Below are 103303 nucleotides of genomic sequence, written 5' to 3'. Positions count from 1 at the left end.
TTGCTCGGGGTGTGCGCCTCCTCGAACACGGCTAGAGCAGCACGAGCCTGCACGATCAGCTCCTCTCGGACCTCGTCGTACTGGGCCGACCACGCATACCCCTCGTTCACGCCAACCTGCGTGACCATCAGCATCGCCTTCGCGGCCTTCTCTATCAACAGCTCACGATCCATCATGCGCCTGGCTCCCATCCGCCGCCGAGGTCTTCCATCAGCGAGTAGTGCCCCAACCAGGCAAGAGAGACCTCACCCGTGGAGCCGTGTCTGTTCTTCGCGATCTGCACATCGACCTCGCCGCGACGGGAGTCGTCCCGGTCGTCACGCGAGAGCAACAGCACCACGTCTGCGTCCTGCTCCAGATCCCCGGACTCGCGGAGATCACTCAGCGCCGGCTTCTTGTCCATCCGCTCCTCGGACTTGCGGTTGAGTTGCGAGAGCACGAGCACCGGGATCTGAAACTCCTTCGCGATGAGCTTCATCGCCCGGGAGAACTCACCCACGACCAACCGGCGATCCTTCGAGGGATCCGCCGACTGGATGAGCTGCACGTAGTCCACGACGAGGCCCGCCAGCTCCCCCTCATGGGCGAGGGAGCGAACCCACCCGCGGATCTGCGCCGGACTCATCGACGCATCATCGCTCAGCGCCAGATCGAGCTTCGCGGCCATCCGATCCGCGTCCCGAGCACGATCCCAGTCGTCCTCCGTCAACGCATTGTTCATCAGCGCCTGCATGTGGATGCGGCCGAGCTGCGCCGCGATCCTCTTCATCAGCTCTATCCGGGACATCTCCAGCGACAGGAACCCAACGAGGCCCGTCCTCGACAGGCCCACGGCCGCGTTCATCGCCATCGCCGTTTTCCCCGCCCCGGGCCTCGCGCCGACGACGTAGACGCATCCGGGGCGGAAGCCACCGATCAGCCGATTGACTGCCGTCCACGGTGTGAGCACAAGCCGGGGCTTCTCCGCGAGCGCGGCGAGCATGTCTCCGAACTCGTCGCCGACGCGGACCACGCGCTGAGTCTTCGCGGAGACGATCCGATCCAGCTCGCCCCGAGCCTCCTCGATCGCTTCCTCCGGGTCGGTCGTCCCGTCGCCGGCGATCTGCTTCACCCGGTCGGCGGCGGCGTCCAGGCGGCGGCGGGCCGCGAGGTCCGCGACGATCCGCGCATAGTGCCCACCGAGGGTAGGGCTGGACGCGGCTGAGGTCAGCTCGAAGACGTAGCCTTCGCCGTGCGGCAGCCGGGAGCCCATCGATCGAAGCTCGTCATCAACGAGGATCGCGTCCGTGCCCGCACCGCGGACGGCGAGCCGGTGAATCGCGGTCGCGATCTGCTCATGCGGCGGGTCGTAGAAATCACCCGGCGGTGCCACGTCCAGCACTTCCCAGGCATGGGCGGGACCGCCCATCGCGGCGCCGAGCGCGGCCCGCTCCGCATCCCGATCCCACATCACGCCACGACTCCCCGCCGCTCGATCAGGCTCAACCACTCCGCATCCCCCTTCCTCGCCTCGTACTGCTCGACCGTCACGCCGTGCTCACGGCACCAGCGAGCCCGCGGATCCTCATCCCGCCGGACCGTGGGTTTCCAGCCCTTCTCGACATTCGCCTTGTGCGTCCGGCGGATCCATCTCCGCCATGCCGCCGGCCAGTCCGCCCGCGCCTCCCCCTTCGACAGCGCCCAGTCCACAAACTGAGCCGTCTCGTACTCGATGCCCACCGACGGGGCGGCAGCACGGGCACGCTCAATCTCGTCAGCAGGGGGCGCCCAATCCGCGGTGATCTTCGCCAGCGGTGACGCCTGACGCGGCTTCCTCTTCGCTGGAGCACGCACAGCACGAGCCGAGGCGAGCGAGAACGTCCCGCGGGCGCCATCCGCGTGCCGCACCGCGACGAACGACGTCGGCGGTTGCAGCTCATCAGGGAGGATCAGACGGGCCTCAACATCACCAGCCCGGTACGTGTACTCCGTCCGGCTCATGCGGCGCTCTCGAATCGGACCTTCTGTATCTGCTCGCGATCCCAGACTTTGCGTTGCAGTCGCGCCCTCCCGCACCTTCGGCAGGGGTCGTCCGTTCCACCACTAGCCCGGTGGCTTGGGCAGAACGGGGACGGCGGTTCTTGATCTTGGTCGTGAAGACCTCTCCCTCCCACGCTCTCTCCCTCCCACGCTCTCTCCCTCTCTCCCTCTCCCTCGCCATGAGACTCTCGTGAGCCCTTCATGAAAGGCTCGTGAGACTCGGCGGGCGGGTCCGGATGGCGGGACTTCGGGCCTGGATGCTGCACCGCCGGCCAATCCGACATCTGGTAGTACGTGACCCCAGCGACGTCGTAGACCTCGATGCACTCGGCCTGATCCAGCTCCAGCAGGATCCGATCCATGTCCTCGTCGCGCATCTCCCGACTGAGGGGGAAGATCGCCGCCGCCAGCAGTCGGGAGATCGCGACCTCCCGACCGAAGTTGTCCGCGTACAACCGCAGGCCGACCTCCGTCAACCGGGCCTCCGGCGACAGCGTCAGCAGGCGCGGGTTCAGGAATGCGTCGGGCGTCACCGACCTCTGCCGCGTTATCGCCATGCAGGTGCTCCCATCGGGCAATGCCCCGGTAGATCGTCTTCAGCGCCCGCATCAGCTCGTCACGAGCGACACGGAAACACTCGGTGAAGCCCCGGCCGCGGGGCAGGATGTGGGTCGAGGAGTCCTCGGACTCGAACGCCGGGAAGAACTCCGCGTCCAGCTCAGCCAGCGCCGCGGTCTCCTCGACCTCATGACGGTCACGCATCAGCAGCACGACCTCCCCGCCCGTCGCGCACATCTCCCGATACCGGCGGGCGGAGCGCGTACGCCCCACCTTGAGGACGCCGTGCTCCGGCCAGAACACGGCATAGATCGTTGTCGTCTGGCGCACGGCGCCCTCCTTCCAAGGTCACGCGACCATCTGTCGCTCGAACGCTGAGAACGTGGGCCGCGGGTACTGCGCCCAATGCTCGATCAGCTCCTCTGAGGCGTAGGCGCGGGCATAGCTCCCGTTGTGCGTGAAGAGATCCCAGTCCGAGATCCCCGCCGCCCGCCCACGCCGATTCACCATCGCCCCGCGCGTGGCTTCGACGGCACGCTCATACGCGGCGATCAGCACCACTTCGTACTCGTCTCGGAGCAGCCGATACTCCTCGACCGCCCGTATGAAGATGGTCGCCATTGCCCCTGGCCCCCTCATTCAGGTGGGGGCGTAGGCTCCGCCTTCCCCACGTCATCGAGCAGCACCCAGCCATACAGGGCATGGAGGATCGGCCACGCCGCAGGGTCCGCATAGCCCGGGACTATGAACCCGAGCCGTGTCGCCTCGGCCGGGTGCGCGTGCGCCCAGCCGTGGCATCCGGTCGTCCCCGATCCGCAGAGCAGGACGCCGTTCGAAACTTCGTCGCCGCCCCCACGGGAGCGGAGCTTGCGGTGATGCCGGGATCCGTTGTCCCAGATCTGCACACCACACCGGGCGCACGCCTGCATCTCCCGACCATCGATCAGACGGTTTCGATCAGTGAGCGCGCGCCCGGTCAGGCGGAGCGGCTTCGTCAGCAGTCCCGGATTTGCTGCGTGAACGTGGCGAAGTCCTCGGGGCAGTAGCGGCCCGCCTCAGCCCAGAGCGCCGTTGCCTCTTCGACCGCCTGCTCCTTCGTCAGTGGGCCGGTGAAGTCGGACAGTTCGTTGTAGTACTCCCAGGGCGTCGGGCAGGAGCATCCCGAATCAGTGCCGAGATAGATTGCTCCGTCCGCGTCCTTCCACGCCCCGATCAGATCGAACGAGTAGTTGGGCTCGCTCAGGTCCGCGTCTCCTACCGTGGTGAAACCGAGTTCCGAGAAGCCCACTCCGCCACCGCCCCGAGGATCCGTGCCCTCTCGCGCTCCGACTTCCCCGGACGTTCGGCGATCTTCGCGAGCTTGTCGTACCCCGGCAGGGCGTCGTGGAACTCCTGCCGGCGGACCGCCTCGGCCCGCTTCTGCTCTCTCGTCTTCACTGCTGCCCCATTCCTGCCGCCTGTCGTGCGCGGAGCACCGCGCAGAAGATCGGCGTTTCGTCCCTGTAGATGACCCGTTCGAACGCGGGCATCGCGATATCGTGCGGGTGCAGGCCGAACGGGCGCAGCGCCACGACAAGGCTCAACTGAGCCGCCTCGGTAGCGCGCTCGATCGCGCGTTGCACGTCGGCCTCGACCGGCCGTGTGGCGACCGTGTCCCCGACGACCAGCACCGCCCTTCCCGCATTGCGATGCATCCCGACCCTGATCCCATCTCGGCCAGCGATGAAGATCCTCACGGCGTCCTCCGATGGTTGAGCCCGGCCATCCCCTGGATGCCCTTGTTCGTGTTCATAAGCCCGAAGTGCTTCCGCGCCAGGGCATCCTTGATGTCCTCGATGTGATGGCAGATCGCCTTCTTCGCCAGCCAGTCGGTCAGCTCGGTCTCCGCGTCCTGCTCTGCCAGCGCCCGGGCGACGGTCACGATCCGCTCCGTGCGGCCGTGCTTCGCCAGCGCGGCGTTCTTCCGCTTCGAGTGCGCGACCTCCGCCGCGTACCGCTCTTCATTCGCACGGAGGAGGAGATCCGCGAGCTGGAATCCGAGCTGCTCCAGATGGCGGAGCGCGGCATCGATCTCCGCGGGCGTCTCCGTAGGGACATCCCGCATCCGCTCCGCGCGAGCGCGGAGGTGCGCCCAGTCCTCAGAGACCGGCCGCACCTCCACCACTTCACCCGTCGCGGCGATCACCGTCACCGCTTACCCCGCCGTCGCCGCTGCCCCGACGGGCGAGGCTCAACCGGCTTCGACGGGAGCGCGGCCGGCTTCGGCTTCGGTGGGACCGTCAGCTCCAGCAGGCGATCCGAGAACGCCACCTGGAGCCCCTCCACCTTCACCAGAGCGCCCGCCTCCCGGGCCTCGTCATACAGCCCGTTCAGCGTCCCGACATCCGCGGCCTTCACCTCAGCGAACCAGTCACGCTCCGGCTCCGGCTCCGGCACCACTTCCGCCACCGCGGCACGAGGCTCCGCCTCCGTGCACCGCCGAGGGGCGACGCGGGCGGGCGGGAACGCCGCGGCGAGCACGTCCGCGAAGACAACCCGGTACGCATGGCGTTCCACCTCCGCACCGAAGATCGCCATCGGCTTCTGCCGTCGCTTCTCCAGCCACTCCGGGTCGTCCAGCTCCAGCTCTGCCGCGTACTCGTCCCAGGAGATCACGACCTCTCGGGGCTCCTGCTCCCTGCGGGCGATGATCACCCGAGCGAACTCCGGGTGCGGCTTCTCCTCGGTCGGGGAGAACATCGGCAACCACGGGTCGAACGTGTCTCTGGAGCCCTGCCAGAACTCCGGCCCCTTGAACGCGACCAACTCGCCGGACGCCTGCACCGCGGCGCGGGCGTCCGCGACCGGGATCGACTGATACTCGTCCGTCATGCTGCCGCCTTCCTGGCCGACTCCGCCAGGCCCCGCATGGCCTCTGCCGCGCGGCCCATCCCGTCCGAGATCCAGCGGATCTTCGGCGGGAGACGATCCCGGCGCTTCTCGATGAGATACGCGAAACGGTCGTTGAATTCGTCCGCACGCATCGAGTGGACCGTGTCCGGGTCGTGCCGGTAGAAGAACTCGACCGACCGGCGGTTCCGTTTCGGGTCGGAGATGATCACCCCGACGCTGTCCGTCCCGTGCGGCGTGAACTCCTGTCCGCGACGCTCCGGGATGAGGCGTCGCGGGGGCCGGTTCAGGACTGGCTCACGCAGGAAGATGTTCCCGCGGTGCGCTTCGGGCTGAGGTGTTTTGCTCACGCTGTGATTCCCTTCTCGTACTGGCCCATCGCCTTCTCGACCCGCGCACGCCAGCGGCGGACTCGGCGGGCTTCGCGCTTGCGCGCCTGCTCCACCTGACGGCGCACCGCACGGTTCGGCGGCACGGGCGGCGCCGTTGTGATCTCATCTACGAGCTGGCTCAGACCGTTCACGCGGCCTCCTCCTTCGGTGGGGTGATCGTCAGCCGTGTGCTGACCTTCGGCTTGCGGTACGCGGGGCCGGCGTCCTTCAGGAGTTGCGCTGCCTTGGCGATCACCGCGGCCGCATCCGGGTTAGCCTTCAGGAACCCGGCCTTGTCGAACTCGTCGCCTTCGCTCACCACGTAGGCGATGCTCCCGACAGGGAGTGTCTTCTTGACAGGGCCGTGGTCATCGAGCCACGCCCGGATCCGCTTCTCCGCTGCCGCCCCCCGGTTCATGTCGGCGATGGCCTGCACGATATCCACCGGCAGATCCGACTCCTCGTCGTACTCCGGGCATCCGGCTTCGACCCATGCGAGGTAGGCGTCAGCGCCCGCGATCAGCGCGCCGATCTCGTCCGCGTCGATCGGGATCTCCACGATGGACGGATTCAGCGTGAGCGGCTGCCCCGCATCATCGACCCGCCACCAGACCAGCACCGCGTATCCGGCGCTCATCACATGCGCCTGCCAGAGGATCTGACGGACGATGCGCTTCGGGACTCCGTGAGACCAGTCCTCCGTGGTGGTCTTGATCTCCGCGATCGACCACTCCCCCTCGTCCTCCAGAGCACAATCCGGGGTCGCCCCGTGCTGCTTCCACTCGCTGTGGATGTAGAGCATGTTCGCGGGCGGGATCCCCAGGTGCGCCTCCACCCACGCCTGCACGACAGGTTCAAGGCGATGCCCCCGCTCGGTGGCCGCGTTCCCCAGGAACTTGGCCTCCGTCGTCTTCTCGCGGTGGATCGTCCGCCACGTATCGATCCCGGCACCGACGAGGCGGGCGGCATCCGTCGCCGTGACCCGCCGCCCCCCATCCGCGCGGGCACGCTTCCAGTTCTCCTCGTCGTCAGACGACACGAGCGCGATCGGCATGCTTTTCCTTTCGGTCTGCTGCCCACCACAGGCAGATCAGGATGAGGCCGACCCAGACGATCGCCTCGAAATGGATGACTCCCGGCGCGGTGTACTCGACCAGCGCGCCCGCGAAGATCGCGAAGCTCAGGATCAGGAGGATCACGTCCCCGCCTCCCGGTCGTGCCGCGCAGCCCACCACGTTTGCATCCGGGCCTGCTTCGTCAGATGGGCGAAGTCGGGACCGGCGAGGAACGATGTCAGCTTCCCCGTGGCCTTCACCAGCTCCGCCCCCTGAAGCCCCTTGTCCACCAGGAACGACGCCACCTCGGTATGCGGAGACAGGTCCACAACCGGCGGGTCAGCGAACAGCCCCGCCCCGGACGGGGCTCCGGACGGCGGCTTCAGCTCACTGAGGATCCTCTCCCCGAGCGCCTCCGCGATCTCCCGCTGCTTCGCGTTCGGAAGATAGTCCGCGATCACCGCGAACGCCCGCGCCCGCTCGACCAGCGACGCGCTCACGACGCGACCTCCGGGACCATCCGATGCGCCACCGTGATCCTGCGGTCATCGATCGCCATCCGCACGCTCATGACGACGCCGACGAACCAGGCGCCATCGACTCGGCACACCTCGACCGCGCCGTGGTAGTGCACGGACCAGAACTCGCCCGGCTTCGCGTCATGCCACGGCTTCCACGTCGGGTGAGCCGCGAAGTACGCGTCCGCCGCCCTACCGGCGCGGCTCTGATCGGGGACAGCCGCGGGCACGAACATCCGGCCATTCCCGATGCTCTCCTGCAAGACGCGGACAGCCCCCCGACTGCTGATCAACGGGTAGACGACGAAGTCCGGATCCTCCGGCCACCGCCACCGCCCCAACTCCTCGTCCCGCCGCTTCTGGAACCACTCGCCCAGCGCGGACACCTCCCCGCCGCAGAGCCACGGCATACCCTCCAGCATGTTGCCCCCCGCGCCGCGTGCCGAGTACAGGCGAACCTCCCCCGATTCCTCCGCGATTCGGATGTCCCCCTTGCTGTCGACGAACTCGCTCACGCTGCGTCCTCTCCCCTGTACTGCGGCGTCTCCCGCATGAGCCGATCAGCGACCCGATGCGCTCTCGCCGCCGCCTCCAGCCGGTCGGTGTGAGCGATCCACGCCGCCACCGACATCCCCGCCTGCGCCGCCGCCCTGGCAGTCGCCTCCCGCTCGTACTCCCCCACGGCCGGAGCCGGGGCCTGATCATTGATGCGCGCCACCATCGGCGCTGAAATCGTGGACACAGCCACGCCTCCCTAGAACATGTGTGAATGGATGTGCATGCGTACCCCGGGCAGGAATCGAACCTGTTCCCGTCCGCAGACAGGGCGCCCATACGCCCCCGAGGCGACCGATCCGACCAGCACACGGATTACCGGAGCCGGAAGACGAGGCGAGCGGCTACGCCAGCACGACGGCCGGCAGGGTGCGCGGGATCATCGCCCGCGTGCATCGCCTCTTCGATGGACTCGGCAGAGCCTTGCTCTCAGCCGGTCGGATCTCTGTTCCTCTGTGGAGTTGTCAAAAGTTCGGTGACTTCCGGAACCCGCCCCTGCGGGCCTCGTCCGGGTCGTGCTCCCATCTCTGTCCGAGAGATGCCCCGCCCTAAGTCGGGAGAATGAGAGCTACTCGACCGCCTCCAGCGAGTCGATGTAGGCCTGTAGGTCGTCCTCACGGATCCGCATGAAGGACTTCGAGCCCCGGCGGATCCTCACGGCCCGAAGCTCCCCAGCGGCGACCATCCGGTACACCGTGTCCCGAGACCTCCCGAGCACACCTCCCGCATCAGGGATCGTGAAGAGACGCACGACCACACTCACGCCGCAATCCCCTTCGAACCGACCATCGTGACGATCTCCCGGAGTGGCGTGCCGAACGCCGCCGCGATGCCCACCAGGCCACGGATCGAGACCTCGTCGCCTCGGCGCATGCCCTCCAGCTCGACAGGGCTGACATTCAGCAGGCGAGCAAAGGCCGGATCGCTCTGGATGCCAGCCTGTTCTTGCACCCTCTTCAGCAGCCCGGGTGTTGCCTTCATCTCGGTTGCGTTGTTCATGCCTCAACCATGTCATCGGCAACCCAGGCTGTCAACGCGGCGACGCAATTGGGTTGCAATCAACCCACCAGTGCGTCATCATTGAGCCATGCCCACAACCACCGAGGCCTTGCACAGTTGGCTCCGCGCAACCTGCGGCGGCGACTCTTACCGCGAGATCGCCCGACGAGCCGGCCTGAGCGACTCGATCATCAGTCGCCAGATCCGAGACCTCGGCTCCCTCAGCTTCGAGGTCGTCGTGGCTATCGCCCGTGAGTACGGCGCTCCAGTCCTCCCGGCGCTCGTAGCCAACGGGCTGGTCACCGCCACGGAGGCAACGCTGCCCAGCATCGAAGCGACGCTCAGAGGCGCGACCGAGCAGCAGCTAGTCCTAGAGATCGCTCGACGGCTTGACATCCCCGGGGCTCACGACCTCTTCGACCGCCCAATGTCGGAAGCGGTGGAGGAAGCTACGGTCACACACCTCGACTCTCGCCGAAATGTCCGTGCCCTTGACGATGATGAGCGAGAGGTGGCCTTCGAATCCGAGATCGACCACTCCGCCGACACTGACGACCTCTACGACGAATAGGAGCGCCATGCTTACTCATCTCATCTCCGTCGCGGAGGATCTTGGCCTGAGCGTCGTCTGGCGCAAGCGGGCAAAGCGCGGCGGCTTCCACGAGGGCTCTCGCACGATCCGCCTCAATCCCGATCAGTCTGATCGAGTGACAATCAGCGTGCTCACCCACGAGATCGCACACGCAGTCTTCGGGGACACCTACACCCCTTACGGTCCAGCACGCGCCAAGCAAGAGCGCCGCGCTGATGAGTGGGCGGCGCTCTACCTGATCACACCGGAGCGCTATGCCGCCGCAGAAGAACGGCGCGGCGTACATGCTGCCGCCCTCGCATTCGAACTCGGCGTGACGATCGAACTTGTCGAGGGCTTCCAGCGCCTTCTCCAGAGACATGGCGATGTGACATACGTTTCCGCCAGGATGGGCGCCGGACAATGGCGACACAGAAGTGGAGTGGCTTAACAATGACCAAAGGATCCTATCCTGTTCTACTTTGGGCAATTGGCCTCACCGCTACTGCGGCGATCTTCGCCTTCCCAGCCCCCATCCCGGGCGCCGTCAGTTTGGTGCTGGCGGTCATACTCTGGGTTGTCTACTTCCGTTCGCGGAAGGCTACAGAGCCTCAAGGAACCGCGGAGCCGGAACCACACCCCACTCCTGCGATAACGCCCAGCTCGACCAGAGCGCGGACCATCATCGGGACGGTCGTTGGCATCAGTCTGGTCGGAGTGCTCATATGGTCGGTGGCCAGCAACATCTATCGCGGCGACGGGTCGCCCAACAAGCACGAAGCAATTATCTATTGCGAAGACAAGGTCAAGGAACGACTAAAGGCACCTGACACTGCCAAATTCTCCCTTGAGTCGGCGAGCAGCCGAAGCCCCTTCATTGTAACGGGCAGCGTCTCATCCGAGAATTCATTTGGCGCAAATCTGCATATTTCTGTCGGGTGCACGGTTACGATTCAGGATGAGAACTTCTCTGTTCGAATTGACAAGCTCTCGGAACGATGAGTCGCGGCGCTAAAGGCGAAGGATCCGTCTATGAATATCGAGATGGATACCGCGCGTATGTCACAGTCAAAGGGAAGAGGAAGTATTTCTACTTCCCGGACGTCAACAAATCGACCGCCGCCGCTATGCTGCGCACCCGCCTCAATCAGCGCGATGATGGCACGCTACCTCGCGGCAAGGAGGTCACGCTGGGCGCGTGGATGCGACACTGGGTCGGCGCCGCTGACTTGACTCCGAAGACCCGGTACAACTACGAACGCAACATCGAGCGTTACGTGACCCCGATGCTCGGGCACATCAAGCTCGGCGACCTCGAACCCGAGGATCTCGAAGACCTCTACGGCGCCATGTCGGCGGGCGCTCTCTCCCGGCCGGGCCGCGACGCGAAGGGCAAGATCACTCGCAAGCCGCTCTCGGGAAACCACGTCCGGAACGTTCACGCCAACATCCGCGCTGCGCTGAACGTCGCTGTGAAGCGCCGCCGGGTCGCTCGGAACGTTGCCCTTGCCGTGGTCCTCGCGCGCACGGAGAAGCCCCAGATGCAGACCCTCAGCAGGGAAGACGCCCGCCGCGTCCTTGAAGCTGCCATGCAAGTCCCAGACGCCGCACGATGGTATCTCGATCTGGTCTACGGCATGCGGCCCGCCGAAGTGCTCGGACTAGAAGCCGTGCATGCCGACCGAGCCAGCGGCGTCATCCAGGTTCGCCAGCAGCTCATGCGTGTCCCCGGAAAGGGGATGCTCCTCCTGCCGTACACGAAGACGAGCGCCGGCCGTCGAGACATTCCCGCGCCCCCTGCCCTCTTCGACCTGATCGACCGCGCTCGCCAGCACCAGATGGAGAACCGGATCGCGTTCGGGGAGAAGTACGTGGAGTGGGAGTACGAGGGCCGGCCGACCTCGTTGCTGTTTACGCTGGACGATGGTCGGCCGATCGACTCGACCGTTGACCGCCGCGCCTGGATCGCGCTGCTCGCCGCCGTCGGCTTGCCGGCGGAGCGTCGGTACATCGGCAGGCACACGGCCGCGTCGGTGATGATCGACATGGGCATGGACGTTGCGGTGGTCGCCGGGATCCTCGGGCACAAGAAGACGTCGTTCACGTATGACACGTACGTGCATCCGATGCTCGATGCGAAGAAGAGGGCCACCGACCAGCTCGCTGCCGCGTACGGGATCTAGTGCACCTTATTTGGCACCCATTCTCTGCAACAGGATGCGACAAGGTGCGACAAGAAACGCCATCCCATCAGCCCATTTGACACATCATGCAACAGTATGCATCACCGTGACCACGGTCTTCCAAACTGATTGCGCGGGTTCGATTCCCGTCACCCCCTCCATGAGGTTTCAAGAAACTCAAGTTCTTGAGTTCGCGAGACCCGGATCGGTCGCCCAGCACGAAGGCACGCGAGAATGCAGCCAGGCTGCGCGAGCTGGAGCAGCTGTCACTGATGCTCAGGACGCTGACCCTGGCGCTGATGCTTGGCACGCATCTGCACCGCCTGCCAACCGAGGAAGACGGCGATGGCGAGCGGAACGACCATGGCGACCGTGTTGCCTGGAGCCATGAGCGGAGCCACGACGAGGCCGAGCAGCAGTGCACCCGCCGCACAGATCGCCACGATGATGTACCCGGCAGTTGCTGTGACGGACATGGCATTTCTCCTTCCGAGACGTGATTCGAACCTATAACGGGAGACGGATCGGCGGTACCTACTTCTAGCCGGCTATCTGGCCGAACCGCCAGAAGTCACCGCAGTTCCTCTCCGGAATCGCCTTCCGAGTCGAAGACCCCGACGAGTTCGCGGCCTTCATCGCACACGCGGGGCGGCGCCTCCTCGAATCGGTTCCGGCGACATGACAGAGAAGAAGGCCTCCGTCCTCGTGGAGAGGACGGAGGCCTTCGGGGAGACGACCGGGCACGCCGTGGGGAGGACGACCCGCATCGTGGGATCAGACGGTGGCGGTCCCGGAGAAGTTCACGCTTCCGGTGCCAAGGAGGACGAGTCCTGTCGCGACCCCGTTGAGGTTCCAGGTCAAGGTCATCGGGCATTCGATGCTCAGCCCGATGCCGTACTGGAGCGTGGTGCGGACCGTGACGGTCAGCGTGCGCGGCGCCACCGGGTAGGGCGGGATGCCGCCGATCGAACCACCGCTGGGCAGCAGGACGTTGTTGAACACGAAGCCCGCCGGGAACGCGCCGACGGTGGAGATGTTACCGCCGCCGACTCCCAGCCCCACGGTGGAGTTGTAGGTGCGGTTGTCCGACATCGTCAGCGTCGCCTGGGTGATCACGAAGGTGAAGGCGGGCTGGAAGATGTTCTGGAAGTCGATGCCGCAGCCGGTCGCATCGAGGCCGAACATGTTCGGCATGCCGATGATCCCCCGGTTGCCGGCCACTGCCGCCTGCAGCGTCCAGAGGCCGCCGATGATGCCGCCGACGACAGGCAGGCCCGCCTTGATACAGGACGGACAGGCCGGCGTCGAGGCCGCGGCCATCGGCATCGCCGACGCCGCAGCGACCACGGGAACCGCCCATGCCGCGCTCTTCACGATCGTCCGACGACTGACGTCCTTCGGCTGACTCTCACGTACGATGATGTCGCTCATTCCTCGATCTCCACATCACTCAGGTCCCGTCGGGTCGGGATCACGCTGTGAATCGCCGGTCACGTGACCGGACACGATGATCTTCGCGAGGGACGATTCTCACCGGAAACGAAGATGTCGCACTTTTGATTCAATCTGTCGCAATCTGAATGTCGACAGGATCTCGAACACTGCTGCGACCTGGCTCCTGCGCCATCACGTTTAGGCTGGCGATCGAACACCTGCTCCGCACCCTGCGGACGAGCAGGTCACGGACGACGACACACGCGATCGGAGCCCCAGGATGACCGACCCGCGGCTCTCCCCGCACAGGTCCGAGCCCGGCGGACATGGGCTTCCTCCGCGGTTCTCGGACATCGAGCACGGACCCGCGTCCATCGGATCGCGTCCGCGCCGACGCCCGTCCCGCCGCGCACGCTCCTGGGTGCTCCTCTCGGCCGGTCTCCTGATCGCGGTCGTCGCGGCCGGAATCGTCCAGGTGACGGCGAGCACCGGGTACGACCAGGCCCGAGCCGCCTTCGAGGAGATCGCCGCGGAGGACCGCACGGCCTCCGACGAGCTCCGCCGCAGCGCGGAGGAGGCGACCGCATCTGCGCGCGCGGCCGACGAGATCATCGCCGCCAGCAGCGGGAGCATCATCCGCGCCGAGGATGTCACCGCGGTGGGCGCCGCCTCCGCGCTCGTGGACGAGGCCGCATCCGCGTCCACTGCGGATGCGACCTCGCCCGTGCCGGAGGCCGGGGTGAAGCCGCTCTTCGCCTGGGACCTCCACGCGGAGAGCGACCGGCTCCGCACCGATGCCGCAGCGATGGAGGAACGTCGAGGGACGCTGGCCGCGGCGCACGACAGACTGGACGATGCCTCCGCCGCCCTCGTCGCCGCCGGCTCCGCGACGCTGCGATCGGCGGCATCGCTCGTCCCGGCCCTGGAGCAGCAGTTCCCGTCGGCCCGAACCGGCGACCTGCTCGCCCTCCGGGAGGCCGGGACCGCGCTGGAGTCCTCCGCGGGCGCGATGAACAAGTCAGCCGTCAACGCGTACAGCGCGTTCGAGGCGTCGGCAGCACAAGTGCGGGCGTCGAACGACGCCGAGCTCGCCGAGAAGGCCGGCCCCCTTCAGTCCGTACGACTGGAGGTCGAGGCATATGCGCGCTCGATCGCCGGTGGCATCCTGCTCGACTTCGACTGGGCTCCCCTCGTCAACGGCTATGGCGGAGCGGACTCGATCGGCGGTCTGACCTCCTGGAACAGCGGCACCGGATCAGGAGGGTTCGCGACGATCACCCTCTCCGATTCGGTTGCGGAGTTCTGGCCCGAGGACAGCGCTCGCGCACTGGTCACCCACGAGGTCGGGCACGCCATCTCGGCGAAATGCTGGGCGCTCTTCGACTGGGAGGACCGGGCCGCCAACGAGACCTGGGCCACCGCCTGGGCGATCAGCCACGGAGAGACGGCCGACGCCAACGGCGTCTGGCTGTACGGCTATCCGCCGCAGGCCGTCATCGACACCGCGGCGACCTGCCGCTGAACGGTCCTTCCGGACGAAACGACGAAGGGGACCCGCCGTGGCGGGTCCCCTTCGTGAACGGCTGTCGTGCTCTACTGCCCCCGACGCTCGCGGAGCTGCTGGAGCGCGTCCTCGAGAAGCTGCTCGGCCTCTTCGTCGGTTCGCCGCTCCTTCACGTAGGCGAGGTGCGTCTTGTAGGGCTCTGCCTTGGCGATCGCCGGTGGGTTCTCCCGGTCCCTGCCCGCGGGAAGACCCGAGTGGGGGTGGTCGATGACCTCGGGGATCTCCTCCTCCGGCAGCCCGGCCGCGAAGTACCGGACCGTCTCGTTGCCCAGGCCGTCCCAGTACGACACCGCGATGCGATCCGCATGGTAGCCGTGGTCCTGCTCGCCCATCGGGCCCGATCCGACTCGGGTACCGCGGATCGCGTTTCCGCCTGAAGCCATCAAAGCACCTCGAACTTCGTGATGAGCCCGAGCGCGACGATGGAGATGAACCACACCAGGGAGAGGACGATCGTGAAGCGGTTCAGGTTGCGCTCCGCGAGGCCGGACGAGCCGACCGCGGAGGTCATGCCGCCGCCGAACATGTCGGACAGACCGCCGCCACGACCCTTGTGGAGCAGGATGAGCAGCGTCAGCAGCACGCTGGTGATGCCCAGCAGAACCTGCAGGACGAACTGGAGAATATCCACGGATTGCCTTTCGCTCGGGCTCGAAGCCCGCGTAAGGATCGATTATACGTCGCCGGGCATCGATGCCCCGGGGTCACACCCCGACGTGCTTCTGGAAACGGATGATCGAGGCGAACTCGTCGACGACCAGGCTCGCCCCGCCGACGAGCGCGCCGTCCACGTCCGGCTCGCGCATGAAGGACGCGATGTTCGCCGCCTTCACCGATCCGCCGTAGAGGATCCGGGTGCGGGCGGCGGCGTCCTCACCGAGCGAGGTCGCCACGACCCCGCGCAGCGCGGCGCAGACGTCCTGCGCCTGCTGCGGCGTCGCCGCCTGACCCGAGCCGATCGCCCAGACCGGCTCGTAGGCGACGACGATGTCCGCCTTCGCGGAGACGCCGCGCAGCGCCGCCTCGAGCTGACCGGCGGGGACGGCGCTCGCGCCGAACTTCTCCAGGTCCTCGGAGGTCTCGCCGACGCAGATCACCGGAACCAGCGAGTGCTTGAGGGCGGCGGCGACCTTGGCCGCCACGACCTCATCCGTCTCGGCGTGGTACTCGCGACGCTCGGAGTGCCCGATGATCACGTACCGGGAGTCGAGCTTCGCCAGGAACGCGCCGGAGACCTCGCCCGTGTAGGCGCCCGAGTCGTGCGCCGAGAGGTCCTGCGCGCCGAGGGCGAACGGGATCTTGTCGGCGTCGATCAGCGTCTGGACGCTGCGCAGATCGGTGAACGGCGGGAAGACCGCCACCTCGACCGTGCCGTCCTCGTGCTTGGCGTCCTTGAGCGTCCAGTGCAGCTTCTGCACGAACGCCACCGCCTGCAGGTGATCGAGGTTCATCTTCCAGTTGCCCGCAATCAGCGGGGTTCGGGTCGTCACGCCCATCCGAGGACCTCCAGTCCGGGAAGCTTCTTGCCTTCGAGGAACTCGAGGCTGGCGCCTCCGCCCGTCGAGATGTGTCCGAATCGATCGTCCGCGAATCCGAGCTGGCGCACGGCGGCGGCGGAGTCCCCGCCTCCGACCACGCCGAGCCCGTCGATCTCGGTGAGCGCCTCGGCGACCGCCTTCGTGCCGCCCGCGAAGGCGGGGAACTCGAAGACGCCCATGGGGCCGTTCCAGAACACCGTCCTCGAGCCGCGGATGGCCTCCGCGAACCGAGCAGCGCTCTCCGGGCCGATGTCGAGTCCGATACCGGAGGCGCCGAACGGGCTCTGCTCGATCGCGTCCGCCGCGACCACCACGTGGTCCGCGTCCGCGGCGAACGAGGCGGCGACGACGACGTCCGTCGGGAGGACGAGCTCGACGCCGCGCTCCTTCGCCTCGGCGATGTAGCCGCGGACCGTGTCGAGCTGGTCCTTCTCCAGCAGGCTGGCGCCCACCGCGTGGCCTTCCGCCGCGAGGAAGGTGAAGAGCATGCCGCCGCCGACGAGGATCCGGTCCACGCGTGGGAGCAGATGCGAGATCACGCCGAGCTTGTCCGAGACCTTCGAGCCGCCGAGCACGACCGTGTACGGCCTCTCCGGGTTCTCCGTGAGACGGTCCAGCACGTCCAGCTCGGTGGCGATCAGCAGGCCTGCGGCCGACGGGAGGATCTGGGCCAGCTCGTAGACGCTGGCCTGTTTGCGGTGCACGACGCCGAAGCCGTCGGACACCATCGCGTCGCCGAGCTCGGCGAGCTGCTCGGCGAATGCCTTGCGCTCCCCCTCGTCCTTCGCCGTCTCGCCCGGGTTGAACCGGAGGTTCTCCAGGACGACGACACCGCCGTCCTCCAGGGCGGCGACCGCCTCGTGTGCGGACTCGCCCACCGTGTCACGGGCGAAGGCCACGGGCTTGCCGAGGAGCTCGGACAGCCGCTGAGCCACCGGCTCCAGGCTGTACTGCGGGTCGGGTGCGCCGTCGGGGCGACCGAGGTGCGAGCACACGATCACTCGTGCACCGGCGTTGATGAGGGCGTTCAGGGTCGGCAGCGACGCGCGAACGCGGCCATCGTCCGTGATGACCCCGTCCCGGAGGGGGACGTTGAGGTCACAACGGACGATGACGCGCGTTCCGTCGAGCGAACCGACCGACTCCCCGAGGGAGTCGAGGGTGCGCAGGGTCATCGTTCGGCGTTCAGAGACGCTCGGCGACGTACTCGGTCAGGTCGACCAGACGGTTGGAGTAGCCCCACTCGTTGTCGTACCAGCTGGACACCTTGATCAGGTTCCCCGAGACGTTGGTGAGCGTCGAGTCGAAGATCGACGAGTACGGGTTGCCCTGGATGTCGCTCGAGACGATCTGGTCCTCGTTGTACTGGAGGTAGCCGGCGAGGCGGCCTTCGGCGGCGGCCTTCGCGTATGCGGCGTTGACCTCGTCGACGGTGAGGTCATCACGCTCCGTGATCAGCGTCAGGTCGACGATCGAGCCGGTCGGGACCGGCACACGGTAGGACGAGCCGCTCAGCTTGCCGTTGATCTCCGGGAGCACGAGGCCGATCGCCTTGGCGGCTCCGGTCGAGGCCGGGACGATGTTGATCGCCGCGGCGCGCGCACGGCGCAGGTCTCCGTGAGGACCGTCCTGCAGGTTCTGGTCGGCGGTGTAGGCGTGCGCGGTCATCATGAAGCCGCGGACGATGCCGAACTCGTCGTTGAACACCTTCGCCAGCGGCGCGAGGCAGTTCGTGGTGCAGGACGCGTTGGAGATGATGTGGTGGTTCGCCGGGTCGTAGGTCTCCTCGTTCACGCCCATGACGATGGTCGCGTCGTCCCCCGATGCGGGGGCGGAGATCAGCACCTTCTTGGCGCCTGCCTCGATGTGCTTCCGGGCCAGCTCCGCCTTGGTGAAGAAGCCGGTGGACTCGATGACGATGTCGACGCCCAGCTCGCCCCAGGGGAGGTTCGCGGGGTCGCGCTCCGCGAAGGCCTTGATCTGCTTGCCGTCGACGGTGATGCTGTCGTCGTCGTAGCCGACACTCCCCGCGAGGACGCCGCCGACCGAGTCGTACTTCAGCAGGTGCGCGAGGGTCTTGTTGTCGGTGAGGTCGTTGACCGCGACGATCTCGATGTCCGCGCCCTGTTCGAGAGCTGCGCGGAAGTAGTTGCGTCCGATGCGGCCGAAGCCATTGATACCGATCTTGACAGACACTCAGGTCTCCTGATTCTCGTGCGCGATGCGCTTTTTGTTCAGAGAAGAGATGGACGACGGCGTCCCGACGGGCAGATCGCCCATCGGGACGCCCGTCTTGGTTATGACAGTACCAGCAGACCGTTCGTCTGCTCGCGAGCCACCTGCAGGCGCCGGGAGACGTTCTCCCAGTTGGCGATGTTCCACGCGGCCTTGACGTAGTCGGCCTTGACGTTGAGGTAGTCCAGGTAGAAGGCGTGCTCCCACATGTCGAGCTGGAAGATCGGGACCGTGCCCTGCGCGGTGTTGGCCTGCTGGTCGAACAGCTGCTGGATGATCAGCTGCTGGCCGATCGAGTCCCAGCTGAGCACTGCCCAGCCCGATCCCTGGATGCCGACTGCAGCCGCGGTGAAGTGCGCCTGAAACTTCTCGAAGGAGCCGAAGAACTCCTCGATGGCCGCCTTCAGCTCGCCCTCGGGCTGGCCTCCGCCGTTCGGGGAGAGGTTCGTCCAGAAGATGGAGTGGTTCACGTGGCCGCCGAGGTTGAACGCGAGGTCCTTCTCGAGCTTGTTCACGTTCGCGAGGTTGCCGCTGTCGCGCGCCTCGGCAAGCTGCTCCAGCGCCGTGTTCGCGCCGTTCACGTAGGCGGCGTGGTGCTTGTCATGGTGGAGCTCCATGATCTTGCCGCTGATGTGCGGCTCAAGCGCCGCGAAGTCGTAGGGAAGGTCGGGGAGCGTGTACTGCGCCATGTCGAATTCATCCAATCCGCGCCGCGCGCGCGGCGCTTGCCGGTCCCTCTCGCCACCGAACTGCGACGTGAGGCGGACGTTCCCATCCTAGTGACGAGAACACGCCGGCGTCAGGGATCCTTCCCGACGAGGACGATCGGAGCACCGGGCTCAGACGTCGATGCCTGCGGGCACCGCGGACTCCGTGCCGGGGACGCCGTCGACCGTCGCCCGCTTGTCCGCCATCGCCAGCAGGCGACGGATGCGCCCTGCCACAGCGTCCTTCGTGAGGGGCGGATCGGCGTGATGGCCGAGCTCGTCGAGGCTCGCATCCCGGTGCGCGAGACGGAGCTCGCCCGCCATGCGGAGGTGGTCGGGAACGTCCTCGCCGAGGATCTCCAGCGCGCGCTCGACGCGAGCGCACGCGGCGACGGCGGCCTGTGCGGAGCGGCGGAGGTTCGCATCGTCGAAGTTCACGAGACGGTTGACCCCGGCACGCACCTCGCGACGCTGCCGCATCTCCTCCCAGGCTGCCGCGGTCTTCTCCGCGCCCATGAGGCTCAGGAGCGAGCGAATCGCCTCCCCCTCTCGCACGACGACACGGGGCATCCCGCGGACCTCGCGGGCCTTCGCGGCGATGCCGAGCCGATGCGCGGCGCCGACCAGCGCCATCGCCGCCTCGGACGACGGGCAGATCACCTCGAGGACGGCAGAGCGTCCCGGTTCGCTGAGCGAGCCCGCAGCGAGGAACGCGCCCCGCCAGAGCCCGGACAGTTCCTCACGGGAGCCCGTCGTCAGACGGTTCGGCAGTCCGCGGACCGGGCGACGACGCTGGTCCAGCAGACCGGTCTGTCGCGCCAGCGTCTCCCCCGCCGAGATCACCCGAACGGCGTAGCGGGCGCCGTCGACGCCCGAGGCCCCCTGGACCTGTGCGATCTCGGGCCGGACGCCGAAGATCTCGGCGAGATCCCTGGCGACGCGACGAGCGAGCAGTTCCGCATCCACCTCTGCCTCGACCGCCACACGGTTCGCGATCGAGTGCAGGCCACCGGCGAACCTCAGCACCGCCGTCACCTCCGCGACGCGCACCGTGGGGGGTGCGTTGCGGATGCCGACCAGCTCTGCCTTGACGTCGGTGGTGAGTGTCACGGGACTCCTTCGCTTAGGGGCGCCGGATCGCGACGCGAAGGACTAGCCTACTCGTCTCCGGTCCTGCGCATGCATCGCGGCGACCTCACTCCCGGCCGAGATCGCGGTGCCGCACGGTGATCGCGACCCCCGGCGTCGAGGCGAGCCGCCGGGCCAGCTCCTCCGCCATGGCGACCGATCTGTGGCGGCCGCCGGTGCATCCGATGGCGACCGTCGAATGGCTCTTGTTCTCGCGCTGGTACCCGGCCAGCACCGGCCCGAGCGCCTGGACGTAGGCGTCGAGGAACTCCTGCGCGCCGTCGCGCGAGAGGACGTACTCGCTGACGGGCGCGTCCTGCCCGTTCGAGTCGCGCAGCTCCTCGATCCAGAACGGATTCGGCAGGAAGCGCATGTCCGCGACGAGGTCAGCGTCGGAGGGCAGGCCGTATTTGAAGCCGAAGCTCATGATCGTCAGACGGTGGCGCGCTGCCCCCTCCTCGGCGAACAGCTCGGTGACCTTGGTCGCGAGCTGATGGATGTTGAGGGCCGAGGTGTCGATGATGATGTCGGCCGCCTCGCGCAGGGGGGCCACCCTCGTCCGCTCGATGCGGATGCCGTCCAGGATCGTGCCGTCCCCCTGCAGCGGGTGCGGACGCCGGACCGACTCGAACCGGCGGACGAGGACGTCGTCGGACGCGTCGAGGAAGAGCACGCGCACGGAGCCGTGCACGCGAAGGGAGCGCGCGGCGTCCGGGAAGTCGTCGAAGAGGTTTCGTCCCCGCACGTCCACAACCGCCGCCACCCTCGGCAACGCCGCGCCGCCGAGATTGGCGAGGTCCAGGAGCGGCCGGAGCATCTGCGGCGGGAGGTTGTCGACCACGTACCAGCCGAGATCCTCGAGTGCGTTCGCCACCGTGGAGCGCCCCGCGCCCGACATGCCGGTGACGATCAGGAACTCGCCCTGGTCGCCGATGCTCATGAAGCCTCCCTCGCTCGGGTCCAGCCTACAGAGCGGCCGGTGTCGGCGACGCCGTCGCCGAGGCGAGATGCGCGTGGATGTTCCGCGCCAGCGCCGGGCCGATGCCTGGCACCTCCTGGATCTCCGCGGAGGTCGCGGAGCGGAGCGCCGTGACCGATCCGAAGTGCCGCAGCAGCGCCTTGATCCGCGATGCGCCGAGTCCCGGGACTTCGGCCAGGACCGTGGTGATGTCTCTCTTCCGCCGCTTGCGCTGGTGGGTGATCGCGAATCGGTGCGCCTCGTCGCGGAGTCGCTGGAGGAGGTACAGCGCGTCGCTGGTGCGCGGAAGGATCACCGGGTACTCCTCCCCCGGAAGCCAGATCTCCTCCAGGCGCTTGGCGATCCCGCAGAGTCCGATCTCCGTGTGGCCGGCGTCCTTCAGCGCACGGGCCGCGGCCTCCACCTGCGGACGCCCGCCGTCCACCAGCAGGAGCTGCGGCGGATAGGCGAATCGCCTCTTCGGGGCGACGACGACCTGCCCGTCCACGTCGTCGTCGGACGTCGCTCCCCCGGGGGTCGTCTCCGCCGCTGCCTGCGGCGCATCCTCCGAAGTGTCGAGGTGGGCGAGGCGTCGGCGGAGCACCTGGTACATCGAATCGGTGTCGTCCGTGGTCTCGGCGACTCCGAACGAGCGGTACTGGTCCTTGCGGGGCAGCCCGTCCTCGAACACCACCATCGAGCCGACGACGTTCGTGCCGCCGAGGTGCGAGATGTCGTAGCACTCGATCCGCAGCGGCGCCTCGTCGAGGCCGAGCGCGTCCTGCAGATCGGTGAGCGCCTGGGTCCGCGTCGTGTAGTCACTGGACCGACGCGTCTTGTGGCGGATCAGCGCCTGCTGCGCGTTCACCGTGGCGTTCCGCATGAGCTCGGCGCGCTGGCCGCGCTGGGCGACCACCACCTCGACCTTCCTGCCGCGGCGCTCGCGCAGCCACTCCTCGAGATCGGCGGCGTCGTCCGGGAGGGTAGGGACGATCACTCGACGAGGGACGCCGTCTCCTGTCGCCTCGCCGTACGCCCGCTGAAGCAGCTGATCAATCAACTCGCCCGGCGAGATGTCGATCTCCTTCTCGATGGTGGTCGCCCGCACGCCACGCACGCGGCCGGCTCGGATGACGAAGTGCTGCACGGCCGCGGAGAGCTCGTCCTCGGCGACCCCGAACAGATCGGCGTCCTCGTCCTGGGCCAGGACCAGGGCGCTCTTGCCCAGGACCGCCTCGATGGAGGCGAGCTTGTCGCGGTACCTCGCGGCGTTCTCGTAGTCCATCGCGGCCGAGGCCTCCCGCATACGGCGGGTCAGCTCGCGGGTGAAACGCTCGTCGCCGCCCTCCATGAAGGCCACGAAGTCGTCCACCATCGCCCGGTGCTCCTCGATCGTCACCGTCATCGAGCACGGGCCGCCGCACTTCCCGATCTGGCCGGGGAAGCACGGCCGACCGGTCTGCATGGCGCGCTTGTAGCTGGCGTCGCTGCAGGTGCGGATCGGGAACGCCTTGACCATCAGGTCGATGGTCTCGTGCACCGCCCAGACCTTGGGATAGGGGCCGAAGTACCGCGCTCGCGGGATCCTCCGGTTCCGGGTGACGAGGACCCGCGGAGCCTCGTCACCGAGGGTGACCGCCATGAACGGATAGGACTTGTCGTCGCGGTAGCGCACATTGAACGGCGGATCGAACTCCTTGATCCACATGTACTCGAGCTGGAGCGAGTCGACATCCGTCGGGACGACCGTCCACTCCACGGAGGACGCCGTGGTGACCATCCGTCGGGTGCGCTCATGCAGGGTGCGCAGCGGTGCGAAGTAGTTCGAGAGCCTCTGCCGAAGGTTCTTCGCCTTGCCGACGTAGAGCACGCGTCCCTGCGCGTCGCGGAATCGGTAGACGCCCGGATCGGTCGGGATCTCCCCCGTTCGAGGCTTGTAGGGCAGTTCCTCCGCCATCAGCTCGCCTTGCGCGCCCGACTCCCCGGCACGACCTCGTCGCGCGAGGCCGAGAGGGAACGACGGCGGTTCCCGCTGAGGGCCTCGGCGAGGAACTGACCGGTGTGGCTCTCCTCGACCTTCGCCACCTGCTCGGGCGTTCCGGTGGCGAGGATCTGACCGCCCCCGGAGCCGCCTTCCGGCCCCAGGTCGATCACCCAGTCCGCTGACTTGATGACATCGAGGTTGTGCTCGATCACCACGACCGTGTTGCCCTTGTCCACCAGGCCGTTGAGCACCTCGAGGAGCTTGCGGACGTCCTCGAAGTGCAGACCGGTGGTGGGCTCGTCGAGGACGTAGATGCTGCGCCCGCTGCTTCGTCGCTGGAGCTCGGTGGCCAGCTTCACGCGCTGCGCCTCACCGCCGGAGAGCGTCGTCGCGGCCTGGCCGAGTCGCACGTAGCCGAGGCCGACGTCGACGAGGGTCTTGAGGTATCGGTGGATCGCCTGGATCGGCTCGAAGAACTCCGCAGCCTCCTCGATGGGCATCTCGAGCACCTCGGCGATGTTCTTGCCCTTGTAGTGGACAGCCAGGGTGTCGCGGTTGTAGCGCTTGCCGTGGCACACCTCACAGTCGACGTACACGTCGGGGAGGAAGTTCATCTCGATCTTGATCGTGCCGTCGCCGGAGCACGCCTCACAGCGCCCTCCCTTGACGTTGAAGCTGAACCGCCCCGGCTGGTAGCCGCGCACCTTCGCCTCAGGGGTCTCGCTGAACAGCGTCCGGATGCGGTCGAAGACGCCGGTGTAGGTGGCCGGGTTCGACCGCGGCGTCCGCCCGATGGGGGCCTGGTCAACGTGGACGACCTTGTCGAGGTTGTCGAGCCCGGTGACCCTCGTGTGCTTCCCGGGAACCGTGCGTGCTCCATTGAGGCGGGATGCGAGCACCTGATACAGGATGTCGTTGACCAGCGAGGACTTGCCCGATCCGCTGACGCCGGTCACCGCCGTCATCACACCGAGCGGGAAGTCCGCGGTCACGTTCCTGAGGTTGTTCTCCTTGGCGCCGACGACGCTCAGCATGCGCTTGCGGTCGATCTTGCGCCGCTTCGCCGGCGTCACGATCTCGCGACGGCCGGCGAGATAGTCCCCGGTCATGGAGGAGGTGTCTCCGAGGAGGGCGGAGTACGGTCCGGAGTGGACGACCAGACCACCGCCGACACCGGCACCGGGTCCGATGTCGACGACCCAGTCCGCCGCCTCGATGGTCTCCTCGTCGTGCTCGACCACGATCAGGGTGTTCCCGAGGTCGCGGAGGGCGACGAGCGTCTCGATGAGACGACGATTGTCCCGCTGGTGCAGGCCGATGGACGGCTCGTCCAGGACGTAGAGGACGCCCGTGAGCCCCGAGCCGATCTGTGTCGCGAGGCGGATGCGCTGAGCCTCCCCGCCCGAGAGCGAGCCCGCCGATCGGCTGAGGTTCAGATACGAGAGGCCGACCTGGAGGAGGAAGTCGAGACGGAGCCGGATCTCGCGAAGCACCTGGGCCGCGATCTTGGCCTCACGCTCGGTGAGATCCAGACGCTGCATGAACTCCTGCGCGTCCGCGAGGCTCTTGTGCGACACCTCGGCGATCGAGTGGCCGTGCACGAGGACCGAGAGGACCTCCGGCTTCAGCCGGTCGCCGTTGCAGACCGGGCAGGGCACCTCGCGGAGGTACTCGCCCCAGCGCCCGCGCTGCGTGTCGCTCTCCGCCTGCAGGTACTGGCGCTCGATGTAGGGGACGACGCCCTCGAACCCCGAGGAGTAGCGCATCTCGCGCCCGTAGCGGTTCTTCCACTTGACGGTGACCTTGTAGTCCTCGCCGCGGAGCACCGCCTCGCGCACGTCCGAGTGCAGCGCACGCCACGGCGTGTCCAGCGAGAAGTCCAGATCGCGGGCCAGCCCCTCCAGGAGGCGCTCGTAGTACTGGAACAGCCCCTTGCCCTGAGTCGTCCACGGGATGATCACACCCTCGCGGATCGACAGGTCCTCGTCGCCGAGCATCAGGTCGACGTCCACCGACATCCGCGTTCCGAGACCGGAGCAGGCCGGGCAGGCACCGAACGGGGCGTTGAACGAGAAGGTCCGCGGCTCGATCTCGGTCAGCGCGATGGCATGGCCGTTGGGGCAGGCGAGCTTCTCGGAGAAGGACTGCCATGCCTCGTCGCCAGTCTCATCGACGAAGTTCACCTGCATCACGCCGCCGGCAAGGCCCAGAGCCGTCTCCACCGAGTCGGTGACACGGCCGAGGATGTCTCCGGACGCGACCAGCCGGTCGACCACCACGGCGATGTCGTGCTTGTAGCTCTTCTTCAGCGTCGGCGGCTCGGCGAGCTGGATCATGTCCCCATCGACGATCGCCCGGGCGTAGCCCTTCGCCGCGAGCTCGCGGAAGAGGTCGACGAACTCGCCCTTCTTCTGGCTGATGACCGGCGCGACGATCTGGTAGCGCGTCCTTTCGGGGAGCTCCATGAGCTGATCCGCGATCTGCTGCACGGTCTGCCGCTGGATGCGCTCCCCGCACTGCGGGCAATGCGGGATGCCGATGCGCGCCCAGAGCAGCCGCATGTAGTCGTAGATCTCGGTGATCGTGCCGACCGTCGACCGCGGGTTGCGGTTGGTGGACTTCTGATCGATCGAGACGGCGGGGCTCAACCCCTCGATGAAGTCGACGTCCGGGCGGTCCACCTGCCCGAGGAACTGCCGCGCGTAGGCGCTCAGCGACTCGACGTAGCGGCGCTGCCCCTCTGCGAAGATCGTGTCGAACGCGAGGCTCGACTTGCCGGACCCGGAGAGGCCGGTGAACACCACGAGGGAGTCGCGTGGGATGTCGAGGTCGACGTTCTTGAGATTGTGGACGCGGGCACCGCGGACACTGAGTTTTCCTGGACTGGCGACGGGAACGATGGGCACCGGACAAGTCTATGAGGGGCCACCGACATCGGCTCCGCTCGGCCGGCGAAGCTCCCGGCGAAGCTCAGAGCGCCACGCGTCCGGCGAAGCGCTGAAGACCGTCCCGCACTCCCTCGACCTCGCCGACGGTCATCTCCAGCCTCGCCATCACCTGGGAGGGCACCGCCACCGCGCGAGCCCTCAGCGCCGCGCCGGCATCCGTGAGGGCGATGTCGAGACGGCGCTCGTCGGCCGCGCTCCGACGACGCTCGATCAGCCCGTCCGACTCCAGCCGTTTGACCAACGGGGACGCGGTCGCCGGATCCATCGCGAGCGCCGCGGCGAGGTCCCCGAGTGAACGGGGGGAATCCTCCCACAGGGCGAGCATGACGAGGTACTGGGGATGGGTGAGCCCGAGCGGCTCCAGGATCGGACGGTAGATCGCCACGACGTTGCGGGCGGCCGTCACCAGCGCGAAGCACAGCTGGTTCTCCAGGAGCAGCAGGTCATCCGCAGTCGATTCCACATTCCGATGATACATGTTGCCCTAATCATTAGTACACTAAGGGTATGTCAGCATCCGAGGACACACCCCGTCCGCCTCTGCGCGACCGGATCCGCGAGGCCGGCGGCCTCTACTCCTGGTTCAACACGAACCTCATCCGGTTCGCCGGTCCCGCGTCGGTCGGGCCGTACGAGTCCACTCCCCCGCCGTCCGATGCGGAGCGCGCCCAGCGCGCCTGTCCGCTGTGCGGTGCACCGATGACCGAGCACACGATCGACCGTTCCGGGCCGAAGCCGCTCATGCACTGCCCTTGATCGCCTCACGCCGCGGACGACGGCCCCGACGCCTCGCGCTCAGCAGCGCGACGCGCTCCTCCGCGTCGGTGGCCGTGAGCCCGTGGGGGGTCTTCTCCCAGCGGAACGGCGAGACGTAGAGCTGCCAGAGGGCACGGTATGCCGCGACCGAGTGCAGGAGCCAGTAGACCGGCGAGAGCAGCGCGAACGCGGCGACCCCCAGGTCGTATCGCCGCCATGCGCTGGCGAGCGCGGCTCCGATCATCAGGATGTGCGAGGTCGCCGCGACGCTGAACGCCGCGACGACGAACCAGCCGGGCAGCGCCACCGCCTCGGCGACGGCCGGGATGAGCAGGAGCAGGGAGACCAGGAGCAGGAGCGGATAGGTCAGGAAGGCGAGCGGCGTCCCGGCGATGAGGAGCAGGAGCGATGCCAACCCCCTCGCCCCGTTCTGTCGCACCCACCCGACCGGATGCCTGCTGTTGACGGCGCCGGTCATCATGTAGCCCTTGATCCAGCGGGTCCGCTGTCTGATCCAGGCCGGCAGCTGGGCGCACCCCTCCTCCCAGGTCGTGGAGTCCAGCACGTCGATCCGATACCCGCGGGACGCGACCCTGAGCCCGAGATCCGCGTCCTCGGTGACGTTGTACGCATCCCACCCTCCGACGTGCCGCAGCACCTCGACGCGGAAGTGGTTCGAGGTCCCCCCGAGCGGGATCGGGAGCCGAAGACGCTGCAGCCCCGGGAGCATCGCGTCGAACCAGAAGGCGTACTCGATCGCGAAGAGCCGGGTGAGCGCGTTGTGATGGGCGTTGAAGTAGTGCAGCCCGCACTGGAGCGCGCCGATGGGCCTGCTGTCGCGCCGGTTGCGCAGCGGACGCTCGAACGCCTCGACGGCCGCGCGCAGCTGACCGGCGTCCGGCCTGTCCTCGGCGTCGTAGATAACGACGTACTCGCCGCGGGCGAAGCGCAGGCCGTAGTTGCATGCGCGCGGCTTGGTCCTGGGAAACCCCGGCGGGACGACGAGGGTCCGGACGTAGAGAGGCGGGCGCGCCTCCCTCACGATCCGGCGGGTCTCCTCGTCATCCGCCTCCAGGAGGAGGATCACGTCGAGCCTGTTGCGGGGATAGTCCAGTCGGTCGATCGTCTCCAGCAGCTTGCCGATCACGTTGGCCTCGCGGTAGGCGGGAACGAGGATCGTGTAGATCGGCAGGGACTCGTCCGGTCTGCGGGCGCGGATCGCCTGACGACGGCGTGCGCTCCGCGCCCGCGCGACCGTCCAGAGCGTGCCGAGTCCTGCGACGATCTTCACGGCGACCATCGCGAACAGCGCGAGATTGGCCAGCCCGAGCACCGTCATCATGCCGGCGGCCGGACCGAGCAGGAAGCTGAGCGCGATCCCCGTGATGACCAGGAGCGGCAGCAGCCGCTGCCACGTCCGCATTCCCGAGCGGGCCGACTCCTCCGGGCGCTCCTCGGCGAATCCCTCGGCCGCATCGTGCGCGAGCGCGGGGCCGAGGACACGGGCCACGGTCTCCTCCACCGCCTGATCCGTCGCGACGACGCCGGCGACGATCGGCATGCCCAGCGCGATCCTGGCCTGTCGCACCAGCTCCTCGGTCGGCTGGACGGACACGGCGATCACGGCGCCGCCGTCGACGCGACGCCACGGCACCCAGGACGCCCCCACCAATGCCGTCGACGGCGCGACGCGGACCAGATCGGGGTCCGCTGGATCGTCGTCGAGATCGACGAACTCCAGTCCCCAGCGCCCAGCGAGGATCTGGAAGAGCTGACCTCGCGTGATCGCCCCCTGATGCATCAGGTGCTCCCCCGGCGGGAAACCGTCCTCCTCGCTCGCGCGGATCGCTTTTCTGATCTGCCCCTCGGTGAGCACGCCGCTCGCGATCATCGCACCGAGTGCGTCGTTCCCGGCATCGCCGCCCGGACGCGCGACAGATATCCCCCGTACCGCCAATGGCTCTTTCCCCCCTTGCGGCGCTGACGCGCCGCAATCCCCGGGTCTGACGATAGTGCGTCATCGCACCATCGACAGGTCCGCGAGGGAGGACTGCGCGAAAACCGCCGCAGAACCCACGAATCCGACATTCCACGCGCGCCGCGGTACGGACCCGCTCGACCCGATCGGCGACGCCCGCCCCGGTGGCGACGGGGCTCAGGCGTGGCCTGCGCGCTCCATGGCGCGCAGTTCCTTCTTCAGGTCCTGGACCTCGTCACGAAGCCGGGCGGCCAGCTCGAACTTGAGCTCACCGGCTGCCGCGAGCATCTGACCGGAGAGGTCTCCGATGGTCGCCTCCAGCTGCTCGGCACCCTCGGCCGCGATGCCTTCTCGGCGAAGGTTCGGCGTCGGGGACTTGCCCTTGCCGCCTCTCCCCCTCCCGGAGAGCATCTCTGCGGTATCCGCACCCTCGCGCGCCAGCACCTCGGTGATATCGGCGATCCGCTTGCGGAGCGGCTGGGGATCGATCCCGTGCTCGGTGTTGTACGCGACCTGCTTCTCCCGGCGACGATCCGTCTCGTCGATCGCCTTCCGCATCGAGTCGGTCATGTTGTCGGCGTACATGTGCACCTGACCGGACACGTTGCGCGCCGCGCGGCCGATCGTCTGGATGAGCGAGGTGCCCGAACGGAGGAAGCCCTCCTTGTCCGCGTCGAGGATCGCGACAAGGGAGACCTCCGGGAGGTCGAGCCCCTCACGAAGCAGGTTGATCCCGACGAGGACGTCGTAGACCCCGGCGCGAAGCTCCGTCAGCAGCTCCACCCGGCGCAGCGTGTCCACGTCGGAGTGCAGGTAGCGCACCCTCACCCCGTGCTCTCCGAGGAAGTCGGTGAGCTCCTCCGCCATCTTCTTCGTGAGCGTCGTCACCAGGACGCGCTCGTCGCGCTCGACGCGGAGGCGGATCTCCTCCAGAAGATCGTCGATCTGCCCCTTCGACGGCTTGACGATGATCTCCGGATCGATCAGACCCGTGGGGCGGATGATCTGCTCCACGATGCCATCGGCGATCCCCATCTCGTACTTGCCCGGCGTGGCCGAGAGGTAGACGGTCTGTCCGATCCGGCGGGTGAACTCATCCCACCTCAGCGGCCGGTTGTCCATCGCGCTCGGCAGGCGGAAGCCGTGGTCGACGAGGGTTCTCTTGCGCGAGGCATCCCCCTCGTACATCGCTCCGATCTGCGGAACGGTGACGTGGGACTCGTCGATGACCAGGAGGAAGTCGTCGGGGAAGAAGTCGAGAAGCGTGTGCGGGGGCTCGCCGGCCTGACGCCCGTCGAGATGGCGGGAGTAGTTCTCGATCCCGGAGCAGAACCCGAGCTGCTGAAGCATCTCCAGATCGAAGGTGGTGCGCATCCGCAGACGCTGAGCCTCGAGAAGCTTGCCCTGACGCTCCAGCTCGGGGAGGCGGTCGGCCAGCTCGGTCTCGATCGTTCCGATCGCCCGCTGAATGACGTCCGTGCCCGCCACGTAGTGCGAGGCGGGGAAGATCGGCACCGCGTCGAGCTTGGCGAGCACCTCCCCCGTCAGAGGGTGCAGCGAGTACAGCCCCTCGATCTCGTCGCCGAACAGCTCGATGCGGATCGCGTGCTCCTCGTAGACCGGGATGATCTCGATCGTGTCGCCGCGGACCCGGAAGTTGCCCCGGGAGAAGTCGACATCGTTGCGGTTGTACTGCATGGCGATGAACTGACGGATGAGGGCGTCGCGGTCGTACCGCTCCCCCACCTGCAGTGCGACCATCGCACGGAGGTACTCCTCCGGCGCACCAAGGCCGTAGATGCACGAGACGGTGGAGACCACCACCACATCCCGCCTGCTGAGCAGGGAGTTCGTCGTCGAGTGCCGGAGCCGCTCCACCTCGGCGTTGACCGAGGAGTCCTTCTCGATGAAGGTGTCGGTCTGGGGGACGTACGCCTCCGGCTGGTAGTAGTCGTAATAGGAGACGAAGTACTCCACCGCGTTGTGCGGCATGAGGTCTCGGAACTCGTTCGCCAGCTGTGCGGCCAGGGTCTTGTTGTGCGCGAGCACGAGCGTGGGGCGCTGCACCTGCTCGATCAGCCAGGCCGTGGTCGCCGACTTGCCCGTGCCCGTGGCGCCGAGCAGCACCACGTCGGTCTCGCCCGCGTTGATGCGGGCCGCGAGATCGGCGATCGCCTGCGGCTGATCGCCGGCCGGAGCGTACTCGCTGACGACCTCGAAGGGACGGACGCTGCGCGTGGGTTGCATCCCTCCAGCGTAGGCGCGGCCACCGACATCCGGGGCGGATGCCGTTCGCCCTACGCGCAAGGCCCGTCAGCATACGAGGGGGTGGGAGCCGCCGACGCGCCTCCCGCCCCCTCCGGACACCCCTGGCTCAGGAGTCGTGGACCTTCGGGCCCACGACCGCGGCGTAGCCGTCGATCGCCGACACGAGGTTGTCGATCTTCATCGTGCCGTCGGCGCTGACACCGGCGATGTTCAGCGTCAACGAGCCCAGCGGCGGTACCGCGCCGGCGTTGTAGGCGAGGTCGAAGCCCGTGATGCCGGAGTAGCACCCGACCATCTGCACGGCGGTCATGGTCACCTGACGGGCGCTCCGGGAGGTGACCGTCCAGACGGCGCCGGCGGAGGTGACGCTGCTTCGCGAGAGCGAGAACGCCTCGTCAGCGCCGTTGTAGGTCACCGTGGCGGTCAGCGCGAACGTCGCCCGGAACATGTCGTTCGGGAAACAGGACTCGACACGCGAGGACGACGCCGACAACACACTGTCCTTGATGTTCGGCGAGGACTCAACCAGCGAGCCGACGCTGTGGGCCCCGGTCAGGACGCTCGCGGTCGCCGCGGGGGTGGCGACCGCCGTGGCGATGACGGGGACGGACCATGCCGCGCCCTTGATGATCGTCCGGCGGGTGATGGGGGGATGCTCGCCCATGGGGCTCTCTTCTTTCGGGGGAAGGCACGACGAAGGAGGCGCTGAGGCGCCTGCACGTCCGTGCGGTGGGGGATTGTCCAGGCACGCCATCGGGCGACGGACGACACCCGCCGCGAGCACCTCGCCACGGCTCCGGAATCCGGAGCCCATGCCTGCCCCAGCAGGTGGGCTGCTCCCCAGTTCCTCACTGTATCAGCGGAATGTATATGATCTGAACATATCCAACAGAATGGGGTCAACGGTTGTAGAAAACCTCGATCGGACCCTGCTGAACGGCACGATCGTTGTGGATGACCGGTACAGGCCGCCCGACGACGGCGTCAGGCCGGGTCGCCCCGATGCCATACGTACGGCGTCGTCTCCGTGACCTTCCGGAGGCCGGCGCGTTCCAGGATCGGGCGTGAGAACTCCGTGGAATCGGACTGCAGATACCGAGCACCCCGCTCCAGAGCCGATCGCGCACGCCGGCTCGTGAGCGCACGATAGATGCCGCGCCCTCGCCATTCCTGACGCGTCGCTCCGCCCCACAGACCGGCGAACCGGGTGCCTGCGACAGGCTCCAGCCGTCCGGCGCAGATCACCGTGCCGCCCGCCTCCGCGACCCAGAGCTCGATGTCGGCGCCGGCTGCCAGCGCATCGAGCGTGCGCGTCGCCCTGACCCGCCAGTTCGGATCGCCGAAGACGCTCCCCTGCATCTCCTCCATCGCAAGGACATCGTGCTCCGCGAAGACACGGCGGATCGTCACCCCGGGAGGAAGGGGAACGTCCTGGACCAGACCGCTCGCCTCCCCGATCATCACCGACTCGGTCTCTTCCGCGGCGAAGCCCGCCTCGGCCAGAGCCTCCAGGAGACCGGGCGCCCTGTCGTGGGCTCGGGTCTTCCACTCCGCCTCGTGGAGTCCGGCGTCCCCCGCCACGCGCTGCGCGATGTCCTCGACCAGCGCGCGAACTCCTCGTTCGTCGAGATCACCGAGATCGCGATACCCGACGAAGCCCGTCCCACCGGGGAAAACCCCGAACCACACCGGCCCCACGGACGTTGCGGACAGCGCACCGGTCAGTTCGCGCTCACCGCGAAGCTCGGCGTCGTACGCCGCAAGCAGATCGGTCACCGTCGCACCTCGGCCCGAAGGCGCGACCACAGGTCGTCGGTCTGCCGTTCGGTCTCCTCGATCGTCCCGGAGGTGTCGATGATCACGTCCGCGATCGCCCGACGCCGCTCATCGCTCACCTGCGAGGCGATGCGGGATCGAGCAGCCTCCGGTTCGAGGCCCCGCAGGTCGATCAGACGCCGTTCCCGGACCGCCGCGGGGGCGTCCGCGACCACGACCAGGTCCCACGGATCATCCACCCGCGCCTCGACGAGCAGAGGGACGTCATAGACGACCACGGCGGACGGATCCGCGGCGAGGGCCGCCGTGAACCGTCGCTCCGACTCTCTCTTCACCGCAGGATGAACGATCGCGTTGAGGCGCGCGAGCGCCGCATCGTCCCCAAAGACCAGCGCACCGAGAGCCGGGCGGTCGAGGGATCCGTCATCCTGGATGACGGCTGCCCCGAACTCCTCCGCAATACGGTGCAGGACCGGGGACCCTGGGGACTGCACCTCCCGTACGATCCGATCGGCATCGACCACGACGGCACCGTGCTCCGCAAGGCGACCGGCGATCGTGGACTTGCCCGAGGCGATGCCGCCGGTCAGCGCGATGAGAGGCATGCTTCCATCCTGGCACGCCGCTCCCCCAGGAACGCGGAACGGGCCGCCGCCCGAAGGCGACGACCCGTTCCGATGGGACCTGCTTACGCGTTGCCGCCCGAGAGCTTCTCGCGCAGAGCCGCAAGCGCCTCGTCGTCGGCAAGGGTGCCGGCGCCGGTGGCGTCGCTGGAGAAGGTCTGACCGCCGAAGTCCTCGCCGGCAGCAGCCTCGGCCTCGGCCGCCTTGACGACCTGAGCCTTGTGGGCCTCCCAGCGAGCCTGGGCAGCGGCGTACTCCTGCTCCCACTTCTCGCGCTCGGCGTCGAAGCCGTCCTTCCAGGCGTTCGTCTCGGCGTCGAAGCCCTCCGGGTACTTGTACTCGCCGTTCTCGTCGTACTCGGCGAGCATGCCGTACAGAGCCGGGTCGAACTCGGTGCCGAACGGGTCGACAGCCTCGTTGGCCTGCTTGAGCGACAGCGAGATGCGGCGACGCTCGAGGTCGATGTCGATGACCTTGACGAAGACCTCTTCGCCCACCGAGACGACCTGCTCCGCCAGCTCGACGTGCTTGCTGGAGAGCTCCGAGATGTGCACGAGGCCCTCGATGCCGTCCGCGACGCGAACGAACGCACCGAACGGAACGAGCTTGGTGACCTTGCCCGGGGTGACCTGGCCGATGGCGTGGGTACGGGCGAAGACCTGCCACGGGTCCTCCTGCGTCGCCTTCAGCGACAGGGAGACCCGCTCGCGGTCGAGGTCCACCTCGAGGATCTCGACGGTGACCTCCTGGCCGACCTCGACAACCTCGGAAGCGTGCTCGATGTGCTTCCAGGACAGCTCGGAGACGTGCACCAGACCGTCGACGCCGCCGAGGTCGACGAACGCGCCGAAGTTGACGATCGAGGACACGACGCCCTTGCGGACCTGGCCCTTGTGCAGGTTGTTGAGGAACGTGGTGCGCGACTCCGACTGCGTCTGCTCGAGCAGGGCGCGGCGGCTGAGGACCACGTTGTTGCGGTTCTTGTCGAGCTCGAGGATCTTCGCCTCGAGCTCCTGACCGAGGTACGGGGTGAGGTCGCGGACGCGACGCAGCTCGATGAGCGAGGCGGGGAGGAAGCCGCGGAGCCCGATGTCGACGATGAGGCCACCCTTGACGACCTCGATCACCTGACCGGTGACGACGCCGTCGTTCTCCTTGATCTTCTCCACGTCGCCCCAGGCGCGCTCGTACTGCGCGCGCTTCTTCGACAGGATCAGACGGCCTTCCTTGTCCTCCTTCTGGAGAACGAGGGCCTCGACCTGGTCGCCGACGGCGACGACCTCGTTGGGGTCGACGTCGTGCTTGATGGAGAGCTCGCGCGAGGGGATGACGCCCTCGGTCTTGTAGCCGACGTCGAGCAGAACCTCATCGCGGTCGATCTTGACGATCGTGCCCTCGATGATGTCGCCGTCGTTGAAGAACTTGAGGGTCTTCTCGACCGCGGCCAGGAAGTCCTCAGCAGAGCCGATGTCGTTGATCGCGACCTGCTTGGCGGCCGGGGCGGTCGTTGCGGTAGTCATGTAGTGGGTTGTCCTTGTAGATGGAAGATCAGGCTCCGACGCACCGGACTGCGTGCAGGACGGCGGAACGCGGCGAAGCGGGGTGGATATGGATTGCTCGTCACTCACGCATGGAGAACCCTACGGGTGACACTTCAGGTTATCAGAACGAGCACCGGCCGAGGGTTCTTTTTCCTTCGGGTTCCTGCACGTCGATCGATCCGGCGTCCGCCTGTGGATAACCGTCTCGGCGTGGTCACGTCGAGCTAGCGTGATGCCGTGCCTGCCTCCCACGTGTCCCACGCCGTCGCCCGCCGCTCGACGATGCGCGGCCTCGCTGCCACGACGACCGTCTGCCTCCTTGCCCTCGCCGTCACCGGCTGCGGCGTGCCCGACGCCCCGAGCCCGACACCCACGGCCTTGTTCGCCACGGAGGATGAGGCGTTCGCCGCCGCCGAGGAGACCTATCGGGCCTACGTCGACGCATCGAACGACCGCAGGTCCGGCGTTGATGGCGTCGATCCTCAGTCCTTCCTCGGTGGACAGGCTTTGGAAGATGAAATCTCAGTGCTACGAGACCTCCGAGCGGCCGGAAAACAAGTTGTCGGCAGCTCCACACTCAGCAGATTCGCTGGGAACGAGTTCGATTCAACTTCCGGGGCCGTAGAAGCGGAAGCGTGCATCGACGTGTCTGCCACCAAAGTCATGACGACTGACGGGCAGGACGTCACTCCGATGCAGCGCCCGTCACGAGTAGGCGTTGCTCTCAATTTCATTGTTGTTGACCGCCATCCACGAGTCGTAGATTCGCGACCAGACGAGACCGCATGTCTATGAAACGCGTTCTTGTGGTGCACACGGCCATCTCACTACTTTTCCTGCCCTTTGCGGCCATAGCAGCCGCAGATGAAGAACGCTGCTCCGCCGAGGCCATTGCAGTCGGTATGTGCAACGACGGAGGCGGCGTTTGGGTCGGCGCAGAGGAGACCACCTCCACGACACCCGGCGACTCCGTCGATACCGGCAACGGCACCCCCGACACAGGCGCCGCGGAGACGGAGGAGATAGAGGAGGGTGTTTCCGGCCCCGACACCGGGGAGTCCTCGGCGCCGACATCCTCTGGCACCGGAAATCAGGGACCGGATCGTCTCCAGCAGTGTCTGGGCGCCTGGAACGACGACCGGAACTGCTTCACCGCACGGCCGCCGTCGACAGCGACACCGCCGCCCACGGATCCGGAAGCTCCGACCCCGGTCCCCGGCCCGGCCGCTCCGCAGACCCGACCCGTCACCATCTCGGACCTCGTCCGGCTCGCGCCGGCGGGCGTGCAGGCGGGCACCGAGCCGGGCAACGTCGCCGTGGTGGGGCTCCCGGCGAACGTTGTCAGCCGTGCGACGGCCGAGACGCTGACGGCGACCGTGCTCGGCCGGCCGATCGTCGTGCGCTTCGCCCCTCAGGCCTTCGACTTCTCCTATGGCGACGGCGCCACGGCCACGACGACGACCGGTGGGGCGGATTGGGCGACCCTCGGGCAGGATCTCTTCACCCCGACGGCGACGAGCCATGTGTACACCGCCCGCGGCGTCTACACCCTCTCGGTCACCGTGCACTACTCCGCGGAGATCGATCTCGGCGGAGGGTGGACCCGCATCGGCGGAACGGTCGCCGGCGCACCGTCCTCGCAGGAGATCCGGGTGTTCGAGGCGCGCACGGCGCTCGTCGGCCACGCGTGCACGGAGCGCCCGAACGCCCCCGGATGCTAAGAAGCCCGGCGGCGGCGAGAGGACTGGGGCGAGAGGGCTGGATGAGGGACCGATCTGCTCGTCAGTAGCAGGCGCTCTGCGCGGTGACCGTCACCATGCGCCCGGCCTGATCGATGACCAGGATCACGTTGCGCTCCCCATGAGCAAGCCCGATACCCCGCATGGGCCAGACAGGAGACTTTCCCTCGCCGACAAGCTCCCACCCGTCCTCGCCCGACATCTCCTCGGCCACTCGACGAAAGAGCGAATCGGCCGAACCCGGTTCGATGACCGCGGTGCTCGTGGCCGACCATTCCCGTTGCGACGACATCGGAGACGGACTGCTGCACGGCTGCTCCAGGCTGTCCCCTCTCTGCTCGGGAGCATCGAGCCCCGCCGCACGCAGCACCGCCGAGACGTCTCGTTCGGCCGCTGCCCTGGCCCCGTCCGCCGGATCTCCTCCAACCACCCCAGGGGTACAGCCGGTGATCATGCAGAGCGCGGCGATCAAAGAGGCGAGAGACAGCGAGCGACCATGCACAGGCCAACCCTAGATGCCCGGCATCGTCCGCCCAGCGAACGGGCATGCCATGATCGATGCCGTGAGCCGACTGATGCTGCTGGACACCGCCTCGCTCTATTTCCGCGCCTTCTACGGAGTTCCCGACACGGTGAGGTCAGCCGACGGGACCTCGGTCAACGCGGTACGGGGCCTGCTCGACATGATCGCGAAGCTCGTGACCACGTACGAGCCCACCCATCTGGTGGCCTGCTGGGACGACGACTGGCGTCCGCAGTGGAGGGTCGACCTGATCCCGAGCTACAAGACTCACCGCGTCGTCGAGGTCGTCGCCGACGGTGCCGACGTGGAGGAGGTGCCCGATCCGCTCGAGACCCAGATCCCGATCATCCGCGAGGCCCTCGCAGCCCTCCGCGTCCCGGTGATCGGTGTCGCAGAGCACGAGGCGGACGACGTCATCGGCACCCTCGCCACCATCTCGGACATGCCCGTCGACGTGGTGACGGGCGATCGCGACCTGTTCCAGCTCATCGATGACGAACGGGATGTCCGGATCGTCTACACGGCCCGCGGCATGAGCAACCTCGAGATCCTCACCGATGCGACGGTCGTCGAGAAGTACGGCGTCCTCCCCCGCCAGTATGCGGACTTCGCGACGATGCGCGGTGACGCGTCGGACGGGCTTCCCGGAGTCGCCGGAGTGGGCGAGAAGACGGCGGCGACGCTTCTCGCCGCGCACGGCGACCTGCACGGCATCCGCGCGGCCGCAGCCGCCGGCGAGGGGATGTCGGCCGGCGTCGCGAAGAAGATCCTGGTCGCATCCGACTACCTCGACGTCGCACCGACCGTGGTCCGCGTCGCGACGGCACTGCCGATCTCCGTGCCGGAGGAACCCCTCCGCCCGCTGGACCAGGAGGAGAAGTCGCTGGCCGTGGCCCTTGCCGAGCGATGGAACCTCGGCACATCGATGGGCCGGGCCATCACCGCGCTCGACCGCACGGCTCCCTGACCTCGCCGAGACTGCATCTGCGTCGCGAGACAGCAGGAAAAGTGCGCAGTCTCGTGACGCAGATGCAGTCTCGCGGTCCGGAGGAGGCGGGGGGCTCCGCGGACCTCACTCCGCCCAGCGGCGGAGGCGATCGAGGCCCCAGGTCGTCACGATCCGTTCCGGCGGAACGCCGGCACGCTCGGCGCGCTCGGCGCCGTGATCCAGCAGCGACAGCTGCCCCGGGGCATGAGCGTCCGAGTCGATCGAGAACAGGCATCCCGCGTCGAGGGCGAGGGCGATCAGCTCGTCCGGCGGATCCTGGCGCTCCGGCCGGGAGTTGATCTCCACCGCGACCCCGTTCTCGGCGCACGCGGCGAACACGGCACGCGCGTCGAAGGACGAAGGCGGACGCGTGCCCCGTTCGCCCTGCACGAGCCGCCCGGTGACATGCCCGAGAACGTTCACGCGAGGGTCGGCGACAGCGGCGAGCAGTCTCCTGGTCATCGGGGCCGCGTCCATGCGCAGCTTCGAATGCACAGACGCGACGACGACGTCGAGCTCGCCGAGGAGGGCGTCGTCCTGATCGAGACCGCCGTCCTCCAGGATGTCGACCTCGATCCCGGTGAGCATCGTCAGACCTCCGCCGGAGGCGGCCCGGACGAGCGGGAGCTGCTCACGGAGCCGCTCCGCGGACAGTCCGCGGGCGACCCGGAGCCGCGGCGAGTGGTCGGTGATCGCGAGATACTCATGCCCGAGAGCCCGTGCGGCGTCCGCCATCACTTCGATCGGGGTCGTCCCGTCGGACCATTCCGTGTGCGCGTGCAGGTCTCCGCGGAGGCGTGACCTCAGCACGGAGGCGCGCTCGGGCTCGACATGTCCTCGGAGCTCCGAGAGGTAGGAGGGGACCTCGCCCTCCAGCGCCTGGCGGATCACCTCGAACGTGGACTCCCCGATGCCCGCCGCTGCCCGGATCCGTGCCGGATCGGCGCGCTCGGCCTCGGACAGCGCGCCGAACGCGTCCGCGGCCTTCCGGAACGCCTTCGCCCGATACCGGGAGGCCCGCTCGCGCTCGAGCAGGGTCGCGATCTCGAGAAGCGCGTCGAGGGGGTCCACGATGTCCTCCGCCTACGCCGAGGCGAGCTCCTGCGACACGGAAACCCACTGCGTGAGCTTCGCCGCGGCCCGGCCGTCGTCCACGGCCGCCGCCGCACGGGCGAAGGCGTCGCGGAGGCGGTCGACGATCGGACGCTGGGACTCGGCCGCGTCCAGCGAGAGGTCATAGGCGACGATGCCTGCGGCCGCGTTCAGCAGCACGATGTCGCGCACCGGCCCCGTCTCGCCCTCGAGCGTCCTCCGGAGCACCTCCGCGTTGTGCGCCGGAGTGCCCCCGATGAGGTCGGCGAGGTCGGCGAGCGGAACCCCAAGATCGCGCGGATCGAGGTCGTGCTCGTGGATGTCCCCTCGCGAGACCTCCCAGATGCGGCTGTGTCCCGTCGTCGTCAGCTCGTCCAGCCCGTCATCGCCCCGGAAGACGAGCGCGGTCGCGCCTCTCGTCCGGAACACTCCGGTGATGAGCGGAACGCGGTCCAGCTGCGCCACTCCCACCGCGTTGGCCTCGGCACGAGCCGGATTGCAGAGCGGTCCGAGCATGTTGAAGACGGTGGGAACGCCGAGCTCGGCGCGGACGGCGCCGGCGTTCCGGAAGCCCGGGTGGAAGGCCCCGGCCCACGCGAAGGTGATGCCCGTCCGCTCGAGGGTGGCCGCGACCGCGGCCGGATCGAGGGACAGCTCCAGGCCCAGTGCGCTGAGGACGTCCGAGGACCCCGAGGCCGAGCTCGCCGCCTTGTTCCCGTGCTTGACGACGGGGATGCCGAGCGATCCGATGATGATCGCGGCCGTCGTGGAGATGTTCACGGTGCCGACCCGGTCTCCCCCGGTGCCGACGATGTCGAGCGCGTCAGAGGACACCGGCAGCGGCACGGCCGCCTCCAGGATCGCGTCGCGGAAGCCGACGACTTCGTCGACGGTCTCCCCCTTCGCGCGGAGGCCCACGAGGAACCCGGCCAGCTGGGCGTTGGTCGCCTCGCCCCGCATGACCTGCCGCATCGCCCAGGTCGACTCGTAGACGCTGAGATCGCGCCCCTCCAGGAGTGTGGAGAGGACATCGGGCCAGGTCAGCACATCCGCCATGTCTGCGATCCTATCGACGCGAAGGGGTCGTGACCTTCCCGTGACCGTCGCGCCGAAGACCGGATCCACAGGGGATTCCCGGCCGCTTCTTAGGCTTCCCTAAGTCCATTGCGGGCGAAACGGGGCCCGCGGGTGCAAGAATCGTCGTCCCGGATCGGCCATAATGGAGTGGTGACGACCTCAGCGACGTATGCCCCGGCGGCGAGAACGATCAAGCGGCCCAACCCTGTGGCTGTCGGCACCATCGTGTGGCTCGGCAGTGAGGTGATGTTCTTCGCGGGACTCTTCGCGATCTACTTCACCCTGCGAAGCACCTCGCCGGAGCTCTGGGCTTCGCGCACGGAGCTGCTGAACATCCCGTTCGCCACGGTCAACACCATCATCCTGGTGCTCTCCTCTGTCACCTGCCAGATGGGCGTCTTCGCTGCCGAGCGCATGCAGCCGTACACGGCGCGCAATGCCAAGGGCCGCAAGAGCTGGGGCATGGTCGAGTGGTTCTGGCTCACCTTCGTCCTCGGCGCGATCTTCGTCTCCGGCCAGGTCTGGGAGTACTCGCAGCTCGTCGCGGAGGGCATGCCGATCTCGGCCGACTCCTACGCCTCGGCCTTCTACATCACGACCGGCTTCCACGCCCTGCATGTCACCGGCGGCATCATCGCGTTCCTGCTCGTGATCGGCCGCGCATACGCCGTCAAGAACTTCACGCACAAGGAGGCGACCTCGTCGATCGTCGTGTCGTACTACTGGCACTTCGTCGACGTCGTCTGGATCGTGCTGTTCCTGGTCATTTACTTCCTGAAATAAGAGAGCGAAGCGGATTCCCGACATGGTACGAGAGAAGAAGCGCCGTTCCCGCGGCCGTCGCAGCCCCCTGGCCGCCATCGCCCTGATCGGCGCAGGCCTCATGATCACCGGCGGCGTGTACGCCGGTGCGTCCGCCGCCTTCGCCGCGAGCGAGCCGACCGCCGTCACCGCACAGGTGTCGGTCGATGACGGCAAGAAGCTCTTCCAGGCCAACTGCGCCACCTGCCACGGCATGGACCTGCAGGGCACGAGCAACGGGCCGAGCCTGTTCGGCGTTGGCGAGCTCGCGGTCGAGTTCCAGGTCTCCACCGGCCGTATGCCCCTGCAGCAGCAGGGTCCGCAGGCGCCGCAGAAGCACCCGCAGTTCACCGAGACGCAGATCAAGTCGATGGCGGCATGGGTGCAGTCCGTGGCCCCCGGCCCGACCTACCCCGAGGCCAAGACCCTCGACGGGGAGGGCGACGTCTCACACGGCGCCGAGCTGTTCCGGATCAACTGCGCGATGTGCCACAACGTCGCCGCCGCCGGAGGCGCGCTCACCGAGGGCAAGTACGCCCCGCCGCTGACGCAGACCAGCGCGCTGCACATGTACGCGGCCATGGTCACCGGTCCGCAGAACATGCCGGTGTTCGGCGACATGAACCTCTCCAGCGAGGACAAGCGCGACATCATCTCCGCGCTCCTGTTCCAGCAAAAGGCCACGCAGGTCGGCGGGTTCACGCTCGGATCCCTCGGTCCTGTCTCGGAGGGCCTGTTCATCTGGATCTTCGGAATCGGCGCACTCGTCGCCCTCACCGTGTGGATCACGGCGAAGTCCAACTGACGCTTGCATATCGAAGAACGTACGAGGAGCACCATGGCACACGACGACGACTCGCAGGCTCTCGACCGGGCCTACCGGCCCGCCCCGGGGCTGAGCGTCGCAGTCAGCGACCCGGCGGAGAACCCGGGTCTGCCGCCGCACCGTGAACGGGTGACCGATCAGGACCCGAAGGCGATGAAGACCGCGGTCCGCACGGTCTACACGCTGTTCTACCTCTCGGTCGCCGGCAGCATCTGGGCGGTCGCCGCCTACATGCTGTTCCCGATCGAGAGCGGCGCGCTGATCGACGTGCGCTACAACAACCTCTTCATCGGACTCGGCATCGCGCTGGCCCTGCTCGCACTCGGCCTCGGTGCGATCCACTGGTCCAAGGCGATCATGTCCGACAAGGAATACACCGAGGACCGCCACGGCACACGCGGTCGCGACTCGACGCGTGAGGCGGCGATCAAGGCGTTCGCCGACGCCAACGAGGAGTCCGGCTTCGGACGCCGCGTGATGATCCGCAACTCGCTGTTCGCCGCGGTGGCCGCCTCGATCATCCCCGGCGTCACGCTGTTCCGCGGGCTCGCCCCGCACAGCACCGCCGAGAACCCGATCGCGGGTGACCCGGTGCAGCTCCTCAAGCACACGATGTGGGACAAGGGCGTTCGTCTCGCCCGTGACCCTGACGGCACCCCGATCCGCGCCGCGGATGTGACCCTGGGGTCCGCCGTCCACGTGATCCCCGAGACGCTCACCGAGCTCGGGCACGACGGCGGCTACCTCGAGGAGAAGGCCAAGGCCATCGTCCTCCTGATGCGGCTCCTCCCCGAGCAGCTCATCGAGGCCGATGACCGCAAGGACTGGTCCTACGACGGCATCGTCGCCTACTCCAAGGTCTGCACGCACGTCGGCTGCCCCGTGGCCCTGTACGAGCAGCAGACCCACCACCTGCTCTGCCCCTGCCACCAGTCGCAGTTCGACGTCACCGAGCACGCCAAGGTCATCTTCGGCCCGGCCGCGCGCCCGCTGCCTCAGCTGCCCATCGCCGTGGACGCCGAGGGCTACCTCGTCGCGCGGAGCGACTTCACCGAACCCGTCGGCCCGAGCTTCTGGGAGCGCCATTGAGCACCTCAACCGTCACCGAAGACAAGAAATCGGAGAAGCCCCTCGGCGGACGCTTCATCGGCGCCACCGCGAACTACATCGACGAGCGCACCAGCCTGTCCGGCTTCGTGAAGGAGCTCGGCCGGAAGATCTTCCCTGATCACTGGTCGTTCATGCTCGGCGAGATCGCGCTCTGGAGCTTCGTCGTCGTCCTCCTCTCGGGGACGTTCTTGACCTTCTTCTTCCAGGCCACGATGGTGCCGACGCACTACACCGGTGCCTACGCCCCCATGCGCGGCATCGAGATGTCCGCGGCGCTCGAGTCCACCCTGCGCATCTCGTTCGACCTGCGCGGCGGGCTCCTCGTCCGTCAGATCCACCACTGGGCCGCCCTGGTCTTCGTCGCCGGGATCGGCGTGCACATGCTGCGCGTCTTCTTCACCGGTGCCTTCCGCAAGCCGCGCGAGCTGAACTGGGTCATCGGATTCGTCCTGTTCGTCCTGGCGATGGCAGAGGGCTTCACGGGCTACTCGCTCCCCGACGACCTCCTCTCGGGCAACGGCCTCCGGATCATCGACGGCATGATCAAGGGCCTTCCGCTGATCGGCACCTGGACCTCGTTCCTCCTCTTCGGCGGCGAGTTCCCCGGCACCGACATCGTCGGACGGCTGTACACGCTGCACATCCTGCTGCTCCCCGCGCTCGTGCTCGCCTTCGTCGTGCTGCACCTGATGCTCATGGTGATCAACAAGCACACGCAGTTCGCCGGCCCCGGCCGCTCGAACGGCAACGTTGTGGGCTACCCGATGATGCCGGTCTACATGTCGAAGATGGGCGGCTTCCTGTTCATCGTCTTCGGTGTGATCGTGCTGATCGCCTCGCTCTTCCAGATCAACCCGATCTGGAACTACGGACCGTACGACCCCTCCCCCGTGTCCGCCGGAACCCAGCCAGACTGGTATATCGGCTTCGCGGACGGTGCGCTGCGTCTTGCTCCGTCGAACCTCGACATCGTGTTCCTCGATCACACGTGGTCCTTCGGCATCCTGCTGCCGGTCGCCGTGCTCGGGATCTTCATCGTCCTGGTCGCGATCTACCCCTTCATCGAGGCGTGGGTCACCGGAGACAAGCGCGAGCACCACATCGCCCAGCGCCCGCGCAACGCCGCGACGCGCACGGCCATCGGCGTCGCCGGTGTGATCTTCTACGCCGTGCTGTGGGCGGCTGCGTCCTCCGACCTCATCGCGACGCACTTCATGCTGACGATGGAGGGTGTGATCCACACGCTCCAGGCGCTGCTGTTCGTCGGCCCCGTGCTCGGCTACTTCATGACCAAGCGCATCTGCATCGCGCTGCAGAAGAAGGACCGTGAGATCGTGCTGCACGGCTACGAGTCCGGCCGCATCGTCCGCCTTCCCGGCGGGGAGTTCATCGAGGTGCACAAGCCGGTCGACGTGTACGACCGGTGGAAGCTCGTCGACATCGAGACCTACGAGCCGCTCGTGGTCCGCCCGAACGCCAGGGGCCGTATCCCGTGGACGCAGAACTTCCGTTCCGCGCTGTCGCGCTGGTTCTTCGAGGACCGTCTCTCGCCGCTCACGCAGGCCGAGATCGCCGAGGCCGACGCTCACCAGCACCACGTCCTGCACGATGTGGACGACACCGCGGCCACGGAGATCAAGGGCGCTCACGAGCGCGCCGGTTTCGCCGAGGACGAGATCGCCCCGATCGATGAGGGGCACGTCGGCGAGACGCCGAACACCCCCAGCTCGGTGATCGCCACCGAGCCGACGGAGAAGCCGCGGAAGAAGAAGTCGGAGGACGGCGAGTAGTCGCCGCTCCCCCACCGTCTGAGGCCCGTCGATCATCTGATCGGCGGGCCTCAGACGTTTCCTGGCTTGGTCCAGCTCTGTCTTCTCGATCCGACGGATCCCAGACCCTCCCGCGCGTGATTTGTGGTTCTAGGCTGAGAGCATGACCGATCGCGCCGCCTACTTCGCCGCCAAGCTCGCCGCAGAGACCGACCCGAGCGACCTCCACGCCGCCCGTGCGGCCGGAGAGGAGCTGATCGTCATCGACGTCCGATCGGACGAGGCGTGGGCGCAGGGCCGGCTCCCCCAGGCGATCCATATGCCCTACCGTGAGATCGCGGAGCGGGCGCCGCGTGAGATCCCATCGGGCTCGCACGTCGTGGTGTACTGCTGGAGTCCCGGCTGCAACGCCGGCGCCAAGGGAGCGCTGGAGTTCGCCGCCCTCGGCTACGACGTGCGCGAGCTGATCGGCGGGTTCGAGTACTGGGCCCGCGAGGGTTACCCGATCGAGGACGCCGATGGCATCCACCATCGCCCCGTCGATCCCCTTACGGGAGTCCCCCGGGTGCGAACCCGCGCATGACCCTCCGTACCGCATGCTAACGTCGTCGCATGCGGATGCAGCAGATCACGACGACGCCGGTACCTCTCCGGCGCGATCTGTAGCGAATCCACGCACGAACGAAGCCCGGGGAGACACCCCGGGCTTCGTCGTCTCCGGTGTCCTCCCGTGCAGGAACAGGAGAAGACGATGGACCTCAACGATCACCGCACCCTCGGCCGACGACTCGGCCTGTTCGACACCGCCTCGGATGTGGGAGCCGGCCTCCCGATCTGGCTTCCGGACGGCGCGATCCTTCGCGAACAGCTCGAAGGCTTCGCCGCCGAGATCGCCGAGCGCTCGGGCTGCCAGCGCGTCTACACACCGGTTCTGGCCAAGCGGTCGCTCTTCGAGCGCAGTGGGCACTGGGAGAAGTTCTCCGCGGACATGTTCCCGCCGATGCGCGTCGGCGGAGACGAACTGGTGCTGCGCCCCGCCAACTGTCCCAGCCATGTCGAGGTGTACCGGGCGGCCGCACACAGCTGGCGAGACCTCCCCCTGCGGCTCAGCGAGTCGGCGAGCATGTTCCGCAGCGAGCTCACCGGCGTGCTGGGCGGGCTCAGCCGCGTGCGGCAGATCAGCCTCGACGACGCGCATGTCTTCTGCCGACCTGACCAGGTCGTCGACGAGGTCGTCCACGCCCTCAAGGCCATCCGCATCGCCTACGACGTCCTGGGCATCGACATCGCGTCCGTCCGGCTCTCCGTCCGCGGAACCGCCGGCGCAGAGGCCGGCGATGACGACACCTGGGCAGCTTCCGAACAGGATCTCAGCGGTGCGCTGGAGCGCCTGGGTCTCCGCGCCCACCGGGCACCGGGAGAGGGCGCCTTCTACGGCCCCAAGATCGATGTGCAGATCCGGGACGCCGCCGGACGAGAGCAGACCCTCTCGACCGTGCAGGTGGACCGGGTGCTGCCTCAACGGTTCGCGCTGCGCTACGCCGCAGCCGATGGCTCCATCGCCCGGCCGGTCATGGTCCATCGCGGGCTGATCGGATCGATGGAGCGCCTGGTCGCCGTCCTCATCGAGCAGTACCAGGGCCGTTTCCCGACCTGGTTGGCACCGGTGCAGATCGCGCTGCTCCCTCTCGACCCCCGACGCCATGCCGACGACGTCTCCCGGATCCAACGACGATTCGCTGATGCGGGAATCCGGGCGCGTCTGGAGGACCGTGGATCGCTCGGCGCGCGAATCCGACGCGTACGGGACGCGAGGATCGCACGGGTCGCGGTGATCGGCGACCGGGAGCTCGCCGAGGACACCGTCTCGATCGATGACCGTGCCGTCCCCGTCGAGGCCCTGATCGCCCGGATACAGGACGAGATCCGGACACGGGCGCGAGAGCCCCGGACCGCGCTCGAGGATCGACGGTCCTGAGGACGAGAAACGCCCCTTGAACCGGAGTCCAAGGGGCGTTTCGTCTCATCCGCAGAAGCGGACGAGGTCCTCAGCGGGCGAAATGCCCGCGGTAGTACTCGTACACCCAGCCGACGATCGCGATGACGAAGATCGCGAGGCTCACCGGGAACAGGAACTGTCCGACCGCGAGCCCGATCATTCCGAGCGCTGCGGAGCCCGCCAGCACGATCGGCCACCACGACCACGGGCTGAACTCGCCGAGCTCCGGGTCACCGTCGTCGATGTCCGAGGAGAGGTTGTCCTCGGGGAGCTGACCGCCCTGCGCCTTGTGCGTCCGGCTGAGGTAGAACGCGATCATGGCGCCCATGAACGCCGAGAAGAACAGCGCCACGGTGCCGACCCACTCGATCGCGGTCACGAGATCGCGATCGGGGTGGGCCAGGATGTTCCAGACCGTGTAGACCACGCCGACCAGCGCGAAGAACCCGGTCAGGATCCACCAGAGGATGACGTTGTCGCGCATGGCTTAGTTGGCCTTTCCTGCGGCATCGGCGGGAGCGGCAACAGGGTGCTCCGCGGCCTCGGGGTGATTCAGGTCGAAGGCCGGGCGCTCGCTGCGGATGCGCGGGATCGACGTGAAGTTGTGTCGCGGCGGCGGACAGGACGTCGCCCACTCCAGCGAGCCTCCGTAGCCCCACGGGTCGTTGACCGTGACCTTCGGCGCCTTGCGTGCCGTGATCCACACGTTGAGGAAGAACGGCAGCATCGATGCGCCCAGGATGATCGCGCCGATCGTGGAGACCTGGTTCTGCCACGTCCAGTTGTCGTACGCGGAGTAGTCCGCGTACCGACGGGGCATGCCGTCGACGCCCAGCCAGTGCTGGATGAGGAAGGTCATGTGGAAGCCGATGAACAGCATCCAGAAGTGGACGTAGCCCAGACGCTCGTTGAGCATGCGACCGGTCCACTTCGGCCACCAGAAGTAGAAGCCGGCGAACATCGCGAACACGACCGTGCCGAAGACCACGTAGTGGAAGTGCGCAACCACGAAGTAGGAGTCCGAGAGGAAGAAGTCCAGCGGCGGCGCGGCCAGGATGACGCCGGTGAGGCCACCGAAGACGAACGAGACCAGGAAGCCCAGCGAGAAGACCATCGGTGTCTCGAAAGTGAGTGACCCACGCCACATCGTGCCGATCCAGTTGAAGATCTTCACCCCTGTCGGGACGGCGATCAACATGGTCATCAGCGCGAAGAACGGCAGCAGCACAGAGCCGGTGACGTACATGTGGTGCGCCCAGACGGCGACCGAGAGGGCCGCGATCGCGATCGTCGCGTAGACCAGGGTCTTGTATCCGAAGATCGGCTTGCGGCTGAAGACCGGGAAGATCTCCGAGACGATGCCGAAGAACGGCAACGCGATGATGTAGACCTCCGGGTGGCCGAAGAACCAGAACAGGTGCTGCCAGAGGAGCACGCCGCCGTTGGCCGGGTCGTAGATGTGCGCACCCAGCACGCGGTCCGCGGCCGCTGCCAGCATGGCCGCGGCGAGCACCGGGAAGGCCATGAGGATCAACAGGCTCGTGATCAGCGTGTTCCACGAGAAGATCGGCATGCGCCACATGGTCATGCCGGGGGCGCGCATCGTGATGATCGTGGTGATGAAGTTCACCGCACCGAGGATGGTGCCGAATCCGGACAGGCCGAGGCCGAGCATCCAGAGGTTGCCTCCGGCGCCCGGGGAGAAGGAGGCGTTCGCGAGGGGCTGGTATGCGAACCAGCCGAACGACGCCGCGCCCTGCGGGGTGAGGAAGCCGGCGACCGCGATGGTCGAGCCGAACAGGAACAGCCAGAAGGCGAAGGCGTTCAGACGCGGGAAGGCGACGTCCGGCGCGCCGATCTGCAGCGGCAGGATCGCGTTCGCGAAGCCCGCGAAGAGCGGGGTGGCGAACATCAGCAGCATGATCGTGCCGTGCATCGTGAACAGCTGGTTGTACTGCTCCTTCGTCGGGATGATCTGCATCCCGGGCGCGAAGAGCTCGGCGCGGATGATCAGCGCCATGACGCCACCGAGGAGGAAGAACAGCACCGAGGCGATCAGGTACATGTAGCCGATCGTCTTGTGGTCGGTGGAGGTGATCCACTTGACGACGATGTTGCCCTTCTGCTCCACGCGGGTGGAGGTGAGGAGCGCGGCCTGCCGCGGCGGGATGGTCCTGGGACGGCTTCCCGCCTCAGAGGTGTCCGGAAGGGTGGATGTCATCGGGGTTACTTCCCTTCCTCGGAGGCGGCCCCGGTACCGGGGAGGTTCGTGAGCCGGTCGTACGCGTCGGTGATGTCACCGGTGTTGCCCTCGACGCGGAGCGACTCGACGTAGGCGTCGTAGTCCGCCTGGCTGACGACCTTGACGTTGAAGAGCATCATCGAGTGGTACTCGCCGCAGAGCTCGGCGCACTTGCCCTGGTACTCGCCGATACGGGTCGGCGTGAAGGACCAGGAGTTGTCCTTCCCGATGTACATGTCCTTCTTGTACAGGAAGTCGATGATCCAGAAGGAGTGGATGACGTCGCGCGACTGAAGGGTGATGTGCACCTTCTTGTCGACCGGGAGCACCAGCGTCGGCAGCTCCTTCTGGTCGACGTTGCCGTCCTTGTCGGGCTGGGCCTGGATGCCCATGGTCCACACGGCGTCGGAATTGTCCTTCTTCTCCCCGCCGTACTGGAAGTCCCAAGCCCACTGCTTGCCGATCGCGGTGACCGACACGTCCGGGTCCTCGTACTGGGTCTCGATGATCGTCTGGTCACGCGCGGTGAAGGCGAACATCCCGAGGACGAGGATCAGCGGCACGATCGTGTAGAAGATCTCGATCGGCATGTTGTACCGCATCTGCACGGGGAGGCCGGTCTGGCCCTTCCGGCGACGGTAGGCGATCGCCGCCCAGCCCATCAGGCCCCAGGTGATCACACCGACCACGAGCAGCACGATCCAGGAGGTCGTCCACAGACCTGCCACCCGCTCGGTCTGGTTGGTGGCCGGCGTACTGCCGTCGAAGCCCGGGAGGAAGCCGTGGATTTCGGTCTGGGAGCATCCAGCCAGGGCCACAGCTGCCGCTACTCCCAGCGGGAGAGCGGCCCAACGAAGGCGGCGTTTCGAAGGCACGGTGCACCTTTCAGATCGCGGACAAGGGCATCCCCAAGTCTAGAGCAACCTCACACGTGATTCATGCCAACCACGCAGGTTCGGCGCGGTCGGCACGGCGTTTCCCCGCGTCAGGACGCTGGGGAAACGCCTCGGTCGGTCGGATCAGTGGAAGCTGTCGCCGCAGGCGCAGGATCCCCCAGCGTTCGGGTTGTCGATCGTGAAGCCCTGCTCGGAGATCGTGTCCTTGAAGTCGATGGACGCGCCGTCGAGGTACGGGACGCTCATGTTGTCGACGATGACCTCGACGCCGTCGAAGTCGACCGTCTCGTCGCCCTCGAGGTAGCGCTCGTCGAAGTAGAGCTGGTAGATCAGGCCGGAGCAGCCGCCGGGCTGGACGGCGACCCGCAGACGCAGATCGTCACGCCCCTCCTGGGCGAGAAGGCTCTTGACCTTGTCGGCGGCGGCGCCGGTCAGGTTCACGCCGTGGGCGCGGGTGGTGGTCTCGGGGGTCAGGGTGATGTCGCTCATATCGCTCCTCGGGGACGTCCGCGCAGGGCGGTGCTTCTCCCCCAGAGTCTACCGCCGGGATCCCTCGTCGGCGCGGAGGATCCCGGCGGCGGCCGGAGCGGTCAGAGCGTGATCTCGTTCATCCTCGTCAGGAGCAGCGCCTCGGTCGCGACCGCGTGACGGAAGGTGTCCAGGTGCAGCGACTCGTTCGGGCTGTGCGCACGGGAGTGCGGGTCCTCCACGCCGGTCACGAGGATCTGCGCGCCGGGGAAGGTCTCGACGAGGTCGGCGATGAACGGGATGGACCCGCCGACGCCGAGGTCAACGGCCTCACGACCGTAGCCGTCCGCCATCGCGCCCCGGGCGAGGCCGACCGCCCAGCCGCTCGTGTCCACGAGGAACGCGTTGCCCAGGTCGACGTCGGAGAAGGTCAGCTCAGCACCGAACGGCGCGTGCGCGCGCAGGTGCTCCTGCAGGGCCGCATAGGCGTCCTGGGCGCTCTGCCCCGGGGCGACGCGGGCGCTGACGACCACGGTGGTCTCCGGCGACAGGGTGTTCGAGGCGGCGGCCACCGAGGTCGCGTCGATCCCGATCACGGTGATCGACGGCTTGTTCCAGATCCGGGACAGGATCGGCCCGTCCCCCGCCGGCACGACGCCGGGGAGGAGCCCCGCCTCGTCGCGCAGCGTCTCCTCGCCGTACTCGGGCGTCTCGGCATCGCGCGCGGCGAGCCCGTCGACGGCGACCGAGCCCTGCTCGTCCCACAGCGTGGCGAGGAGCTTGATGGTCGCCATCATCGAGTCGGGCACGGCGCCGCCGAACATCCCCGAGTGCGAGGCGTGGTCCAGCGTCCGGACGGTCAGGGTGAATCGGGCGGCGCCCCGCAGCGACACCGTGAGACCGGGGGTCTGCGAGTCCCAGTTCCCGGAGTCCGCGACGACGATCGCATCGGCGCGGAGGGCGTCCTCGTTGTCGCTGAGGAACTGTCCGAAGGATCGGGACCCGTATTCCTCCTCACCCTCGATGAAGAGCGCGACGCCGAGGTCGAGATCCTCGCCGAGCGTCTCGGAGACCGCACGGAGCGATGCCAGGTGCGCCATGATCCCGGCCTTGTCATCGGCCGCACCTCGGCCGTAGAGGCGGCCGTCGCGCACCGTCGGCTCGAACGGCGGCGTCTCCCACAGCGCGTCGTCTCCGGGGGGCTGCACGTCGTGGTGCGCGTAGAGGAGGATGGTCGGCTTGCCGTTGCGCGCCTTGCGCGTCGCGAGGACGGCGGGCTGGCCGAGCTCATCCGTGCCGGGGACAGCGGCACGGAGCACCCGCACGCTCTCGAAGACGCCCGTGCCCTCGGCGAGGGCGGCGACCGCGTCGGCGCTGCGCACGAGCTGGTCCTGATCGAAGGCGGGCCAGGCGATGCCGGGGATGCGCACGAGGTCGCCCAGATCCGCCAGAGCGGCGGGTATTCCGGTGGCGACGGCCTCCGAGACGGCCGCTTCGAGGTCGGGGGATGCGGTGACCGAGGGCGAAGGAGAAGTCATGCGAGTAATCTTAAGGCGAACCCCGTCAGCACATGTCAGGAACCTCCGTGCCCGAAACTCCCGCTTCCCCGTCGACGAACGACGCCTCCCGCGATCAGCCGTCCCGCAAGGGACGTCCGACGCCGAGCCGCGCCGAGCAGGAAGCAGCCCGCCGCCGCCCTCTCGTGCTCGACACGAAGGAGGCCCGCGCGAAGGCCCGCTCCGAGCTCCAGGAGCGCCGTGAGCGCGCCAGGGTGGGGATGGCCAACGGCGAGGAGAAGTTCCTTCCCGCGCGTGATCGCGGTCCCCAGCGCAAGTGGGTGCGCGACTACGTCGACGCCGGCTGGCACCTCAGCGAATGGGTCATGGCGCTCATGGTCGTGGTCATCGCCGCATCCCTGGTGCCGAACCCGATCGTCGCCTACTGGGCGTTCATCGCCCTGTGGGGCTACATCTTCCTCTCGATCCTCGGCATGGTGCTGCTCGGGATGCGGGTGAAGAGGAAGATCGGCGCGAAGTACGGAGTGGAGCGCCGCGAGAAGGGGCTCGCCTGGTACGCCGCGATGCGGTCCCTGCAGATGCGCTTCATGCGCCTGCCGAAGCCGCAGGTCAAGCGCGGCCAGTACCCGGACTGAGCCGGTTCAGCCCCGCCGCAGGCCGGCGTTGATCTGCCGCGCCCAGAAGGGCCCGCGGTAGAGGAACGCCGTGTATCCCTGGACCAGCGTCGCGCCGGCGTCGAGACGCTCGCGCACGTCGGCACCGGTCTCCACTCCCCCGACGGAGATGACGCAGAAGTCCGCGGGCACTGCGTCACGCACGAGTCGGAGCACCGCGAGGGACCGCTCCCGCAGCGGTGCTCCGGAGAGCCCGCCATCACCCGCTGCAGCGACCACGGCGGGATCGGTGGAGAGCCCGTCCCGCGAGATCGTGGTGTTGGTGGCGATGATGCCGGACAGCCCCTCGGCCACCGCGAGCCGGGCGATCGCGCCGACCTCCTCATCCGGCAGATCGGGGGCGATCTTCACCAGGAGCGGCGTCGTGCCCGCCGCCTCCCTGACGGCACGCAGCAACGGGGCCAGCGTCTCCACGGCCTGCAGGCCGCGCAGACCCGGGGTGTTCGGCGAGGAGACGTTGACGGCGAGGTAGTCCGCGAGCGGGGCCAGGCGCGAGGCGGAAAGGACGTAGTCGGCGACCGCGTCCTCCACGGCGACGGCCCGGCTCTTGCCGATGTTGACGCCGATGACCGCCGTCGGCCGGCGGCGACGGAGCGCCCAGAGCCGCTTCTCCGCGGCCTCCGCCCCGGCGTTGTTGAAGCCCATCCGGTTGACGATCGCGCGATCCGGCATCAGCCGGAACAGCCGCGGCTTGGGGTTGCCCGGCTGCGGGCGGGCAGTGATCGTGCCGACCTCGACGTGGCCGAAGCCCAGCGCCGCGAGCCCGCGGACGCCCACCGCGTTCTTGTCGAACCCGGCGGCCACGCCGAACGGCGTAGGGAAGGTCAGGCCCAGTGCGGACACCTGCTGCCCCTCGCCCGATCGTGTGAACGCACGTGCGATCCAGGAGAACGGGGGGACGCCGAGGACACGGACGACGAGCATGCCCGCGTGGTGCGCGAACTCGGGATCCAGGCGCGACAGGACGAGGCGGAAGAGAAGCGAGTACATCCCTGCCAGGCTACCGCGCCGCGGTTCCCTCCCCGGACCCGGCGTGATCGGCGCGCAGCTCCTCGATCGCGGCGTCGAAGTCCTCCAGCGAGTCGAACGCCTGGTAGACGCTCGCGAAGCGGAGGTAGGCGACCTCGTCGAGATCGCGCAGCGGCCCGAGGATCGCGAGACCGATCTCGTTCGTGTCCAGCTGCGATACCCCGGTCTGGCGAACGGCCTCCTCCACGCGCTGCGCGAGGATCGCCAGGTCCGCCTCCGTCACCGGACGCCCCTGGCACGCCTTGCGCACGCCGGCGATGACCTTCTCACGGCTGAACGGCTCCATGACGCCCGAGCGCTTGATCACGTTGAGGCTCGCCGTCTCCGTCGTCGAGAACCGTCCCCCGCACTCCGGGCATTGACGACGGCGACGGATGGAGAGTCCGTCGTCGCTGGTGCGCGAGTCGATCACACGGGAATCGGGATGACGGCAGAACGGGCAGTGCATGGTGAGTAAGACTACGCCTCGAACCGGGCGTCGATCGCCTCGCCGTGGGCGGGCAGAGCCTCGGTCTCGGCCAGGGCCACGATCGAGGTGCGGAGCAGGGACAGAGCGTCCCGGTCGTACTCGATCACCTGCTGCGGACGCAGGAAGGTGTAGGCACCGAGGCCCGGGGCGAACCGCGCCTGTCCCCCGGTCGGCAGCACGTGGTTGCTCCCGGCGAGATAGTCGCCGAGACTCACCGGGCTGTTCTCCCCCACGAAGACCGCGCCGGCATCGGTGAAGGCGTCCACCGCCTCCGCGGCGTCGCGGAGGTGGAGCTCCAGGTGCTCCGGAGCGTAGGCGTTGCTGAAGGCGACCGCCTCCGCGCGGCCGTCCACGAGGACCACTGCCGACTGCGGACCGGCGAGCGCCGCCTGCACCCTCGTGCTGTGCCGGGTGGCGGCGGCGAGCCTGGCGACCTCCGCCTCCACCGCACGGCCGAGGTCGGCGGAGTCCGTCACGAGGACGGCCGACGCCTGCTCGTCGTGCTCGGCCTGGCTCACGAGGTCCGCGGCGACGAGCCGGGGATCCGCGTCCGCATCGGCGACGATCAGGATCTCGGTCGCACCGGCCTCGGCGTCCATGCCGACGACGCCGGCGACGGCCCGCTTCGCCGCGGCGACGAAGTTGTTCCCCGGCCCTGACAGGACGTCGACGGGATCGAGCCCGATGGACGGGACCCCCCAGGCGAAGGCGCCGATCGCACCGGCGCCTCCCATGGCGTAGACCTCGTCGATGCCCAGGAGGCCAGCCGCGGCGAGGATCGCCGGGTGGACCCGGCCGTCCTGGTCGGCCTGCGGCGGGGAGGCGAGGGCGACGTGCGAGACTCCGGCCACCTGTGCCGGGACGACGTTCATGATGACGCTGGACGGATATGCCGCCTTGCCCCCGGGAGCGTAGACGCCGGCGCGGGACACGGGCTGCCAGCGCTGCCTGATCCGTGCGCCCGGTCCCAGCTCCGTCACCGCGGGAGCCGGCACCTGCGCCTCGGACGCCGTGCGCACCCGGCGGATCGCCTCCTCCAGTGCCGCGCGGATCTCCGGGGCGAGCGCCGCAACGGCCTCGTCGATGTGCTCCTGCGGAACCCGGACGGCGTGGCCGGAGACGCGGTCGAAGCGCTCGGCCTGCTCGCGCAGCGCCTCCTCGCCGCGGGTGCGGACGTCCTCCACGATCGCGGACGCGGCCGCGATCGCCTCGGCACGCGCCTCGGTCGCCCGCGGGACGGCGGCCAGCATCTGCGCGGGCGTGAGCACGCGCCCTCTCAGGTCGATCGTCTGCATGCGTCCTCAGCCTCGGGTCATGTTCGTCGTGTCGTGCAGGAATCCGACGCGGCCATCGTCGTGACGGACGACGTACGCGCCTCCCCGGTCCTCGAGGACCAGGATCCACGCGTCGGGTCCGACCTCGAAGATCGTCATGCCCCGGTCGTCGTGCACGGGTCGTGTCTCGGGAGCCAGAGCCCAGAAGGGCTGGGCCGGCTCGATCCCCTGGTAGGTCTCGTTCACGCGGGTGTCGAGCTCGTCCTCCCGCTCGCCCACGCTACCGGAGACCGGCGCATGCTCCGCGTCGTCGCGACCGAGGTCCCCGAACACGGCCGTCAGCGCGTCGTGATCGATGCCGTCCGCGCTGTGCTCGTCCGTGCTGCGCTCTTCGGCGATGCGATCTTCGGCGCTGTGGATGTCGACCCAGTGGTCTTCGGTGCTGTCCTTTGCGCTGTGGTCGTCGGTCTCGGCCGCCCCTCGGCGGGCGTACCGCGGCGCGTGGTCGTCGCCGGCGTCGAGGTCGACGATCCCCGCGGCGCCGCCGGACGCGTGTCCGAAGGACGACAGCGGCGCCGAGGGCGCGACGGAGTCCTCGGCGCCCGCACGGCCGTCCTCCCCGACCAAGCCGCCCGTGGCCTCCGAGACCTCAGGAACCTCCGGGACTTCCGAAAACTCAGAGAGTTCCGAAAACTCTGAGACCTCCGGGGCAGAGATCCCCACGGACTCAGGGACTCCCGAGTCAGGGGCCGTCGTACCCGCTGCATCCACTGCGACGACGGGAGTCGGGCGAGGACGGGGAACGACCGGTCGGACGGGGTTCGCGTTGCGATGGGCGAGGGTCTCGACCCGCCCGTCGAAGTCCTCGCGGACTCGCGGGATCAGCGGGGCGAAGACCGTGAGCACGACGAGGACCGTGAACAGCACGGTCTCAGCCCACGCCACCCAGGTCCCCACCGGCGCGAGCCCACCGGCGATCGCCAGGTGCATCTGCTGCCACAGCATCACCGCCCAGCCCACCGCCGCGACCGAGAAGGCCACCGACGCGAACTGATCGATGCCGAGCGAGCCGACCCGTCGTATCCCCTCCGGCGAGAAACGGCGCAGGACGAGCAGGAAGACCGCGGCGGTCGGCACGCCGATCGTGAGCACCCACTGCCCGTCCATCCCCCACACCGGCACCCCGCCACCGAGCAGCGTCCCGGCGACGGGGAAGAACGACACGATGAGGGCGAGGAACCAGCCGCCGGCGATGATCAGCTCCCGGAGGGTGAGCCCGAGAACACCCTCCTGCGGCCTCGCCTCGGTCACGAGGACCTCGTCCGTGATCTCCGGCGCATCGCCCGATCCGGGCTCGTCCGTGCTGGCACCGTCGAGGGTCATGGGGTTCCTTCCGACGTTGGGGGCGGCGGCACGCGTCTCCGACGCGACCCGATACTACCCTCCGCCCACCCGGCGATGCTGAGGATCGGGGCCTTGCCACCGCCCTCCCGGCAGAGCCTCCGTCAGCCGATGCACTGGGGCCCGAGGAGCGATTTCAGCTCCCCGAACAGGTCCGCCGTCACGGAGACGGGCAACGGCACCTCGAACACCTTCGCGCGCCCGCCACGGTGCATCGTGAGGGTCACCTCCGTCTCCCCCGCATGTCGCCGGAGGACGTCGGCGAGGTCGTTGATCACGGGCTCGGTCGCCCGCTGCTCCGCGACGACGAGCGACAGCGGACCCGCGGCGTCGAACGAGCCGACGTCGGGGGTGAACGCCGACTGCGCATGGAGGTTCATGCCGTCGTCCCGTCGTGAGACACGGCCGCGGACAGCGATGATCGCATCGGGCTGCAGCACGCTCTGGAACTCCAGATACGTCTTCCCCATGAACATCACCGTGATCTCGCCGTGGAAGTCCTCGACCGTGATCATCCCGTAGGGGTTGCCGCTGGCCTTCGCGACCCGATGCTGCACGCTGGTGATGAGCCCGGCGATCGTGACCTGGTCGCCGTCCTGCAGATCTTCGGACTCGAGCAGGTTGTTGATCGCGATGGAGGCATGCTTGGCGAGCGGCACCTCGAGTCCCGCCAGCGGGTGATCCGAGACGTACAGGCCGAGCATCTCGCGCTCGAAGGCCAGCTTGTCCTTCTTGGTCCACTCCGGGCGCTCCGGGACCTGAGGGGGCTGGACCTCGTCCGCCTCGTACAGGCTGTCGAAATCGAACCCGATGGCTCCCGTCGCCTCGTTGCGCTTGATGTCGACGGCCGCTTCGACGGAGGTCTCGTGGATCTCCATCAGCGCGCGCCGGGTGTTCCCAAGCGAGTCGAAGGCGCCCGCCTTGATCAGGGACTCCACCGTGCGCTTGTTCGCGACATGCAGCGGCACCTTGCTCAGGAAGTCGTGGAAGGAGTCGAACCTGTCGTTCTTCCGTGCCTGGACGATCCCGTCGACGACGTTGCTGCCGACGTTGCGGACCGCGCCGAGGCCGAAGCGGATGTCCTCGCCGACGGCGGCGAAGAAGTTGATCGACTCGCCGACGTCGGGCGGGAGGACCTTGATCCCCATCCGGCGGCACTCGTTGAGATAGAGCGCCATCTTGTCCTTGGAGTCCCCGACGCTCGTCAGCAGCGCCGCCATGTACTCGGCCGGGTAATGGGCCTTCAGGTAGGCGGTCCAGTAGGAGATCACCCCGTACGCCGCGGAGTGGGCTTTGTTGAAGGCGTAGTCGGAGAACGGCAGCAGGATGTCCCAGAGGGCCTTCACCGCGGCGTCGGTGTACCCGTTGGCGTGCATGCCGCCCTGGAAGCCTGCGTACTGCTTGTCCAGCTCGGACTTCTTCTTCTTGCCCATCGCGCGACGGAGGATGTCGGCCTGGCCGAGCGAGAACCCCGCGACCCGCTGGGCGATCGCCATCACCTGCTCCTGATAGATGATCAGGCCGTAGGACTCCTCGAGGATGTCGGCGAGGGACTCCTCGAGCTCGGGGTGGATCGGGGTGATCTCCTGCAGCCCGTTCTTGCGCAGCGCGTAGTTCGTGTGCGAGTTCGCTCCCATGGGACCGGGACGGTACAGGGCGATGAGGGCGGAGATGTCACCGAAGTTGTCCGGCTTCATGAGGCGCATGAGCGACCGCATCGGCCCGCCGTCCAGCTGGAACACCCCGAGGGAGTCACCGCGCGTCAGCAGGTCGTACGAGGCCTGGTCGTCGAGGGCGAGGTCCTCGAGCACGAGGTCCTCGCTCCGGTTCATCTGGATGTTGGCCAGCGCGTCCGAGATGATCGTGAGGTTGCGCAGCCCCAGGAAGTCCATCTTGATGAGGCCGAGGGTCTCGCACGAGGGATAGTCGAACTGGGTGACGATCTGACCGTCCTGCTCCCGCTTCATGATCGGGATGATGTCGATCAGCGGGTCCGAGGACATGATGACGCCGGCGGCGTGCACGCCCCACTGGCGCTTGAGGTTCTCCAGCCCCAGGGCGGTGTCGAAGACGGTCTTGGCCTCGGGATCGGTCTCGATCACCGTGCGGAACTCGGACGCCTCCTTGTACCGGGGGTGCTCCTTGTCGAACATCCCGTCCAGCGGCATGTCCTTGCCCATCACGGCCGGGGGCATCGCCTTGGTGAGCTTCTCCCCCATGCTGAAGGGGAAGCCGAGCACGCGCCCCGCATCCTTCAGCGCCTGCTTGGCCTTGATCGTCCCGTAGGTGACGATCTGCGCCACGCGCTCGTCGCCGTACTTCTCGGTGACGTACTGGATCACCTCGCCGCGGCGACGGTCGTCGAAGTCGACGTCGAAGTCGGGCATCGAGACGCGGTCCGGGTTGAGGAAGCGCTCGAAGATGAGCCCGTGCTCGAGCGGGTCCAGGTCGGTGATCTTCATCGCGTAGGCGGCCATGGAGCCGGCGCCGGAGCCGCGGCCGGGGCCGACGCGGATCCCGTTCTTCTTGGCCCAGTTGATGAAGTCGGCGACGACGAGGAAGTAGCCGGGGAACCCCATCTGGGTGATCACGCCGCTCTCGTACTCCGCCTGCTTGCGCACCGCGTCCGGGATGCCGCGCGGATAGCGCTCGTGGAGGCCCTGCTCGACCTCCTTGATGAACCAGCTCTCCTCGGTCTCGCCCTGCGGCACCGGGAAGTTGGGCATGTAGTTCGCGCTGGTGTTGAACTCGACCTCGCAGCGCTCCGCGATGAGCAGCGTGCTGTCGCACGCCTCAGGGTGATCGCGGAAGATCTGCCGCATCTCCGCGGCGGACTTGACGTAGTAGCCGTCGCCGTCGAACTTGAAGCGGTTGGGGTCGTCCAGGGTCGAGCCGGACTGCACGCAGAGCAGGGCCGCATGGCTCGTCGCGTCGTGCTGATGCGTGTAGTGCAGGTCGTTGGTGCCGACGAGCGGGATGCTGAGATCCTTGGCGATCTTCAGCAGGTCATCCATGATCCTGCGCTCGATCGAGAGACCGTGATCCATGATCTCGGCGAAGTAGTTCTCCTTGCCGAAGAGGTCCTGGAACTCCGCCGCCGCGGCCCTCGCCGCGTCGTACTGCCCGAGCCGCAGCCGCGTCTGGATCTCGCCGGAGGGGCATCCGGTGGTGGCGATGAGCCCCTTGGAGTACTTCTGCAGCAGCTCGCGGTCCATGCGCGGCTTGAAGTAGTAGCCCTCCATGCTCGCGAGCGACGAGAGCCGGAACAGGTTGTGCATGCCCTCGGTGGACTCGCTGAGCAGCGTCATGTGCGTGTAGGCGCCCGAGCCGGACACGTCGTCGCGCTGCTGCTCCGGAGAGCCCCAGCGCACGCGTGTCTTGTCGCTGCGGTGCGTGCCCGGCGTGACATAGGCCTCGATGCCGATGATCGGCTTGATGCCGGCGTCCTTCGCCGTTCGGTAGAACTCGAAGGCGGCGAAGGTGTTGCCGTGATCGGTGACGGCGACCGCCGGCATGCCCTGCTTGACCGCCTCCTGGATGAGCGGCCCGATGCGCGCGGCACCGTCCAGCATCGAGTACTCGCTGTGCACGTGGAGGTGGACGAAGGAGTCGGATGCCATGCCCTCAAGTCTACTTTCGCCCTCCGACACCGGCGCGATCGTCGAGCCGCACGAGCCGCCTCAGCGCAGGTCGAGCCGCATGAGGACGCGTGGGAAGCCGTCGAGGACGGAGCCCGTGTCTGCGACCTTCGAGAACCCTGCCCGCTCGAACAATGCCCTGGTCCCGACGTACATCATGGTCTGGTTCACCCGCGCGCCGTCGTTGTCGACGGGGTAGCCCTCGATCGCGGGCGCACCCTGTGCCCTGGCGTGTGCGACCGCTCCCGCCACGAGGGAGTGCATGATGCCCTGCCGGCGATGCCCCGGTCGGACCCTGAGACACCACAGCGACCACACGTCGAGGTCGTCGACATGCGGGATCAGGCGATTGCGCGCGAAACTCGTGGCACGGCGCGGATGCACGGCCGCCCATCCGACCGGCTGGCCGTCGAGATAGCCGATCACGCCCGGGGCGGGGTGGTCCGCGCACAGTCCACGCACGCGATCGGCCCTCGCCTCGCCGCGGAGCGCGACGTTCTCGCGGCTCCCGATCCGATAGCTCAGGCAGAAGCACACGTTCGATCCCGGGTTCTTCGGCCCCACCAGCGCCGCCACATCCTCGAAGACGGTCGCGGGGCGCACGTCGATGCTCATGCGCACAGTCTCGCGGAGAGCACGGACATTCCGACAGCTCCCCGCCGGAGAGCGCTCCTGTCGTCAGCCGGCCCGGAGAACGTCCAGCGCGTACTGGAAGTCGGCGGGATACGGCGAGGAGTACTGCACCCACTCCCCGGTCCCCGGGTGGGTGAATCCCAGCTGATGCGCATGGAGCCACTGCCGGGTGAGCCCCAGCCGCGCCGAGAGCGTCGGGTCGGCGCCGTACAGCGGATCGCCGACGCACGGATGACGGTGCGCGGCCATGTGCACCCGGATCTGATGCGTGCGCCCCGTCTCCAGATGGATCTCGAGCAGCGATGCGCCTCGGAAGGCCTCGAGGGTCTGGTAGTGGGTGACCGAGGGCTTCCCGTCCGGGGTGACCGCGAACTTCCACGAATGGCTGGGGTGCCGCCCGATCGGGGCGTCGATGGTCCCCGCGAGCGGATCGGGATGCCCCTGCACCACCGCGTGGTAGATCTTCTCGACCGTGCGCTCCTTGAACGCGTGCTTGAGCGCCGTGTAGGCGCGCTCGCTCTTGGCGACGACCATGAGCCCGCTCGTGCCTGCATCCAGGCGATGGACGACGCCCTGCCGTTCCGGCGCCCCGCTCGTCGCGATCTGGAACCCTGCGGCGGCCAGCGCGCCGACCACCGTCGGCCCCTCCCACCCGACGGAGGGATGCGCCGCGACGCCCGATGGCTTGTCGACGACGACCAGATCATCGTCGTCGTGCACGATCCCGAGGTCGGGGACGGGGATCGGATCGATCCGCGGGCCCTCCCTCGGCTGCCAGCTGACATCGAGCCAGCCGCCGCCGTGCAGCCGGTCCGACTTCCCGAGGACGACGCCGTCGAGCGTCACACCGCCTGCCTCCGCCACCTCCGCGGCGAAGGTGCGGGAGAAGCCGAGCATCTTCGCGAGCGCCGCGTCCACGCGGACGCCCTCCAGCCCGTCCGGGACGGGCAGCGAACGGGACTCCACGGCTAGGCCCCCGCAGAATCGGAGGGCTGCCCCGTCGAGGCGGGGCTCTCCGCGGCGGGGGCCGGCTCCGCCGCCCCTGCGCGTTCGCGGGTGCCGTCCAGGCCCAGGCCGACGACGACGAGCAGGGCGACCGAGATCATCCCGGTCACGATGAAGATGTCCGCGACGTTGAAGATCGCCGGCATCATCCACGGCATCGAGATCATGTCGACGACATGACCGACCGGGAACCCGGGCTCGCGGAAGAGGCGATCCCCGAGGTTGCCCAGGACGCCGCCGAGAAGGACGCCGAGCACGACGGCCCACAAACGGGACCGGACGGCGAACGCCTTCCAGACGATCACCCCCGCCACGACCGCGAGGGCGATGGTGAAGATCCAGGTCACGTTCTCGCCGAGCGAGAAGGCCGCTCCGGGATTGCGCACGGAGTAGAGCTGCAGGAACTCGCCGATCACCGGGACCGGCACATGCAGGGGCAGGTTCTCGATCGTGAGGTACTTAACGAACTGATCGGCGGCCAGCACGACCGCTGCGAGAATCGCAACGATCGCGCCGGCCGCCGACCGTCCGAGCGGACGACGCCCTGTCAAAAGGGAGTCCTATCGACCGGAGGTCGACAGCGGGCTATCCGAGGAACCGGACGGCCCGTCCTGCGAGTCGAGGTCGCGGAGCTGACCCTCGATGTAGCTGCGCAGCTGCGAGCGGTAGGTGCGCTCGAAGTCGTGGAGTTCGGTGATGCGGCTCTCGAGCGTGTTGCGCTCGCGATCGAGACGAGCCTGCTCCTCGCGCTGCTTCGCCTCGACGTCGGCGAGGATCTTCGCCGCCTGCGACTTGGCGTCGGCGATGAGCTGGTCGCGCTGGGCCTTGCCCTCAGCGACGTGCTCGTCGTGCAGACGCTGCGCGAGCTCGATGATCCCGGCGGTCGCGGTGGCGGGTGCCGCCTCGGCGACGGGAGCGGCCGGAGCGGCAGGCGCGGGCGCAGCAGCGGCGACAGGAGCCGCCTCCGCAGCGGCCGGGGCCTTCTCGCCCGACTCGAAGGCGGCGAGCTTCGCCTTCAGCTCGGTGTTCTCCTCGAGGGCCTTGCGCCACTCGATGACGATCTCGTCCAGGAAGTCGTCGACCTCGTCGGGGTCGAAGCCGTCCTTGAAACGAACGTGCTGGAACTGCTTGGTGACGACGTCATCCGGGGTCAGTGCCATTGGTGGCTCCCTCTTTCGATGAGTTCTCGGTGGCCAGGGTCATGGCGCGTACCCGGGGCGCGCACCTCGTAAAGAGCATAGTCGCCCGGACGGTGACCATGCGACGGGTCGTCGTTCCGTTCCGGCCGACACGGAACGACGCAGGTGGATCAGGCGGTCCTCAGACCAGGGCTCCCACACCCCGGGACACCGACATCAGGATCAGCACCACGATCATCGTGAGCGTGAACCCGAGGTCGAGGGCGACGGGACCGATCCTCAACGGAGGAATGAGGCGTCGGAACATCTTGATGGGAGGGTCTGTGACCGTGTAGACGAACTCGGCCGCGATCAACCCCGCCCCTCTCGGCCGCCAGCCGCGGTTGAACATCGGGATGTACTCGAGGATCAACCGCGCCAGCAGCACGAACATGTAGAGCAGCAGGGCCAGGTTCAGGACCCCGGCGATCAGCGCGACCGGATGCACGCGTCAGGAGTGCGAGAGGACCGCGTCCGTGTCGGCGCCGGCGATGCCGCCCTGCCCCGAGACGGCGATGCTCTCGGGCGAGAGCAGGAAGACCTTGCTCGTCACCCGCTCGATACGCCCGTACAGACCCAGCGACAGCCCGCTCGCGAAGTCGATGAGGCGACGCGCGTCGGCGTCGCTCATCTGCGAGAGGTTGATGATCACCGGGATTCCCTCACGGAAGTTCTCGGCGATCACCTGCGCGTCGCGGTACTGCTTCGGGTGGACGGTGAGGATCTCGTTCACCGCACCAGCCGTCGGCTGGTGGACAGCGGTCGGGCGACGCAGCGGCGTCACGGGGGCGGCGGGCTTGCTCTCCTCACGACGGGCAGGAGCCTGAGCAGGGGCCGCAGCGGCCTCCTCCTGGTAGCTCTCTTCCTCATCGGCGAGGCCGAGGTAGACCATGGTCTTCTTCAGCGGGTTCCCCATCATGTCCTCCGAGCGTGTGCGGGGTGAGTCTCTTTCGAGGCTAACCCTGGGCGGGTCGTGGTCCGGTGATTGCCGAGCCGATGCGAAGGTGTGTCGCGCCGGCGGCGATCGCCTCGGCGAAGTCCCCGGTCATCCCCGCGGAGATCCAGGAGGCGTCCGGCGCGATGCCGCGCACGCGCTCGGCGTAGCCGTGCAGGCGCGCGAAGGCCTTGGCCGGCTCCTCGTCGAGGGGCGCGACCGCCATCACTCCGCGAAGACGCAGAGTGGAGCAGCCCAGGACGTGCTCCGTCAGCGCCTCGATCTCGGCGGGCGCCGCACCGCCGCGTGCCGGGTCGTCGGTCAGGTTGATCTGCAGGAGGACGTCGAGGGGCGCCATGCCCTCCCCCGCACGATCGAGCGCGTCGGCGACGCGGGTGCGGTCCACCGAGTGGACAGTGTCCGCGGCACGCCGGATGGCGCCGGCCTTCTTCGTCTGCGCCTGCCCGATGAAGTGCCAGCGGAGCTCGGGCAGCGCGCCGAGCTCCTCGACCTTGGCGGACAGCTCCTGCTGGCGGTTCTCGCCGACGTCCCGGACTCCGAGCGCATACAGGTCGCGGACGAGGGAGGCCGGATGGAACTTCGTCACGACGATGCGGGTGATCTCCGCCGCATCGCGGCCGGCACGGCGCGCGGCGTCCGCGATCGACTCATCGATCGCGGACAGCCGTGCGGCCAGGTCGCTCGACACGGCCCCCTACTTGAGGAACTCGGGAATGTCGATGTCGTCGTCGGCGAACGCCGGCTCCAGGCTCGTCGCGACGACCGGGGCCACCGGCGCGACGACCGGGGTCACCGCGGGCGCGGCGGGCTTCTCGGCCACGGTCTCCTCGACGTCGTCCGCGAGTCCGATCTCCTGCGCGGGCGCGGCCGGGCGGGAGACCACCATCGGGTCGAGGCGGAGAGAGGGCTCGCCGCCGTCGAACCCTGCCGCGATCACCGTGACGCGCACCTCGTCGCCGAGGGTGTCGTCGATGACCGTTCCGAAGATGATGTTGGCCTCGGGGTGCGCGGCCTCCTTGACGAGGTCCGCGGCGTCGTGGATCTCGAAGATGCCGAGGTTCGATCCGCCCTGGATCGACAGGAGCACGCCGTGGGCGCCCTCGATGCTCGCCTCCAGCAGAGGCGACTCGACCGCGAGCTCGGCGGCCTTGATCGCCCGGTCGGCGCCGCGGGCCGAGCCGATGCCCATGAGCGCGGAGCCCGCGCCCTGCATGACCGACTTCACGTCGGCGAAGTCCAGGTTGATCAGACCCGGCGTGGTGATGAGGTCGGTGATGCCCTGCACACCGGCGAGGAGCACCTGGTCGGCCGTGGCGAAGGCCTCGATCATCGAGATGCCGCGGTCGCTGATCTCCAGCAGCCGATCGTTCGGCACCACGATGAGGGTGTCGACCTCTTCCTTCAGCTTGGCCACGCCCGCCTCGGCCTGGCTCTGACGGCGACGGCCCTCGAAGGAGAACGGCTTGGTCACGACGCCGATGGTCAGCGCGCCGATCGACTTCGCGATCCGCGCGACGACGGGCGCCCCGCCCGTCCCGGTGCCGCCGCCCTCGCCGGCGGTGACGAAGACCATGTCGGCGCCGGTCAGCGCCTGCTCGATCTCCTCCGCGTGGTCCTCCGCCGCACGGCGCCCGACCTCGGGGTCGGCACCGGCGCCGAGCCCGCGGGTGAGCTCCCGGCCCACGTCGAGCTTCACGTCGGCGTCGCTCATGAGCAGTGCCTGCGCGTCGGTGTTGACGGCGATGAACTCGACGCCGCGCAGGCCGAGATCGATCATGCGGTTGACGGCGTTGACGCCACCACCGCCGACGCCGACGACCTTGATCACGGCGAGGTAGTTCTGGTTCTGGCTCATCCCGGCCTCCGATTGTCGAGCCTTGAGTCGGGAACTTTAAACCTCAGGGAGAAGGTTAAAGTATTTCCCGGTATTGCGTTCTCTTGTTCGAAGGTAAGCGGCGCGACCGCGCGCGGCGGCAAATGACACGCGCGTGTCGGCGTAAACCTCCGCGGATTCGTCACCCAGACCCCGGAACAGGGGTATGCGATCTCCGTCGCCCTATCGACTCCTGCTCGCGCTGCTCAGTTTTCGGCAGCGCGAGCAGGAATCCACACCGCGTGTCAGAGCGTGTCAGAGTGTGTCAGAGCGCGTCAGAAACTGCAGCGCCGACGAGTGACAGCCCGGCCGGCAGGTCGGCCCAACCGGCGGGTCAGCCTGCGGTCAGCGCGTCGGGGGTCGACACGTCGTACGTGTCCTTGCCGGGGAGAGCGTTCATCAGGGTCGCCAGGGCGAGCGCCTTCCGTGCCGACTTCTCCGCACTCCCCCACACGACCGAGGTCCCCGAGGCGAGCGTCAGCGTCACGTCGTCCGTCGAGGTCGCGGAGACCTTGTCCACCTGGGCCCTGAGGTCAGCGGGGAGCGCGCGCATGACGGTTCCCGCCGCGGTGAAGGCCGCGGAGCCCAGCCCGCCCTTGACGTCGAGGAGCGCGTAGCCCGCCGGCCGCGTCGAGGTCGTGGACAGCGCGACGCCCGCGGCGTCGACGACCGTGAAGCCGGCATCGGAGGAGATCGCACCGACCGGGGTGCGCTCCACGATCCTCACCGTCAGGTCGTGCGGCGGCTTGGCCTCGAGCTGATAGGTCTCGATGAGCGGGAACGCCATCAGCGCCGCCTTGACCTCGCTCGAGTCGACGAGCGCCAGCGGCGTGCCGACCTGGCCGGAGAGCGCCTTCTCGACGGCAGCGGGGTCGAGTGAGGCCGTCCCGACCACGGTGACCTTCTCCACGGCGAACAGCGGACTGTATGCCGCCGCGGCGCTGCCGAGGACGATCAGCAGCGCGGCGGCGATCCCGAGGGTCCAGGCGATCCGACGACGCCGCGAACGCTGAGTGAACCGACGGATCTCTGCACGCAGGGTCCGGCGTCGCGCCTTCGCGGCGCGCCAGACGTCCCGGGCGCCCAGCGGACGATCATCCTCCGGCCACTCACCGCCCGCCGTCGTCCCCGCGCGCGACCCTAAACCTGAACCTGAACCTGAACCGGCGCCTGAATGGGCGCCTGAACCAGAGCCCTGCGAGGACGGAGCGACTCTCGCGCCCCCCGGCGCGCGGGTCGCGGTCGCGGAGAGCGGCGCGATCGGCGCGGTCTCCTGCTCGTCCTCCGCGGTCGCCGGCGAGACGGATGCCCGTGCCGGAGAGGGCGGGCGCAGCACGACCTCCGGCTCGACCGGTTCGGGCGACCGCGGGATCGGAGACGGCCTCCGCACGGCTCAGGCTCCTGGCGTGCGCCGCAGCGCCTCGAGGATCTGGGGGATCATCTGGTACACGTTCCCGCAGCCGAGGGTGACCACGACGTCGCCGTCGCGTGCGACCGAGGCGGTGTAGTCCGCCGCCTCCTGCCAGTCCGCCACGTAGTGCACGTTCTCCTGGTCCGCGAAGGCGCCGCTCACGAGCTCCCCCGTGACGCCGGGCACCGGGTCCTCCCTCGCGCCGTACACGTCGAGCATGACCGTGTGATCGGCGAAGCCCTCGAGGACCTCGGCGAACTCGTGGAACATGTGCTGGGTGCGGGAGTACGTGTGCGGCTGCTGCACCGCGATCAGGCGACCGCCGGCGGCAACAGTGCGCATCGCCTCGAGCGCCGCGCGCACCTCCGTCGGGTGGTGGGAGTAGTCGTCGTAGACCCGGACCCCCCGCTCGGCACCGTGGAGCTCGAGCCGTCGGACGGTCCCGGCGAAGCCCTGGACGGCGGCCACGGACTCGGCGAGGCCGTATCCGAGCGTCAGGAGCACAGCCACCGCGCCTGCCGCGTTGATCGCGTTGTGCACGCCCGGCACCGCCAGCTGCATGCGCGCGCTCTCATCGCCGCGACGGATGGTGGCGGCCACGGGACCGTCGGTCGTGATGTCGAGGACGCGTACGTCCGCGTCCTCCGCCATCCCGAAGGAGACGACGTTCGGATGGGTGATCCCGGCCCGGACGCGCAGCGCCCCGGCGTCGTCGCTGGAGATCACCACGGCCTCGCCCGCCTCGTTCGCGAAGCGCACGAACGCCTCGTGGAAGGCCTCGTCGGAGCCGTAGTGGTCCAGGTGGTCGGGATCCACGTTCGTGATGAGGGCGACCGAGGTGTCGTAGAGCAGGAACGTGCCGTCGGACTCGTCCGCCTCGATCACGAACAGATCGTCGGCGCCGGAGGAGCTCGAGGCCCCGTACTGCTCGATGACCCCGCCGTTGACGAAGTTCGGATCGGCGCCGAGCTCGCGCAGCGCCGTCACGATCATCCCCGTCGAGCTGGTCTTCCCGTGCGCCCCCGCCACCGAGACCAGCCGGCGTCCGCCGATCAGCCAGTGCAGCGCCTGCGAGCGGTGGATGACGTGCAGGCCGCGCTCCTTTGCCGTGACGAACTCCGGGTTCTCCGGCCAGATCGCCCCGGTGTGCACGACCGTGTCCGCATCGCCGAGATGGGCGGCGTCGTGGCCGACGTGGACGACGGCCCCCCGTTCGGCGAGGGCACGCAGGTTGTCGCTGTCCGCGCGGTCCGATCCGGAGACCCGGATGCCCGCGTCGAGGAACATCCGCGCGAGTCCGCTCATGCCAGAGCCGCCGATGCCGATGAAGTGCGCGCTGCGGATCTCGTCGGGGATCGGCAGGGTGAGGTCGGGTCTGATCATGGCCCCACCATCCTAAGCCGGTGCATGCGGACGATGCCCTCTGGCACGCCGCCGCCGGCCTTGCTCACCGGGCCAGCGCCTGGTCGACGAGGGCGATGAGGTCCTCCGTGCCGCGCCTGCTCCCGACGCGCTGCGCGGCCTCGGTCATCGCCGTCCGCCGCGCCTCGTCCTGCAGCAGCGGGATGACCGTCTGCCGCACCCGATCGGCGGTGAAGGCGGCGTCCTCCTCCAGCACGGCGGCCCCCGCGGCGACCGCCGATCCCGCGTTCAGCCGCTGCTCGCCGTTGCCCACCGCGTAGGGGACGTAGACCGCGGGGATGCCGAGCGCGCTGACCTCGCTCACCGTCGCCGCACCGGAGCGCGAGACGATGAGATCGGCGAGGGCGAAGGCGAGGTCCATCCGATCGACGTAGCGGCGGACGGCGTAGCCGGCCACCCCGGGGGCGGCCAGGTCCGAGCGCTCCCCTGTCACGTGGAGGACCTGCCATCCCGCATCCAGGATCTCCCGCCAGGATCCGGCGACGGCCTCGTTCAGGCGCTGGGCTCCGAGCGATCCGCCGAACACCAGCAGCACGGGACGCGCGGGGTCGAGGCCGAACGCCGCGGCGGCCTCCTCGCGCCGTGCGGCGCGGTCCAGCTCCACGATCTCCCGTCGCAGCGGCATGCCGACGACGACCCCGCCGCGGAGCGGCGTGCCCTCGAAGGCCACGCCGACCCTGGTGGCGCGACGGGCGCCGAGGACGTTGGCGAGTCCGGGTCGCGCATTGGCCTCGTGCACCACGAGCGGCACGCCCTCACGACGCGCCGCGACGTACGCCGGCGCGGAGGCGTATCCGCCGAAGCCGACCACCATATCAACGCCGTGCTCGCGGATGTGCCGCCGGACCTGACCCACGGCCCGGGGGAAGCGCACGGGGAAGGCGAGCGCCGCCCGGTTCGGCCGACGCGGGAACGGCACCTTGTCGACGATCAGCAGCTCGTATCCGCGCTGCGGCACGAGCCGGGACTCCAGTCCCTCTCTGGTGCCGAGCACCAGCACGTCGGCGTCGGGGTCGCGGGCGATGAGTCCGTCCGCGACGGCGAGCAGCGGATTGACATGGCCGGCGGTCCCGCCGCCGGCCAGGAGATAGGTGGTCACCGGCCGACCCTACCCCGCGATCCTGTGCCCCGCGACGGCGCGGACGGCTCAACGACCGGCACGGCGGCCCGGCCTGCCGGAAGCGTTCGGGCGAAGGACAGCAGCACCCCGCAGGCCAGCAGCACCGACATCAGGGAGGTCCCTCCCTGCGACATGAAGGGCAGCGGCACGCCGAGCACCGGGAAGATCCGCAGCACGACGCCGATGTTGATGAGTGCCTGGCCGATGACCCAGACCACGATCCCGCCGGACACGATGCGGATGAAGGGGTCATCGGTCTTGCGGATGACGTGGAAGACCCCGACCGCGAACAGCGCGAACAGCGCGAGGACGAGCGCGCAGCCGATCAGGCCGAGCTCCTCCCCGACGATCGCGAAGATGTAGTCGTTGGAGGCGGCGGGGAGCCAGCCGTACTTCTCTCGGGAGTTGCCGAGCCCGAGTCCGAAGACCCCGCCGCTCGCCATCCCCCAGATCGCGTGCAGCTGCTGCCAGCAGCCGCCCGCGGCGTAGTAGCAGTCCAGGTTGTCCGTGTTGAACAGGCTGGCGATCTGGCTCATGCGCCGGTCGCTGGTCAGCGCGAACACGCCGATCGCGAGGGCGGAGAGCACCATCGGCAGGATGAAGATGCGCAGCCGGACACCGGAGAAGAAGAGCGTCCCCAGCAGCACCAGGAACAGGATCATCGCGGTCCCCAGGTCGTGCCCGCCCATGACGGTGGCGATCACCAGCGCGGTCACGGGCACGAGCGGGATGAAGACGTGCTGCCACCGGGTGAGCAGGGTCTGCTTCCGGTAGAGGACGTACCCGCACCAGAGGGCGAGGGTGAGCTTCAGGAACTCCGACGGCTGGATGTTCTGTCCCGCGATGAGGATCCAGTTCCGGTTGCCGTCGTTCTCGACGCCGAGACCGGGGACGAACACCAGCAGCTGCATCATCGTGGTGACGATGAGGGCCGGCCACGCGATCCTCTTCCAGAAGCCGACCGGCAGCCGGCTGAGGAGGAACATGAGGGGCACGCCGACGAGCGCGAACAGCCCCTGCTTGATGACGATCGAGTAGGGGCCCTCGCCGCCATCAACGGCGATCGCGCTGGTCGCGGAGAGCACCATGACGAGTCCGAAGATCGTCAGCAGCAGGGCCGTCGAGGAGATGAGCGCGAACTCCGAGGAGATCGGCGTGAAGATCCGGCCGAGGTTCACCCGGGCGGCGAGCCCTCGGCCGCCCTCGTCCTCAGGAATGGTCGCGGGGCGGGCTGTCTGCGTCACGTGCGCTCCCCCGGCTGATCCGTTCCCGCACCGCCTCGGCGAAGCGATGGCCCCGATCCACGTAGCTGTCGAACTGGTCGAAGGAGGCAGCGGCGGGTGCGAGGAGCACGGTGTCGCCGTCATGCGCGATTCCCGCCGCCAGTTCCACGACGCGGTTCATGACCTCTTCAGTGTCGCCGGGGACGACCTCCCAGACCTGCACCTCGGGCGCGTGTCGCTCGAACGCCGCGAGCACCTCGCCGCGTTCGACCCCGATGACCACCGCCGCCCGTGCCGTGGCGCCGGCATCAGCGATGAGATCGGACAGGTCCACGCCCTTCAGGTCTCCCCCGACCACCCAGATCGCACCGGGGAAGGCGAGGAGCGAGGACCGGGCGGCGTGCGGGTTGGTCGCCTTGGAGTCGTCGACCCAGGTGACCCCGCCGTCGCGCGCGACGATCTCGATGCGATGCGGATCGAGGCGGAAGGTCTCGAGCGCGGACCGGATCGCCTCCGGCGCGATGTCCAGGGAACGGGCGATCGCGGCCGCGGCGAGGATGTTCTGCACGATGTGGGGCGCGGAGAGCCCGTGCTCCGCGAGATCGGAGATCGTGGTCAGCTCGAGCGCCGTGGTCGCGCGATCGGCGAGGAAGGCCCGATCGACCACGATCCCCTCGACGACGCCGAGGTCGCTCGGGCCGGGGATGCCCAGGTCGAATCCGATCGCCCGTGCGCCGTCCACGACGTCGGCCTCCTCCACCATGCGCCGCGTCGCCTCGTCGGACTTGTTGTAGACGCAGGCGATGCGCGTGTTCCGGTAGACGACGGCCTTCGCCGCACGGTAGGCGTCGGCCCCGCCGTGCCAGACCAGGTGGTCATCGGCGAGGTTCAGGCACACCGCGGCGTACGGCACCGGCTGCGCCGCCGGAGCGCTGAGCCCGAGGTACCAGAGCTGATGGCTGGAGAGCTCGACGACGAGGACGTCGAAGCCCGCGGGGTCGCGCACGGCGTCGAGCACCGGAACGCCGATGTTCCCGCAGGGCGCCGCCCGCAGGCCGCCCTCGACGAGCATCGTCGCGGCGAGCCGGGTCGTGGTGGTCTTGCCGTTGGTGCCGGTGATCAGCACCCACTCCGCCGGCGTCCCGTCCGGCCGCAGGACCTTGTCCCGCACGCGCCAGGCGAGCTCGACGTCGCCCCAGAGGGCGATGCCGCGCTCCTGCGTCCAGCGGATCACGGGGTGGGAGGGCGGGAAGCCCGGTGAGGCGATCACGACCTCGGGCTCGAACGCCGCGAGCTCCTCGGGGACCGTGCCGAGGGAGCCGATCCTGAGGTCGGCGCCGATGACGGGCAGGAGCCGCTCGTACTCGGGGCTCGCGGACTCGCTCAGCACCAGCACGTCGGCGCCGAGCTCGGCGAGCGTGTCGGCGACGGAGAAGCCGGTCATCGACAGGCCCAACACCGCGACCCGCAGTCCGCGCCAGTCCGCGTGCCAGCTCGTCAGCTCATCGAGATCGCGGGTCATGCGAGGGCGAGCCATTCGACGTAGAAGAGTCCCACCGCCGAGACCGCGAGGAGTCCGGCGATGATCCACATGCGCACGACGATCGTCACCTCGGGCCATCCCCGCATCTCGAGATGGTGATGGAAGGGGCTCATGAGGAACAGCCGCTTGCCACGGGTCAGCTTGAAGTACAGGCGCTGGACGATGACCGAGCCGGAGGAGATCACGAAGACGCCGGCGAGGAGGACGAGCAGCAGCTCGGTGCGGGTGAGGATCGCCATCGCGGCGACGACGCCGCCGATCGCCATCGATCCCACATCGCCCATGAAGACCTTCGCCTTGGGCGCGTTCCACCAGAGGAAGCCGATCAGCGCTCCCACGAAGGACGCCGAGACCACGGCGAGGTCGAAGGGGTTGGCCACGACGTAGCAGCTGCTCTGCACCGAGGACTCCACGGCCTGGATCGCACAGGACTGCTTGAACTGCCAGAACGAGATGAGGCTGTACCCGCCGACGACGAAGACGCCGGCGCCGGCCGCGAGCCCGTCGAGACCGTCGGTGAGGTTGACGCTGTTGGAGGCCGCGATGCCGATGAGCGCGAGCCAGATGAGGTAAAGGGCCCAGCCGATGATCACGCCGAACGTGAAGAGGCTGAGCACCGGGATGTCACGGAACAGCGAGATGAAGCCGCTGGCCGGCGTGATGCCGGACCTGTCCGGCACCGTGAGCGCCACGATGCCGAAGGGCACGATGACGAGGCCCTGGCCGATCACCTTGCGCCACCCGGAGAGACCGAGGCTGCGCTGGCTGCGGATCTTCATGTAGTCGTCGATGAACCCCACCGCGCCGAAGCCGACCATCAGCCACAGCACGAGGAGCCCCGAGACCGTCGAATGGCTCCCGCCGGTGTAGGTGCCGATGCCGTAGCCGACGAGCGTGCCGACGATGAAGATCGTCCCGCCCATGGTCGGGGTCCCGCGCTTGGCGTCGTGGCTCGGGTTCTCGATCGCCTCGGGCGTCCGGATCACCTGACCCCAGCCCCACTTCCGGAACAGCCGGAGGAAGACCGGCGTCAGGAAGAGGGTGAATGCGAGCGATATCGCCGCCGCGGTAAGCAGGGACCTCACGAGAACGATTCTCCCAGACGATCGCCGAGGAACCGGAGTCCCGCGGAGTTGGCGGATTTGACGAGCACGCGGTCCCCCGAGCGCAGCTCGCCGAGCAGGTAGTCGTATGCGGCGTCCGCGTCCGGGAGGTGCACGGCCTCGCCGTCCCAGGAGCCCTCGCCGACGGCGGCGAGGTACAGCCGACGCGCGTCGGGTCCCACCACCACGATGCGCTGGATGTTCAGCCGTACCGCGAGCAGTCCGATGCGGTCGTGCTCCTCGCCCGCCGACTCGCCGAGCTCGCTCATCGCCCCGAGGACGGCGACCGTGCGCTCGTCGGGACCGGCGATCTGGGCCAGGGTGCGCAGGGCAGCGGCCATCGAGTCGGGGCTGGCGTTGTAGGCGTCGTTGATGATGCGCACCTGGTCGTTGCCCATCGGCTGCATGCGCCAGCGCTCCGCGATCTCGACCGTCGAGAGGCGCACGATGGCGTCGGTCGCGCTCACGCCGAGGGCGCCGGCGGCGGCGATCGCGGCGAGGGCGTTGCCGATGTGGTGGGCGCCGAGGACCTGGAGGTGCAGGGGCAGCTCCTCGCCGCCGATCGTCACGACGCAGTCGGTCCCGGCCGCGGACACCTCGATGTCGGAGGCGCGCACGTCGGCCGCAGCCCCCTGTCCGAACCCGATCACGCGCAGGTCCCTCGCCGTGGCGGCATCCGCCATCGCCGAGACTCGCGGGTCGTCGATGTTGAGGACGGCGGTCCCGCCGACGCGCGCCGCGGCGACGAGCTCGGCCTTGGCGCGGGCCGTCTCCTCGATCCCACCGAAGCCTCCGGCGTGTGCGAGGCCGACCATGAGCACGATCACGACGTCCGGCTCGACGAGCCCGGCGAGGCGGGCGATCTCGCCCGGAGCGCTGGCGCCGAACTCGCACACCAGGTAGCGCGTCGCCGGCGTCACCCGCAGCATCGTCAGCGGAGCGCCGACCTCGTTGTTGTAGGAGGCGATCGGAGCGACGGTCTCCCCCTCCTCGGACAGGATGCGGGCGAGGAAGTTCTTCGTCGTGGTCTTGCCGTTCGAGCCGGTCACCCCCACGATCCGCAGGTCGCCGGCGGAGCGCACGCGGGCGACGACGCCGCGGGCGAACGCGGCGAGGGCGTCGATCACGTCGGGGACGACGATCTGGGAGATCGGCTCGTCCACCCGGTGCTCGACGATCGCGAGCACCGCACCGTTCTCGCGCGCGGCACCGACGAACCGGTGCCCGTCCGTGGTCTCGCCCGGCTTGGCGACGAACACGCCGTCCTGGGCCATCTTCCGCGAGTCGGTGTCGACGGGGCCTGCGACGACGGTCTCGGCGGTGCGGCCGTCCGCGGGGTGCAGCTCGCCGCCGACGAGGGCGGCGATCTCACCGAATGACAGCGCGATCATGTCGACGTGTCCCTCCGGGCGCGAAGGCGCCGATCACTTGAACTTGGGCAGCAGCTCGTCCATGGGGACGGACGACGGGAGCACACGGTACGTCTTGAGAACCTGCGTCATCGCCTTCTGGAACGCGGATGCCGTGGCCGCAGACGAGGTTACCCTAGTGGGCTCGTCGAGGGTGACGATCACGACGTACTGCGGGTCGTCCGCCGGGGCGTATCCGACCATGCTCGTGAAGTAGATCCCGGCCTTGTACGAGCCGTTCTCATCGGGCTTCTCCGCGGTGCCGGTCTTCGCGGCGATGCGGTATCCCGGCACGACGATGTCGTCGGCGAGCCCGCCCTGCACGGCGACGTTCTCGATCATCCGGGACAGCTCCGCCGCGGTCTGCTCCGGCAGGACGCGCTCCGGCTTCGAGTCCGGGATCTCGCTCTTCGAGCCGTCGGCCGAGGTGCAGGACTCCACGAGCGAGAGGGGGATCTTGACGCCCTTGTTCGCGATGGCCTGATAGGCGCTGGCGACCTGCGGCGCGGTGACGGTGTAGTACTGGCCGAACGTCGTCGTGTAGTGCGACTGGGGATCCCAGTCCTTCACGGGGTGGATCAGGCCGGGCTCCTCGCCGGGGAAGTCGACCGCGGTCTTCGAGCCAACGCCGAAGGACACCAGATCGTCATATCGTTGCTGATCCGTGACCATGTCCCCGTACTTCGACATCGCCACGTTCGAGGAGTCGATGAGCGCCCCGGCGAGCGTGTAGTCGTAGGACGGGTGGTCGAAGGCGTCGTTGACGACGGCTCCGTTGGGGAACTCCTCGTGGCTGGACGCGCTGACTCCGGTCGACCAGTCGCCGCCCGCGTGCAGCATCAGGGACGCGGCGGTGATCGCCTTGAAGGTCGAGCCCGGCTCGAAGGTCGTCGTGAAGATCCGGGAGCCGAGGTCGGCGGGGTCCGAGGCGCTGACGTTGTTCGGATCGACCGAGGGGTACTCCGCGGCGGCGCGGATCTTCCCGGTCTTGACCTCGACGACCGTGGCCGTGCCGCTCTTGGCTCCCTGGCGCTGCGTCTCCTCCGCGATCATCTGCTGGAGGTACCACTGCAGCTCGCTGTCGATCGTGAGGCGGAGGGTCCCGCCGTCGACGGCCGGCTTCTCCTTGTGGCTGCCGGGGATCATGACGCCGTCCTCGCCCTGGAGGAACGTCTCCTGCCCGTTCTCCGGGGCCAGGCACGAGTTCTCCGACATCTCCAGTCCCGCGAGCGCCTCGCCGTCCGAGCCGACGAATCCGACGAGGTTCCCCGCGACGGCACCGTTCGGGTACTGCCGCGTCCCGCGCGGCTCCGAGAAGAGGTACGGCAGCTTCAGATCCTTGAGCTTCAGGAACTGATCCGTGGAGAGCGAGGTCTTCAGACGCGCGTACTGCGAGTCGGGGTTCGCGGCGATCGAGTCCGCGACGATGCCGCGGACCTCCTCCGGCGTCTGCCCGGTGATCGCGGCGATCTCCGCCGACGCCTGCTCCCACGGCACCTTCGGCGGGTTCTTCGTGTCCTGCTCCAGCGTCGTGATCGTCTTGGGGTTCAGCTGCGCGTCGTACACGAGGACGCCCTGGGCGAGGGGGGCGCCGTTCATGTCCACGATCGAGCCCCGCGCCCCCGCGATCGTGCGCGTCTTGCCGACCTCGCCCGTGTCGATGGAGTCCTGCACGTGGCCTGCGGCGTTGACGACCTGGATGTCGACCAGGCGGACGACGAAGCCGGCGATGACCGCCAGGATCACCGCGAGGGCGACGACCGTGCGTCGGCGAGGGCTGCGGGTCGCTCGCGTCGTCATGGGGTCTCCGTCCGGTGCTCGCGATTCGTCATGTCAGGGGTGGGTCCGATCCGTGCGGACCGCCGCGGTCACTGGAAGCTCGGTGTGGGCAGCCCCTCGGCCGGCGGCGGGACGTTGGTGTCAACGACGGGGATGTTCTCCGCCTTCGGTTGTACGCCCTGTGCGGCGGATGCACCGGCGGATGCCTTCGGCGTGTCGGAGACCAGCGCGTTCGGGACCGCTCCCGCGCCGCGCGGGTCGACCGTCGAGGCCTGGGAGGCCTCTCCCCCGGCGCCGATGAGCGCCCCGTCGCTGAGGCGGAGGTAGTTCGCGCTGCCGCCGACGACCAGGCCGAGATTCGCCGCGCTGACGGCGAGCGCCTGGGGCGAGCTGAGTCCCGCGATCTCCTCCGACGCCGCCTGGGCCTGCCAGGTCAGCTCTCGGTTCTCCTGCGTGAGCTTCGCGACCACGAAGGAGTCCTGGGTCGTTGCGATCGAGAGACCGATCTGGATCGCGCCGATGAGGGCGGCTCCTGCGAGCGCCATGATCGCGTACGCGAGCTTGGGACGACGGCGACGAGCGGGACGCTCGACGGCCTGCAGGCGGCGTCTGCGCGACGGCTCATCGATGGTAGGCAGCAGCAGGGGTTCGGCGGCGAGGCTCATGCGACCTTGCTCCTCTGATCGTCTCGGACGCGTTCTGCGGCGCGCAGCCGCACGGGGATGGCTCGGGGGTTGACGGCGCGCTCCGCGTCGCCCGCCTGCTCCGCGCCCTTGGTCAGGAGCCGGAAGCGCGGCGCGTGCTCGGGGAGCTCGACCGGGAGCCCCGCCGGGGCGGTGGACGCCGCGGCTCCGGCGAAGGCCTGCTTCACCAGGCGGTCCTCCAGGGACTGGTAGGACATCACGACGATGCGTCCCCCGAGGGCGAGGGCGCCCATCGCACTCGGGATCGCGTCGGCCAGGACGCCGAGCTCGGCGTTCACCTCGATCCGCAGCGCCTGGAAGACCCGCTTCGCCGGGTGCCCTGCGCGCTGGACGGCGGCCGGGGTCGCGGCCACGAGGATCTCGACCAGCTGCCCGGAGCGGAGGACCGGCTCCGACTGGCGGGCGTGGATGATCGCCCTGGCGTAGCGGGCGGCGAGCTTCTCCTCGCCGTACCGCTCGAAGATGCCGCGCAGACGGCCTTCGCCGTATGTGGCGAGGACCTCGGCGGCGGTGATGCCGTCGGTCTGATCCATCCGCATGTCGAGCGGCGCGTCCTTGGCGTAGGCGAAGCCCCGCTCCGCCTCGTCGAGCTGCAACGAGGAGACCCCGAGGTCGAACAGGATCCCCGACGCGCCCGCGGCGTGCTCGCCGATCGCGTCGTAGACCGTGTGCACCAGGGTGACCCGGTCTCCGAAGCGGGAGAGCCGCTCCCCCGCGATGCGCAGGGCGTCGGTGTCGCGGTCGAGTCCGATTAGCCGGATCTGCGGGAGACGCTCGAGGAACGCCTCCGCGTGGCCGCCCATGCCGAGCGTCGCATCGACGAGCACCGCGCCGTCCCGCTGGAGCGCAGGGGCGAGCAGCTCGACGCAGCGATCGAGCATGACCGGGGTGTGGATGTCGCGGATGTCCATCGTCTCCGGGGCCGGAGACCCGGGCCCTGATCCCCATCCGCTCGACCCGGCACCAGGGAAGGTGCGCCGGGGCGGGAGCGGCTGGGAGTCACGGCCAGGGTCAGAAGAGGCCCGGGATCACCTCCTCTTCCAGCTCGGCGTACGAGTCCTCGTGTCCTTCGGCGTACGCGTTCCACGCCGCGGCGTCCCAGATCTCGGCGTGCGCGCCGACGCCCGTGACGATCAGCTCCTTCCCCAGCCCCGCATAGGTGCGGAGGTGGGCGGGGACGGTGATGCGGTTCTGGCTGTCCGGCATCTCCGCGCTCGCGCCGGACAGGAACATCCGGAGGAAGGCGCGCGCCTCCTTGTTGCTCAGCGGCGCCTGCCGGATGCGCTCGTGGACGCTCTCGAACTCGGCCGTGCTGAACACGTAGAGGCAGCGCTCCTGGCCGCGCGTGATCACCACGCCGCCGGCGAGATCCTCGCGGAACTTCGCGGGGAGGATGACCCGACCCTTGTCATCGAGCTTGGGGGAATGGGTGCCCAAGAGCATCGGTCCCACCCCCGTCCTCGCCCGGTCATCGACGTGTCCTCCACTTTACTCCACTTTCCCCCACTTTCCTACGGACAGACAGCGGACACTCAGGTCCGACGGGATGAAGGCTCCCCAGAAAACCCCGGAATCACGCGGAGAATCCGAGGTGGAGCGCAGTGGAGGACCGGTGGAGGGTCAGTGGAGGGCCCGTGGAGGGTCGAGGCGTCCTGCGGTCACGAAAAAGGCCCGGATGCCGAAGCATCCGGGCCTTCAGGTCAGTGGCGGGTCAGTGCCCTTCGTGCCGGCGATCCCATCGATCGTTCATCCGGTCCATGAAGGAGGAACCCGCGTGTGCCGCGTTTTCCTTGGGTGGGCGCTCGGGCTCGGGACCCGTGCGGCGGACGGGGGTGACCGCGAGGATCACGCCGCTGAGCATCGCGGCGAAGGCGATCACGCCGATCACGATCCCGAGGACGTCGCCCACGACGACCCCGGCGACCAGCCCGCCGATCCCGACCAGCAGCAGCACGGCGCCGTAGACCAGGTTCCGGTAGCTCAGCGCACGGTCGCCCGCAGGCGCGCTGACGACATCGGCGTCGTTCTGCATGAGATGACGTTCCATCTCATCGAGCAGACGCTGCTCCTGTTCGGAGAGTGGCATTCGTCCCCCTCGGGTGAAAGTTCATCCCAGTCTACGCCGCCCGGCTGCATCCCGGCTAGATGTCGGCGAGACGCTCAGTAGGCTGTAAGGGTGTCGATCCCCTCTGTCCCGCAGGCGGTCGCCGCGCGCATCGACGCGTTCGTGGAGCGCATGCGCGGGGAGACCGCCGACCACGGCCCAGACGCCGCCGCCCTCGTCGAGGCCGCCGCGGCCGCCCTTCGCGGCGGGAAGCGTCTGCGCGCGCGCTTCTGCCACACCGGCTGGAGCACCGTTGCCCGCCACGAACGGCCCGATGCCGCGGAGTCCCCGGTCCTGTGGGACGTGTGCGCCGCCCTGGAGGTCTTCCAGTCCGCGGCGCTGGTCCACGACGACCTGATCGACAACTCCGACACGCGCCGCGGCCGCCCCTCCGCCCACCGGGCGTTCGAGGCCGCGCACGCCGAGACCGGCTGGGAGGGCAGCGGCGCCGCCTTCGGCCGCTCCGCCGCCGTGCTGCTGGGCGACCTCCTCGTGGCGTGGAGCGACGATCTCCTCGAGACCGGGATCGCGGGCCACCCCCACGCGGGGGAGGTCCGTTCCGAGTACGCACGGATGCGCCGCGACGTGACCCTCGGACAGTATCTCGACATCGCCGAGGAGTCGGCCTGGAGCGTCAACGACGACTCCGAGCACGCCGAGCGTGCCCTCAGGATCGTCTCACTCAAGTCCGCGCGCTACAGCGTCGAGCAGCCCCTCCTCATCGGCGCGGCCCTGGCCGGCGCCGATGCCGGGCAGCGCGCGACCCTGCGGGCCTTCGGGCACCCGATCGGCATGGCCTTCCAGCTCCGTGACGATGTGCTGGGGGTCTTCGGCGACGAGATCGTCACGGGGAAGCCGACCGGCGACGATCTCCGCGAGGGCAAGCGGACGCTCCTGATCGCCTGGACCCGTGAGGCGCTGGCGGCTCCGGGACGACGCCTCGTCGACGAGCTGCTCGGCGATGTCTCGCTGACACCCGATCAGGTCGCCTCCCTCCAGGCGACGATCGTGGAGTCCGGCGCACTGTCCCGGGTGGAGGCGCTCATCGCCCGCTACGCGGAGGACGCCGAGGAGGCGCTGCAGGACGCCGCCCTCGACGGCGACGCCCTCACGGAGCTGCGCGGTCTCGCCCACGCGGCGACGGTGCGGAGCGCCTGAGACGACGCCCGCGCGGATCCTCGTCTCAGGCGAGGGTCCTGGCGACGCGACGGACCTCGCTCTTGTGCCCGTCCAGGAGCGCCTCGATCGGAGCCCGCCCGATCGACTCCTCGGGGGCGAGGAGCCAGTCGATCGTCTCGTCGTCGGAGAACCCGGCGTCCTTCAGCACGATGACCGTCCCCCGCAACGAGGAGAGCGGACGCCCCTCCTGCACGAAGACCGCGGGCACGGCGAAGGCGCCGCCCCGTCGCGAGCCGATCAGGTGCTGCTCGTCGATCAGACGACGGACCCGGCTGAGGGACTCGTCGAGGGCCTCGACCAGCTCGGGGAGCGTCAGCCAGGCGGTGGGCACGGAGGATTCAGTCGCGGACACACAGTCATGATGCCATCTCCGCGCCCCTCTCCTCTCTCCAGCGCCCCTCTTCAGCTCCCTTCAGAGCCCTTCAGCTCCCTTCAGGGCCGCCTCTCTTCTGTCCGCGCCCACCCAAGGCACATGATTCACATTCGCCACAAGAGTCACATTGGTGTACTTCTGTTGACTCCCGCACCCGTTCATGGCAGCGTCATAGGCGTTCGATCGCCCCGACGAGGGCGACGAAGGGGGAATCATCATGACGCCACAGATCGCGCGACGACGCACGAACGCTCTCGGCTGGGTCGCACCCGCCGCCGTCCTCGGCGCCCTGACGGGCTCCCTCGCGGTCGCACCCGCCGCGAGCGCGGAGGACTACACGGTGGTCGAGGGCGACACCCTCTTCGATGTGGCGCGCCGGTTCGACGTCTCCGTCGCGGACCTCCGCCTCGGGAACGCGCTCCCCGACACGGGCATGATCCATCCGGGCGACGTGCTGTGCGTCGAGCCGCAGACAGCGCCGGCCGCGACAGCTCAGGACGCCCAGGGCACGGTCGCCTCCTCCGACCCGATGGTGGATGCCGTCTCCTATGAGGTCGGCGCCGGCGACACCCTCTGGGCCATCGCCGAGAGCCACGGCACCACGGTCGCCGCGATCTACGCCGCGAACGGGCTGGGGCCGGACTCCATCATCTACCCGGGGCAGAGCCTCCTGCTCGTGTCCCCCGACGCCGTGGCGATCCCCGCGATGGCCCCCGACGAGGCGCCCTCCACGGAGGCCGCTCCCCCGCTCGCCCCCGAGACCGCCCTCGACGCCGAACAGGCCGGGAACGCCGCCCTCATCATCGGGATCGGCCGTGCGCTCGGCGTCCCCGAGCGCGGGATCGAGATCGCCCTCGGCGCCGCGATGGTCGAGTCGGGCCTCCGCAACCTCCCCGGCGGCGATCGAGACTCGATCGGCCTGTTCCAGCAGCGCACGAGCACGGGCTGGGGGACGGCGGCGGAGATCGCCGACCCCGCGCACAGCATCAGCGCGTTCTTCCGCGGCGTGGACGGTGCCGGCGGCCCGACCGCCATCGGCCTTCTCGACGTCGCGGAGTGGGAGGCACTGCCGTTCACGGACGCGGCCCAGTCCGTGCAGCTCTCGGCGTACCCGCTCCGCTACGGGGCATGGGAGGAGCAGGCCGCGGCGTGGGTCGCGGACCACGGGTGATCCACCGTCGCCCCGGCCGCACCTCTTGGCGGCGAAGCGCGAGCCGTTCCCCGAGCTTTCAGCCACTCTTACCTAGACTTCTGACGTGACGACCAGCCAACAGACCGACCCGCTCATCGGGCGGCTCGTCGACGGTCGTTACCGGGTCAGGGCCCGGATCGCGCGAGGGGGCATGGCGACCGTCTACGTCGCGACCGACCTCCGCCTCGAACGCCGCATCGCCCTCAAGGTCATGCACGGCCACCTCAGCGACGACTCGGTCTTCCAGAGCCGCTTCATCCAGGAGGCCAGGGCTGCGGCCCGGCTGGCCGATCCGAACGTCGTCAACGTCTTCGATCAGGGCCAGGACGGCGAGCTCGCCTACCTCGTCATGGAGTACCTCCCAGGGATCACCCTGCGCGAGCTCATGCGCGAGCAGCGACGGCTGACCATCCCGCAGACGATCACCATCATGGACGCGGTGCTCTCCGGCCTCTCCGCCGCGCATCGCGCGAGCATCGTGCATCGCGACGTGAAGCCGGAGAACGTCCTCCTCGCCGAGGACGGCCGGATCAAGATCGGTGACTTCGGCCTCGCCCGCGCCACCAGCGCGAACACCGCGACCGGGCAGCAGCTGATGGGGACGATCGCCTATCTCGCGCCCGAGCTCGTGACCCGAGGCACGGCCGATGCCCGCAGCGACATCTATGCGCTCGGCATCATGCTCTACGAGATGCTGACCGGCGAGCAGCCGTACAAGGGCGAGCAGCCCATGCAGATCGCCTTCCAGCACGCCACCGAGTCCGTGCCGCGCCCGAGCGTGCGCAACCCCGGAGTGCCGGAGCAGCTCGACGAGCTGGTGCTCTGGGCGACCGAGAAGTCGCCGGATGAGCGTCCCGCCGACGCGCAGGCCATGCTGGACCGGCTCCGTGCCGTGGAGCGGGACCTCGGGGTGACACCGGCCTCCGCGACCACCAAGACCGTCACCGCGCCGTTGCGCGACTCCGGCGACCTCACGCTCGTGATCCCCGGCGCACAGCCGACCGGCTCTCTGTCCACCGTCGAGCCCGCCCCCGACAACGCCACCCTGCTGCGACGGCGCGTCGCCAAGCGCCGCGCTCGCGGAGGGTTCCTGATCACGCTCGTGATCCTGCTCGCGGCCGCCGCGGCAGGGGTCGGCTGGTGGTTCGGATCCGGTCCGGGCTCGCAGGTCGCCGTCCCCGATGTCGTGAACATGAGCTTCGCCGAGGCCTCCGCGGCGCTCACCCAGGAGGGTTTCGTCGCGGTCGAGGGCGCGGAGAACTCGGTCGACGTGGCGCCGGGGGTCTCCATCCGCTCGGACCCGACCGCCGGGGAACGCCTGGACAAGGGCGCCACGGTCACCGTCGTGATCTCCCAGGGGCCGGCGAAGCACGACATCGGGCGCTTGAACGATCTCACCGAGGACGCCGCGAAAGCAGCTCTGGAGGGGATGCACCTGACATACCAGCACTCCGTGCAGATGTTCTCCGACGCCGCGTCCAGTCACGTCATCAATGCAATCGTGACGCCCCGAGCCGGCGGTGAGGCATACGAGTGCGGAGACGGATGCACGCTTGCCGAAGGCGACACCGTGCAGTTCTATGTCTCAGTCGGCTCGATCCCCGACGTCGCCGGCCTCAGTGTCGCCGACGCTGCGGCGAAGCTGACCGCTGTCGGCCTCACGGTGAGCTCCGACAATGCCCTGGAGTACAGCAACGACGTGAAGAAGGACCACGTCATCCGTATCGCCGACCGTGAAGGCGGCGGCAACTGGCAACCGGGCAACACAATGACCCTCGTGGTCTCCGAAGGCCCAGAGCTTTTCGCCGTCCCGAACGTCGTCGGAATGACTCGCGATCAAGCGAAGGCCGCCCTCAGCGATGCCGGCTTCGAAGCAAGCTACAGCCCGTTCTGGAACGCTGTCGTGGACGGCATCACGCGGGTGACCTCGCAAAGCCCTTCGGACAAAGCCCCCAAGGGAGCCACAGTCACGATCGTGATCAACGCATCGCTCTGATCCGCGCGTGCCAATCCTCACGGCAACGCAGGTACAGGTCAACGTGGTCGGCTGACGTCACCGCACGTTAACCCGCGCGTCATCCGCGATCCATCGGATCGGCACTCCGCGTCCTCCCCGCGGCAACATCCTGGCGTGGTCCCCCACGTACCGGAGTGCACATGCGACCTCGAACCCTGTCCGCCGCGGCCCTCACCGCCTGTCTCGCCGTCGGCCTCCTCGGCGCCGCCCCCGCCACCGCCGCGATCGGCGCCGCACAGAGCGTCGATCCGGCTGCCGCGCCTGTCGCCGACGGCTCGGCCTTCGTGCGCACCGCGACCTATCCGGTCTTCCAGAACGTCCCGGCCGGAGTCGATCCGTCGGCGGCGACGGTCGCGGAGATCTCGACGATCACGCCGGACGGCACCGTCGTCTACACGGACGCCGCGGGCAAGCGGATCGGCTTCCTCGACGTGACCGACCCCGCCCACCCCGTGGGCGATGGCACGATCGACCTGGCGACGCTGGGCCACGCCGACGACCAGCCGACGTCGGTGGCCGCATACGGGGACTACCTCCTCGTCGTGGTCGATGAGACCGGCGGCAAGTTCACTGCTCCCGCGGGACGGCTCGACGTCCTCCGATCCGTCGACCGATCCCTCGTGCGCTCGATCGACCTGGGCGGTCAGCCCGATTCGATAGCGATCTCCCCCGACGGCGCGTTCGCGGCGATCGCGATGGAGAACCAGCGCGACGAGGAGCTCGCCCCGGCGGGCGGGAAGAAGGGCGACCTCCCTCAGCTCCCCGCAGGGTTCGTGCAGGTCCTGAGCCTGGGCGTCGATCCTCAGACATGGACGGCCGATCCCGTCCCGTTCATCGACGAGGCGGGCGTGCCCCTCCCTGTCGTGGCCGCCGCGGGGCTCGACACGCCGGAGGACCCCGAGCCGGAGTACGTCACGATCAACGCGCAGAACAAGCTCGCCGTGACCCTCCAGGAGAACAACGGGGTGGCCGTGATCGACCTGGCCTCGCGACGTATCGAGACCGTGTTCTCGGCCGGGAGCGTGAGTCTGTCCGGCATCGACACGAAGAAAGACGGGCGGATCGACCTCACCGGCTCCCTCCCGGCGACGCCGCGCGAGCCCGACGCCATCGCCTGGGTCGGCGACGGGCTCGTCGCGACCGCGAACGAAGGCGACTGGAAGGGCGGGACGCGGGGGTGGACCGTCTTCGACGTCGCCGACGGATCCGTGGCCTGGGACGCGGGCAGCTCCTATGAGGACCTCGCGGTGCAGTACGGCCTGCACAACGAGGACCGTGCCGCCAAGAAGGGGGCGGAGCCCGAGGGCATCGCCTTCGCGGAGTTCGGCGACGTCCCCTACGCGTTCGTCGCGAGCGAGCGTTCGAACTTCGTGGCCGTGTACGACCTGACCGACCCACGCTCCCCGCGGTTCGCGCAGATCCTCTTCACCACCAACGGCCCCGAGGGCGTCCTCCCCGTGCCCGAGCGCGATCTCCTCATCGTCTCCAGCGAGACCGACGATGCGAGCGCCGGCGTCCGCGCGTCGGTGAACGTCTACTCCTTCGGAGCCGGCGCATCGCCCCAGCCCAGCATCGTCGCCGACACCGTGGACGGCGCTCCGATCGGCTGGTCCGCGCTCGGAGCCCTGTCCGGGCATCCCCAGGACCCGGGGACGGTCTACGCCGCCAGCGACGCCGTGCTGTCGCCGGCGACGATCTTCACCGTGGACGTCGCCCGCACCCCGGCCGCCATCACCGGGGCGCTCCCGGTCACCGACAGCGGTGTCCCGATCGCACTCGACGTCGAAGGGCTCGCCGCCGACGCCGACGGGTTCTGGCTCGCCGTCGAGGGCGCGACGGGCGCCGCGAACGAGCTCGTCCGAACGGACGCGGCAGGCGCCGTCCTCCAGCGGTTCCCCCTCCCCGCGGACATCGCCGCCCACGTGGGCAAGTGGGGCCTCGAAGGGGTCACCACCACGGGAACGGGCGCTGACCTGCGCGTATGGACGGTCCTCCAGCGTCCTCTGTGGAACGACCCCGCCGACCTCTCCGCGGGCACCGTGGACGGCGGCGACGTCACCCGGATCGGACGGCTGGACCCCGCCACCGGCGCCTGGGACTGGTTCGGCTACCGGCTCGATGGCACCACCGCGCCCGGGGACTGGATGGGGCTGTCGGAGATCACCGCGATCGATGACCAGACGTTCGCGATCATCGAGCGGGACAAGCTCAACGGTTCCGCGGCGATCGTCAAGCGGGTCACGCGCGTGACGGTGCCCGGCGGATCCGCTGCGGGCCTCCCCTCCGTCGAAGGCGCCCTCCCCGTGCTCGAAAAGCAGACGGCCATCGACGTGCTCCCGGCTCTTCGCGCGACCAACGGCTGGACCCAGGAGAAGCTCGAGGGCTTCGCGGTCGGCGCGGACGGAGGTCTCTACGCGGTGACCGACAACGACGGACTCAAGGACGCGACGGGCGAGACGGTGTTCCTCCGCCTCGGCCAGGCCACCGAGGTCTTCCCCTTCCCCGAGCCCACACCAACCCCGACACCGACGACGAGCCCGACCCCGACGACGAGCCCAGGCCCGACGGCTGCCCCCTCACCGGGGCCGTCCGGTGGCCCGACCTCGGCGCCGACGGCTGCTCCGGTCTCGCCCGGAGACCTCGCGACCACCGGCGGCGACACGGCCTGGGTGCTGCCGGTGACGATCGGAGCGCTCGTGCTCCTGCTCGGCGGCGGCGCGCTCCTCGTGGTGCGCAGGCTCCGCCGGCACTGACCGGACTCCGTGGTGCCGGTGCCGCCGGCACCACGGAGCGGGGCAGCAGCACAGCCGGATACCCACGGGCCGGATATGGGAAAGGCCGGAGGATCTCCCTCCGGCCTTTCCCATATCCTCCTCCTGCAGCGGTCAGCGCTTCTCCAGCTCCTCCGCCACGAGGAAGGCGAGCTCAAGGCTCTGCATGTGGTTCAGACGCGGATCGCACAGCGACTCGTAGCGGGTCGCGAGGCCCGCCTCGTCGATGCGCTCGGATCCCCCGAGGCACTCGGTCACATCGTCGCCGGTGAGCTCCACGTGGATGCCGCCGGGGAACGTTCCCACGGCGCGGTGCGCCTCGAAGAAGCCGCGCACCTCGTCCACGACGTCGTCGAACCGACGCGTCTTGTAGCCGGTCGCCGAGGTGATGCCGTTGCCGTGCATCGGGTCGGTGACCCACAACGGCTGGGCGCCCGAGTCGCGAACGGCTTCCAGCAGCGGCGGCAGCGCATCGCGGATCTTGCCCGCGCCCATCCGGGTGATGAAGGTCAGGCGTCCGGGCTCGCGCTCCGGGTCCAGCTTGTCGATCAGGGCCAGCGCCGTCTCGGGCGTGGTGCTCGGTCCGAGCTTGACGCCGATGGGGTTCCGGATCTTCGAGAAGTAGTCGACGTGCGCGCCGTCCAGCTCGCGGGTCCGCTCCCCGATCCACAGGAAGTGCGCTGCCGTGTTGTACGGCGTGCTCGTGCGCGAGTCGATGCGCGTCATCGGCCGCTCGTAGTCCATGAGCAGGCCCTCGTGGCCGGTGAAGAACTCCACCCGGCGGAGCTCCTCGAAGTCGGCGCCGGCCGCCTCCATGAACTTGATCGCGCGATCGATCTCCGCCGCCATGCGCTCGTAGCGCTGGTTCGCCGGGTTCTGCGCGAACCCCTTGTTCCACGAGTGCACCTCGCGGAGATCCGCGAAGCCGCCCTGAGTGAAGGCGCGGATGAGGTTCAGCGTCGATGCGGACGTGTGGTAGCCCTGCAGCAGGCGACTTGGGTCGGCTCGCCGCGACGCCTCGGTGAAGTCGTAGCCGTTGACGATGTCGCCGCGGTAGGCCGGCAGCGTCACGTCGCCGCGGGTCTCGTTGTCGCTGGAGCGGGGCTTGGCGAACTGGCCGGCCATGCGCCCCATCTTCACCACGGGCATCGAGGCGCCGTAGGTGAGGACGACGGCCATCTGCAGCACCGTCTTGATGCGATTGCGGATCTGATCCGCCGTCGCACCGGCGAAGGTCTCCGCGCAGTCGCCGCCCTGGAGCAGGAATGCCTGCCCGGACGCCGCGCGCGCGAGACGGTCGCGGAGGTTGTCAACCTCGCCGGCGAACACGAGCGGAGGCAACGCGGCGATCTGCGCGGAGACCTCCGCGACACGCTCGGCATCGGGCCACTGGGGCTGCTGCTTGATCGGGAGTGAGCGCCACGCGTCGAGGGCGGAGAGCGGCTGAGGCATCCCCCAATCCTAGTGGGGTGTCCCAGGCGCGGGACGCCTCAGGCGGACGGGGGGACGCTGCTCTTGAGCCGGTCCTTGACCGTGGAGGCGTACACGTCCTCGTACGTCTGCTCGCCGAGGCGCTGAAGGGCCACCATGATCTCGTCGGTGACGGAGCGGAGGATGTAGCGGTCGTTCTCCATGCCGGCGTAGCGCGAGAAGTCCAGGGGCTCGCCGATCACGATGCCCACGCGCATGACCCGCGGGATCCGGGATCCGATCGGCATCGCGACGTCGGTGTCGACCATGACGACCGGGATCACCGGGACCCTGGCCTCCAGCGCCATCCGGGCGATGCCCGTCCGTCCGCGGTAGAGCTTCCCGTCGGGACTGCGCGTGCCCTCGGGGTAGATCCCGAGGAGGTCGCCGCCGCCGAGCACCTGGAGCCCCGTGTTCAACGACGCCTCCGACGCTTTGCCCCCGGAGCGGTCGATCGGGAGCTGCCCCGTGCCCTTCATGAACATCCGGGTGGCCCAGCCCTTGAGCCCGCGGCCGGTGAAGTAGTCGCTCTTGGCGAGGAAGGACATCGGCCGGTCCAGCATGAGCGGCAGGAAGATCGAGTCGGCGAAGGACAGGTGGTTGCTCGCAAGGATGGCGCCGCCCGTCCGCGGAACGTTGGCGCGCCCCACGATCCACGGGCGGAACACGGCCTTGACCCATGGCCCGATCACCACGTTCTTCAGGATCCAGTAGATCATCAGGTGCAGTTTAGCCCCGGACCGTCTTCTCGCCGATCCCGCGCGCGCGAGTGCGACGCGGTCCCACCCGTTCTGCGACTCGATCCCACCCGGTCCGAGTCGGCTCCGAGCCCCGATTGCCCTAGACTCCTGGGAAGACAGCACCCGTCCGGTACCGAAGGAGTTGCCGTGGTCCAGTTCGAAGTCCCCGCGATCGTTCCCGCCGATCCCCAGGCGAACATCACCGACCTCCTGGTCCAGCGCGTGAGGAAGACGCCCAATCTGGCGCTCTTCTCCGTGCCCTCCGGGGAGGGCTGGCGCGACATCAGCGCGAGCGATTTCGAGAAGGCCGTCATCGCGCTGGCGAAGGGATTCGTCGCCGCCGGCATCCAGCCGGGCGAGAAGGTGGGCTTCCTCGCCCGCACGACCTACGAATGGTCCCTCGTGGACTTCGCGCTCTTCTACGCCGGCGCCGTGATGGTGCCCATCTACGAGACCAGCTCGCCCTCGCAGATCCAGTGGATCCTGGAGGACTCCGGTGCGATCGCGGCCTTCGTCGAGACGCCGGAGCACTTCGCCCGCCTGGACGAGGTCCGCGGCGACCTGCCGCTCGTCCGCGAGGTCTGGCAGATGCACCTCGGGGCGATCGACGCCCTCACCGCGCAGGGCACCGGCGTCGATGACGAGGAGATCGAGCGGCGGCGCACCCTCGCGAACGCCGCCGACATCGCGACCCTGATCTACACGTCCGGCTCGACCGGGCGTCCCAAGGGATGCGTGCTCACGCACAGCAACTTCGTTGAGCTCTCGCGGAACTCCGCCAAGGCCCTCGACGACGTCGTGTCCATCCCCGGCGCCTCCACCGTGCTGTTCATCACCACGGCGCACGTGTTCGCCCGGTTCATCTCGATCCTCAACGTGCACGCCGGCGTCCGCACCGGCCACCAGCCCGACACCAAGCAGCTGCTCCCGGCGCTCGGCTCGTTCAAGCCGACCTTCCTCCTCGCCGTCCCCCGGGTGTTCGAGAAGGTCTACAACTCGGCCGAGCAGAAGGCGGAGGCCGGCGGCCGGGGCAAGATCTTCCGCGCCGCCGCGGCGGCCGCGATCGAGCACTCCCGGCTGCTGGAGCAGGGCGAGAAGGTGCCGCTGGGCCTGAAGATCAAGTTCGCGCTGTACGACCGGCTCGTCTACAGCAAGCTCCGCGCCGCGATGGGCGGCAACATCGTCTACGCGATCTCGGGCTCCGCGCCGCTCGGCGCACGCCTCGGCCACTTCTTCCACAGCCTCGGCGTGGTCATCCTCGAGGGCTACGGCCTCACCGAGACCACGGCGCCGGCCACGGTGAACCTGGCCGACAAGTCCAAGATCGGCACGGTGGGCCCCGCGCTCCCCGGCGTCGGGGTCCGGCTCGCGGACGACGGCGAGATCGAGGTCCGCGGGATCAACGTCTTCAAGGAGTACTGGAACAACCCCGAGGCGACCGCCGACGCGTTCGACGACGGCTGGTTCCGGACCGGGGACATCGGATCCTTCGACGCCGAGGGCTTCCTCAGCATCACGGGGCGCAAGAAGGAGATCATCGTCACCGCCGGCGGGAAGAACGTCTCCCCCGCCGCGCTGGAGGACCCGATCCGCGCCAACCCCATCGTCGGTCAGGTCGTCGTGGTCGGCGACCAGAAGCCGTTCATCTCGGCTCTGGTGACGCTGGACCCCGAGATGCTGCCGGCCTGGCTCGCCAACAACGGCCTCTCCGCCGATATGCCCCTGGCGGAGGCGGCGACCAACGCCGCGGTCCGTGCCGAGGTGCAGCGGGCGATCGACACCGCCAACGCCCGGGTGTCCCGCGCCGAGTCGATCCGCAAGTTCACGATCCTGCCCAGCGAGTGGACCGAGGCCAGCGGGCACCTGACGCCGAAGCTGTCGATCAAGCGCAACGTGATCCTCAAGGACTTCGCGAACGACATCGCCTCGATCTACGACGAGCCCACCGCGACGACGACGGTGCCGCTCGGCTGACGTCATCCCTGAAACCGATCAGCCCAGGTCTCCATCGGACCTGGGCTGATCGGTTTCAGCGGTCGACGCATTCAGGGGTTGACGCGTTCAGCGGTTCAGAACCAGGAGCTCTCGCGGATCTCGCGCATCGCGACCCGCCGGGTCTCCGGGTCCAGACGCGAGATGTACACCCGACCGTCGAGGTGGTCGGTCTCGTGCTGGAGGCACTGCGCGAACAGGCCGTCCCCCTCGAGGACGACGGGCGCGCCGTCGAGGTCGATACCCTCCACCCGCGCCCAGGGGTGCCGCAGCGCATCGTGCCAGAGCTCGGGAACGGACAGGCAGCCCTCCCCCGTCGGCACCGGATCGCCACGGACCTCGGTCAGCACCGGATTGAGCACGTACCCGATGCGGCCGTCGACGTTGTAGCTGAACGCGCGCAGCGCGATGCCGATCTGCGGCGCCGCGACCCCCGCCCGACCCGGCAGACGCACCGAGTCCAGAAGGTCGGTGACGAGGGCGCGCACGCCGTCGTCGATCGTCTCGATCGGCGCGCAGACCGTCCGCAGGACCGGATCCCCGAACAGGCGGATCTCCCGTGCGGTCATCGTGCGCCGCCGTCCCGCAGCCCTTCGACCACCACGGCGGCGAGCTCACGGGCCGCCGTGCGGGTCTCGGCGCGCAGGCCCGCGAAGGAGACGGCGCTCCCCGCCGCGATCTGCGGGTCGTACGGCATCCGCACGACCCGGCGGACGCGGGTGGCGAAGTGCGCTTCGAGCTCGTCCAGGCGGACCATGGGCGCTCCGGGAGCGGACTGGTTGAGCACGACGACGGCGTCCCGCACCCGCTCCTCGTAGCCGTTGGCCTCGAGCCAGGTCAGCGTCTCCGAGGCGAGCCGCGCCTCGTCCACGCTGAGGCCTGCGACGACCACGAGCGTGTCGGCGCGGTCGAGCGTCGCACCCATGACCGCGTGCACGACACCGGTGCCGGTGTCGGTGAGCACCAGCGAGTAGTAGCGCGATGCCACGTCGGCCACCTGCTCGTAGTCGACGTCGCTGAACGCCTCCGAGACATGGGGGTCCGTGTCGGAGGCGAGCACGTCCAGGCGCGTCTCATCGCGTGAGACGATCGCCGAGATGTCGTGGTAGCCGCCGATGTCGTCATGGGCGCGCACGAGGTCGCGCACGGTCTTGGAGCTCGTCCGGGCGATGCGGTCGGCGAGGGTGCCCCGATCGGGGTTCGCGTCCACGGCGATCACCCGGTCGTCCCTGGCATCGGCCAGCGCCATGCCGAGGAGCGTCGTGATGGTCGTCTTGCCGACGCCGCCCTTCCGCGAGAGCACGGGGATGAAACGAGCGGTTCCGGACAGCGGTGCCGCGATCCGCGCCGTGAGCGCCTTCCGCTCCCTGGCTCGTCTGCCGTCCCCGATGTTGATACGGCGACCGGACACCGCATACAGGAGCTGACCCCACGTGCCTTCCGGCTCGGGCTTGGAGACCCGATGCGGGTCGAGCAGGCGATCGGCCGTGAGCAGGTCGGCGCCCTCCCCTCCCTGACCGTCCCTGTCGTCCAGCCGTCGCGGGGCCGGCGGAGCGGCGTCCGCCGGAGCGGGGACGGGAGCAGGAACCGGAACAGGAACGGGGGCCGATGGGGTCAGGGGCGGTTCCGTCGTCACCGCCGGGACGACCGCGACGGCGGGGGCCGGCACGTCGGGCTCGGGCTCGGGCTCGGGCTCGGGCTCGGGCTCGGGCTCGGGCTCGGGCTCGGGCGACCGTGTCACGGGCGTCGGGTCCGCGGATTCGTCCGGGTCAACGGTGTCCGCGGCGTCGGCGTCTGGGGCGTCGGCGTCGGGGGCGTCCGCGTCGGGGGCGTCCGCGTCGGGCTCGGGATCGGCCACGGGGGCGCTCTCGTCCTCCGGTGCGGTCTCCGACTCGGAGGCGAGGGCGTCAGGCACGGTCTCGCCGAAAACGGAGCCGAACGGTTCCGTGCTCGGCGGCGTCGCGGCGGTCCAGAGCGTGTCGTCCTCGACGTCCTGCTCCTCGACGTGCACGTCTTCGGGGAGGACCGTCGTCTCGACGGCCTCGGGCTCGGGCTCGGGCTCAGGCTCAGGCTCAGGCTCAGGCTCAGGCTCAGGCTCAGGCTCAGGCTCAGGCTCGACCGTTTCAGCCTCGATGACCTCGGGCTCGACCGTCTCTGTATCCGTCCCCGCGGCCTCGGGCTCTACGGCCTCGAACTCGACCACAGCGGGCTCGGCTGCAACGGGCTCGGGCTCAAGCTCGGGCTCGACCACATCAGGCTCTACGACCGGCTCAGGCTCAGACTCGGGCGCTCCGACGGCGGCTCTCGGTGCCGGCACCTGTTCGGCGATCGGAGCCGCCGGGGCCTCGGCGTCGGCCGGGATCTCGATGACGATGTCGGCGATGTCCGATCCCTGATGGATCCGGCCGACGGCATCGGGCTCGCGGACGAGCGCCGCCGGGTCCTCGTCCATGACGAGGGCATAGGGGTCGTCGTCGACCACGTCGTCGTCGGAGAGGTCCTCCTCCTCGGCTCCGGGGAGGAGGACGCTCACCTGGGCCGTCGGGAGGCCGAGGACCCCGATCGCCGTCGTGTCGACGGCGCCGGTGTCGTCGAGGACGCCGAGCGCGTCATCGTCGTCCTCCGGACGGTTGGTCCGGCGATCTGGCGTCATGGTGCATACCCCCGAGTGCGTCTTGTGCGAGCTTTCGCCCGCACAAGGCTAGTGCGCGGGTCGGATAACGACCAAAAGGTCGCCCGCCTCCACCTGCTGAGTAGGACTGATCGCGAGCCTCTCCACGACTCCGTCGACCGGTGCGGTGATCGCGGCCTCCATCTTCATCGCCTCGATCGACGCGACCGGCTCGCCGGCGCGAACCGCGGCTCCGACCTCCGCCTTCAGCGTGACGACACCGGAGAACGGCGCGGCCACCTGACCGGGCTTGGAGGTGTCCGCCTTCTCCGCCTCGCGGGCGTCCACGACGATGGAGCGATCGCGGACGAAGACCGGCCTCAGCTGCCCGTTGAGCGTGGTCATCACCGTGCGGACGCCCTTCTCATCGGCTTCGCCGATCGCCTCGAGCCCGACGTACAGCCGCACGCCGCGATCGATCTCGACCAGGTGCTCCTGTCCGGCGACGAGCCCGTACAGGTAATCCGCGGTGTCGAGCACGGACAGGTCGCCGAACAGCTCGCGCATCTGGGTGTACTCCCGCGTAGGCGCCGGGAAGAGCAGGCGGTTGAGCGCGTCGCGCCGCTCGGCGCTGTCCCCCTCGAGAGCCGCCTGGTCCTCCTCCGAGACGGCGGCGACGCCGAGCGGCACGGTCCGGCCGGCCAGCACCTTGGAGCGGAACGGCTCGGGCCATCCGCCCGGCAGGTCGCCGAGCTCACCGGCCATGAACCCGACGACCGAGTCGGGGATGTCGTACTTCTCCGGGTTGGCCTCGAAGTCGGCGGGGTCGGCGCGCACGGCCGCGAGGTGGAGCGCGAGGTCGCCCACCACCTTCGACGACGGCGTCACCTTCGGGACCCGGCCCAGGATCGCGTCCGCGGCGGCGTACATGTCCTCGATCAGCTCGAAGTCCTCCGCGAGGCCGAGTGCCTTGGCCTGCTGGCGGAGGTTGGAGAGCTGCCCGCCGGGGATCTCGTGGTGGTAGACACGGCCCGTGGGCCCGGGGAGGCCCGACTCGAACGGTCCGTACTGGTGTCGCACAGCCTCCCAGTAGGGCTCGAGGTCCGAGACGGCGTCCAGGGACAGCCCGGTGTCCCGCTCGGTGTGCGCGAGCGCCGCGACGAGCGCCGAGAGGGACGGCTGGCTCGTGGTGCCCGACAGCGGGGCGGAGGCGGCGTCCACGGCGTCGACGCCCGCGGCGCTGGCCGCCAGGAGCGTGGCGAGCTGGCCGCCGGGGGTATCGTGCGTGTGCAGGTGCACGGGGAGGTCGAAGTTCTCCCTCAGAGCCGTCACCAGACGCGCCGCAGCGGCGGGACGGGCAAGGCCTGCCATGTCCTTGATCGCTAGGATGTGCGCACCGGACTCGACGATCTGCTCCGCGAGGCGCAGGTAGTAGTCCAGCGTGTACAGATCCTCTTTCGGGTCCAGGAGGTCGCCGGTGTAGCAGAGGGCGACCTCGGCGACGGCGCTGCCGGTCTCCCTGACCGCGTCGATCGCCGGGCGCATCTGCGAGACGTCGTTGAGGGCATCGAAGATGCGGAACACGTCGATGCCGCTGGTCGCGGCCTCGCGCACGAACGCCTCGGTCACGGCCGTCGGGTACGGCGTGTAGCCGACGGTGTTCCGCCCGCGCAGGAGCATCTGGATGGCGACGTTCGGCAGCGTCGTCCGCAGCTTGTCCAGCCGCTCCCACGGGTCCTCGCCGAGGAATCGGAGCGCGACGTCGTAGGTCGCGCCTCCCCAGGCCTCCACGGACAGCAGCTCGGGCGTGAGCCGCGAGAGGTAGGGCGCCGCGGCGACCAGGTCCCTGGTGCGCACCCGGGTCGCCAGCAGCGACTGGTGGGCGTCCCGGAAGGTCGTGTCCGTGACGGCGAGGCTGCGACGGGCGCGAAGCTCTCGCGCGAAGCCCTCGGGGCCCAGCTCCTGCAGGAGCTGCCGCGAGCCCGGCGCCGGCTCCGTCGTGAGGTCCAGCGCCGGGAGCTTGGTCCGCGGGTCCACGTGTCCCGGGTGCGCTCCGTTGGGCTTGTTGACGGTCACGTCGACCAGCCAGTTGAGGATCTTCGTGCCGCGATCCTTCGAGACGCGACCGCGCAGCAGTTCGGGCCGCTCATCGATGAACGAGGTGCTGATGTCGCCCGCGATGAACGCCGGGTCCTCCAGGAGCGCCTGCAGGAACGGGATGTTGGTGGAGACGCCGCGGATGCGGAACTCCGCCAGCGCACGGCGGGCCCTCGCCACCGCGGCGGGGAAGTCGCGGCCTCGGCAGGTGAGCTTGGAGAGCATCGAGTCGAAGTGCGGGCTGATCTGCGCGCCCTGATGGACGGTCCCGCCGTCGAGACGGACACCGGCGCCGCCGGGCGAGCGGTACGTGGTGATCTTGCCCGTGTCAGGACGGAACCCCTGGGTCGGGTCCTCGGTGGTGATGCGGCACTGCAGGGCGGCGCCCCGCTGCTGGATGCGGTCCTGCTGCAGGCCGAGCTCGGCGAGGCTCTGGCCCGCGGCGATCCGGATCTGCGTCTGCACGAGGTCGACGTCGGTGATCTCCTCGGTGACCGTGTGCTCGACCTGGATGCGGGGGTTCATCTCGATGAAGACGACCTCGCCCGCCCGCTCCCCCGCGGTCTCGAGGAGGAACTCGACGGTGCCTGCGTTCTCGTAGCCGATCGAACGGGCGAAGGCGATGCCGTGCGCGTGCAGCGCGGTCCTCGTCCCCTCGTCGAGGTTCGGGGCCGGGGCGATCTCAACCACCTTCTGGTGCCGGCGCTGGACCGAGCAGTCCCGCTCGAACAGGTGGACGGTCTCGCCGGTCTTGTCGGCGAGGATCTGCACCTCGATGTGCCGGGGGCGCATCACGGCCTGCTCCAGGAACATCCGCGGATCGCCGAAGGCGCTCTCCGCCTCGCGCATGGCCTCGGCCAGCGCGGGGGCCAGCTCCGCCTTGGACTCGACGCGCCGCATGCCGCGTCCGCCGCCGCCGGCGACGGCCTTCGCGAACAGCGGGAAGCCGATCCCGTCGGCCTGCGCGACCAGGGCGTCCACATCGTCGGACGCCTCTGTGGAGCGCAGCACGGGGACGCCGGCCTTGATCGCGTGCCGCTTGGCCTCGACCTTGTTGCCCGCCATCTCCAGGACCCTGGCCGGAGGGCCGATGAACACGATCCCGGCCTCCGCGGCCTTCGCCGCGAGCTCCGGGTTCTCCGAGAGGAAGCCGTAGCCGGGGTAGATCGCGTCGGCGCCGCTCTCCACTGCGACGCGGACGATCTCGTCCACGTCCAGGTAGGCGCGGACGGGATGCCCCCGTTCGCCGATCTCGTAGGCCTCATCGGCTTTCAGCCGATGGACCGAGCCGCGGTCCTCATGCGGGAACACCGCGACGGTGCGCGCTCCCACCTCGAACGCGGCACGGAAGGCACGGATCGCGATCTCGCCGCGATTGGCCACAAGGATCTTCTGGAACATACGCACCTCGAAGAGCTCAATGCACGCGTTTGGACGTGCATGGGCGGGGCTGAGTGTTTCCCCAGCCTAGGGGACGGTAACGTGGTCTTCGTGCACGTACTCAGCGTCAGCTCTCTCAAGGGAGGCGTCGGCAAAACGACGGTAACCCTCGGACTCGCCTCTGCGGCGTTCGCCCGCGGCATCCGCACGCTCGTCGTCGACCTCGATCCACAGTCCGATGTGTCCACCGGCATGGACATCCAGATCGCCGGGCGGCTCAACATCGCCGACGTCCTGGCCAATCCGAAGGAGAAGGTCGTCCGACAGGCGATCACCTCCAGCGGGTGGGCGAAGGTCCACCCCGGCACGATCGACGTGCTCATCGGCAGCCCGTCCGCGATCAACTTCGACGGTCCGCACCCGAGCGTGCGCGACGTCTGGAAGCTCGAGGAGGCCCTCGCCGCCGTCGAGGCCGACTACGACCTCGTCCTGATCGACTGCGCGCCCTCTCTGAACGCGCTCACCCGCACGGCGTGGGCCGCGAGCGACCGCGTGATGGTCGTCACCGAGCCCGGACTGTTCTCGGTCGCCGCCGCGGACCGTGCGCTCCGCGCGATCGAGGAGATCCGCCGCGGTCTCTCCCCCCGACTCCAGCCGCTCGGCATCGTGGTGAACCGCGTCCGTCCGCAGTCGATCGAGCACCAGTTCCGCATCAAGGAGCTGCGCGACATGTTCGGCCCGCTCGTGCTCTCCCCCCAGCTGCCGGAGCGCACCTCGCTGCAGCAGGCTCAGGGGGCGGCCAAGCCGCTGCACATCTGGCCCGGCGATTCGGCCCAGGAGCTCGCCGCCGACTTCGACACGCTGCTGGACCGCATCATCCGCACCGGGCGCATCCCGGTTCCGGACGCCACCGCGCGCCCCTGATCACCGCGTTCCCGGCCCGGCCGCGAACGCCCGCTCGCAGGGTTCCTCACGGAACCCTGCTTTCGCGTCCCCTCGCGCTGCCGTTCCCGCGCTGCTGTTCCCGCGCTGCTGTTCTCTGCCGGCGCTGCTGTTCCGGCGCTGCTGTTTCCTGCCCGCGCTGCTCTTTCCTGCTCGCGCTGCGCCGATCTGAGCAGCGTGAGCGGACAACAGCAGCGTTGCAGGATTCGACAGCGCGGGCGCGGAGCTGAGCCGAGGGCCGAGGACAGCACAACGGGCGCGGGCGCGCGGGAAGAAGGGCCCGCGGCGGCGGGGCGTCGGAGAAGGGGTCAGGCCGTGCGACGGGTGCGGCGGGCCGCGAGTTCGTCGACCGGATCCGGGACCGCCGGGTCGAACTCCACGAGCGTCGTCTCGACCTCGCGCAGGACCTTGCCCACGGCGATGCCGAACACGCCCTGACCACGGCTGACGAGGTCGATCACCTCGTCGTTCGAGGTGCACAGGTAGACCGAGGCGCCATCGCTCATGAGCGTGGTGCCGGAGAGGTTGCGGATCCCGGCCGCGCGCAGCTGCTCGACCGCGGTGCGGATCTGCTGCAGGGAGATGCCGGTGTCCAGGAGGCTCTTGACGAGCTTGAGGACGAGGATGTCGCGGAAGCCGTAGAGGCGCTGCGATCCGGAGCCGCTGGCCCCACGGACCGTGGGGACGACCAGCTCGGTGCGTGCCCAGTAGTCCAGCTGCCGATAGGTGATGCCGGCGGCGCGGGCGGCGACCGCGCCGCGGTAGCCCACCTCGTCGTCCATCGCGGGCAGGCCGTCGGTGAAGAGGAGGTCATCCCCGAATGACGGATCGTCACGACGCTCGTCCGTGCTCATGCCATCCCCTCCTCTGAAGTCGATATCTCCACGCTAGAGCAGTGCCCATCCTCCGGCAACGACATCCGCCGCACCCCGAAGGTGTGTCGCAACCTGTTCGTTACGACAGGATTCGCGCGAGCGCGTCCTTGACCAGGATCGTCCTGATCTCGTCGAGCCGCCCGGCCAGCTCCGGCGCGATCTCCCCCGCCCTGCCGCGGGAGGTCGCATCGGTGCGCCGCAGCAACGTGGACAGCGCGGACTGCACGAGGGCGACATCGCGTTCGGCGCTCTGCCGCAGGAGCCGGAGGTGTCGCGGCTCGATGCCGTGACGGTCGAGGGCGACCAGCGCCCTCAGCAGCGCGACGGTGGAGTCCGGGAAGCCGTCGGCCGCCGCGATCATGCCGCTGCTGATGGCCTCGTTGAGCAGCTGTGCGGAGGCGCCGGTCGTCGCGAGGAGCTCGTCGCGACGAAGGCGACGAGGGCTCGCGACGATCGAGATCGGCAGCTCCGATGCGACGCCGCCGTTCTCCTCGAGCTCATCGAGGTGGTCGCGGATGACCTTGAGCGGCAGGTACTGATCCCGCTGCAGCGTGAGGGCGATCCGGAGACGGTCCAGGTCCGCAGCGGAGAACTTGCGATAGCCGGACTCCGTGCGCACCGGCGCGACGATGCCCTTCTCCTCCAGGAACCGCAGCTTGCTGGCCGAGACCTGGGGGAACTCCGGGGTCAGCCGGGCGAGCACCTGTCCGATGCTCAGCAGCCCCGCCGGCGCCGAGCGTTCACGGGCGGACGCCGCCGCCATCAGGCGTTCGCCGCCGCGGCATCCGTCGGCGAGGCGAAGAAGTTCAGCCGGAACTTGCCGATCCGCAGCTCGTAGCCGTTGCCGAGCGGACTGCGGTCGACCCGCTCGCCGTTCACATAGGTCCCGTTGAGCGAGCGCTGATCCACGATCTCGAACACCGTTCCGGTGCGGATGATCTCCGCATGCCGGCGTGAGACGGTGACGTCGTCGAAGAAGATGTCCGCCTCCGGGTGGCGCCCGGCCGTCGTCACATCGGTGTCCAGCAGGTAGCGCGCGCCGGCGAGTGCACCCGAGCGCACCAGCAGGAGCGCGGAGCCGCTGGGCAGTGCTGCGATGGCACTCCTCTCGACGTCCGTCAGCTCCACACCGAACGGCACGAAGGACAGGTCTGACTCATGCCCGAACGTCTGCGTGGTGTCGTGCTGTGCATCGGTGCCGCGACGGATGACGGATGCATCCTCGTGGTGATCGTTCTCTGACACGATGGCCCTCCTTCTCCCTCCAGACTATCCGATGCCGGAGGCCCGACGGGAGGCGATCCGCGCGCGCTAGGCTGGGAACCATGCCACATTACGATGTCGTCATCCTTGGCGCGGGCCCTGGCGGCTACGTCGCCGCTGTCCGCAGCGCTCAGCTGGGTCTGTCCACCGCGATCATCGAGGAGAAGTACTGGGGCGGTGTCTGCCTCAACGTCGGCTGCATCCCCTCGAAAGCCCTCCTGAAGAACGCCGAGATCGCGCACACCCTGACCCACAAGGCCGACTTCTTCGGCATCTCGGGCGACTTCACGCTCGACTTCGGCAAGGCGTGGGACCGCAGCCGCGAGGTCGCCGACGGCCGGGTCAAGGGCATCCACTTCCTCATGAAGAAGAACAAGGTCACCGAGTACTCGGGCCGCGGCACCTTCACCGGGCCCAAGGCGATCTCCGTCGCCAAGAGCGACGGGACGACCGAAGAGGTCACCTTCGACAACGTGATCATCGCGACGGGCTCCACCGTGCGTCTGCTCCCCGGGGTCCAGCTCAGCGACAACATCGTCACGTTCGAGGAGCAGATCCTCTCGCGCGAGCTGCCCGAGTCGATCGTCATCGTCGGGGCGGGTGCCATCGGCATGGAGTTCGCCTACGTGCTGACGAACTACGGCGTGAAGGTCACCATCATCGAGTTCCTCGACCGCGCGCTCCCCAACGAGGACGCCGACGTGTCGAAGGAGATCGCCAAGCAGTACAAGAGCCTCGGGGTCGACATCCTCACCTCCACCAAGGTCGAGACGATCGTGGACAACGGCTCCTCCGTGAGCGTGACCTACACCGGCAAGGACGGCCAGCAGGCCGTCATCGAGGCCGGCAAGGTACTCATGTCGGTCGGCTTCGCGCCGAACGTGAGCGGCTTCGGTCTGGAGAACACCGGCGTGACGCTGACCGAGCGCGGGGCCATCGACATCGACGACCACATGCGCACGAACGTCGAGGGCATCTACGCCATCGGCGACGTCACCGCCAAGCTGCAGCTGGCCCACGTGGCCGAGGCGCAGGGCGTCGTCGCGGCCGAGACGATCGGCAAGGCGGAGACCATGACGCTCGGCGACTACCGGATGATGCCGCGCGCGACCTTCTGCTCGCCGCAGGTCGCCTCGTTCGGCCTCACCGAGCAGCAGGCGAAGGACGAGGGCCGTGACATCAAGGTCGCGACCTTCCCGTTCATGGCCAACGGCAAGGCCCACGGCCTTGGCGAGCCGGTCGGCTTCGTCAAGCTGATCGCGGACGCCGAGCACCTCGAGCTCATCGGCGCGCACATGATCGGGCCCGACGTGGCCGAGCTCCTCCCCGAGCTCACGCTGGCGCAGAAGTGGGACCTCACCGCCCACGAGCTCGCCCGCAACGTGCACACCCATCCGACGCTGTCGGAGGCGCTGCAGGAGGGCTTCCACGGCCTGGCCGACCACATGATCAACTTCTGAGTCGACAGACGACGAGGCCCCGGTGCGATCCGTTCGCACCGGGGCCTCGTCGTCCTGGCATCCGGCTCTGACGCGCCAGCTCCGTTCTGAGATCCGGTGCGCGGCTCAGAGGCCCCGTGTTCGGGTCAGAGACCCAGTGCGCGGCCGAGCTTCGAGGCGGACGACGCAGGACGCCCTCCGGCCGCGTGCACCGCGCGATCGACCGCGGAGAAGAACACGACACGGCCCATCAGGTCGGTCGGCGCCGCGGCGCCCAGCTCCATCTCCCACTCACGCCATTCCCGCCGCGTGCCGCGGAGGAGGTCGGTGGCGTGCACCCGGTCGTCGACGAACTCCGCCACGACGCCGTCGGGACCGCTCAGGTAGTACGCGGTCCTGGCGTTCTCGACCCGGGCGATCGGGACCACGGGGTCGGCGGTCCAGCGGGACACCTCTTCGGCGAGCCCCGGCGGGAGCACCTCCTCGTCGCCGAGGGGCCACCCCCATTCGACGCGTCCGTCGCCTCGGCGCGGGCCCTTCAGGTGCCACCCCGCATCATGGCCGCCGGTACGACGACGAAGCGCCATGCCCGCCCTCGCGAGGGCGAAGTCCCCCGTGTCGAAGTAGCGGGCGTCCAGCGCGCGCTCCTCGCCGGAGGAGACCGTGAGCACGCCGGGGATCCCATCCCAGAGCGGAAGAGGCGTGTCGGGATCGGCGTCGTACTTGCGCTCGACCTCGACGGTCCGGCTGGGCTCAGTCATCGCTGGGCGAGATGTCGTCCTCCGACTCGGAGAACCGGAAGGCGATCTCTG

General features: G+C 68.8%; 103 protein-coding genes (1 of these 103 cut by a window edge). 23 read left to right on the top strand and 80 right to left on the bottom strand.

Going from position 1 to position 103303, the window contains the following annotated elements; translation table 11 throughout:
* Positions 1-172: 172 nt before the first annotated feature.
* The 17 genes from J2Y69_RS12365 to J2Y69_RS12285 form a co-directional block, all read right to left on the bottom strand.
* Complete coding sequence (locus J2Y69_RS12365; RefSeq protein WP_310021158.1) at positions 173-1450, bottom strand: replicative DNA helicase; 1278 nt, start codon at positions 1448-1450, stop codon at positions 173-175.
* Positions 1450-1980, bottom strand: a complete 531-nt coding sequence (locus tag J2Y69_RS12360) for a hypothetical protein (RefSeq protein ID WP_310021148.1) — start codon at positions 1978-1980, stop codon at positions 1450-1452. The genes J2Y69_RS12365 and J2Y69_RS12360 overlap by 1 nt, the downstream gene beginning before the upstream one ends.
* On the bottom strand, positions 1977-2576 hold the full coding sequence (locus J2Y69_RS12355) for a hypothetical protein (RefSeq protein ID WP_310021145.1): 600 nt from the start codon (positions 2574-2576) through the stop codon (positions 1977-1979). The genes J2Y69_RS12360 and J2Y69_RS12355 overlap by 4 nt, the downstream gene beginning before the upstream one ends.
* A gap of 349 nt (positions 2577-2925) precedes the next feature.
* Positions 2926-3198: a hypothetical protein gene (locus tag J2Y69_RS12350; RefSeq protein WP_310021143.1), complete on the bottom strand. Its 273-nt coding sequence runs from the start codon at positions 3196-3198 to the stop codon at positions 2926-2928.
* A 373-nt stretch (positions 3199-3571) separates the two neighbouring features.
* Complete coding sequence (locus J2Y69_RS12345; protein WP_310021141.1) at positions 3572-3865, bottom strand: DUF7574 domain-containing protein; 294 nt, start codon at positions 3863-3865, stop codon at positions 3572-3574.
* A 145-nt stretch (positions 3866-4010) separates the two neighbouring features.
* Positions 4011-4313, bottom strand: coding sequence for a hypothetical protein (locus J2Y69_RS12340; RefSeq protein WP_310021139.1), 303 nt, complete (start codon positions 4311-4313; stop codon positions 4011-4013).
* The gene (locus tag J2Y69_RS12335; RefSeq protein WP_310021137.1) at positions 4310-4768 is read right to left on the bottom strand and encodes a hypothetical protein; all 459 of its coding nucleotides are present in this window, start codon (positions 4766-4768) and stop codon (positions 4310-4312) included. Before J2Y69_RS12335 ends, J2Y69_RS12340 begins: the two co-directional genes overlap by 4 nt.
* Positions 4765-5448 (bottom strand): hypothetical protein, encoded by a 684-nt coding sequence (locus J2Y69_RS12330; RefSeq protein ID WP_310021134.1) that lies wholly within the window; start codon positions 5446-5448, stop codon positions 4765-4767. Before J2Y69_RS12330 ends, J2Y69_RS12335 begins: the two co-directional genes overlap by 4 nt.
* Positions 5445-5816, bottom strand: coding sequence for a hypothetical protein (locus tag J2Y69_RS12325; protein ID WP_310021132.1), 372 nt, complete (start codon positions 5814-5816; stop codon positions 5445-5447). Before J2Y69_RS12325 ends, J2Y69_RS12330 begins: the two co-directional genes overlap by 4 nt.
* Positions 5813-5989 (bottom strand): hypothetical protein, encoded by a 177-nt coding sequence (locus J2Y69_RS12320; RefSeq protein ID WP_310021130.1) that lies wholly within the window; start codon positions 5987-5989, stop codon positions 5813-5815. Before J2Y69_RS12320 ends, J2Y69_RS12325 begins: the two co-directional genes overlap by 4 nt.
* Positions 5986-6891: a YqaJ viral recombinase family protein gene (locus tag J2Y69_RS12315; protein WP_310021128.1), complete on the bottom strand. Its 906-nt coding sequence runs from the start codon at positions 6889-6891 to the stop codon at positions 5986-5988. The genes J2Y69_RS12320 and J2Y69_RS12315 overlap by 4 nt, the downstream gene beginning before the upstream one ends.
* Complete coding sequence (locus J2Y69_RS12310) at positions 6866-7036, bottom strand: hypothetical protein (protein ID WP_310021126.1); 171 nt, start codon at positions 7034-7036, stop codon at positions 6866-6868. The genes J2Y69_RS12315 and J2Y69_RS12310 overlap by 26 nt, the downstream gene beginning before the upstream one ends.
* Positions 7033-7392: a hypothetical protein gene (locus J2Y69_RS12305; protein ID WP_310021124.1), complete on the bottom strand. Its 360-nt coding sequence runs from the start codon at positions 7390-7392 to the stop codon at positions 7033-7035. The genes J2Y69_RS12310 and J2Y69_RS12305 overlap by 4 nt, the downstream gene beginning before the upstream one ends.
* A complete protein-coding gene (locus J2Y69_RS12300) occupies positions 7389-7925 on the bottom strand; it encodes a hypothetical protein (RefSeq protein ID WP_310021122.1) in 537 nt (178 codons plus the stop codon). Before J2Y69_RS12300 ends, J2Y69_RS12305 begins: the two co-directional genes overlap by 4 nt.
* Positions 7922-8152: a hypothetical protein gene (locus tag J2Y69_RS12295; RefSeq protein WP_310021120.1), complete on the bottom strand. Its 231-nt coding sequence runs from the start codon at positions 8150-8152 to the stop codon at positions 7922-7924. The genes J2Y69_RS12300 and J2Y69_RS12295 overlap by 4 nt, the downstream gene beginning before the upstream one ends.
* A 381-nt stretch (positions 8153-8533) precedes the next feature.
* Positions 8534-8728, bottom strand: coding sequence for a helix-turn-helix domain-containing protein (locus tag J2Y69_RS12290; protein WP_310021118.1), 195 nt, complete (start codon positions 8726-8728; stop codon positions 8534-8536).
* Positions 8725-8964, bottom strand: a complete 240-nt coding sequence (locus J2Y69_RS12285) for a hypothetical protein (protein WP_310021116.1) — start codon at positions 8962-8964, stop codon at positions 8725-8727. The genes J2Y69_RS12290 and J2Y69_RS12285 overlap by 4 nt, the downstream gene beginning before the upstream one ends.
* An 88-nt stretch (positions 8965-9052) precedes the next feature.
* Here J2Y69_RS12285 and J2Y69_RS12280 point away from each other — a divergent pair, with 88 nt between their 5' ends.
* The 4 genes from J2Y69_RS12280 to J2Y69_RS12265 are packed head-to-tail and all read left to right on the top strand — an operon-like array spanning position 9053 to position 11718.
* Positions 9053-9535: a helix-turn-helix domain-containing protein gene (locus tag J2Y69_RS12280; protein WP_310021114.1), complete on the top strand. Its 483-nt coding sequence runs from the start codon at positions 9053-9055 to the stop codon at positions 9533-9535.
* 7 nt (positions 9536-9542) lie between these two features.
* Positions 9543-9986 carry an ImmA/IrrE family metallo-endopeptidase gene (locus J2Y69_RS12275; RefSeq protein WP_310021113.1) on the top strand — a complete coding sequence of 148 codons (444 nt, stop codon included), beginning with the start codon at positions 9543-9545 and terminating at the stop codon, positions 9984-9986.
* Between the two features lie 2 nt (positions 9987-9988).
* Positions 9989-10537 (top strand): hypothetical protein, encoded by a 549-nt coding sequence (locus J2Y69_RS12270; RefSeq protein ID WP_310021112.1) that lies wholly within the window; start codon positions 9989-9991, stop codon positions 10535-10537.
* Positions 10534-11718, top strand: a complete 1185-nt coding sequence (locus J2Y69_RS12265; RefSeq protein WP_310021111.1) for a tyrosine-type recombinase/integrase — start codon at positions 10534-10536, stop codon at positions 11716-11718. The genes J2Y69_RS12270 and J2Y69_RS12265 overlap by 4 nt, the downstream gene beginning before the upstream one ends.
* A 266-nt stretch (positions 11719-11984) precedes the next feature.
* Here the strand turns inward: J2Y69_RS12265 and J2Y69_RS12260 are convergent, their stop codons facing one another.
* Both J2Y69_RS12260 and J2Y69_RS12255 read right to left on the bottom strand, forming a co-directional pair.
* Positions 11985-12194 carry a hypothetical protein gene (locus J2Y69_RS12260; RefSeq protein WP_310021110.1) on the bottom strand — a complete coding sequence of 70 codons (210 nt, stop codon included), beginning with the start codon at positions 12192-12194 and terminating at the stop codon, positions 11985-11987.
* A 298-nt stretch (positions 12195-12492) separates the two neighbouring features.
* Positions 12493-13149, bottom strand: coding sequence for a hypothetical protein (locus J2Y69_RS12255; RefSeq protein ID WP_310021109.1), 657 nt, complete (start codon positions 13147-13149; stop codon positions 12493-12495).
* Between the two features lie 283 nt (positions 13150-13432).
* On the opposite strand from J2Y69_RS12255, the gene J2Y69_RS12250 reads away from it, so the two are divergent.
* A complete protein-coding gene (locus J2Y69_RS12250; RefSeq protein ID WP_310021107.1) occupies positions 13433-14674 on the top strand; it encodes a hypothetical protein in 1242 nt (413 codons plus the stop codon).
* A gap of 71 nt (positions 14675-14745) precedes the next feature.
* Here the strand turns inward: J2Y69_RS12250 and J2Y69_RS12245 are convergent, their stop codons facing one another.
* From J2Y69_RS12245 to J2Y69_RS12195, 11 genes are all read right to left on the bottom strand, one after another.
* On the bottom strand, positions 14746-15099 hold the full coding sequence (locus tag J2Y69_RS12245; protein ID WP_310021106.1) for an RNA polymerase-binding protein RbpA: 354 nt from the start codon (positions 15097-15099) through the stop codon (positions 14746-14748).
* Complete coding sequence (secG, locus tag J2Y69_RS12240; RefSeq protein WP_310021104.1) at positions 15099-15347, bottom strand: preprotein translocase subunit SecG; 249 nt, start codon at positions 15345-15347, stop codon at positions 15099-15101. The genes J2Y69_RS12245 and secG overlap by 1 nt, the downstream gene beginning before the upstream one ends.
* A gap of 73 nt (positions 15348-15420) precedes the next feature.
* Positions 15421-16212 (bottom strand): triose-phosphate isomerase, encoded by a 792-nt coding sequence (gene tpiA / locus J2Y69_RS12235; protein ID WP_310021102.1) that lies wholly within the window; start codon positions 16210-16212, stop codon positions 15421-15423.
* Complete coding sequence (locus J2Y69_RS12230; protein ID WP_310021100.1) at positions 16203-17429, bottom strand: phosphoglycerate kinase; 1227 nt, start codon at positions 17427-17429, stop codon at positions 16203-16205. The genes tpiA and J2Y69_RS12230 overlap by 10 nt, the downstream gene beginning before the upstream one ends.
* 10 nt (positions 17430-17439) lie before the next feature.
* On the bottom strand, positions 17440-18450 hold the full coding sequence (gene gap / locus J2Y69_RS12225; protein ID WP_310021099.1) for a type I glyceraldehyde-3-phosphate dehydrogenase: 1011 nt from the start codon (positions 18448-18450) through the stop codon (positions 17440-17442).
* A gap of 101 nt (positions 18451-18551) precedes the next feature.
* Positions 18552-19178: a superoxide dismutase gene (locus J2Y69_RS12220; RefSeq protein ID WP_310021097.1), complete on the bottom strand. Its 627-nt coding sequence runs from the start codon at positions 19176-19178 to the stop codon at positions 18552-18554.
* A 150-nt stretch (positions 19179-19328) separates the two neighbouring features.
* Positions 19329-20306 (bottom strand): DNA-binding protein WhiA, encoded by a 978-nt coding sequence (gene whiA / locus J2Y69_RS12215; RefSeq protein ID WP_310021095.1) that lies wholly within the window; start codon positions 20304-20306, stop codon positions 19329-19331.
* An 85-nt stretch (positions 20307-20391) separates the two neighbouring features.
* Positions 20392-21264: an RNase adapter RapZ gene (gene rapZ, locus J2Y69_RS12210; protein WP_310021094.1), complete on the bottom strand. Its 873-nt coding sequence runs from the start codon at positions 21262-21264 to the stop codon at positions 20392-20394.
* A gap of 25 nt (positions 21265-21289) precedes the next feature.
* Positions 21290-23239: an excinuclease ABC subunit UvrC gene (uvrC, locus tag J2Y69_RS12205; protein ID WP_310021092.1), complete on the bottom strand. Its 1950-nt coding sequence runs from the start codon at positions 23237-23239 to the stop codon at positions 21290-21292.
* Positions 23239-26172, bottom strand: a complete 2934-nt coding sequence (gene uvrA, locus J2Y69_RS12200; protein ID WP_310021090.1) for an excinuclease ABC subunit UvrA — start codon at positions 26170-26172, stop codon at positions 23239-23241. Before uvrA ends, uvrC begins: the two co-directional genes overlap by 1 nt.
* 64 nt (positions 26173-26236) lie before the next feature.
* A complete protein-coding gene (locus tag J2Y69_RS12195; RefSeq protein WP_396653094.1) occupies positions 26237-26692 on the bottom strand; it encodes a MarR family winged helix-turn-helix transcriptional regulator in 456 nt (151 codons plus the stop codon).
* Positions 26693-26721: 29 nt separating this feature from the next.
* On the opposite strand from J2Y69_RS12195, the gene J2Y69_RS12190 reads away from it, so the two are divergent.
* Complete coding sequence (locus J2Y69_RS12190; protein ID WP_310021086.1) at positions 26722-26970, top strand: hypothetical protein; 249 nt, start codon at positions 26722-26724, stop codon at positions 26968-26970.
* Here J2Y69_RS12190 and J2Y69_RS12185 read toward each other — a convergent pair.
* From J2Y69_RS12185 to rpsA, 6 genes are all read right to left on the bottom strand, one after another.
* Entirely contained in the window at positions 26954-28861 is a 1908-nt protein-coding gene (locus J2Y69_RS12185; RefSeq protein WP_310021084.1) for a glycosyltransferase, read from the bottom strand. The two genes, J2Y69_RS12190 and J2Y69_RS12185, sit on opposite strands and share 17 nt — an antisense overlap.
* 264 nt (positions 28862-29125) lie before the next feature.
* Positions 29126-31195 (bottom strand): excinuclease ABC subunit UvrB, encoded by a 2070-nt coding sequence (uvrB, locus tag J2Y69_RS12180; protein ID WP_310021082.1) that lies wholly within the window; start codon positions 31193-31195, stop codon positions 29126-29128.
* Between the two features lie 127 nt (positions 31196-31322).
* Positions 31323-31880 (bottom strand): hypothetical protein, encoded by a 558-nt coding sequence (locus tag J2Y69_RS12175; RefSeq protein ID WP_310021080.1) that lies wholly within the window; start codon positions 31878-31880, stop codon positions 31323-31325.
* Positions 31881-32200: 320 nt separating this feature from the next.
* Entirely contained in the window at positions 32201-32992 is a 792-nt protein-coding gene (locus J2Y69_RS12170) for a GNAT family N-acetyltransferase (protein ID WP_310021078.1), read from the bottom strand.
* Entirely contained in the window at positions 32989-33597 is a 609-nt protein-coding gene (gene coaE / locus J2Y69_RS12165) for a dephospho-CoA kinase (protein WP_310021076.1), read from the bottom strand. The genes J2Y69_RS12170 and coaE overlap by 4 nt, the downstream gene beginning before the upstream one ends.
* An 83-nt stretch (positions 33598-33680) precedes the next feature.
* Positions 33681-35135 (bottom strand): 30S ribosomal protein S1, encoded by a 1455-nt coding sequence (rpsA, locus tag J2Y69_RS12160; RefSeq protein WP_310021074.1) that lies wholly within the window; start codon positions 35133-35135, stop codon positions 33681-33683.
* A 258-nt stretch (positions 35136-35393) separates the two neighbouring features.
* On the opposite strand from rpsA, the gene J2Y69_RS12155 reads away from it, so the two are divergent.
* Both J2Y69_RS12155 and J2Y69_RS12150 read left to right on the top strand, forming a co-directional pair.
* Complete coding sequence (locus J2Y69_RS12155) at positions 35394-35951, top strand: hypothetical protein (protein WP_310021071.1); 558 nt, start codon at positions 35394-35396, stop codon at positions 35949-35951.
* Between the two features lie 107 nt (positions 35952-36058).
* Positions 36059-36877: a hypothetical protein gene (locus tag J2Y69_RS12150; RefSeq protein ID WP_310021069.1), complete on the top strand. Its 819-nt coding sequence runs from the start codon at positions 36059-36061 to the stop codon at positions 36875-36877.
* 61 nt (positions 36878-36938) lie between these two features.
* On the opposite strand, the gene J2Y69_RS12145 is transcribed toward J2Y69_RS12150, so the two are convergent.
* Positions 36939-37397 (bottom strand): hypothetical protein, encoded by a 459-nt coding sequence (locus tag J2Y69_RS12145; protein WP_310021065.1) that lies wholly within the window; start codon positions 37395-37397, stop codon positions 36939-36941.
* Positions 37398-37446: 49 nt separating this feature from the next.
* Here J2Y69_RS12145 and J2Y69_RS12140 point away from each other — a divergent pair, with 49 nt between their 5' ends.
* Positions 37447-38385 (top strand): 5'-3' exonuclease, encoded by a 939-nt coding sequence (locus tag J2Y69_RS12140; RefSeq protein ID WP_310021063.1) that lies wholly within the window; start codon positions 37447-37449, stop codon positions 38383-38385.
* Between the two features lie 105 nt (positions 38386-38490).
* On the opposite strand, the gene J2Y69_RS12135 is transcribed toward J2Y69_RS12140, so the two are convergent.
* Entirely contained in the window at positions 38491-39477 is a 987-nt protein-coding gene (locus tag J2Y69_RS12135; RefSeq protein ID WP_310021061.1) for a PHP domain-containing protein, read from the bottom strand.
* A gap of 12 nt (positions 39478-39489) precedes the next feature.
* On the bottom strand, positions 39490-40554 hold the full coding sequence (trpD, locus tag J2Y69_RS12130; protein WP_310021059.1) for an anthranilate phosphoribosyltransferase: 1065 nt from the start codon (positions 40552-40554) through the stop codon (positions 39490-39492).
* A 168-nt stretch (positions 40555-40722) separates the two neighbouring features.
* Between trpD and ctaE the strand changes: the two genes are divergently transcribed.
* From ctaE to thrS, 6 genes are all read left to right on the top strand, one after another.
* A complete protein-coding gene (gene ctaE / locus J2Y69_RS12125; RefSeq protein ID WP_310021057.1) occupies positions 40723-41358 on the top strand; it encodes an aa3-type cytochrome oxidase subunit III in 636 nt (211 codons plus the stop codon).
* A gap of 22 nt (positions 41359-41380) precedes the next feature.
* Complete coding sequence (qcrC, locus tag J2Y69_RS12120) at positions 41381-42181, top strand: cytochrome bc1 complex diheme cytochrome c subunit (RefSeq protein WP_310021055.1); 801 nt, start codon at positions 41381-41383, stop codon at positions 42179-42181.
* A 33-nt stretch (positions 42182-42214) separates the two neighbouring features.
* Positions 42215-43291 carry a cytochrome bc1 complex Rieske iron-sulfur subunit gene (gene qcrA / locus J2Y69_RS12115; protein WP_310021053.1) on the top strand — a complete coding sequence of 359 codons (1077 nt, stop codon included), beginning with the start codon at positions 42215-42217 and terminating at the stop codon, positions 43289-43291.
* Positions 43288-45102, top strand: coding sequence for a cytochrome bc1 complex cytochrome b subunit (qcrB, locus tag J2Y69_RS12110; RefSeq protein WP_310021051.1), 1815 nt, complete (start codon positions 43288-43290; stop codon positions 45100-45102). The genes qcrA and qcrB overlap by 4 nt, the downstream gene beginning before the upstream one ends.
* 142 nt (positions 45103-45244) lie before the next feature.
* Complete coding sequence (locus J2Y69_RS12105; RefSeq protein ID WP_310021049.1) at positions 45245-45664, top strand: rhodanese-like domain-containing protein; 420 nt, start codon at positions 45245-45247, stop codon at positions 45662-45664.
* Between the two features lie 168 nt (positions 45665-45832).
* Positions 45833-47059 carry a threonine--tRNA ligase gene (gene thrS, locus J2Y69_RS12100; RefSeq protein ID WP_310021047.1) on the top strand — a complete coding sequence of 409 codons (1227 nt, stop codon included), beginning with the start codon at positions 45833-45835 and terminating at the stop codon, positions 47057-47059.
* 70 nt (positions 47060-47129) lie between these two features.
* Here thrS and J2Y69_RS12095 read toward each other — a convergent pair whose 3' ends face one another.
* The 5 genes from J2Y69_RS12095 to J2Y69_RS12075 form a co-directional block, all read right to left on the bottom strand.
* Positions 47130-47564, bottom strand: coding sequence for a cytochrome c oxidase subunit 4 (locus J2Y69_RS12095; protein ID WP_310021045.1), 435 nt, complete (start codon positions 47562-47564; stop codon positions 47130-47132).
* A 3-nt stretch (positions 47565-47567) separates the two neighbouring features.
* Positions 47568-49301 (bottom strand): aa3-type cytochrome oxidase subunit I, encoded by a 1734-nt coding sequence (gene ctaD, locus J2Y69_RS12090; protein WP_310021043.1) that lies wholly within the window; start codon positions 49299-49301, stop codon positions 47568-47570.
* A 5-nt stretch (positions 49302-49306) separates the two neighbouring features.
* Complete coding sequence (ctaC, locus tag J2Y69_RS12085) at positions 49307-50197, bottom strand: aa3-type cytochrome oxidase subunit II (RefSeq protein WP_310021040.1); 891 nt, start codon at positions 50195-50197, stop codon at positions 49307-49309.
* Between the two features lie 144 nt (positions 50198-50341).
* Positions 50342-50707 (bottom strand): iron-sulfur cluster insertion protein ErpA, encoded by a 366-nt coding sequence (erpA, locus tag J2Y69_RS12080; RefSeq protein WP_310021038.1) that lies wholly within the window; start codon positions 50705-50707, stop codon positions 50342-50344.
* Positions 50708-50808: 101 nt separating this feature from the next.
* Entirely contained in the window at positions 50809-52224 is a 1416-nt protein-coding gene (locus J2Y69_RS12075) for a dipeptidase (protein ID WP_310021036.1), read from the bottom strand.
* A 47-nt stretch (positions 52225-52271) separates the two neighbouring features.
* On the opposite strand from J2Y69_RS12075, the gene J2Y69_RS12070 reads away from it, so the two are divergent.
* Positions 52272-52838 (top strand): DUF3043 domain-containing protein, encoded by a 567-nt coding sequence (locus tag J2Y69_RS12070; RefSeq protein ID WP_310021034.1) that lies wholly within the window; start codon positions 52272-52274, stop codon positions 52836-52838.
* A gap of 6 nt (positions 52839-52844) precedes the next feature.
* On the opposite strand, the gene J2Y69_RS12065 is transcribed toward J2Y69_RS12070, so the two are convergent.
* The 25 genes from J2Y69_RS12065 to J2Y69_RS11945 all read right to left on the bottom strand — a co-directional run bounded on the left by J2Y69_RS12065 (position 52845) and on the right by J2Y69_RS11945 (position 80132).
* Entirely contained in the window at positions 52845-53867 is a 1023-nt protein-coding gene (locus J2Y69_RS12065; RefSeq protein WP_310021032.1) for a quinone-dependent dihydroorotate dehydrogenase, read from the bottom strand.
* A 10-nt stretch (positions 53868-53877) separates the two neighbouring features.
* A complete protein-coding gene (gene nrdR / locus J2Y69_RS12060) occupies positions 53878-54354 on the bottom strand; it encodes a transcriptional regulator NrdR (RefSeq protein WP_310021030.1) in 477 nt (158 codons plus the stop codon).
* Positions 54355-54365: 11 nt separating this feature from the next.
* Entirely contained in the window at positions 54366-55670 is a 1305-nt protein-coding gene (hisD, locus tag J2Y69_RS12055) for a histidinol dehydrogenase (protein ID WP_310021028.1), read from the bottom strand.
* Between the two features lie 6 nt (positions 55671-55676).
* Entirely contained in the window at positions 55677-57032 is a 1356-nt protein-coding gene (locus J2Y69_RS12050; protein WP_310021026.1) for a hypothetical protein, read from the bottom strand.
* Positions 57033-57154: 122 nt separating this feature from the next.
* Positions 57155-60670, bottom strand: coding sequence for a DNA polymerase III subunit alpha (gene dnaE / locus J2Y69_RS12045; RefSeq protein ID WP_310021024.1), 3516 nt, complete (start codon positions 60668-60670; stop codon positions 57155-57157).
* Positions 60671-60730: 60 nt separating this feature from the next.
* Complete coding sequence (locus tag J2Y69_RS12040; RefSeq protein WP_310021022.1) at positions 60731-61303, bottom strand: GNAT family N-acetyltransferase; 573 nt, start codon at positions 61301-61303, stop codon at positions 60731-60733.
* Between the two features lie 63 nt (positions 61304-61366).
* The gene (locus tag J2Y69_RS12035) at positions 61367-62287 is read right to left on the bottom strand and encodes an RluA family pseudouridine synthase (RefSeq protein ID WP_310021020.1); all 921 of its coding nucleotides are present in this window, start codon (positions 62285-62287) and stop codon (positions 61367-61369) included.
* Positions 62288-62289: 2 nt separating this feature from the next.
* On the bottom strand, positions 62290-62877 hold the full coding sequence (lspA, locus tag J2Y69_RS12030) for a signal peptidase II (RefSeq protein WP_310021017.1): 588 nt from the start codon (positions 62875-62877) through the stop codon (positions 62290-62292).
* Positions 62878-62886: 9 nt separating this feature from the next.
* Entirely contained in the window at positions 62887-63486 is a 600-nt protein-coding gene (locus tag J2Y69_RS12025; protein ID WP_310021015.1) for a DivIVA domain-containing protein, read from the bottom strand.
* Positions 63487-63646: 160 nt separating this feature from the next.
* Entirely contained in the window at positions 63647-63952 is a 306-nt protein-coding gene (locus J2Y69_RS12020; protein WP_310021013.1) for a YggT family protein, read from the bottom strand.
* Between the two features lie 3 nt (positions 63953-63955).
* Complete coding sequence (locus tag J2Y69_RS12015) at positions 63956-64420, bottom strand: cell division protein SepF (RefSeq protein ID WP_310021156.1); 465 nt, start codon at positions 64418-64420, stop codon at positions 63956-63958.
* A gap of 40 nt (positions 64421-64460) precedes the next feature.
* Positions 64461-65147, bottom strand: coding sequence for a YggS family pyridoxal phosphate-dependent enzyme (locus J2Y69_RS12010; RefSeq protein WP_310021011.1), 687 nt, complete (start codon positions 65145-65147; stop codon positions 64461-64463).
* Positions 65148-65153: 6 nt separating this feature from the next.
* Positions 65154-66314, bottom strand: coding sequence for a cell division protein FtsZ (ftsZ, locus tag J2Y69_RS12005; protein ID WP_310021009.1), 1161 nt, complete (start codon positions 66312-66314; stop codon positions 65154-65156).
* Positions 66315-66666: 352 nt separating this feature from the next.
* Positions 66667-67722: a cell division protein FtsQ/DivIB gene (locus J2Y69_RS12000; RefSeq protein ID WP_310021007.1), complete on the bottom strand. Its 1056-nt coding sequence runs from the start codon at positions 67720-67722 to the stop codon at positions 66667-66669.
* A 3-nt stretch (positions 67723-67725) separates the two neighbouring features.
* Positions 67726-69126: a UDP-N-acetylmuramate--L-alanine ligase gene (gene murC, locus J2Y69_RS11995; RefSeq protein WP_310021004.1), complete on the bottom strand. Its 1401-nt coding sequence runs from the start codon at positions 69124-69126 to the stop codon at positions 67726-67728.
* A gap of 64 nt (positions 69127-69190) precedes the next feature.
* Positions 69191-70264: an undecaprenyldiphospho-muramoylpentapeptide beta-N-acetylglucosaminyltransferase gene (murG, locus tag J2Y69_RS11990; protein WP_310021002.1), complete on the bottom strand. Its 1074-nt coding sequence runs from the start codon at positions 70262-70264 to the stop codon at positions 69191-69193.
* A complete protein-coding gene (gene ftsW / locus J2Y69_RS11985; RefSeq protein WP_310021000.1) occupies positions 70261-71529 on the bottom strand; it encodes a putative lipid II flippase FtsW in 1269 nt (422 codons plus the stop codon). Before ftsW ends, murG begins: the two co-directional genes overlap by 4 nt.
* Positions 71495-73030 (bottom strand): UDP-N-acetylmuramoyl-L-alanine--D-glutamate ligase, encoded by a 1536-nt coding sequence (gene murD, locus J2Y69_RS11980; protein ID WP_310020998.1) that lies wholly within the window; start codon positions 73028-73030, stop codon positions 71495-71497. The genes ftsW and murD overlap by 35 nt, the downstream gene beginning before the upstream one ends.
* Positions 73027-74136: a phospho-N-acetylmuramoyl-pentapeptide-transferase gene (gene mraY / locus J2Y69_RS11975; RefSeq protein ID WP_310020996.1), complete on the bottom strand. Its 1110-nt coding sequence runs from the start codon at positions 74134-74136 to the stop codon at positions 73027-73029. The genes murD and mraY overlap by 4 nt, the downstream gene beginning before the upstream one ends.
* Positions 74133-75545, bottom strand: a complete 1413-nt coding sequence (locus tag J2Y69_RS11970) for a UDP-N-acetylmuramoyl-tripeptide--D-alanyl-D-alanine ligase (RefSeq protein ID WP_310020994.1) — start codon at positions 75543-75545, stop codon at positions 74133-74135. Before J2Y69_RS11970 ends, mraY begins: the two co-directional genes overlap by 4 nt.
* Before the next feature lie 33 nt (positions 75546-75578).
* Positions 75579-77363 carry a peptidoglycan D,D-transpeptidase FtsI family protein gene (locus J2Y69_RS11965; protein WP_310020990.1) on the bottom strand — a complete coding sequence of 595 codons (1785 nt, stop codon included), beginning with the start codon at positions 77361-77363 and terminating at the stop codon, positions 75579-75581.
* A gap of 68 nt (positions 77364-77431) precedes the next feature.
* A complete protein-coding gene (gene ftsL, locus J2Y69_RS11960; RefSeq protein WP_310020989.1) occupies positions 77432-78007 on the bottom strand; it encodes a cell division protein FtsL in 576 nt (191 codons plus the stop codon).
* Positions 78004-78957, bottom strand: coding sequence for a 16S rRNA (cytosine(1402)-N(4))-methyltransferase RsmH (rsmH, locus tag J2Y69_RS11955; protein ID WP_310020987.1), 954 nt, complete (start codon positions 78955-78957; stop codon positions 78004-78006). The genes ftsL and rsmH overlap by 4 nt, the downstream gene beginning before the upstream one ends.
* Before the next feature lie 100 nt (positions 78958-79057).
* Positions 79058-79489: a division/cell wall cluster transcriptional repressor MraZ gene (gene mraZ, locus J2Y69_RS11950; RefSeq protein ID WP_310020985.1), complete on the bottom strand. Its 432-nt coding sequence runs from the start codon at positions 79487-79489 to the stop codon at positions 79058-79060.
* Between the two features lie 268 nt (positions 79490-79757).
* Positions 79758-80132 carry a DUF3040 domain-containing protein gene (locus J2Y69_RS11945; protein ID WP_310020983.1) on the bottom strand — a complete coding sequence of 125 codons (375 nt, stop codon included), beginning with the start codon at positions 80130-80132 and terminating at the stop codon, positions 79758-79760.
* Positions 80133-80282: 150 nt separating this feature from the next.
* Here J2Y69_RS11945 and J2Y69_RS11940 point away from each other — a divergent pair, with 150 nt between their 5' ends.
* Positions 80283-81308 carry a polyprenyl synthetase family protein gene (locus J2Y69_RS11940; protein WP_396653097.1) on the top strand — a complete coding sequence of 342 codons (1026 nt, stop codon included), beginning with the start codon at positions 80283-80285 and terminating at the stop codon, positions 81306-81308.
* A 25-nt stretch (positions 81309-81333) separates the two neighbouring features.
* Here J2Y69_RS11940 and J2Y69_RS11935 read toward each other — a convergent pair whose 3' ends face one another.
* Positions 81334-81681, bottom strand: a complete 348-nt coding sequence (locus J2Y69_RS11935; protein WP_310020977.1) for an Rv2175c family DNA-binding protein — start codon at positions 81679-81681, stop codon at positions 81334-81336.
* 238 nt (positions 81682-81919) lie between these two features.
* Between J2Y69_RS11935 and J2Y69_RS11930 the strand changes: the two genes are divergently transcribed.
* From J2Y69_RS11930 to J2Y69_RS11920, 3 genes are all read left to right on the top strand, one after another.
* Positions 81920-82873, top strand: a complete 954-nt coding sequence (locus J2Y69_RS11930; protein ID WP_310020975.1) for a LysM peptidoglycan-binding domain-containing protein — start codon at positions 81920-81922, stop codon at positions 82871-82873.
* A gap of 85 nt (positions 82874-82958) precedes the next feature.
* A complete protein-coding gene (pknB, locus tag J2Y69_RS11925) occupies positions 82959-84890 on the top strand; it encodes a Stk1 family PASTA domain-containing Ser/Thr kinase (RefSeq protein ID WP_310020973.1) in 1932 nt (643 codons plus the stop codon).
* A 161-nt stretch (positions 84891-85051) separates the two neighbouring features.
* On the top strand, positions 85052-87664 hold the full coding sequence (locus J2Y69_RS11920; RefSeq protein WP_310020970.1) for an esterase-like activity of phytase family protein: 2613 nt from the start codon (positions 85052-85054) through the stop codon (positions 87662-87664).
* A gap of 132 nt (positions 87665-87796) precedes the next feature.
* Here the strand turns inward: J2Y69_RS11920 and J2Y69_RS11915 are convergent, their stop codons facing one another.
* Both J2Y69_RS11915 and J2Y69_RS11910 read right to left on the bottom strand, forming a co-directional pair.
* The gene (locus J2Y69_RS11915) at positions 87797-89134 is read right to left on the bottom strand and encodes a class II 3-deoxy-7-phosphoheptulonate synthase (protein ID WP_310020967.1); all 1338 of its coding nucleotides are present in this window, start codon (positions 89132-89134) and stop codon (positions 87797-87799) included.
* 38 nt (positions 89135-89172) lie between these two features.
* Positions 89173-89871 carry a lysophospholipid acyltransferase family protein gene (locus tag J2Y69_RS11910; protein ID WP_310020963.1) on the bottom strand — a complete coding sequence of 233 codons (699 nt, stop codon included), beginning with the start codon at positions 89869-89871 and terminating at the stop codon, positions 89173-89175.
* 168 nt (positions 89872-90039) lie between these two features.
* Between J2Y69_RS11910 and J2Y69_RS11905 the strand changes: the two genes are divergently transcribed.
* A complete protein-coding gene (locus J2Y69_RS11905; protein WP_310020961.1) occupies positions 90040-91866 on the top strand; it encodes an AMP-dependent synthetase/ligase in 1827 nt (608 codons plus the stop codon).
* A 95-nt stretch (positions 91867-91961) separates the two neighbouring features.
* Here J2Y69_RS11905 and def read toward each other — a convergent pair whose 3' ends face one another.
* Genes def through J2Y69_RS11890 form a run of 3 tightly spaced genes read right to left on the bottom strand, consistent with a single transcriptional unit; the run spans position 91962 to position 97993 of the window.
* Positions 91962-92453 carry a peptide deformylase gene (gene def / locus J2Y69_RS11900; protein ID WP_310020958.1) on the bottom strand — a complete coding sequence of 164 codons (492 nt, stop codon included), beginning with the start codon at positions 92451-92453 and terminating at the stop codon, positions 91962-91964.
* Complete coding sequence (locus J2Y69_RS11895; RefSeq protein ID WP_310020956.1) at positions 92450-94537, bottom strand: MinD/ParA family ATP-binding protein; 2088 nt, start codon at positions 94535-94537, stop codon at positions 92450-92452. Before J2Y69_RS11895 ends, def begins: the two co-directional genes overlap by 4 nt.
* A 48-nt stretch (positions 94538-94585) precedes the next feature.
* Positions 94586-97993 carry a pyruvate carboxylase gene (locus tag J2Y69_RS11890; RefSeq protein ID WP_310020953.1) on the bottom strand — a complete coding sequence of 1136 codons (3408 nt, stop codon included), beginning with the start codon at positions 97991-97993 and terminating at the stop codon, positions 94586-94588.
* A gap of 90 nt (positions 97994-98083) precedes the next feature.
* On the opposite strand from J2Y69_RS11890, the gene J2Y69_RS11885 reads away from it, so the two are divergent.
* Positions 98084-98896, top strand: a complete 813-nt coding sequence (locus J2Y69_RS11885; protein WP_310020950.1) for a ParA family protein — start codon at positions 98084-98086, stop codon at positions 98894-98896.
* Between the two features lie 326 nt (positions 98897-99222).
* On the opposite strand, the gene J2Y69_RS11880 is transcribed toward J2Y69_RS11885, so the two are convergent.
* The 3 genes from J2Y69_RS11880 to J2Y69_RS11870 form a co-directional block, all read right to left on the bottom strand.
* The gene (locus tag J2Y69_RS11880) at positions 99223-99768 is read right to left on the bottom strand and encodes a MerR family transcriptional regulator (protein ID WP_310020946.1); all 546 of its coding nucleotides are present in this window, start codon (positions 99766-99768) and stop codon (positions 99223-99225) included.
* Positions 99769-99868: 100 nt separating this feature from the next.
* Positions 99869-100552: a transcriptional regulator FtsR gene (gene ftsR / locus J2Y69_RS11875; RefSeq protein ID WP_310020943.1), complete on the bottom strand. Its 684-nt coding sequence runs from the start codon at positions 100550-100552 to the stop codon at positions 99869-99871.
* A complete protein-coding gene (locus tag J2Y69_RS11870; protein WP_396653093.1) occupies positions 100552-101034 on the bottom strand; it encodes an FHA domain-containing protein in 483 nt (160 codons plus the stop codon). Before J2Y69_RS11870 ends, ftsR begins: the two co-directional genes overlap by 1 nt.
* 80 nt (positions 101035-101114) lie before the next feature.
* On the opposite strand from J2Y69_RS11870, the gene lpdA reads away from it, so the two are divergent.
* Complete coding sequence (lpdA, locus tag J2Y69_RS11865; RefSeq protein WP_310020940.1) at positions 101115-102512, top strand: dihydrolipoyl dehydrogenase; 1398 nt, start codon at positions 101115-101117, stop codon at positions 102510-102512.
* A gap of 125 nt (positions 102513-102637) precedes the next feature.
* Here the strand turns inward: lpdA and J2Y69_RS11860 are convergent, their stop codons facing one another.
* Both J2Y69_RS11860 and J2Y69_RS11855 read right to left on the bottom strand, forming a co-directional pair.
* Positions 102638-103252 carry a CYTH domain-containing protein gene (locus tag J2Y69_RS11860; protein ID WP_310020937.1) on the bottom strand — a complete coding sequence of 205 codons (615 nt, stop codon included), beginning with the start codon at positions 103250-103252 and terminating at the stop codon, positions 102638-102640.
* Positions 103245-103303, bottom strand: partial view of a response regulator gene (locus J2Y69_RS11855; RefSeq protein ID WP_310020933.1) — the end only. 157 nt of this gene lie beyond the right edge of the window; only the last 59 of its 216 coding nucleotides appear in the window; the start codon falls outside the window, past its right edge — the gene reads right to left on this strand; it ends in the stop codon at positions 103245-103247. The genes J2Y69_RS11860 and J2Y69_RS11855 overlap by 8 nt, the downstream gene beginning before the upstream one ends.

This window comes from Microbacterium resistens, assembly GCF_031456305.1.
Lineage (GTDB): Bacteria > Actinomycetota > Actinomycetes > Actinomycetales > Microbacteriaceae > Microbacterium > Microbacterium resistens_A.
The sequence above is the reverse complement of the archived record's forward strand: the minus strand, read 5'-3'. Positions and strand labels throughout refer to the sequence as shown.

Bases quoted from the DNA above. Each gene is read 5' to 3' on its own strand.
- J2Y69_RS12105 (WP_310021049.1), top strand. From the start codon at position 45,245: ATGACCGATCGCGCCGCCTACTTCGCCGCCAAGCTCGCCGCAGAGACC.
- J2Y69_RS12265 (WP_310021111.1), top strand. From the start codon at position 10,534: ATGAGTCGCGGCGCTAAAGGCGAAGGATCCGTCTATGAATATCGAGAT.
- J2Y69_RS11910 (WP_310020963.1), bottom strand. From the start codon at position 89,871: ATGATCTACTGGATCCTGAAGAACGTGGTGATCGGGCCATGGGTCAAG.
- ftsR (WP_310020943.1), bottom strand. From the start codon at position 100,552: ATGGCGGCGGCGTCCGCCCGTGAACGCTCGGCGCCGGCGGGGCTGCTG.
- J2Y69_RS12220 (WP_310021097.1), bottom strand. From the start codon at position 19,178: ATGGCGCAGTACACGCTCCCCGACCTTCCCTACGACTTCGCGGCGCTT.
- J2Y69_RS12025 (WP_310021015.1), bottom strand. From the start codon at position 63,486: ATGGCACTGACCCCGGATGACGTCGTCACCAAGCAGTTCCAGCACGTT.
- J2Y69_RS11890 (WP_310020953.1), bottom strand. From the start codon at position 97,993: ATGTTCCAGAAGATCCTTGTGGCCAATCGCGGCGAGATCGCGATCCGT.
- J2Y69_RS12365 (WP_310021158.1), bottom strand. From the start codon at position 1,450: ATGTGGGATCGGGATGCGGAGCGGGCCGCGCTCGGCGCCGCGATGGGC.
- J2Y69_RS11965 (WP_310020990.1), bottom strand. From the start codon at position 77,363: ATGACGACGCGAGCGACCCGCAGCCCTCGCCGACGCACGGTCGTCGCC.
- J2Y69_RS12140 (WP_310021063.1), top strand. From the start codon at position 37,447: ATGATCGATGCCGTGAGCCGACTGATGCTGCTGGACACCGCCTCGCTC.
- J2Y69_RS12175 (WP_310021080.1), bottom strand. From the start codon at position 31,880: ATGGGCGAGCATCCCCCCATCACCCGCCGGACGATCATCAAGGGCGCG.
- J2Y69_RS12095 (WP_310021045.1), bottom strand. From the start codon at position 47,564: ATGCGCGACAACGTCATCCTCTGGTGGATCCTGACCGGGTTCTTCGCG.
- tpiA (WP_310021102.1), bottom strand. From the start codon at position 16,212: ATGGGCGTGACGACCCGAACCCCGCTGATTGCGGGCAACTGGAAGATG.
- J2Y69_RS12245 (WP_310021106.1), bottom strand. From the start codon at position 15,099: ATGGCTTCAGGCGGAAACGCGATCCGCGGTACCCGAGTCGGATCGGGC.
- J2Y69_RS12350 (WP_310021143.1), bottom strand. From the start codon at position 3,198: ATGGCGACCATCTTCATACGGGCGGTCGAGGAGTATCGGCTGCTCCGA.
- J2Y69_RS12230 (WP_310021100.1), bottom strand. From the start codon at position 17,429: ATGACCCTGCGCACCCTCGACTCCCTCGGGGAGTCGGTCGGTTCGCTC.
- J2Y69_RS12250 (WP_310021107.1), top strand. From the start codon at position 13,433: ATGACCGACCCGCGGCTCTCCCCGCACAGGTCCGAGCCCGGCGGACAT.
- rpsA (WP_310021074.1), bottom strand. From the start codon at position 35,135: ATGACTACCGCAACGACCGCCCCGGCCGCCAAGCAGGTCGCGATCAAC.
- J2Y69_RS11895 (WP_310020956.1), bottom strand. From the start codon at position 94,537: ATGACGCCAGATCGCCGGACCAACCGTCCGGAGGACGACGATGACGCG.
- uvrB (WP_310021082.1), bottom strand. From the start codon at position 31,195: ATGCAACCCACGCGCAGCGTCCGTCCCTTCGAGGTCGTCAGCGAGTAC.
- J2Y69_RS12270 (WP_310021112.1), top strand. From the start codon at position 9,989: ATGACCAAAGGATCCTATCCTGTTCTACTTTGGGCAATTGGCCTCACC.
- J2Y69_RS11940 (WP_396653097.1), top strand. From the start codon at position 80,283: ATGCGCGGGGAGACCGCCGACCACGGCCCAGACGCCGCCGCCCTCGTC.
- J2Y69_RS12260 (WP_310021110.1), bottom strand. From the start codon at position 12,194: ATGTCCGTCACAGCAACTGCCGGGTACATCATCGTGGCGATCTGTGCG.
- J2Y69_RS12040 (WP_310021022.1), bottom strand. From the start codon at position 61,303: ATGAGCATCGACGTGCGCCCCGCGACCGTCTTCGAGGATGTGGCGGCG.
- lpdA (WP_310020940.1), top strand. From the start codon at position 101,115: ATGCCACATTACGATGTCGTCATCCTTGGCGCGGGCCCTGGCGGCTAC.
- J2Y69_RS12330 (WP_310021134.1), bottom strand. From the start codon at position 5,448: ATGACGGACGAGTATCAGTCGATCCCGGTCGCGGACGCCCGCGCCGCG.
- uvrC (WP_310021092.1), bottom strand. From the start codon at position 23,239: ATGGCGGAGGAACTGCCCTACAAGCCTCGAACGGGGGAGATCCCGACC.
- J2Y69_RS11945 (WP_310020983.1), bottom strand. From the start codon at position 80,132: ATGCCACTCTCCGAACAGGAGCAGCGTCTGCTCGATGAGATGGAACGT.
- J2Y69_RS12185 (WP_310021084.1), bottom strand. From the start codon at position 28,861: ATGATCGCGAGCGGCGTGCTCACCGAGGGGCAGATCAGAAAAGCGATC.
- thrS (WP_310021047.1), top strand. From the start codon at position 45,833: ATGGACCTCAACGATCACCGCACCCTCGGCCGACGACTCGGCCTGTTC.
- J2Y69_RS12360 (WP_310021148.1), bottom strand. From the start codon at position 1,980: ATGAGCCGGACGGAGTACACGTACCGGGCTGGTGATGTTGAGGCCCGT.
- murC (WP_310021004.1), bottom strand. From the start codon at position 69,126: ATGATCAGACCCGACCTCACCCTGCCGATCCCCGACGAGATCCGCAGC.
- J2Y69_RS12195 (WP_396653094.1), bottom strand. From the start codon at position 26,692: ATGTATCATCGGAATGTGGAATCGACTGCGGATGACCTGCTGCTCCTG.
- J2Y69_RS11920 (WP_310020970.1), top strand. From the start codon at position 85,052: ATGCGACCTCGAACCCTGTCCGCCGCGGCCCTCACCGCCTGTCTCGCC.
- J2Y69_RS12015 (WP_310021156.1), bottom strand. From the start codon at position 64,420: ATGGGGAACCCGCTGAAGAAGACCATGGTCTACCTCGGCCTCGCCGAT.
- def (WP_310020958.1), bottom strand. From the start codon at position 92,453: ATGACCGCACGGGAGATCCGCCTGTTCGGGGATCCGGTCCTGCGGACG.
- J2Y69_RS12050 (WP_310021026.1), bottom strand. From the start codon at position 57,032: ATGACCCTCGACGGTGCCAGCACGGACGAGCCCGGATCGGGCGATGCG.
- ftsL (WP_310020989.1), bottom strand. From the start codon at position 78,007: ATGAGCCTCGCCGCCGAACCCCTGCTGCTGCCTACCATCGATGAGCCG.
- nrdR (WP_310021030.1), bottom strand. From the start codon at position 54,354: ATGCACTGCCCGTTCTGCCGTCATCCCGATTCCCGTGTGATCGACTCG.
- J2Y69_RS12280 (WP_310021114.1), top strand. From the start codon at position 9,053: ATGCCCACAACCACCGAGGCCTTGCACAGTTGGCTCCGCGCAACCTGC.
- J2Y69_RS12190 (WP_310021086.1), top strand. From the start codon at position 26,722: ATGTCAGCATCCGAGGACACACCCCGTCCGCCTCTGCGCGACCGGATC.
- ctaD (WP_310021043.1), bottom strand. From the start codon at position 49,301: ATGACATCCACCCTTCCGGACACCTCTGAGGCGGGAAGCCGTCCCAGG.
- J2Y69_RS11915 (WP_310020967.1), bottom strand. From the start codon at position 89,134: ATGCCTCAGCCGCTCTCCGCCCTCGACGCGTGGCGCTCACTCCCGATC.
- rsmH (WP_310020987.1), bottom strand. From the start codon at position 78,957: ATGGACATCCGCGACATCCACACCCCGGTCATGCTCGATCGCTGCGTC.
- dnaE (WP_310021024.1), bottom strand. From the start codon at position 60,670: ATGGCATCCGACTCCTTCGTCCACCTCCACGTGCACAGCGAGTACTCG.
- mraZ (WP_310020985.1), bottom strand. From the start codon at position 79,489: ATGCTCTTGGGCACCCATTCCCCCAAGCTCGATGACAAGGGTCGGGTC.
- ftsZ (WP_310021009.1), bottom strand. From the start codon at position 66,314: ATGAGCCAGAACCAGAACTACCTCGCCGTGATCAAGGTCGTCGGCGTC.
- J2Y69_RS12275 (WP_310021113.1), top strand. From the start codon at position 9,543: ATGCTTACTCATCTCATCTCCGTCGCGGAGGATCTTGGCCTGAGCGTC.
- rapZ (WP_310021094.1), bottom strand. From the start codon at position 21,264: ATGAGCATCGGCGACCAGGGCGAGTTCCTGATCGTCACCGGCATGTCG.
- J2Y69_RS12150 (WP_310021069.1), top strand. From the start codon at position 36,059: ATGTGCAACGACGGAGGCGGCGTTTGGGTCGGCGCAGAGGAGACCACC.
- J2Y69_RS11880 (WP_310020946.1), bottom strand. From the start codon at position 99,768: ATGAGCACGGACGAGCGTCGTGACGATCCGTCATTCGGGGATGACCTC.
- erpA (WP_310021038.1), bottom strand. From the start codon at position 50,707: ATGAGCGACATCACCCTGACCCCCGAGACCACCACCCGCGCCCACGGC.
- qcrA (WP_310021053.1), top strand. From the start codon at position 42,215: ATGGCACACGACGACGACTCGCAGGCTCTCGACCGGGCCTACCGGCCC.
- J2Y69_RS12355 (WP_310021145.1), bottom strand. From the start codon at position 2,576: ATGGCGATAACGCGGCAGAGGTCGGTGACGCCCGACGCATTCCTGAAC.
- trpD (WP_310021059.1), bottom strand. From the start codon at position 40,554: ATGGCGGATGTGCTGACCTGGCCCGATGTCCTCTCCACACTCCTGGAG.
- coaE (WP_310021076.1), bottom strand. From the start codon at position 33,597: ATGCCTCTCATCGCGCTGACCGGCGGCATCGCCTCGGGCAAGTCCACG.
- hisD (WP_310021028.1), bottom strand. From the start codon at position 55,670: ATGCAGACGATCGACCTGAGAGGGCGCGTGCTCACGCCCGCGCAGATG.
- J2Y69_RS12255 (WP_310021109.1), bottom strand. From the start codon at position 13,149: ATGAGCGACATCATCGTACGTGAGAGTCAGCCGAAGGACGTCAGTCGT.
- J2Y69_RS12075 (WP_310021036.1), bottom strand. From the start codon at position 52,224: ATGACTTCTCCTTCGCCCTCGGTCACCGCATCCCCCGACCTCGAAGCG.
- J2Y69_RS11930 (WP_310020975.1), top strand. From the start codon at position 81,920: ATGACGCCACAGATCGCGCGACGACGCACGAACGCTCTCGGCTGGGTC.
- J2Y69_RS12315 (WP_310021128.1), bottom strand. From the start codon at position 6,891: ATGCCGATCGCGCTCGTGTCGTCTGACGACGAGGAGAACTGGAAGCGT.
- J2Y69_RS12065 (WP_310021032.1), bottom strand. From the start codon at position 53,867: ATGTACTCGCTTCTCTTCCGCCTCGTCCTGTCGCGCCTGGATCCCGAG.
- J2Y69_RS11970 (WP_310020994.1), bottom strand. From the start codon at position 75,545: ATGATCGCGCTGTCATTCGGTGAGATCGCCGCCCTCGTCGGCGGCGAG.
- qcrC (WP_310021055.1), top strand. From the start codon at position 41,381: ATGGTACGAGAGAAGAAGCGCCGTTCCCGCGGCCGTCGCAGCCCCCTG.
- J2Y69_RS11860 (WP_310020937.1), bottom strand. From the start codon at position 103,252: ATGACTGAGCCCAGCCGGACCGTCGAGGTCGAGCGCAAGTACGACGCC.
- J2Y69_RS12285 (WP_310021116.1), bottom strand. From the start codon at position 8,964: ATGAACAACGCAACCGAGATGAAGGCAACACCCGGGCTGCTGAAGAGG.
- murD (WP_310020998.1), bottom strand. From the start codon at position 73,030: ATGACCCGCGATCTCGATGAGCTGACGAGCTGGCACGCGGACTGGCGC.